Raw genomic sequence first — 115,343 nt, 5'->3', positions numbered from 1 at the left:
TTGCACCCGCTTACGATACTCTCCCCGAAAATATGCAAAAAGAATTACAGAAATTAGTCGATCTCATTATCGATTGGCTGACAGATATATTAATGAAAGGGAAAGAGAATGGAGAGCTTATTTTCAGTGAACCTCCCAGAACAAAAGCCTATATGATTCATTCTGCTTTACTTTCGTCCCTACTTATGAATAAAGTTTTGAGAAACGATGTATATAAATCTATACAGGAAGGTTTATTAAACATCTAAAAAAATTTACACCGGACACTTACTTACTGGTAAGTATATTTCAACTAAATAATCAATTGTATTAACCAATTTATCATAAAAATGAACGCAACAATAACTTCAATCGGTATTTATCATCCCGAAAAAGAAATACTTAATTCTTATTTCGAAAGCTATCTCGAGACATCCGATAAATGGATAAAAGAAAGAACAGGAATCGAAAGACGATTTTATTCAGCCCCGAACGAATATACAAGTGACATGTGTGTAAAAGCTGCACAGAGCCTGTCTCAAAACTACAACAAAGACTTGAGTGATATCGATTTCGTTATCGTGGCCACAAGCACTCCCGATCAGGCTATGCCAAGTGTAGCGAGCCAAGTACAATCACGATTGAAAATCCCACATGCCGGAACTATTGATATTTCGAGTGCATGTGCCGGATTTGTGAATGGAATTATTCTGGCTAAGGGATTAATTGCTTCGGGAACACATAAAAAAATTCTGGTATTCGGTGCAGATACTTTATCTAAAGTAACCGATTTCACCGACAGATCGACATGTATCCTTTTCGGGGACGCGGCAGGAGCTGTTATAGTAGAGGCGTCGGACGAGAATTACCTGTTTAATACAATAACAGGAACAGACGGCGATTATGGAAAAGATTTATATCTGGCGAATCAGGAAGCCCCAATAAGTGGTATGGATATAATTGCAAATAACAAACTCCATCAAAACGGGCGGGTTGTCTACAAATGGGCTATACAAACCCTTAGCAATGGGGTGAAAGAATTGGCGGAAAAGAATAATACAACATTAACCGATGTAGATTACCTGATTCCGCATAGTGCAAATTACCGATTGCTGGAAGCTGTTTTCAGCGAGCTTAACGTTTCTATGGATAAGTGCTTAGATAGTGTGAGATTGTATGGAAATACATCTGCCGCATCGATCCCATTAGCATGGTACAATGGAATAAGGGATGGCAAAGTCAAGCTGAAAGATAAATTGATGCTTGTCGGTTTTGGCGGCGGCTTCACTTATGCAGGAATCTATATACAGAATAATATAAAATAATTATCGATGTATTATGTTACGCTAAGAAGCTAAAATCCTAAATCACTCTTTGTCATATCGATACACAGTGAGGGATCTGTCTATTCTATAATAAGGAGTAGCTGAGATCCCTCACTGCGTATCGGGATGACAGAGGGTGGTTTAAAAATTAAAACAAACTCTATACATTATTTTAATAAATATGCAAGCTCTACATTATGCTATAAAACGGCGCGTCAACTTGAAGCATGCCATTGCACGAACGATCAGATAACTGATAAGGAAAGATGAACATGCCATACCAATAATTCGTACAAACGCAGGTAATGAATGTACCATCTCGAACAAATCATACGCTACCTGTACAAAAACAAAATGGCACAGATATACACCGAATGTGAGTGACGCCACACGCGATAATCGGGCAGAAGACGGAACTTTTATTTTTTGCACAATGACAAACACAGGGAATGTCATCATAAAGACATTAATACCGGCGAAATACCATACGATTTCGAGATTTGCATAATTGCCCGGAAAATATTTCTGAGTCTGGATAAAGCCCAAAAATGTAATCAGAAAGCCAATCAAGAACATAGGAATCGTAATACTTAATGTTTTTTTCCAACTCCAGCTAATCGGATGTTTAACCAGATAATAGGCTAAAACTAAATAACCGATAAATCCCGAAACATAATAAAAAGTACCATAGTCGTTCCAATCGCAAATACCGAGAAGCCCCATATTACCAAAATTTCCTGTATAGCCTAAGAATGGAGCAGCCATTTTCAGGTATGGAAGGACTAACGAGATTCCCCAGACAAACAAAAAGAGTTTTATTTCTTTTTTAGTTGCCTGCTGTAACCATACCCCAAGAATCGGGATAACCAGATAAAGCCCTATTAACATATAAAGATACCACAGGGGGATAGTATCAAAATTAAAATTGAAAATAAAAGTATATAGTTTGCTTAATGTAGCTTTTAGTGTATAACCATCCATCATAATACTCGGATTGGCAGTAGACGGATTGATAAAATTTAAATAAATAAAAAACAGGATAGGTAAAACTATCGACCAAAAAATAAGAGGCACAACAATACGCCCGATACGTTTTTTATAAAAATCGAGCATACCTATACGCACAGGGAAAAGCAAGACACCTGTCATCATTACAAATAAGGGTACGCAACAGCGAACAAGGCTGCCAATGGAAACACCAGTCAGAAAAGAATTACGATCTGTTTCGAATTGAGCCACGAAGGGGTCACAACAATGAGATAAAACGACCAGAAAACAGGCAATAATACGCAATAGGTCTATCCAACCTATACTTTCTCTCTTTTTAATTTCCATACTATTAGTAAATGATTAACTATATGCAAAAGAAACAACCAACCAGTACTTTGCTAATCAATGTATATATCGGATACTTTTGCATAACTAATTTCAATATCTGCCTCAACCCAAATTCTATCTTCAAAATCATACAACTTAGTCGATAGATTTACTTGAAAAGAGTTCTCATCAATCCTCGAAGCTGAATTAATTACTCCATACTCTGAATGATAATCAGGATTATTATCTATAACTTCTATTTCATTATTAGGTTTAAGATTATAAGAATAGTTGATAAATTGCTTCATATAATACATTAATACAGGATTACCTTCATCCTCATTGAGGAGAATCTGATAAGGATAATTAAATGCAATTAATCTAGCATCATTCGATTGTTCGGGCAAAGGTCTGACCTCTGCAAAACTCGGAAATGAATTAAAATTGTAGAAATTAGATATAACCTCTCCGTTAAAAGCATGACGACTAGATATTTCCATTAAAACATTGTTCGATTTAATCCCATCGTTATTCATATCAATTGGTATAGACGACTCAATAGCAGTAATCTTATAATAACCTGCAAATTCATCAATAACGACTTGATCTTTATTATCATCACTACAAGAAATAAAGAATGCAGCAAATAAAATAATTACAGATGAGAATTTTATAGTTTTCATAGATTTTGATATTTATGTATTGTTAGAATATCTATTTTTTCATTTCATCTCCCCATATTCTCTAATTTTATCCTCACAAATCTCCTTTACAATATCCCGCAATAATTCAACTTTAGGAATTAGAGCATCAATATCTTCTTTAGTCACCAGAAAATTCGGATTATATCTAGCTTCGACATAAGCATCTTTTAGCAAGGTGAACAGCCGTTTTTCTTCGGCAGTGTGTCGGGGAAAAACTTGTAACAACTTATCCGAATGCCTTTTTACGGATGAAGATAGCTTTGCCAAATTATGTTGTTTGTTGCTCCTTAATGTAAAGGATAAGCGAATTGCATAGTAGTAATTTTCACAAGCTTGATGAAGATTGAATGAAGCCATCGCATATTCATTTTTATCATACATGAATACAGCTTGTTCTAGAAATAAATTTCCTCGATGAAACTTCTCGTCAAAATACTCATGAGCCTGTTTTTGTATTTCATCAAAGTTCAGCTTTCTTCTTCGGGCTAATTTATACTTACCGCTGTCGTAAAGGACTATACCTTCCTGCTTGATTTGGGTATGAAAATACCTGCCTTCTTCGAGAGCTTTATTTAAGATTTTAATATCGTCATTGATAAACTGTACGGGGGTTTGATGGTCGGGGTCTTTGTAGTAGAGATCATCTATATTATCGAGTATGTTCCCGGCTTTTTTGTCACTTATGCCACTTGTGATAACATAAATATCATAGTCCGACATAAACGAAGTAGGAATACCAAATTCGACCCGCTCGTCATATTCTACATATTTACCTGTAGCATAACTTCCGTATAAGATAATCATTTCCGTTTGCGGAATCCGTTTGTTGATCTCTTTTACAAGGAAATATAAATCTTCCTGTTTACGCTTGGGTAAGTATGTGATTGACTTCTTCATCCTATTAATATTTTACAACTTCAAAGATATAAACAAAAAGGTCTGTGACCTTAAAGATATGAAAAAAGAAAAAATAGCTGTTAACATTTTAGATGAAATTGTATATTTGCATTTACATCCTGTTTTTATACACATTGTTAGTCCGTACAAAGTGAATAAGATAGAGAAGACAGGGATATAAATAATTCAGTTCTATTATTATTAATACTAGCTTGATTAAATAATCAGGCTTAAAAACGGACATATATGACTCTAGAAAACTTTATAGAATTAATCGGATATGCTTGTTCTACATTAAAACTTTCGCACACCGACATACAAACCGAGTATTCAGATTACCCTATCTGTATAACAAATTATGTTGAGAAAGGAATCAATGATAAGAATATCGAAATAAGATTTGATGGACACAGTGCCTCACTTTCGGCTTTTTTCAACGATAAAGATGTATGCGATTTTGTAATTTTACATCCCGATAAGATTGAGAATATAGATCAGATCCTTTCATATCTATCTGAAAATTACAAATATGACTTTCTGAAAAGCTGTTGGATAATATCCAATTACAAAATTGGATTAGACGAGATGGAAGGAGGGATCGTTTTCAAATTTTGTTGACATAAGCCTCTATCACCCTTTTAAGCATAGATTACTACCCAGATATATATTTATATATTCATTCGGACAAAAAAGAAGGACTAAAACGAGATTTCATTCTCTATTTTAGTCCTTTTGTCTTGTATCCAACTGATTATTAGTTGACTTTGCGGAAGCGGGGGGATTCGAACCCCCGGTACAGTTACCCGTACGTCAGTTTAGCAAACTGGTGGTTTCAGCCACTCACCCACACTTCCAAGACCACAAAAAAGCATCATTTTGCTCAATTGCGATGCAAATATAATCGTTTGTTTTGATTATACAAACAGTTTACGCCTTAAATAGCTTTTTCTTTAATCAAATATTCGGCTATCTGTACTGCATTAAGGGCTGCACCCTTCTTTATTTGATCTGCAACTACCCAGAACGTCAAGCCATTCGGGTTAGAAATATCTTCGCGAATACGGCCTACATATACAGGGTCTTTTCCTTCGACAAACAAAGGCATCGGATATTCTTTTTTCGACGGCTCATCTTGCAAAACAATACCTTCTGCTTTTGCAAAAGCTTCGCGGGCTTCCTGCGGAGAGACAGGTCTTTCTGTTTCTACCCAGATAGCTTCGGAATGCGAACGCAAAACCGGTACACGGATACATGTTGCACTCACTTCGATATCCGAATGCATTATTTTTTGAGTCTCGTGATACATTTTCAATTCCTCTTTTGTATATCCGTTATCGGTAAATACATCGATCTGAGGGATCAGGTTATATGCTAGCTGATAAGCGAACTTATCTACTGTCGCTTCATCTTTATTCGCCAATTGCTTAAACTGGCTGATCAGTTCGTCCATAGCAACAGCACCGGCTCCCGATGCAGCCTGATAAGTGGCCACATGAGCACGTTTGATATGAGAGATTTTCTCTATCACGTCCATAGCAACAACCATTTGTATAGTCGAGCAATTTGGGTTTGCTATAATTCCTTTCGGGCGAACCTTTCCATCCTCGCCATTTACTTCGGGCACAACCAACGGCACATCCTTATCCATACGGAAAGCACTCGAATTGTCTATCATTATTGTGCCATGCTTGGTAATAGTAGAAGCAAACTCAACAGAAGTACTTCCACCTGCCGACGTAAAGGCAATATCTATTCCTTTAAAATCGTCGTTGTGCTTGAGTTCCTTTACTGTATATTGCTTACCACGAAAGTCGTAAGTTTTACCTGCACTACGGGCAGATCCAAATAATACCAGTTCCTCAATCGGGAAATTACGCTCATCTAAGACACGAAGAAATTCTTGTCCTACAGCTCCACTCACACCAACAATAGCAATTTTCATTTTCTAAATTAATATAGAGTAATATGTTTATAATAAAATAACGCTGCCAATCGAAAGAAAAGCAGCGCTTGCAAAGATATAAATTTATCAGCTATCTAGCATTCTTTCAATTCAATTTGTTACTTTTTCACAAGTAAAACAACATTTTCGACATGGTGCGTATGCGGAAACATATCCACAGGCTGCACCTTCTCCACTTTGTACTTCGCATCCAACAACGATAAATCGCGAGCCTGCGTCGCAGGATTACAGCTCACGTAAACAATACGGTCGGGCTCTGCAAACAGAATAACATTCACCACATCATCGTGCATACCTGCACGGGGAGGATCGGTAATAATAACATCGGGGCGACCATGTTCGTTGATGAAATCCTGAGTAAGAATATCCTTCATATCGCCTGCATAGAAGAGCGTATTATCGATATTATTGTTCTCCGAATTTACCTTTGCATCTTCGATCGCATCTTCGACATACTCGATACCTACTACTTTCTTAGCCTGACGAGCCACGAAATTGGCAATAGTGCCTGTACCTGTATAAAGGTCGTAAACAAGCTCATTACCCGTCAAACCGGCAAAATCTCTTGTTATTTTGTATAGATTATATGCCTGCTCGCTATTTGTCTGATAGAAAGACTTTGGCCCTATCTTGAATTTAAGACCTTCCATCTCTTCATATATATGATCGTTGCCTCTCCAAGTCAGCACCTCCTGATCAGTAATTGTATCATTCGCTTTCTGATTGATAATATATAGTAACGACGTTATCTGTGGAAACTGATCGGCAATAGCTTTTAGCAAATCCTCACGTTGATCTTTATCGTCATCATAAAACACAACGATAAGCATCAGTTCGCCTGTTGTAGATGTACGTATAACAATGTTACGCATCAGTCCGCCCCTATTGCGAAGATCGAAGAACGAATATCCTTTATCGTAGCAATACTGACGAATAAAATTGCGTATATCATTCGACACGTTATCTTGTAACCAGCACTTATTAATATCCAATACTTTATCGAATGCCCCGGGAATATGAAACCCTAAAGCATTCATATTCATATCTGCAAAATCACCCGCAGCACGAAGCTGCTCTAAAGTCAGCCATTTCTTATTCGAGAAAGTAAATTCCAACTTATTACGATAGAACTGCGTTTTCTCCGAACCTAGTATAGGCATTATCTCGGGCAAATCGACCTTACCTATACGTGTAAGGTTGTCAGTCACCTGTTTTTGCTTAAATTTCAATTGTTCTTCATAAGGAAGTATCTGCCATTTGCATCCGCCACAAGTACCGAAATGTTCGCAAAAAGCATCGACACGCATATCCGAATATTTCTCGAAACGAAGAACCTTGCCTTCTGCATAATTCTTTTTCCTGCGATTCAGTTGCAAATCGACAATATCGCCGGGCACAACAAAAGGAACAAAAATGACCATGTTGTCCATCTTTGCTATTGCCTTTCCTTCTCCAGCTACATCTATTATTTCTACATTTTCTACAATCGGATTGTCTTTTTTCTTCCGTGCCATTGATATTTCTTTAGTTTTTTAGATGGTGCAAAGATAATTAAAAAAGATACTGCTGAATGCATAAAGATTCAACAGTATCTAAACTATAAATATTGTAGACGATTCTTAGTCCTTTTCTTCTTCTAATTCTTTCAATTCATCTAAGCTTTTGAGTATCGAATTAATATTCTTATCGTATATTTTCTTGTATTGCCAGAGAACTCCCGTTATACATAGCAAAAACACACAACCCAGAAAAACCCATAAAAAGACAGGAGCATTTAAAGATGCATAAACAATAGCACAAAGAATAAATAGAATCGGTATTATCAGATACATCATAAATTTTTCACGCCTGATATAAAGATTAAACCTATTAGTACACAAAACATTATGTTTAATATCTTTATTTAAATCAATTTTCATCAATAATCGTAATTTTATAACAACCCAAACCAATACTAAAACACAAATAAAAAGAAGAAAACACATAAAGTGAGTATAAAGCTCTGAAATTTTAGAGCTCTCTATTACATATACAATAAAAGGTAAAAAAAGTAATATAACAACAAGCCCAAGCATCTCCATATTTACAAGCTTATTCAACGACTTACTTGTTTTCTCTTGTAGCATTTTTTTTATTATAGTTTCTTTAAGCATCTCCTGTTTTTCAAGTTTTTCAGTCAATGCCTGCCAACTATTTTTCAATTCATCCATTTCCATAATTTCAATACATTAAAGATTCGACATTTGTTTCAGTTTTTCTTTGGATCGTTTGAGCTTTGTGGCCACATTACTTACTGTCAATCCTGTTATATCAGCTATTTCCTGATATGATTTTTCTTCGAGATAAAGCAAGACGATTGCTTTTTCCATTGTTTTTAATTGATGAATAAGGCGATACATCTCTTTTATTTGCTCACTCATATCCTCGGGGGCGGGCAAAGATTCGTATAGAGCCGAAGCAGACATTCCTTTAGGCTGACGGGTTTCTTTTCTCAATCCCGAAACACATGTATTTAGTGCTATCCTGTATATCCATGTAGATATGGTACACTCGTTTCTGAACTTGGGAAAAGCTGTCCATAAATTACATACCGTTTCCTGATACAAATCTGACAGGGGTAATTCATCCGAAAAATAAAAGGAACATACTTTATAAATAATCCGCTCATTTTTGCGAATTATCTCTATAAACCTATTCTCTAAATCAATCTTATCCATCAATCAATCTTTTATATATTAGTCGTCAAGAATAAATTAAAATGACATCGCAGATGAAATTATTTTTATCGGAAAAATAAAAACCCCGGATTTGAAATTAAATCCGAGGTCTATATATCAATATTATTAGATATTATGCATGCGTTATTTTCTTTGCATCCAGTCGTTTTATAACCTGCCCGTATATAATAAGTGCAAGAGCCGAAACAAGCCCTATGCCAATAAATACAAACCACAAATAATGAGCGTGTTCTGTTGCAGCAGCATAATCTGTTCCTATCGGAAGTTTTTTAGGGTCGGGACAGAATGTTTCCAAAAGAAATCCCGAAATACCAAAAGCAATCAATGAAGACACAAACGAGTGCAAGTGGCTGAATCCAAGATAAAGCCCTTCTTCTCCTTTTGGCGATTGTAAAGAGAAATACTCTAAGAATCGAGGTGAAATAAAACACTCGGCCAACGCTTGAAGCCCAATACCAATAATCATCATAAAAGTGATTGGATGCATACCAAGTATCTCGCCAACACCTTCATTTGTCAACATATTACCTCCTGCCATAACAAGAGCGGAAATAGGTATAATAAACATACCGACAGTTATAGAAGATAGCGCCGAACGTTTCTTCATTATTGTAGTAACGAGATTCACCAATAAGAATACGACTAACGGATTCACATTGGCAATCCATCCCGGAGAAGCACTTTCGCCTACCATACGAATCACATATTTGGGCATAGAAGCATACATTTGTTGCTGAACAGTCCAAAATCCACTAGTAATAAGAATTAAAGCAACAAGACGACCATTGCAACAAACTTTCACAAGAGCAGTCCATATTTCAGAAAAAGTTTTCCCTTGTCCGTCAGTCTTAGACGATTGATATAAGAAATAAACCACAACCAAGGCAACCAAGGTCATCGATGCCGAGAAATAATTGAGATAAACCAATCCCTGATCACCAATACTTTTACGAAGTGGGTCTACAACGGTTTTACCTGTAAATGCACCGATGTTTACCATCATATAGAAGATAGCGAATCCCCTTGCTCTGGTTTCGGCAGTTGTTTCTTTGGCTACGGTTCCCGAGATTACAGATTTTATAAAAGCACCTCCCACTACAATAAACAGCAGGATGGGAACTATAGTCCAACGTTGAAAACTAGTTTCGAGCCCGGTAAAAATAGTATGTTTACCAAAATCACCGACTCCTATCGATTTAAAAAATGTGCGAAATGTTGCAACAAGACTACCCGGCTCAATTTCCGTCAGATCAGCATTAAGACCTACAGCATTACCGGCTCCATATTCGACAAGTCCTGCACTTTGAAGTAAAGTCGGAATAAATCCCAACCCGAAATAACCAATGGTTAGAAGACCAAAAGCAGTCATTATGGCTCTTCTAAAGCCAATCTTATCAGCATAAGCACCAACAAATGTAGGCAAGAAATACAATAAAGCAGAGAATACACCGGCTATTATACCGGCCTCGATGTCTGAAAAGCTCCATACATTAGATAGATACAAGGTCAACGAAATAAATATGGCATAGTATGCCAGTCGCTCTAGTAACTCAACGGAGTTAGCGACCCAAAACGCTTTTGAAAATTTAACCATTTAAAGGGATATTTTATTGATTTTATAATATTCTAGTCGCAAAAATAAGAAAATAATCAGGTTAAGCATTGTATTAGCAGAACTTAATCGACCTTTTTCAGTTCGATGCAAAATGTAGTCCCAACATTTATATCCGACGATTTCACATACACTTTCCCTTTGTGATACGATTCAATAATGCGTTTGGCTAGAGACAGGCCGAGTCCCCACCCTCTTGCTTTTGTAGTATATCCGGGATTAAATATTGCCTGGAATTTTGATTTTGGAATCCCCTTGCCCGTATCGCTAATATCAAGGCAAATGATACCCCCTTTGTCGAATAGCGTAAATGTTATACGCCCAATCCCTTCCATTGCATCGACAGCATTTTTCGTAAGGTTTTCTATTACCCAACTGAAGAGGGATTCACTAATATTAGCATATAAAGGTGTAGAAGGAATATCGAGTTCGAATATTACTTTCTTAGATATTCTTTTTTGAAGATAGGTTATCGTTTGACGGATAAGTTCGTTTACTTCCTTTCGTTCCAAGACAGGTGCTGAACCTATTTTAGAGAAGCGGTCGGTAATCATCTGCAATCTATTTACATCCTTCTCCATATCAGTTACGATAGAGGGATCAACGTCTTTCATTCGCAGATATTCTGTCCATGCCATCAACGATGAAATAGGTGTTCCCAACTGATGAGCAGTCTCTTTAGACAAACCAACCCACAATCGGTCTTGCTCCATACGCTTGGTACTCATTATAGCAAGTAGGGAGGTGATTACAAAGATGGTCAATACCGCCAACTGAATGTATGGAAAAATCTGCAAACGCTTAAGTGTATAAGAATCATCGTAATAGACATACTGATCAAAATCTTCGACATCTATCACTATGGGCTCGTGCTTCTTCTCGAATGCAGCAACTTTCTCTTTTAAAAACTCCTGCTGATCTTCGTCAGGCAATTCAATATTTGTCGAAATATAAAAATTTTCTTTCTTATCGTACAGTATAGCCGGGATAGTTGTATTGCTTGCCTGAATCTGAACAATAAGATTCATGCTTATATTATTATCACTGCTTACAAATTCTTTTGTCGCCTCTGCCCAAACAGTTATCTTATTGGCTTCTTCGCGAGATAAATCTTTCACCAGATAGTGAGACACGATCAAAGAACCGAAAGCTATGACCATAGCTACGATTACAAAAAGATATCTGAAAAAAAGTTTATACTCGAAGATTTTCATTCGATAAAGATAGAAGTTTCTTTTATTAGAAAACGTCAGGAGTTATAAATTCGTATTTAGCTAAGCATCATTTGCTCTATATTGATCTGTTTATCAGACTGAGATACAAAGCATCTCTCCATGGAATGCACTCAGGAGACCCTCACTACGTATCGGGATGACAAATTCAACTAAATATTTTATTGTTTATTTTCTAATCTCGACTCACGTTATTTAATATTAATAACAAAATAAAAATATTTATAAGAATCCGAATTCTTACCTTTGTCGCTCAACTAAAGAGAGATAAATGCAAATCAAACCATATAAAGAATTTGGGGAACTTCTTACTAAACATTTCCCCCACAAAGTACAAAAAGTATCCATAAATGCAGGGTTTACCTGCCCTAACCGCGACGGCTCGAAAGCGGTAGGGGGATGCACCTATTGCAACAATCAGAGTTTCAGCCCGGGATATGGAGGAAAACAGCGATCGGTAAGCGATCAGTTGAAAGACGGAATAGCCTTCTTCTCTTACAAGTATCCTGAGATGAAATATCTTGCCTATTTTCAATCATATACTAACACCTACGACAGTACCGATAAATTGATTGAACTGTACGAAGAAGCATTAGCCTACCCGAATGTAGTTGGCCTGATAATAGGTACACGACCCGATTGTATGCCGGATGAATTACTCAACTATTTTGAAGAGCTAAATAAACGCACTTTCCTGATGATAGAGTATGGTTTAGAATCGACTTTAGATTCTACACTCGAATTTATTAACAGAGGACACACCCACGCCGAGAGTGTAGAAGCTATAAAGAAAACTGCGGCGCGTGGTATTTCTACCGGTGCACATTTAATACTCGGATTACCACACGAGAGTAAAGAGCAGATATTAGCTCATGCCGACGAAATTTCAAAATTGCCTCTCACTACAGTAAAACTTCATCAATTACAATTGATCAGGGGAACTGTTATGGCAAAGCAACATAGAGAGCATCCCGAGTGGTTCAATTTATTTAAAGTAGAGGATTATATCGATCTATGCATTGATTTTGCCGAAAGGTTAAACCCTGACTTCGTTATCGAACGCTTCGTTTCGCAATCACCTAAACAGTTGCTTATAGCACCGGATTGGGGTCTGAAAAACTTTGAATTTACGGCTATGGTGTTGAAACGCTTCGCTGACCGCAATACATGGCAGGGAAAACTTTACAAGTAAATTATTGTCCTTTACTATCGTCATCCTGCTTTTCGGTCTGATTCTTTTTCTTCTTCCCGAAGCTGAAAAAGTTCTTGATACTAGAAAAGACTTTCGATACTTTCTTAACAAATTTCTGTTTACCCTGAGATACACCGACTGACTCTACCACAGGTGGCTGTAATATCTGCCACAGGTAGTTGAATGTAGAATGATAAGGATCGCGTACTATGGTAATATGGGGCTGGCGCGGCTTACGGCCTTCTTTATCGGGGTTGTTAGTCTTCAATGCTTTATTTGCTAGATATGTGTAGACCTTTTGCTGCTCCTTTGTTTCCAGATCTTTAAAGACTGTAATATTCAAATCGTTATACAAGAACAGCATATCGACAGTTGCACCTTTACTTGAAGCGTGCGTCTCAAAAGTGAGATCGTTCAGCATACCACTTGTCACTTCGGCTGTAGCCATAGGTGTTATTAACTGGTTCATATCCCGAAGATCGAAATTCTTAAGATGAGCATTTAGAATAAAATTATCGTTATGCTCATCAACAGGCAGCATCCATGTTGCTGTGAAATGACCTGTTCCCATTAATTTACCGTCTGCATTCAGTTTTATAAACTGATTAGGGCGCGACACTATATTTGTAAATTCGGTAAACCTCCCATTCATTTCTGTAAAGAATATCTTACCTGATTGCTTGCTATTTTTAGGCAGTTCTTCATAAACCACAGAAAAATTATGCACGTCCAGATTGTCTACCGAAAGTTTGAGCGGTGCTTTTTGCAATCCCTCGTATATCATCGGCATTATATTGTGCTGTATTTCTATCTGCTGGTTCTTGAAGTTTTCGAGAATAACATCGTTAACCTGAACATCTTTTATGATTAGCTTCTTTTCTGATAAATATGTTGGTAAATCAAGATCCGAAATTAATATATTACCAACCGAAAGATTGAACCAGTCTTTATGACGAGGATGCTTATATGCAAATTCAGTTTTAGAATAAGCTGGTATCATATACAAACCATCAAGGGTCAAACTGTTCTTCTTTTTACTTAAATCTATCTCTCCCACCTCGATTGTATAAAAGCCATTCATAATAGGGAAACGAATATCCTTCGTATTGAATGACACATCATCTAGGGCTATTGTTTTTTTATTTGCATCTAACGAAAAGCCTTCAACATTGAGATTCGTTTCATTTATCTTTTGTTTCCTTGTATTTTGCCCTTCCAAATTGGAAGTATAGTTTATACTGGCACCGGTAATATCGAACTTATTTACTGATACATTTTTCGCATAAGAACCGATAAGATCATAAATATCTTTTTTCGATAGTGAATCAGCGGCCTGCATAACAGTATCCTTTTGGTTATGTATCTGATGATAATCAATTTTGGGATTCTTTATATTTACTCCGTTCAAAACAAACGACGAATTATTTCCCTTAGGTGACCATTGCATTGTACCGATCGCTATTTGTTCAGACTTCATATCTACCAGAACATCAGGCTGTGTAAGGCTAAAATCAATATCTGTAATATCGAATTTGCCGATACCAATAACATTACCTAATAAGGCGGAAATATCACTCGTATCTGTTGCCTTATTTTCACTCTTGGCTTTCTTCGATGAATTGTGCTTCAAATAACTGACCCGGGGTGCATCCAGTAAAATTTCACCAATATTACTCTTATCGTTCGCACTCCAAACTATCGTTTTTAATAATAAGTTATTAAACTTTAAAGTCAAACTATCTTTCGATGATCGATCCAGATAACTAATATCAGCATCATTTAAATTCAGATTCCCTATATTTAAGCTTTTCAGGAAAGAGCTTATATCATTAGGCGAAGCTTTATTACCAGCCTTTGTTTCGCCGGCAGCAATCTTAACAATATCTACTTTAGGTGTATGTAAATTAAACGAAGTAATATTAATCGATTTTGCATTGGGATTATATATGCCTCCCTTTCCTTCTATCAAAGGTGTTTCGAAACTTAGATATGTTCCGCTATGCTTATTCTTAAGTTGATCTTGAGGTATTATTTTTACATTTTGCAAACGCAATCCATCACCCAAAGTTGAAAAACCACCTCTTGCTATTTGTAAGCGATAATCTTTTCCCGGCAGATAATTATCAAAATTTCTAAAACTTAAGCCAAAACCATCATACGTAAAAAGGGAACTCGACGCTTTACGCGTATCGTCATTTATAAGAAAGTTGGTCACGAACGCATTTAGATTTCTCAACCGATAGTTAGCCCCTGTGATTTTGTCATTGTATGCCAGATCAGCATTTAGGAGGCTAATCCTCTTAATAGAAAAGAAGTTTAGAAAGGGTGAAATAAGATCGAAGACATTATTCTTATCATCCGATAGATCTGGTTTAGAAGATTCTGTTTTGGGTCTCTTTACCTTAAAATAGTTAATATACGGGTTGCTTATTTTTAAAACATCCGCTTCTATACCCTTGTCTACGACAAGTTCTTCGAGAGCTATCAGTTTTATAGAACCGGACATATAATCCTGTCGGGTATGGGTAGAGATCGGAGACACTTTTATATCTTCTACACGCAAAAACCGCTGCATTGCATCCAGATTTATATGGGCAATACTTATATTATGATTTTTATCGGTCAAAGCTCCGTTTATTCCTCTGGCATCTAAGGAAAAATTCTCGGAATGCCAATACCTGTTCCTTACATCCGCCAGCGAATCGATAAGGAAATTACCAGCATGAATATTGAGTTCCTCAAGTGTATATATGTTCTTAAAATCACCTGCTGTTTGCGTATATTTAAACTTAGCTCGTTCTATTCCAATATTCTGTATAGCTACGCTATGTAAAATCGGTGAAATAATTCGATGAAGCGATAAGGATTGTATTATAGTATCTGATTTTTGTTTTTTACTCGGTGCTGCCGAATCTATTTTAGTCGTAAAATACTTTATATCAGAAGCAATAATATCGAAAGTTCGGGCATCAAAATAATTTAAACCTTCTATACGGCTAAATTTAGCACCTTTCATATCCACAGCTTTCAACTTAGCATCTATATACGTATCGGGCATCTGATGTATCTCTTGCCATAAAGTATCGCGGGGTTCCAGACTTACATTTTTTATCTGAATAATAGAATCGATTGTATTTAGGCGTATAGTATCCGCCGTGAGTAGGAGTTGGCTCGTATTTAATATAACCTGTGGTTTTTCTACCGAAAATTCAAAATCGTCGAAATAAAGCAACTTACCATTCTTTGAAGAATTTTCATCCAATCGAAATTGATACGCATAGAAATTTATTCCGCTGAGGGCATAAATAGATGGAGCAATAGGGTCTTCGATGATATAACTTACACTGGCATTCTCCATATTCATCTTTTTGACACTTATCGCATCAAAATAAGGGGATGCCATCTCGTACAAGGTCTTCGATTCTACATATTTAATTTTCTTCTCGAAACGATCGGAACTATATGCATCAAAAACTTCTACATTGGGAGACTGTATTTCAAATAAATCAAAATTTAGCTTTTGGTAATTAAATCTCCAAGTCAGATTTACCCCCTTAAACTCAATTGATTTTACATGTATCTTAAAGTATGTATTAGGTAAACTATCTTTAGCCGCCCATTCGTCAAAAATAAGTGAGTCTGGGATAACTTCTATATTGCGGATGGATAATTCGCCATTGAAAAGGCCAACGGATAAACTATCAAAAGAAATTTTGTAAAAGCCATCAGTAGCATCAGATACTGCTTCACTTAATTTTTCATTCAGATAAGATTCGAGACGTTGTGTCAAGTACCAGTTGGCAGCAAAACCTATAATAATAAGTGCTACAAATGAGAGAAAAACATATGTAAGTATTTTCTTCGCTTTATTATTCATCAGCTTTTATATCCTTGAATGTCTTTCATTCAACAATCCGGAGCTGCTATTTGTTTATAAAGCAGTTACAGACCATAAAATAGTTTACATTGCAAGTTAAGCTAAAGTTTCTGTGATAATATCAGATGCGACTTCTTTTTTCGATTTTAGACCAAAATCTTTCCGATCGCCATTTCTACTCAGAATAGATATCTTATTTGTATCATATTGAAAACCAGCACCAGAATCATTTAAAGAATTAAGTACAATAAAATCGAGATTCTTCTTCTCTATTTTTTTCAGTGCGTTTTGTGTCTCATCTTTAGTCTCTAAAGCAAACCCGATCAATCGCTGACCGTCTTTCTTCATTCCACCCAGAGAGGCGGCAATATCTTTATTGGGAACAAGTAGAAGGTTAAGTTCCTCGCCATTACGTTTCATTTTCTCCGAAGCCTGCTCTTTGGGTCTGTAATCTGCCACAGCAGCACAGAGTATGGCGGCATCCATATTAGGAAATACATTTACAGAAGCATTATACATTTCTTCTGCAGACTCTACATTTACTCTGGTAATATTAGGATGATCGGTTTTTAAAGATACCGGACCGGCAACAAGTATTACCTCAGCACCACGACCAGCACATTCTTCGGCTAATGCGAAACCCATTTTACCCGATGAATAATTTCCTATAAAACGAACAGGATCCAGCTTTTCATAAGTTGGTCCAGCCGTTATCAGTATTTTTTTTTTTGAAAGAGATTCTTGTTTTTCAAAAAATTCTTCAACGAATGCGGTTATTTTTTCAGGTTCTTCCATTCGACCTTTACCTATAAGGTGACTGGCCAATTCTCCGGCAGCTGGTTCTATAATAATATTCCCATACGAACGAAGGATTTCTATATTTCGGGTAGTAGACGGGTGAGCAAACATATCCAAATCCATAGCAGGAGCTATAACGACAGGAGCTTTCATCGAAAGATAAGTTGTGATAAGCATATTGTCGGCTATACCATTGGCCATCTTACCTAAAGTAGAAGCTGTAGCAGGGGCTATGATCATCAGATCTGCCCAAAGTCCTAAATCGACATGACTATGCCATGTACCGTCATTGGCAGTAAAAAACTCACTTACCACCGCTTTCCCTGTAAGCGCAGAAAGAGTTACAGGCGTAATAAATTCTTTTCCGGCAGGTGTAATTACTATTTGCACCTCAGCACCTGCTTTTATTAATAAACGAGTTAATGAGGCCGCTTTATAAGCAGCAATACTACCTGTAATACCAAGTACTATATGTTTACCTTTAAGTGTCATAATCCGCTATTCTGTTAATCTTTTGACAAAGATACATGCAATAAAAATTTATAGCTCACGAAACTGATATAAAAATTTCATAAAAAGACTTCACCTTTCATTTTTCAATTAGCCGATTTAACGGGATAATCATCGTGATTTCAATTAATTTTCTATATTTTTGCCACGTTAACAGAGCAGCATAATGCATCCGGCTCCTAATAATGACTTAATTAAAGCATCAAAGATGGCATCCTCGCAACAACCTGAGACAGAATTAACGCTAGAAGAGATTCACAATTTCAAAGGGAAATATCCCAAACAGCTATGGTACTTATTTACAGTAGAGATGTGGGAACGCTTTTGTTTCTACGGAATGCGGGGAATACTGGTTCTTTTCATGGTAAGCGAATTTGCAGACACCATGACCCGTGTAGATGCCAATCTTAAATACGGAGCCATACAAGCTTTTGTATATGCATTTACATTTATCGGAGGTATTTTTGCCGATAAAATATTAGGATTTAAAAAATCCCTTACCTTCGGCGCCATAATGATGATACTCGGCAACTTGCTGATAGCCGTCTCCCCTCACGATTTCTTCTTCCTCGGTATTGCATTAACGATCATAGGTACCGGATTCTTCAAACCCAATATATCGTCTATGGTAGGTGAACTATATGCTGAAGGCGATCCACGACGCGATGCAGGATTCAGCATGTTCTATTCAGGTATAAATATTGGAGCACTGTGTGGCGGGGCATTATGCGTTTGGCTAGGCAAAGAGCATGGATGGAGTTACGCTTTTATTGCGGCCGCTAGTGTAATGCTATTAGGACTCATCATCTTCACCTTTACTAAAAAACACTTGGGACCAATCGGAAACAGCCCTCTTAAACATTTAACTGCATCTAAAAGAACCGTCAGAGAGATCGCAGTATATATAGGTGCTCTAATAACAATTCCGCTCATATTCTTAATGATAAAGAACACAGAATACACCGATATGTTTATGTATATCATAGGCCCTTTAGCTTTACTGTATTTCTTCTATCAGTTCTTCAAAATAAAAGATACTAAGGCGCGCAAAAAGATGATTGCCGCTCTCATATTAATTTCCTTCTCTATCGTATTCTTTGCATTTTTTGAGCAAGCAGGTGGTTCTCTATCGCTATTCGCTGCTGACAATATCAAACACGAATTGCTATTCTTCTCTATAGATCCTAATATTGTCAATAATAGCTCCAACTCATTATTTGTTATCATATTCAGCCCTATAATAGGACTTATATGGCTAGCATTAGCTAAAAGGAAATTGGAACCAAGTACTGTCGTAAAATTCGGTATGGGTTTTGTCTTCTTAGCCGGAGCATATTACATATTTTTCACCGAAAGATTATTCGCTGACGGTGACGGAATGACTTCCCTTAATATATTTGCCGCCGCTTATCTGGTTATGACTCTTGGTGAGTTATGCCTATCACCGATAGGATTATCGATGATTACAAAACTTTCGCCTCACCACTTGGCAGGGATGATGATGGGATTATGGTTCTTAGCTAGTGCTTATGGACAATATCTGGCAGGACTAATTGGTGCAGGAATGTCATTACCTAGTGCAGCAGCAACCAAGATGGAACGATTAATGGCATATACCGAGGGTTATCATCAATTAGCAATATATGCAATCATCATGGCGGCAGTAGTATTTATTCTGTCCCCGATAATCAGAAAACTAATGCAAGAAGTAAAATAAAACAAAAACCAGAATATATGTTGACCGAAGTATCCAGCTATAAAGAACCATCTAGTAAAAAACTTTTCGGACATCCCATAGGTTTGTACCTTCTTTTCTTTACCGAACTGTGGGAGCGTTTCTCCTATTATGGAATGCGCGCTATACTCATCCTCTACCTTACAAAATCGATGATAGAAGGAGGGATTGGTTTTGACGAATCTTCAGCAGGATTAATTTATGGTTGTTTTACAGGACTGGTATACTTTACACCTCTTATCGGTGGTTGGTTAGCCGATACCTATTTGGGACAAAGAAAATCCATTGCAATAGGTGGGGCTACAATGATGATCGGTCAGCTCACATTATTTCTTTTTCATAGTCAGTTCGGTTTATTTTTAGGGCTTTTCCTCCTCATTATAGGTAATGGTTTTTTCAAACCTAATATTGCCACATTACTCGGTGGTCTATACAAAACAGGTGATGCAAAACGCGATTCGGCGTTCTCCATTTTTTATATGGGTGTCAATATCGGTGCATTCTTTGCTCCACTTCTTATAGGTTTTCTTGCGGATGATGTATACGCCATAAAAAACACTGCGGGCGAAATTATCAGCCATGGGTATAGATACGGGTTCCTTGCAGCAAGTATAGGAATGTTTTTCGGGCAAATCCTGTACTTATCATTGTCTAAAAGGTTTCTTGGCGACTTAGGAGTCAAACCTGCGGGTGGGAAAATTAAAGCATCGGAGAATGATGGCGTAGAAAAAATAAATGCCCCTTTAACTCCGGACGAAAAGCAACGAATTATAGCCATATTTGTTTACTTCTTTTTTGCAATATTCTTCTTTGCCGGATTCGAACAAGCCGGATCATCGATATCTCTCTACACAGAGAAATTTATAGATAGAAGCATTGGCACATTTAATATTTCGACCACTTGGTTCCAATCGGTTAACCCTCTCTTTATTGTGTTACTGACTCCGCTGTTTGCAATGCTATGGCCATCCAAACTCGGTCAAAAGATAACAACTCCCGTAAAAATGGGATCAGGACTAGTTTTCTTAGGTATTGGATTCTTCTTCATGCTCGGGGCTGTTGCTCAGAGAGGCGGTGATATAGCCGATACTACGGTGAAAGCAAGCATGTGGTGGGTTGTATTTACTTATCTGTTGCATACAATCGGCGAACTTTGCCTATCTCCTGTGGGTATGTCGACAGTAACAAAACTGTCTCCACCGAAATTAGCTTCCCTACTAATGGGCGTTTGGCTTCTTTCATCATGTTTTGCAAACTTCTTAGGAGGATGGATTGCTTCGGTAACAGGATCGTTCGGGGCAGGATCGGTGTATATGATCTTATGCATTGGAGCAATAGTATGTGGCCTTACGCTAATCTGTCTTAATAAGAAACTCCTGAAAATGATGCACGGAGTGAGATAAAGCATAATCACTGTTGTTATATGAGAAAGATTGCTTTCCCTCCGATAGTTGACAGTAATTCGCGAATATTACTTTTGGGTACAATGCCTAGTGAAGAATCGTTGCGTAAACAGGAGTACTACGGGCATAAAAGCAATCAGTTCTGGAAAATACTATTTACTCTATTCGCTCAACCATTTTCTATAGACTATAAAGAAAGAGTAGCATTACTTATCGAGAATAGAATTGCATTGTGGGATGTACTATGCTCATGCGAAGGACAAGGCAGTGCAGACACCAATATAAAGAATGGACAACCAAATAATTTTGCTTTGTTCCTTTCTGCGCATCCGCATATAACTCACATATTTTTCACCAGCAAAAAGGCCGAAGAATTCTACAGAAAATATATTGGTTTTGATAATAACAAGGTATATTTGACACTCCCATCACCTAGCCCGGCAAATGCAGGAACTCCACTAGTCCAGAAAATTGAAAAGTGGAAAGTTATTTTTAGTGTTTTAAAATCTTAAGTCTTTTCTTATTAGAATCTAGTTTCCAAAACAATTATTATCTTTGTCTAACAAGGAATTTATCAATATTCGTTATGGCTCTCAAACAACAGTTACAACTTAAGCAACAACAGAAGCTTTCGCCTTTGCAAATGCAGGTGATAAAGCTTACCGAACTGCCGACTATTGAATTGGAAGAGCGTGTAAAACAAGAACTTGAAGACAACCCTGCATTGGAAGAAGGCCTTGAAATAAACGATGATTCTTCAGATTTCGACAGTGATATTAATCAAGATGATGATACTAATATTTCTCAGGAAGATATTACCCTAGGGGATTATCTGAGCGAAGAAGACATTCCCGACTATCGCCTTCGTGATAATAACAAACAATCATCTACAGCCCGACAAGATGAAATACCGTTCTCTGTTGCAGCATCTCTCCATGAACATTTGATAGAACAACTCGGCGAGTGTGAATTAAACGAACGGGATCATACTATTGCCGAATATATTATAGGAAATATTGACGAAAGCGGGTATCTCGATCGTTCGTTATCTGCTATATCCGACGACCTTATTTTTCAACAAAATATAGATGTATCTATAGATAAGCTGAGAAGCATATTAGATATTATTCAGGATTTTGAACCGACTGGTATTGCAGCCTGTAATCTTCAAGAATGTCTTTTACTCCAATTGAAAAGAAAGAAACAATCAAAAGCTGTAAAACTGGCAACAGCCGTTATCTCAGATTATTTTGACGAGTTTTCGAAAAGACATTACGACAAAATAATGAAGCAACTTTCGATAGACAATAATATTCTAAAAGAAGTTATTCAAGAAATCACAACATTAAATCCTAAACCGGGAAATAACTGGGACGATTCTCTGGCTACGACTTTAAGTACTATTGTTCCCGATTTTATTGTAGAAGTATACAATGGAGAGTTATTCCTTAGTCTCAATAACCGAAATGTTCCCGATCTTAGAGTGAGCCGCGAATATTCTGACCTTTTCAAGGGCTATTCTGACAATAAAGAAAGTATGAATGCCGATACTAAAAATGCGGTTCTTTTCGTTAAACAAAAATTAGACTCTGCACGCTGGTTTATTGAAGCGATTAAACAACGACAAGAAACTTTGCAGCGGACCATGCAGGCTATTATCGATTTACAATATGACTTTTTTCTGACAGGAGATGATGCTCAGTTAAAACCGATGATACTGAAAGATGTTGCAGAGCGTACAGGTTATGACATCTCTACTATATCGCGGGTAAGCAATAGTAAATATGTACAGACTAACTTTGCTATTTACCCACTTAAGTATTTCTTTTCAGAATCGATGCAAACAGACACGGGAGAAGAGATATCTTCGCGAGAAGTAAAATCGATATTGAAAGAATGCATCGAAAACGAGGATAAGAAAAAACCGGTAACCGATGACAAATTATCAGAAATTTTAAAAGAAAAAGGATACATTATAGCGCGACGGACGGTAGCTAAATACAGAGAACAAATGAATATTCCTATCGCCCGATTAAGAAAAGAAATATGAGAAGAGAAAAAGAACCAGTATTAGCCCAAGCTATATCGATTATAGCCCATCCACTTTTTATGGCGACATACGGGGTTTGTTTCCTGTTTCTATGCACTAGTTTCGGTGCTCTCTTTGCCGGACAATCGGTCAAGTTTCTATTACCAGTGTTTCTATTATCTTGTGTTGTTCCTGCTATTAGCATTTTCTTTATGAAGCAGGCAGGGCTAGTTAAGGACTATGATCTCAGAGATAGGCATGACAGACTCTTGCCTTTCTTGGTTTCGATATTATCTCATGCCCTACTATTTTACTATTTCTTTAGGGCTGGTTTATACCCTTGGTTTATAGCGACTCTTGCTGCACCACTTATCTTATTGATAATGGGAGCAATAATTACTTTATACTGGAAGATAAGTGCGCACATGCTAGGTATAGGAGGGTTGATCGGCAGCATCCTGTCAGTTTGCTACAATGTCAACCTTAGCAGACCAAACCTTTCCAATTTATTAATCATTTTGTTTATCTTAGCAGGGTGTTTGGGTGTATCACGACTAGTATTGAAACGCCATACGCCGGCACAAGTATATGCCGGATTCTGTTTAGGCTTAGTTATCTCATATACATGCGTTTGGTTCGGTGCTAATTTGAAATATATTTTTTAATTAACTAAAATAATAAAGATATGAATTTTCCTGAAAATCTTAAGTATTCTAAAGATCACGAGTGGATTCGTGTAGAAGGCAACACTGCGTTTGTTGGTATTACAAGTTTCGCTCAAAGCGAATTAGGTGAAATCGTTTATGTAGATGTAACGTCAGAAGGTGAAACATTTGCTAAAGATGATGTATTTGGAAGTATAGAAGCTGTGAAAACTGTTTCAGATCTTCTTATGCCCGCAGGAGGAAAAGTATTGGAAATAAATCCGGAACTGGAAGAAAAACCAGAACTCGTAAATGAAGATTCTTACGGAAAGGGATGGATTATAAAAATAGAACTAACTAATGCAGCAGAAGTAGATAGTCTACTATCGGCAGCAGATTATAAAAACTTAATAGGAAAATAATATATGAAACCGGTTGTAAGTATCATAATGGGAAGCACTTCGGACCTTCCGGTTATGGAAAAAGCGGCGAAGTTTTTCGATGAAATGGAAATTCCATTCGAAATACATGCTTTGTCTGCACATCGCACACCTGAACGTGTGGAAGCATTTACCAAGGGAGCTAAAGACAGAGGTATAAAAGTAATCATTGCAGCAGCGGGAATGGCAGCACACCTTCCGGGTGTTATTGCATCTATGACCTCAATCCCTGTGATCGGAGTGCCTATCGATGCATCGCTCGATGGTATGGACGCCTTACTGGCGATAGTACAAATGCCTCCGGGAATACCTGTGGCTACAGTGGGGATTAATGGCTCGCTCAACGCTGCGATACTTGCATTGCAAATGATAGCAACAGGCGATGCAGCGTTACACGATAAATTGATAATTTATAAAGAAAATCTTAAAAGTAAGATAGAAAAAGCGAATGAAGATTTGGCCAAAATACAATTCAAGTATAAAACAAACTAAACTTCATTCCAATAATTGAAAGCTACAAATGAATAGAGACGACATACGTTCTATCCTTGAACATGAAGCATCGGCGATACGTAACATTCCTATCTCCGATGCTTATTCGCATGCTATCGATCTGATAGTGGAACAGGTAAACCGCAAGAAAGGGAAACTTGTAACCAGTGGTATGGGAAAAGCCGGACAGATTGCACAGAATATAGCGACAACATTCAGTTCGACAGGTACACCATCCATTTTTCTGCACCCAAGCGAAGCTCAGCATGGCGATCTTGGCATATTGCAGGAAAATGACATTATGCTTGTTCTTTCCAACTCCGGAAAAACAAGGGAGATTATAGAGCTTATCGATTTAGGTAAAAACCTGATCACAGGTATTAAATTTATCGTAATAACAAGTGATCCTGAAAGCCCTTTGGCCCAAAAGGCTGATGTATGCCTACCCACAGGAAAACCGGAGGAGGTATGCTCACTTGGTCTTACGCCAACAACATCGACTACAGTAATGACTACCATTGGTGATATACTGGTTGTAGGAACTATGCAAGAAATAGGATTCACTCCTCAAGAATATGCTAAACGTCATCATGGCGGATATCTTGGAGATAAATCGAGAGGAATGAGTAAGTAATATTACTCACTAATACAGAAACATATTTATGAAATATTACAGCACCAACAAACAGGCATCTGAAGTCAATCTTCAAGAGGCTGTAGTGAAGGGATTGGCACCGGACAAAGGTCTGTTTATGCCGAAAAAAATAAAAGTACTACCTCAATCATTCTACGAGAATATTGACAAATTAAGCTTTCAGGATATTGCTTATACAGTTGCAGATGCTTTCTTTGGCGAAGACGTTGAAGCTGACACGCTCAAAAAAATCGTATATGATACGCTCAACTTCGAAACACCATTGGTACATGTTAATGATAATATTTACAGCTTAGAACTTTATCATGGTCCTACCCTCGCTTTCAAAGATGTCGGCGGACGTTTCATGGCTCGTTTGCTTGGGTACTTCATTCAGAAGCAAGGTCAAAAGGATGTGAAGGTGCTTGTTGCCACTTCAGGCGATACCGGAAGCGCTGTTGCCAACGGTTTTCTTGGAGTAGAAGGAATCCATGTATATGTACTTTATCCGAAAGGGAAAGTAAGCCATATTCAGGAATGTCAGTTTACAACACTAGGGCAGAACATTACAGCAATCGAGCTAGATGGCACGTTCGACGATTGTCAGGCTATGGTTAAAACTGCATTTCTGGACGATGAATTAAACAAAAAATTGAATCTTACTTCTGCTAATTCTATTAATGTTGCCCGCTTCCTGCCTCAAGCATTCTACTATTTTAATGCTTACGCACAATTGAAAAAGCAGGGCAAGGCTAAAGATGTCGTATTTTGTGTTCCCAGCGGGAACTTCGGAAATATAACAGCCGGACTTATCGCTAAAAAAATGGGACTGCCTATCAAACGATTTATAGCCGCTAATAATAAGAATGATATCTTCCTACAATACTTAAACACAGGTGTGTATACGCCGCGCCCATCTACTCAGACCATAGCTAATGCAATGGATGTAGGTGATCCGAGCAATTTTGCACGGGTATTAGATTTATACAATCATTCTCATAATGCCATAACATCGGATATTACAGGCTATAGTTATACTGACGAAGATATCAGAAAGACACTGAAAGCAACCTACGAGAAAACAGGTTATCTGCTAGACCCACATGGAGCATGTGGCTATCAGGCTCTGATAGATGGCTTAAAAGAAAATGAAACGGGTGTATTCTTAGAGACAGCTCATCCTGCTAAATTTCTGGAAACAGTTGAATCTATTATAGATCAATCCGTAGAAATTCCCGAAAAGCTAAAAGCTTTCATGAAAGGCGAAAAGAAAAGTATTTCAATAGATAAGACTTTTGAAGAATTTAAAGCATTGCTTCTCAAATAATAAAATTGAGAAGAGGCTTAAAACAAAGAAGGTTACAGAATTAATTCTGTAACCTTCTTTGTTATTATATCATTATTCAGATAACCTTACACGACAACCGTACCCAAGTTTTGTCCTATCTCTGATGCACTAGTGATTATAACTTCTTTCACACCGGCTTCTATCGAAGCAAAAGAGTTTTCCAGTTTCGGAATCATTCCGCCTTGAATTATTTTCTCTTTAACCAGTCGTTCAAAATCTGCTTTATTTAAACGAGGAATAACACTATTATCGTCATTCTCATCCATCAGCACGCCTCTTTTTTCAAAGCAATAGACCAAGCTTACATCAAACGATTTGGCAAGCGCTTTTGCTGTTTCTCCGGCTATCGTATCAGCATTGGTATTAAGCATATGCCCTTCTTTGTCGTGTGTGAGTGGAGCTAATACAGGCACAACACCTTGAGATATAAGAGATACGAGGAAATTGACATTCACTTCTTTCACATCACCAACAAATCCGTAGTCAACATCTTTCACAGGACGCTTTTCGGAACGAATAAGATTCATATCAGCTCCCGTCAAACCTAAGGCATTTACACCTTGAGCTTGTAGTCCTGCAACTATATTTTTATTTACCAGCCCGCCATAGACCATTGTTACTACCTTCAATGTCTCCTCATCTGTTATACGCCGTCCATTCACCATGTGGCTTTCGATACCTAAACGCTCAGCTAACTTTGTAGCCGAACGGCCACCACCATGCACCAACAGTTTATAGCCTTCTATTTGTGAGAAGTCTTTCAATAATTGTTTCAGCGAGTCTGCTTCTTCAACAATCTTGCCACCAACTTTTATAATTGTCAATTTTTCCATACGTGATCAAATAATGATGCAAAGATAATTAAAATAAAAAAGGTTGTTTCTTTTGAAACAACCTCTTCTTTTCTTTTTTAACCAGAAAATTACTTTCTGATACCTAGTTCTTTGATTATCGCACGGTATCTTTCGATATCGTTTTTGATTAGATAATCAAGTAAACAACGACGTTTACCTACTAGACGTCTCAATGATCTTTCTGTGTTATAATCTTTCTTATTTAACTTCAAATGCTCAGTTAAATGCGAAATACGGAACGAAAACAATGCTATCTGAGCCTCAGGTGAGCCAGTATCAGTGTTAGACTTTCCGTGTTTTGCGAAGATTTCTTGCTTTTTAGCTGAATCTAAATACATAAGTTCTTCTTATTTTAATTTATTTGCGAGGCAAAGATAAGACTTATTTTTTGACAGACAAATCTTTAGCCTATATTAAATCATTTTTCAGAATGGCAGATCATCTCCGCTATCGCTTGTAAAATCAACCGGAGGCGCAGATGGTGCAGGCTGACCGCTAGCTGCATAAGGTGCAGGTGCTGATCCTGCTGCTCCAGCCGGCTCTACTTTCCATGCTCTTACATCTGTATACCAATTTCCATTATATTCTCTACTTTCAATGTCGAAAGATACATCCAGAATATTACCGATTTGTAACACTGCGTCACTTATTTTATCTCCCCAAACTGTAGCACATACTTTCTTAGGGTAGGTTCCATCTGTCTCGAGAATGATGTTTTGCTTTCTCCATTCTCCATTTTTACCCATACCGGTTTGTACAGGCATTACTTGAATTAATTTAGCTGTTAGTTGCATTGCATATTTATTAATTAAGGTCACAGACCTATTTATTATTACGTAGTTATACTACCAAAAAGTTTCTTTATTGTATAAGATAATTATCGATACTTTATATAATTACCCATCCTTCGAAAAAGAAGCATAAAGGTATAAAAAATAACCCTAATCCTATCCCTCGTGGGGCGGTATATTTTCAGAATGAGTATCCATTTGCAAGTTCTCGGCGGCTGTAAGAAACTGCCTGTAATATGATAACAATAAAGTTGTCAACGGAATAGCAATAATCATACCTACTACTCCAAAAAAAGAGCCCCATATCGACAATGAAAGTAAGATGATTGCGGGATTTAAACCCATTGCTTTACCCATTATCTTTGGCACTAAAAACAGATCGAGAATACACTGAATGATAATATAAACAAGAATAGTGAATCCGATCATAGCCCAAAAAGTGTCGTTCGTTTGAGATGCTCGCAGCCAGCAAAGAAGTATAGCCGGAGGAAAAGTGATTACCTGCAAGTAAGGAACCATATGCACCAGACCGACAAAAATACCAAAAACGATTGCTAACGGCAGTCCTATAATCTGAAAGCCAACAGCATAAAGCACCGCAAGAATAATACAGATGAGCGCCTGATGACGAAAATAGGTATTCATATTTTTTTCGACATCAACCGTTATACGGTTCACCACAGGGCGATATTTAGGTGGCACAAGAAATCTCCAGAATTCGTTAATTTTATCATAATCGAGCATTATAAAAATAAGGTATAATATCACAATAAAAACCACTGTAAATCCCAACAGAAATGAAATTGTATCCGAAAAGAGCCTCTCTAATGCTGGACTGACATATTGTATTGTCTCGATCATCGTATCTCTGGATAAGCTATTGCGTATTTCCTTAAAATCGACATATCGGTCTATAATATCAGCCATATGCAATGGAATACCATCACTACTGATAGTTGTAAATTCGTAATTACTAATCAGGTTATTGATTTGCCATATCTCTTGTTCGATAAGAGGAACAAGCAAAATTCCCAATAATGTAAATACGCCTGCAACCGACAACAACGTTAGTATAACAGCAAAACTATGAGCAATATGTAGCTTTTTCTTCAAAAAGCGCACAACAGGATTCAACATATAAGCAAAAAGCCATGCTATAAAGAAAGGGAGTAAAACCCCTTTCAACAAATAAAGCAAATAGAGTCCACCACCTATAGCTAAAGCACTAATTATTAAGCGGACAACTCTATCTAAAGTGAATGGCTGATCAAAACGTTGTACCATATGCTTACCTTGAGTATTATTATTTATTATATATCTTTACAAAGATATTTTATTTTTCGGATATTATGTAACTAATTTTCCACTATGAAAAGGAAGACTCTATATTTATCAATCATCTTTATTTTAAGCATTTATATACTGCCTGCCCAAGAAAGACAAGCGGCTGTTCAGCGATTTGTCGAGAATCCCGGTTTAGAACATGCATCGATCGGAATTTGCATCAAAGATTTTTCGGGTAAAGAGATAGGTTCGTATAATAAAGACCGGTCATATACTCCGGCTTCGATACTTAAAATAGTGACTACTGCCACGGCTCTGGAAACTCTGGGAGCAAACTACAGGTATAAAACTACATTAGCAAAAGATAAAAATCAAACCAACAAGTTATTTATTCATGGATATGGAGATCCGACCCTAGGCACAATGTATCTCGAAAACGATCAAGAAGCATTTCTTTCAGAATGGTCAACACAAATAGAATCAGCATTCGGAACAAATCAAGATTTGGAAATAGTAATAATAGATGATTATTTCGGATATGAAGGTATTGCGCAAAAATGGCTACGGGAAGATATTGGGAATTACTATGCTTCGGGAAGTTACGGCATCAGCATATTTGACAATACGTACCAATTATACCTAAACACCCTGCGGCAAGACACTTGCCCTCTCATCGTGAGGACGAACCCCAGAATGAATAATATCAGATTCAGAAATACCTTAAGAATCGACACCGAAGGGGAGAACACCGGCTTTATAGTTGGAGAACCATTTTCCAACGACAGACTGTTAATTGGAAAATTACCTGCCGGAAGAAGCTCCATATCACTAAAAGGCGACATACCTAATCCGGGTCTATTTTTGGGTGAAATAGTTTCGCAGCAGCTAAAGCAAAATAATATAGGAGTCGAAAGGCTGAGTACAACTTTCGAGCAATATCATCAGCAAATGTATTCAAAAGAAAAAATGGTGTATGACGAAGAGATATTTTATATACATCAATCATTCCCTCTAAAAGATATTATAAGAGATATAAATGTACGAAGCAATAATCATTATGCAGAGCACCTTATACGTACCATCGGGCGAAGTAATAATAGTGATATATACTCTTCGGCCTTGGACAATGGTATAGAAAAAACGAATGCATTATGGAAAGAACACGGACTGGATACAGATGCATTATTTATGCATGACGGATGTGGCCTTGCACCATCGAACGCTGTTAGTCCGACATTTATATGTGATGTATTGGTATATATGCAAAACGAAAGTAAGAATGCAGACATATTCCTTAAATCATTCGCCAAAGCAGGAAAAGAAGGAACTGTACGTAATTTATTGAAAGGAACACGACTGGAGGGGAAAGTGTATGTAAAGAGTGGTAGCATAGCCGATGTGCAATGCTTTGCCGGTTATTACACAAATGGAGAAAAGAAGTATGCTTTTACAATAATGATCAATAAATATAATAGCCCTCGCAAACAAGTTGTGAAGGCTATTGAGAATTTATTATTGGATGTATTTTAATCTATCGTTATCTCATTTAGGTTATTCATTTGGATTACTCGGTTTTATTTCCAATAATTTCATTGTAAACCACAAAGTTGTATAGCCCGGTATCTTCGGTGAATTTCCCGCAGACCCATATCCTAAATTATAAGGAATACAAAACTCAACTTCGTCATTTACAGCCATGGCTAGCAACATAGTCGTCCATCCATCCATTACACCTGTAAAATTACCATTTGTATCATAAGCAATCATAGGAAACTCCCTGCCTGCTTGAGCATTAGCGTCATCTTCAGTAGTATCAAATATGTATTTCGTACCATCTAATGTATAATACCAACCGGTATATCGACAAACAACAGTATCCGTCATATGAGGGGTTCCCTCCGGTGTTTTTCTCGTTTCTTGAGACTTGATTGTATTTGATGTTTTCCAATATATATCACCGTTACCACTATATGAGGCACGCGCTCTATATTCACCACCCTTGGCAACATCGCTAAATAGCTTTTCATTGTATGCTTTCCATTCCATGAGAGCCGTATCGTCATCGTCTTCAGCACACGAAGAGAAAACTATTACAGCACATACAAGAAAAGCAAACAGTGCATATATTTTTTTATTCATTCTATTTATATTAAAATATCAACCTATTGTTTTTAGTAAATTCTTCATACTCACTTTCTCAGAAATAATACCAGACAATTTATCGATATCAACTCGCTCCTGAGTCATTGTATCACGATAACGGATTGTTACTGTATTATCTTCTAACGACTGATGATCGACTGTCACACAGAACGGAGTACCAATGGCATCCTGACGGCGATAACGCTTACCGATACTGTCCTTCTCGTCATACTGACATTTGAAATCGAATTTCAGAGTATCAATTATTTCACGAGCTTTCTCTGGCAAACCATCTTTCTTCACTAATGGAAGTACACCTAATTTTATCGGAGCTAATGCCGGCGGTAACTTCAACACTACTCGACTCTCGCCACCTTCTAGTTCTTCTTCGCAATACGAAGCCGAAAGAGTTGACAAAAACATACGATCGACGCCGATTGATGTTTCAATAACGTAAGGAGTATACGATTTATTGAGTTCAGGGTCGAAATATTGTAATTTTTTACCTGAAAACTCTTCATGGCTCTTCAAATCGAAATCGGTACGAGAGTGGATACCCTCCACTTCTTTAAACCCGAATGGCATTTCGTATTCTATATCTGTAGCTGCATTTGCATAATGAGCAAGTTTGTCATGATCGTGGAAACGATATTTATTATCACCATATCCAAGAGCTTTGTGCCACTTGATACGAATATCTTTCCATTTAGCAAACCATTCTAATTCTTCACCGGGACGAACAAAAAATTGCATTTCCATTTGTTCAAATTCACGCATACGGAAAATGAACTGACGAGCTACAATCTCGTTACGGAATGCTTTACCAATTTGCGCAATACCAAAAGGAATCTTCATACGACCTGTTTTTTGCACATTCAGGAAGTTCACAAAGATACCCTGTGCCGTTTCGGGACGAAGATATACCTTCATTGCACCATCAGCAGTAGAGCCCATTTCAGTAGCAAACATCAGGTTGAACTGACGAACTTCTGTCCAGTTACGTGTACCACTAACAGGGCATACAATCTCACAGTCGAGTATAATCTGACGCAGATCTTCGAGGTTACTATCGTTCAATGCTTTTGCAAAACGGGTATGAATCTCGTCGCGCTTCGCCTGATTCTCCAAGATTCTTGGATTGGTCTCGCGATACATAGCTTCGTCAAAAGTCTCACCAAAACGTTTTGCTGCTTTTTCTACCTCTTTGTTTATTTTGTCGTCAATCTTAGCCAGATGATCTTCGATAAGGACATCGGCACGATAACGTTTTTTACTATCTTTATTATCAATCAACGGATCGTTGAAAGCATCAACGTGTCCTGAGGCCTTCCAAATAGTCGGGTGCATAAATATTGCAGAATCGATACCCACCACATTGTCGTGAAGAAGCACCATACTATCCCACCAATACTTTTTAATATTGTTTTTTAATTCAACTCCCATCTGACCGTAATCGTACACAGCGCTTAGTCCATCATAGATTTCGCTAGATTGAAATACAAAACCATACTCTTTACTGTGTGAAATTATTTTCTTAAAAACATCCTCCGACATATTTTTGAATCTTTTTTTTCGTTACTTCTATATGTTTAGCAATAAGTTGCACAAAGTAACTATTTTTTTTTGACATAAAAGTTGTCATAGTTTAACGAATTATGCCAATTTTACACTCTATTGTAAAAAAGCTATCTTAGCTGTTTCAAAAAACGGTGTTCATAATGCGCTATTTGTTCATATTCATCTATACTATGATAACTCTCTCCGCTTTGGCTCAAACCCCAAGCAGAGAGGCAAAAAGTCATATAGAAGGTAGCGTGTATGATGCAAAAACGAGAGAATCTATTCCCCAAGCAAGTATCCGTTTACTAGAGCAAAGCGACAGCACTTATATACAAGGTACTGTTACAGGCATTGACGGAAATTTTAAATTATTAACTTCTCAAGGGAAATATATAATCGAGATATCTTTCATCGGATATACAAAATTCCATCAAAATATTGAACTCAATTCTAAACAGCCCGACTACAATCTCGAAAAAGTCTATCTGAAAGAAGATGCGTTTATGCTTGGCGAAGCCGTGGTAGAGGCAAAGTCTCCCGATATTGTTGTAAAAGGCGATACCATAGAATATAATGCAGCTGCATATACCAGCGAAGAAAATGCAATGCTGTCGGATATGATAAAAAATATTCCCGGTATAGAACTCGACGCCAATGGAAACATAACTGCCAATGGAAAACCGGTACAAAAAATATTGGTAGACGGAAAAGAGTTTTTTGGCAACGATATTGCTTTGGCCTTGGCTAACCTGCCTGCCAACATGATAAAGAAACTTCAACTATTCAAAGAAGAATCTGAAACAGCCAAAGTAACCGGATTCAGAGATAAAGATCCCGAACAAGTCCTCAACCTTATTGTGAAGGAGGAACTTAAGCAAAGCATATTCGGTGATGTAAGAGTCGGTTATGGCAGTGGCGACAAATATGCCAACAGGGCTATTGTTAACTACATGCGTGATAAAAATCAGGCATCATTTGTAGGTAATATAAACAATGTAAACAACAATGACAATCTCGTATCGAGTGATGGAGTGGAACGAAATAAAAATGCAGGGTTCAACTTATACACACAAGCATCGAAGAAATTCAAGATAGGGGGTAATATACGCTACTCGAACAATGAAAACATGCTAGAGACCAAAACCGAAACTCAAACATTTCTATCATCAGGTGACCGTACATCGAGGCAAGATTCTAAAAACGAGAATCAACGGGAAAACTTCAATGGAGGTATGAATCTCAGTTGGGAACCCGATTCATCAACCACCATTTTCGCCCGGTCTTATATCAATTTCAACAATTCCAACATCAACCAAACATCAACCAGCATATCGCATGTGGCACAAATGGACACAACATCGGGCTACAACATTAATGACTCCAAAGGCAATGGTTATAACATCAACAATGTTTTTACGATCGGCCGGAAGCTAAATAGCAAAGGCAGAACCATCAGCCTGACATTAAATCACACCTTGCGAAAAGATGATAGCAAGGGAATGAACTATTCCCTAACGAGTTATAGCGGAGAGATCCCCGATAACATTATAGACCAAAAGCTTACGACCAAAAGCACAACAAACGGCTATGCCTTTTCACTTTCTTATGTGGAGCCGATAAACAAAGATCATTCATTGCAGTTCGCTTATAATTATAATAATAATCATTCGGACAGGGATCGGGATGCTCGTAAAAAAGATGAGGAGGGCAATTACACTATCATCGACAAACCATTCAGTCGAAATACAGTTAATGATTATATAAACCAAAATATAAGCCTGAACTTTCAGGGGACAAAAGAGAAATATAATTATACCCTCGGTATCAGCATTGATCCTTCTTATTCGAAGAGCAATATAAGCCTCGGCGATTCAATCATCGAGGATATAACACAAAATGTAGTAAACTATTCTCCCACTCTACACTTTTCGTACAGACCCAATACTACAACCAATCTCGATTTCGACTATTCGGGATATAGCAGGCAGCCGGCAATAAACCAAATATCGGCAGACACTACGGTTGTAAATGCATTGAGTAAATACTACGGTAATCCCAATCTGAAACCCAGCTATGACAATAATTTCAATTTTAATTATCAGAAGTCCGATTATGAGACTAACCGCTTTATGATGATTTCAGGCAGCTTTCGCTATACATTCAACAATATTGTCGATTATACCCTTATCGATGCACAGGGAAACAGCCTGAACACGTACCGCAATATAAATGGCAATATAGGGTCTAATCTGGGATTTATGTATAATACGCCTTTACGTAATAAAAAATTCACGATCAACACTAATACCTTTGTCAATTATTATAAGAATAAAGGTTTCACCAATGGCGAAAAAGCAATAACCAATAATATTGTTCTTAGTGAGCAACTTATGGTCAGATTTAAATCGACAAAGTTTGAAACCAGCTTGCAAGGCAATATAAACCATAGTATCACAAAGAACAATTTGACTAATGCGCAAAACAGAGTAACAACAAATTATGTATTCAGCAATATAACGTTGGTAAAGTTACCCTACGATTTTTCTATTCAAAGTAATTTCGAATACTCTTATTTTGCAGGTTACGGGGATGATTTCCAAACAAGCGAAATGCTATGGAATGCATCGATAGCCAAACTATTCCTTAAACAGAAAAAAGGCTCCTTGAAATTACAATTATTCGATATACTTAACGATAGAAACAATGTATCCCGATACGTTAGCGGAAACTACCTGTCGGACACAAGGACTAACACACTGAATCAGTTCGTTATGCTAAGTTTCTCTTACCGATTCAATATATTCAAAGGAAAAAGCGATAATGTGGATAATGATTACTATTTTTGAAAATAAATATTTTTAATATTAGTATTCATTTAAAGCCACAAGACCATGAGAACACACTTCGTAACATATTGCATATTGGCAATAGTAGCATTATCGACAACCGCATGTCCTCAAAAACCGGAAGAAAAGAAAGAAGCACCCAAAACAATCATTATAGCTTATGTAGGAGGTTTCAGAGGAGAAACCGATGTAGACAAAGTATCGGCAAATAAAATCACTCACATCAACTATGCATTCGTAAATGTAGTGGACGGGAAAGCGGTTCTTACTAACGAGGCAACAGATACGATTAATTTCAGAAAGCTAAATTTGCTAAAAGAGAAAAATCCCGACCTTAAAATACTTATTTCTCTCGGAGGCTGGGGTTGGAGTAAAAATTTCTCTGATGCCGTGTTAACAGCAGAAGGTCGCGAGGCTTTTTCTCAATCGGCTCTGGATATTATGACTACTTATAAGCTCGATGGTATAGATATCGATTGGGAATATCCTGCAATACCGGGAGACGATGGTAATATCTACCGCCCGGAAGATAAACAAACATACACCCTTATGTTCGCATCCCTAAGAGCAAAACTGGATTCTGTAACTAAAATCACAAACGAACCTTATTTGCTAACTACTGCAACCGGAGGCTTCAGCAAGTTTCTTGAAAATACGGAAATGGGTAAAGCACAGGAATACCTTGATTATGTAAACATTATGACTTATGATGCTCAATCGAGTGAAATAGCAATCCATCACACCAACCTTTATGCCTCGGACAGCTATGAACCTAAGCGCAGTGCCGATTTGATTGTGCAAGAATATATTAAAGCGGGAGTACCTGCAAACAAACTGGTTATGGGCATCGCTTTCTACGGTCGTACTTTCAAACTGAAAGACGATGCTACTAAAGGCTTAGGCGATAAGGTTGAGAAACAAGTATCGGGAAAAGGATTTACATATATAAAAGATAGTCTCGAAAATAGAAACGGGTATGCAAAATCGTGGGATAGTATCGCCCACGCTCCTTATCTGTTTAATAGCGGTGAAAAACTATTTGTAACCTACGATGACGAGCAATCGGTCAAAGCTAAATGCGAATATGTTTTGCAAAATGGCATGGCAGGCGTTATGTTCTGGGAATATAGCTCCGATCCGAAGGAATATCTTCTGGATGCAATAAATGAAGCATTAAAATAAAACATTAAAACTAAAGTAAGGTTGTCATTTAACAAGCAAATGACAACCTTATTGTTTTTTACGCTTTTTATTTTTACCTTGCGCGAACAATTTGAAACCTAAAAATCCAATAAACTAACAACATGTCTAATAACACTGAAAAAATTAAATTCTACAGTGGAGAAAACATTCCACTTGAGTTACACAAAGTCCGCATTGTACAAAAACTTCATTTAGTTCCCATCGAACGAAGACTGGAAGCCCTATACGAAGGAGGGTTCAATACATTTAGGCTTGATACCAAAGATGTATTTCTGGATATGCTTACAGACAGCGGAACAAATGCCATGAGCGATAAACAACTCGGGGCAATGATGAGCGCCGACGATGCCTATGCAGGATCTCAAAGCTTTGTACGTTATCAAAAAGCGGTAGAAGAAGTACTTGGCAAAAAATATTTATTACCCGTTCATCAGGGACGTGCTGCCGAGAATATTATTTCGCATGCATTTATCCGCAAAGGGAATATTGTTCCGATGAACTACCATTTTACCACAGCAATGGCTCATATTACTCAATATGGCGGTAAAATAGAGGAGTTACTATATGATGAAGCTTATGTAATAAGTAGTAAACACCCATTCAAGGGAAATATGAATCTGGAAAAATTAGAGGAGTGTATCAAAAAACATGGTGCATCTAATATACCATATATCCGAATGGAAGCATCGACCAACCTAATTGGCGGTCAACCGTTTTCTATCGAAAATCTGCGCGGCGTAAGAGAGATAGCTACTAAACACAAAATACGTCTTGTATTAGATGCGAGCCTACTTGGCGAAAATGCATGGCTGGTAAAACAACGTGAAGAAGAATTCAAGAATAGCTCGATGGCCGAAATTATTCTTTGCATGACAGATCTGGCTGACCTTGTTTACTTCTCGGCACGTAAGCTAAGTTCTTCGCGAGGAGGTGGTATCTGCACGAATGATTACGCCATCTTTAAAGAACTAGAACCTTTAGTACCTCTATTTGAAGGATTTCTCACTTATGGGGGCATGTCGGTTCGTGAGATAGAAGCTATTGCGGTAGGCTTATATGAGACACTTGACGAGACAATGATCTGCCAAAGTCCGCAATTCATAGAATACCTCGTAAAAGCATTAGAAAGTAAAGGTGTACCGGTCGTTACTCCTGCCGGTGTATTAGGCTGCCACGTAGACGCAATGAGAATATGTGCCCATATACCACAAACACAATATCCTGCGGGAGCACTGGCTGCTGCATTCTTTCTTATATCGGGTGTAAGAGGTATGGAGCGCGGTTCTGTATCCAATCAACGCGACGAATATGGTAATGAAACTTATGCTGATATGGAATTGCTACGACTGGCTATTCCTCGCCGTGTATTTACATTATCGCAAATTAAATATGTAGAAGACCGTATGACTTGGCTGTACGAAAATCGTGAGTTGATAGGCGGACTTAAATTTGTCTACGAACCACCTGTTCTCCGTTTCTTTATGGGTGGTCTTGAACCAATCAGCGATTGGCCTGAAAAATTAATTGCGAAATTTAAAGAAGACTTTGGAGATAGCTTATAATAATTTTTAACCATCTCCGTTTCACTTATTGCAGTTCTGTATGTACTTTTGGTTTTAACTAAAGTGCAAATAGATATAGAGCAAGCCACTTTACTATAATGTGGCTTGTTTTTCATTTATAGAACGGATAAAACATTACTTTCAATTTTATCTATATAGAGCTGGATAGTTAGATAAGCAAGTAAAAAGTTACAGTCAAAAAAGGGGTAAAAGTGTCACCTTTGTTACCTTTTAACAATTGATATAAATAGATTTATTATAAATTTACAACATGGCGAAAGGACGTATACTCTGGGCAGATGATGAAATCGATATTTTGCGACCTCACATTCTTTTTCTCGAAGAAAAGGGTTATACGGTAACTCCTGTTAATAGCGGACAAGATGCGCTTGAAGCTTTCAGAAACGAGAGTTTCGATGTTGTATTTCTAGATGAAAACATGCCGGGGCTAACCGGTATGGATACACTGACTATGATCAAAGAGATTAATCCCAGTGTTCCTGTTATAATGATCACAAAGAGCGAGGATGAGGGTATAATGACACATGCCATAGGTAAGAAAATAGCCGACTACCTTATAAAACCTGTCAATCCGAATCAAATATTACTATCTATCAAAAAAAATCTGCACAAAGATGACATTGTATCGGAGGCTACACTCGAAGGTTACAGGGAAGGCTATAGTAAAATAAGTGCTCAGATTACAGATTCTATAACATACTATGATTGGGTAGAAATATACAAGAAAATTATCTATTGGGAACTTGAACTGACTGCATCACAGAACCCTTTGATCGATCTATTGCATACTCAAAAACAAGAGGCTAATAATGGATTTTGCAAATTCATAAAGAGAAACTACGAATCGTGGATACAAAACCCTGAAAACAGACCGCTCATCAGCCCCGAACTTTTCCCTAAGAAAGTATTTCCATTACTAGAGGGTGACAAACCCGTCTTTTTCATACTTATTGATAATTTACGCCTCGACCAATGGATGGAGGTAAAAGATCTTCTTGTCAATGATTTTACATTTACAGAAGAAACCTATTGCAGCATTCTACCAACAGCGACACAATATGCGCGCAATGCAATCTTCTCGGGATTGATGCCTGCACAGATAGCAAAAACATTTCCCGACTTGTGGGTAGACGAAAGTGAAGATGAAAGTAAGAATCTGAATGAAGAGGTACTGATTCAAACCCTTATGGAAAGATTCAGGCGAAAAGACTCATTTTCCTACCACAAATTAACGACTTCGGCCGCAGGAGAAAAACTGATTCAGAATATGAACACATTGAGCGATAAAAAGCTGAATGTAATTGTCATCAATTTTGTAGATATGCTTTCGCATGCGCGTACCGAATCGAAGATGATACGCGAACTGGCTGCCGACGAAGCTGCATACCGCTCATTAACCCGTTCGTGGTTCAAACATTCGAGCACAATGGATTTATTGAAAAGGGTTGCCGAAATGAAATGTAAAGTTATCCTGACTACCGACCATGGCACTATCCGTGTAAAGAGCCCGATGAAAACGATAGGTGATAAAAGTGTAAATTCCAACATACGATATAAGGTCGGACGCAATCTGGAGTATGATCGTAAGAAAGTTTATGACATTCGCGATCCACAAAAAATAGGACTTCCGACTCCAAATATCAGTACAAAGTATATCTTTGCAACCGGAGATGATTTCTTTGCATATCCCAACAATTATAACCATTATGTATCTTATTATACCGATACATTTCAACACGGGGGAATATCGATGGAAGAAATGATTGTCCCATTTATAACAATGACACCCAAATAAGGACTATTATGGAAATAAAGATAGAATCACTGGATACAATTAACGATGCTGCCATCGAATTCATAAAGATGATGGGCGACAATACCGTTTTCGCTTTCAGAGGAGAAATGGGAGCCGGTAAAACTACATTTATAAAAGCAATATGTGAAAACCTTGGCGTTACAGATACAATCAACAGCCCGACATTTGCTATTGTAAACGAATACCGATCGGAGACGGGGGAACTCATATACCATTTTGATTTCTACCGTATCAATAAAATAGAGGAAGCTTATGACTTTGGTTATGAAGACTATTTCTACAGCGGCAGCCTATGTTTCATTGAGTGGCCTGAACTCATCGAAGACCTACTGCCAAAAGATACGGTGAATGTCAGCATTAAAATACAAGAGGATGGCAGTCGCAGCGTAACACTAATTTGAACTTAACTGTGCTTATAAGAATCTGATATTCTTAACTGTTACAACTAAACAAACTATTACAAACACAGAGCTAATCTGCTTTTTTGCATTATATTTGCAATAAGTATCTAACTACGTCTTTATGAAAATAGCTATACTGGTACCTTGTTATAACGAGGGATTGACAATAAGAAAAGTTGTTTCGGACTTCAAAAGAGTACTACCCGAAGCAGATATATTCGTTTATGATAATAATTCGTCTGATAATACGATAGAAGAGGCGACTTCCGCCGGAGCTATCGTAAGAACAGAAACGACACAGGGCAAAGGTGCTGTGGTTTTAAGTATGTTCCGTGATATCGATGTCGATTATTACCTGTTAGTAGATGGCGATGACACTTATCCTGCCGAGGCTGCAAAAGAACTTCTCGAGTGCATAGAAAAGACAAATGCAGACATGGTGATTGGCGATAGATTGTCGAACAAAACATATCTGGCTGAGAACAAGAGACCGTTCCACAATTTCGGAAATGATCTGGTAAAGAAACTGATAAACCAATTTTATCATAGTTCCCTTAATGATATACTTTCGGGATACAGACTTTTCAGTCGCAGATTTGTAAAGAATTATTCTTCGTTGATTTCAGGGTTCGAACTGGAGACTGATCTTACTATATATTGCCTGAACTACGATTTCAAAATACACGAAATACAAATAGACTATCGCGACCGCCCTGAAGGTAGCGTATCCAAATTAAATACATATAAGGACGGCTATAAGGTATTGAAGTTATTCTTCAATCTATACCGTCTCTACAAACCGCTAAGTTTTTTCACTCTTATATCAGCATTTATATTATTAATTGGCTTAATACTAGGTGTTTTTCCAATTATAGATTATATAGAGTATCAATATGTATATAAAGTACCTACTGCCATTGCAGCGGTAGCTTCCGTCATAATAGCGGTTCTGTTATACACTTGCGGCTTGATATTGGATAATATCTCTAAATTCGACAAGAAAAATTTCAAATACTCATTATTAAATTTTGATGAAGCTGCAAAAACCAAAAGATATTAAGCAGGCAATTTTTCTTTGTATCGCTTTCCTTATACTATTCTCAAGCTATTCTGTCAATATATGGAAAGTTTCTGACGAAAATATGTTCTTATTTTTCGAGCGGCAACCCGAAGGGCTAGTCGTAGGGAGAATAGCCAAAGCGGCTCACGATGGAATATTTTCATACGGGGGACTCACAGGATTAAATTATACCGAATACCTGAAAACAGACAGCCTCGGAATAAGTACTATGAGTGAAGAATATAGTCGCAATTTATCAATTCAACACGATCTCTATCTAACAAACAGCCCCCTTCCTAATAAATTTGTTGCCTACAAAAGCCAGACAGGCGGACAAGCAATTCTCTATAGTGTGATACAAAAGATAAGCCCTTTTGGCAATCTGGGGAATCTAAGGCTCTTTAAAGGTTTGAATGCTGCATTAGTAGCGCTTTGCTTCGTATTGTTCATTGGATGGGTATATCGGAATTATGGTGGAACAAGCAGCATAATCACCTTATTTCTCTTACTTATTTCGCCATGGATAAATAACTTTGCTCACAATCTCTGGTGGGCCTTGTGGAGTTTTTACATCCCATTTATAACAATGTTGCTTCTCTTCGAGAAGAAGCATAACTTCAAAGATAAGATAAGCAATAACAAAATCCTCATTTATCTTTTCCTTGCTGTTTTTGCAAAGTGCTTCTTCACCGGATTTGAATTTATCACATCTACTCTGATAGCCGCAATGTGCCCTATAGTGTATTACTATATTTTGGAGCAAAAAAGTTTCCGATCTTTTATCGGTTTCGCATTCAAAGCCGGAATCACAATGGTGATAGCGGTCTTAGCGGAAATGCTTGTATTGATAATGCAAATAAGATCGCTCGAAGGTTCTTTTAGTGATGGCATTAACCACATACTCGTATCTTATACCAAAAGAGCTACTTATGGTATAATAGAACAAAGCGAAACATATGGAGAGATTCTTCAGAAGTACTTTCAGGGGAATGTATTTGATCTCGGATTTCTACCTCAGACCGAATTTAAATTTTACTTTGGGGTATTCTTCCTTATTATCTGCCTTTTCGGTGTTGCAATATACTTTATCAGCAAACAATTAAATCAGGCAGACAAGATGAAGAATCTGGCATTGATATCAACTACTTTATTCTCGGTGCTATCGCCATTATCTTGGTTTATCATCTTTAAACAGCATGCTTCAGAGCATCCTCACATGGATTATATAGTGTGGTATATGCCGACTTTACTCTTTGGCTTTATTGTTATTGGTCAGGGGATATCATTAATCGTAGCAAAGGTTAGAGGCTCCCACAACAAGCCTGACGTTTTATCATAGTATACAGAATGTTTTATATCTGTATCTCGTCCATAGGATCCCAAAAGATTGCTTTCCAGTTTTTAATCCTATCATTGACAATAGTTACTCCTTCTGACTCCAGCATCTTTTGCATTTCTCCCGAGATGCCAAAGGCTTCTTTTCCTGACAATATACCTTGACTATTTACAACCCGATAGGCGGGAATGCCTGTCTTTGCAGAATTACATTCACTCATAACACGCCCCACCATTCGCGACAGATTAGGATAGCCTATTGCTTTGGCTACAGCACCGTAACTTGTGGCACGACCGGACGGAATAGTTTTCACAATATCGTACACTGCTTGTATAAAAGATGCTTTATCTATCTTATTCATATCTTACAAGTTGAATAGGCAAATATAAGGATATTCAAAACGTAATAGTCAATTATTTATGTAGAAGTCGTGTCGAACCGATAAGCTTATAGCTATTGGCTAATGACCTCAAGTGGTAACAGATTCCTCCTTTCAGTTCGGAATGACAGAGAAAAAATGACAGAGAGAATAAAAAAGAGAACGACAGATAGGCAACTTATAACTCATAATTATATAATTTTCATTTCGAACTTATGTTATTTTATATCCTGATATTAAATCCGTTATTTATAACACTCTGTGATACTTTGTGTGACCATGTAGTTAAAAGTCAGGATGAGCTCAAAATAATAAATAAGGGATCGCCTGCTTTTAAGCAAACAATCCCCTACCATAATATCTTTAGTTCTCAGATTACAATCTGAAAAGATTGAATGATCTGATCAGAATTTGAGAATCATTCCAAGAAGTACGTTATTCATATTCAGTTTAAATCCAAAGCCGTTTGTCGTTCTTTCATTTTTGTAATCACTAAGACCATATTTACTTTTATCATTTTGATATCCTAAAAATCCAAATTTCCCTAACAAAGAAACTTTACTAGAAACATTAATAGCAACACCAGGTCTGAATCCTACTTCAATTTGATGCGAGGTAACATCGTATTCTTTTTGTTTTGAATGCGCATATAAGATACCGCCATCAACAAACAGACCTCCAATATCCCCTTTCAAAAAAGAGTAACGAACAAAAGGATTAATCACATAACTTTCTGTCGCCACAGTTTCAATCTGCTCCATATTATTAATATAACTATATGATGCAAATTCCTCATGCCTATAACCGACAACAATACCAATACCAATATTTTTACTGATTACATAGCCAAATTCGGGAAGAATGCTATAAGATGTCTGACTTTCGTCAGTCCCTTTATCCTTACTCGACCATAAACTAGCTGATCCTCCAACCCACATCTGACCCACGTCTTGCGCACTTGCATTAATAAATGTCACCAATGCCAGAATAGCCACCAAAAATAATTTTCTCATAATATCATTTTATATAGATTTAACACAAATATATACAAAAGAAATGGTTAAATTAACATTGATACGAACATTTTCAAGCAGTACACCCTTTTTGCAAATAAAATAGTAAAAATCAGCATTACACCGATTATCAAAACACCTTAACGAATACTACAATGTTTGCTTGGCTGATGTTACAGTAACTTCGACAACTCTCGTAAGAAAAGAAAACTTCTCCTTCATAAACTCATAATCCGCACCCGAATCAAGGTATTTAGCTGTTCCATCGATCAGGAAGCCTGTGCCCTGATAATCTTTATAGCCTAAAACGTCGCGGCTACCGATCGTTATTTTGACCTGATCGTTAACCATCACATTTTTCTCTGTCTTGCGCATACCATATGCAGGAATTAATAGTCGATTCTCGTCTGCAATCACAATATACGAGTTCCACGTATTTACGACATGCGGCTCGTCTACACCCCACGAAACGATAGATACGACACCTTCATGTTCAAGTACTTCTATAAATTTTTCGGTAAAAATGACTGATTTATCCATAATGATTTCTTTATTAATAATTAAAACAGATCACAAAATTATGGATAAGAAGGCAGACAAAAATTAAGCTGGATTAAGAAATCAGAGTTTCGCGTTTTTTCTTCGTATTTCGCTTAAATATTCGGGTGTAATTCCCAGATATGATGCGATCATATATAGTGGTATCCGCTGCATAAAGGTGGGGAATAACGAGTTGAAATGCAAATACATATCTTCTTTAGAGAGATTGAAAATCAATTTAAGCCTGAATTGAGAAGCGGCATATCCCCTCTCTGCCATCATACGGAAATAACGTTCAAGGAGAGGTACTTCGTTCGTTAGCTCAATTAATGAGGCATAATTAATAGATAATACTTCTGAATTTTCGACCGCCTGAATATTATATTCTGATACCTTTTGGGTACTAATGCTAAAGTAATCTGTCAGCCACCAATCTTCTATCGCAAATTGGACTATTTGTTCCAGACCCTTATCATTGTTATAGAACATGCGAAGACAGCCCTTATTTACAAAATAATAGGCCTTACATACCGATCCTTCTTCAGACAGATATTCTCCCCGTTTCAACGATAACGACTTGACGTATTTATATATAGCCTCGATACCATTGTCGTCTAGTTTAACATATTTCCGAATATGATCAATAATGTCCGTAAGCATATTACTATTTTTTTGTAGCAGAAATTAAAAGCATCATCGGTCTGCACAATTCATCTTTCATGCAAAAAAAATCGGGATTATCGTATTTGTTCTCTTTCATAAAATAAATATACAAAAAACCCCTGAAAACCGAAAGATTCTCAGGGGTTTGATTTATGTTTAATTGGGAGAATCATATTTCTCCATTCGTATTCATCGATAATAGATAAGAAGCAGAATCAGGGTGTGTTTGTATCTTTCTTGCAACGTATCGCTGTCAGGAATTGTCGTCCCATACCTGTTCTGGATATATAATTTTCAGGATTACCTGCACCGTTTACTGCGTTTATTTTTCTATTCCATGCACTATTTGTATTCGGTGTAACTGCTGCATAATAAGCACTACTCGTCCAGAAATAGGATGTTTGACCGTAAAACTGAGAGGAAGGAGAAAAGCCGCCTAAATAGGCATCGAACCCACCTTTGTATGCAGGTAAGCTTGCCCCATACGATTCGGGCAACTCGCTACCGGAGATCATACATTGTGCTTTCATCGCTTTTCCATGTGGGCTTGTTGTCGCACCGGAGGGTCTGTCGTACTCCAAAAGAGGGCTTCCGATATCGGCCATAGTCGAATATTTAGAGGTATTCTTAATTATTTCGTTTTCGAGATCTGTCCATTCCTTATCGCTCGGCAGATGCCATCCGTCGGGGCAGATACCTTGAACTCTGGCTCCTTCGCTGGTGCCACCTTCGTCTGTGCCGGGATGAGTCTTACCATTTGTAGCAGCGTACCAATTATATAGAAGTCCCAATTCGGGTTGTGCATTAAAAAGAGTCGGGTCTAAATTATTAGTACCGGGATAACACCATCTGGGATCACCACTGCTTCCGGCATTCGCGGGAGTAGTGGGAAGCGAAGCGCCTCCTTGAGCTGATGCGAATTTGGTTACCGCCAGATTCTCCACCATCCAAATACCGGCATCACCGAACAACCGTGCTTTAAAATCCTTGTTGTCCTGATCTTTATATATAACGATATTTTCGGATTCTAATTCGGTGAGTAATTTCCACTCCAGACCATCCCAAACATATAGTCCCTGAGGGTTTGCACTATTGTTGTCTACACACATGCTGGTATTATAAACCAGCAGTCCTATATGTTTCGCATCAAGATCGCCTTTTGTTGTTCCATTTTCATAGTCAGAATCCCCCTTAAGCATCGGAAATAGCTGATCTATTTTTTCTAAGGCTACACGAGGAAGCCCCAATCCCTTAGATACAACTGCATTACTTCCAGAGTCTGATTGTCCTCCGGTCAAATCTAATAAAGCTCCATAATGGGGCTTATTATTTGTACCAATTGTTACTTGAGCTTTTAGTGGCAGAACAGAGAAGAGAATAACTAAAGAATAAAAAAATAAATGTTTCATAAAGTTTTTTGCCTATACATAAATAATTATCAGAAAATGGATTTCTGTCAATTCGACACAAAGGTAAAAAATAAAGTTTATTAATCAAAACCTTGATCCAGAAAGAGAATAGACTTTTAATTATGCTTGAGAACCGCCAGAGACAGATTGTAAATAAAATCGCGGCTAATATTTTCGAGTAGTTTTATTACGGCACTTTAACTAAAAAACTCCCTTGCGGGAGTCTCATTTATTTAAGTTTTGCTTTTAGTTCTTCTATCTGCTTATCCTTTTCTTTGAGGAGTCTTTCGTATAAGTCTTTAATATCATCAATAGGATAATTGTAATTATTTTCTTGTTCACATATACCTTGATTTAAAATCTCATGAGAATTTTCAGCAGAGGTATTTGTGAATGTATTATCTGTTACTGTAAACGATTTGATAACTTCTTCCGGTTCAAAATTCTTTAGGAAACCAACAGGAATATTTAGAGCCGTTGCGAATTTATCAAGGACAGGATCTTCTATTACTTCTTCCAGTTCCAAAGCAGATACTTTACTTTGTGACATACTTACCCTGAAAGCTAAATCTTCCTGAGTGATATTCTGACAGGTTCTCGCAATCCGTATATTCCTTCCGTGATTGGTTTTCTTTTTCTTTTCGGCAACAGCTTCCATATTTATATATCGTTATCAGTTGATTAAACAAATGTATCTCTTCGAAGTTTAGTGCTAAATTAAGATATTTTACCGCAACTCAAATAAGAATTTGCCGTATTCTTTATTTTTATATTCCGAAAAATAAAAAAGCTGCTGATATTCAGTAAATATAATATCGTCCGATAAAATATATTATTGCAGGGTAAGGCTCTATTTTTGTGATGTTATAATCTGAATGCGTCTCGACTTTTCTTTTAACCACAGAGCAAAAGTCAAGATGAACTCTCTGATAATATTTTAGAAAATGTATTTTAAAGCAAATATAAAAGAATATCTATATCTTTGTCCTGTCAGAAATGACAAGACATAATATAGTTTAGATATTAAGCGTTTAGCTGATTTCGTGTTGCACAAAAGTCGAAATTTAGTATTACACACGATGGACAGTAGACGCCTAATCCGCCTTATCATATAGGGCGGGAGGCGTTTCTTATCTGTGTGTATGGGCTTCGACTCCCAGTGCAACGATAGGTTAATGTCCTCCCGCTTCTTTATTGTTAAATGTCTTGCTAGAGGACAGGCAAGTTTGTTAAACTATATGCTATGTCTGAAAAGAACGAAAAACACAATACAAAGAACGATATGCCGGACGACTTCCGCCATGCGTCTCTCCCCATTACACCCGAAGAATGTATCGGACTGACTTTTGATGAGGTCGTGAAACTTTACCTGAAATATAATATCGCAAAACCCGAAGAAAAGAAACCCGATCTGTTAATCAAAATTCATTTATCGGATGCTACACTTATATGCCGCATCCACGATGATACATGTATTGACGCCTATTTCGAAACCGACAGCATTGTAAACACGAATAAATAATATCTGATACTCTTAAAAACACCCTCATTATTCACCGAACCCAAACCTAGAAAATGCTCCAAGTACTGCTTATAATTAAACATCTAATGGGAGCGAGAAAGGGAATGACTTTTGTCATTCCCTTTCTAAATTAATGTGAGTTTGATATATGTATCATATAATTATGAGGTATAGGTTGTGTTATCGATCGTTCCCTCCGTCATTTTTTCTCTGTTATTTTCTCTCTGTCATTCCGAAACGTAGTGAGGAATCTATTATCTCTTGAGATTATTAGCTGATAGCTATTAGCTAATGTTATAGAAGATCCCTCCTTTCAGTTCGGGATGACACATTTGGATAAAGGTTTTATTGTGCCTTTATAGAGGGTTTTGTAAAGGTGAGGGAGTGGATAAGTTTTGTGGGTGTGGATAGATAAACTATTTTATCCGTAAAATCTATATCCTAACTGACTATTAAAAGATTAAAACTATTAGAGACTATATTATCTTGTCATAATATTTTGAATGTATTTTAAATATTTTAACTTTGTTTTAAAGTTAAAATAAATGAGAAAAGAAGATACTTTGGAAAATACTATTATTGCAGAGCAAGCAAACGATAAATTAAGACCTGTATGTGGCATCGTCATGCCTATATCAGCAATAGATGGTTGTAATGAGAGTCATTGGGCTGATGCAATGTACATCCTAACTTCATGCATTGAGAGAGCAGGATTTGAAGCTAATATTGTAAGTAATGCAGATGATATTGGTGTTATCCAAAAAAGAATTGTTCAAAATTTATATGATAATCCTATTGTAATCTGTGATGTTAGTGGGAAAAATCCAAATGTAATGTTTGAATTAGGATTAAGATTGGCATTTGATAAACCAACGATAATTGTAAAGGATGAGAAAACGAGTTATTCTTTTGATACTTCCCCTATAGAACATTTAGAATATCCAAGAGATCTACGTTATAATAAGATTGAAGATTTCAAAATAAAACTTATTGATAAAATAAAGAAAACATACAAAAAATCACAAGAAGACCCTCAGTTTAGTACATTTTTAAAACATTTTGGAGAATTTAAAGTTGCTAAAATTGACCAAAAAGAGGTTTCGCAACAAGAGTTTATCATGGATGAAATAAAAAGTCTCAGAAGACTTATTCTACAAACGAATAGACAATCATCTTCCCAAAGAGAACTTATTGATAAAGATAAAGATAATAATGTTATTAATATATGCTGTAGAAATCATTCAATTTCTAAAATTGAAGAAGTCCTTCCTCTGATATCTTCTATAAATGGAGTTTTAGATGTTTCATTAAAAGAATTACGAGGTAAACATTTTCACGTAATTATAACAATTGAAGATTATGTAGATAAGTACAGTATTAGAAGTAAAATTAATAGACTTCTGAAGAATACTGAAACGAATCAAATAGACCTAGAAACTGATACACATTGATTTGTAGCTCAATACAAAAACAAATTGAAAACACATAATTGAACGTTGCGGACCGGCAACGCTCTTTCTTTTATATAAAAATATTTTCAAAAAAACTATTTACATTCAACTTTCAAAATCTTATATATCTTATCTGATATATGATGCAATATGTTTTCTCTACTATCAAAATAGTGGAATACATACAACGCAAAAGCCTGACAGATTTCTCTATCAGGCTTTGTGCGCATGAAGGGACTCGAACCCCCACGTCTCTCGACACCAGATCCTAAGTCTGGCGCGGCTACCAATTACGCCACATGCGCAGCTATTTTGTTAGCGAGTACAAAGATATAATTATTTTTATATTAACAACGATTTTGAATGAAAAAAAATCAAATAAATACTTATATACTACTTAAACATACGGGGAATCAACAAATTTATCCAAAGTCAATATTTCATTTTTATCTTTAATCCGATAAAAGATTTGCTATTCCGGTATAACACCACCCCAATATTTACACACTTGTATGACTAAAAGAATGATTAAATCTCATTGGACAGATACAGTCCATTTTTCACATTTTACTCTCGACTTTTTTTTATACATTTGTAATACTAAAGGAGAAAAATAAATATGGACAATTATATAGTTTCAGCCCGAAAATATCGCCCCATGACCTTCGGCTCGGTTGTAGGACAACGTGCGCTGACAACAACTCTCAAAAATGCAATAGCAACAGGTAAATTAGCTCATGCTTATTTGTTTTGCGGCCCCAGAGGTGTTGGCAAAACTACATGTGCCCGTATTTTCGCCAAGACAATCAATTGCCTGTCTCCCGCAGCCGACGGCGAAGCATGCAATCAATGCGAATCGTGCGTTGCTTTCAATCAGCAACGTTCATTCAATATACACGAATTAGATGCAGCATCTAACAATTCGGTGGATGATATCCGTTCGCTCATCGAGCAAGTACGCATCCCCCCACAAATAGGCAAATACAAAGTATATATCATAGATGAGGTTCACATGTTGTCGCAAGCAGCATTCAATGCTTTCCTCAAAACATTGGAAGAACCACCACATCATGCTATCTTCATATTGGCAACAACCGAAAAGCATAAGATATTACCAACTATACTTTCACGTTGTCAGATATACGATTTTAGCCGCATAACAATAAAAGATACTGTCGAGCATTTACAATATGTTGCTTCGCAAGAAGGCGTAACCGCCGAGCCGGAAGCACTGAATGTACTTGCCCAAAAGTCTGATGGCGGTATGCGCGACGCACTGTCGATATTCGATCAGGTCGTTAGTTTCACAGGAGGAAATGTTACTTACAGAGCCGTAATAGACAATCTGAATGTACTGGATTACGAATATTACTTCAAACTAACAGATTGTATCCTCACCGGGAATGTAGTGGATGGACTGCTTATTCTGAACGATATACTAAGTAAAGGGTTTGACGGAAATAATGTAATTACAGGAATTGCCTCTCACTTCCGCGATTTATTACTATGCAAAGATGCTAAAACGGCAGAACTGTTTGAGGTTGGGGCATCCATTCGGGAGCGATACATAGAAACAGCCAAGAGGTGTAGTAACGAATTTCTTTACCGAGCTATAGAGATAGTCAACGAGAGCGATTTGAATTACAGGTTAAGCCGAAACAAACGTCTACTATCCGATCTTACCATTATCCGCTTATGTCAATCGTCTTCACCTCAAGCAGGAATGGAAGGCGAAAAAAAAAAGCAGGTAATTGAACCTATATTTTCACCCAATCAGGGAAATACCCAACAGCCTGCTCCTCAAGCACAGGCAGCAGCACAAGCACCACGTCTTGCAGTAGCAGCAACGCAACCGCAACCGAATGCTCAGCCTGCTGTGACTTCGAGAGTAGCAAACCTACCCAATGATAAGCCAGCCGTAAATAAAGCATCCAGATCGCCCGGCGTAGGTGGTCTTGGCATATCTATTTCTGCGTTCAATCAGGAGAAAAAGGAAGAAGAAATTAGAGTAGAAACACAATCGGAAGTATTGACCGAACGCTTCACCCCTATCCAATTGATAAAAGAGTGGAAAGCTTATGCAGAAGTATTGATTGAAGAGCATCATCTAAAGAATACGATGCTGAACTGCCTCCCGAATCTTCAGGATAATAATATATTTGAGATTATTGTCAACAATCCGATGCAGGAACAAAGGCTTCTTGAGTACAAAATGGATATTCTCAATAAATTGAAGCTGCAACTTCGCAATACTCAAATACAGATGCAGGTACGTATAAGCGAAGACAATGAGAAAAAACTGGCGTTTACTCCTGCCGAGAAATTCAATTTAATGATGGAAGAGAATGAGAGTCTCCGCCGTTTAAAAGATGAGTTTGGATTAGAACTGTCTTAGTACTTCAAATTCTTGAACAGAGTTCTGCGTTCACGTGCATCATTCAAGTAAAAAATCAGCTGATCCCTATCGAAATGTTCATCAGAATGTGGATTATAGATAAATCTGAAGAGAGACAACAACTCTTTATCAGTAAACTGCTCGAGTAAATCATTAAACTGCTCATTATCATTTATCTCGAAATACAGCAAGGCTAAGCGTTGTTTCACAGCCAGATTAAGCGGATCGAGATCTAACAATTGCTCTGTATATTCGATAGCTTTCAGATAATCCTCTTTCTTTACATTGACAATTGCCAACATATCGAGCAAGTGAAAATCTTCCTGATTATCAGGATACACCTTTAGCAAATAAGCCTCCGCCTCATCATACAATTCCTGTCTCAATTTTATTTCACCGGCAATAATACTTAGATCAACAGAATCTTTATCATTACTCATCTGATCATCTATAAGACGAAATGCAGCATCTAATTCTCCTTGCAAAAGGAGGATTTGTACTCTTTTCGACACAACTTCCGTGCTTCTGCCGACCAGCTCTTCATACTGATCCAAATAGGCAAGTGCCTCTTCATACAACTCTAATGATTGGTAACATTCTGCCAAAAGGAAATAAATAGAAGTATCGCTCGGATTAGACAAGAGGAGACCATCAAAGATCTCGATAGCCTCGGATACCCGCTCGCAAAGAGATAAGCAATGAGCTTTAAGCTTCAATACATTCTCATCCGAATCATTGATAGCCAAAGCAAAATCGAAAGCGTCTATAGCCTTTTCAAATTCATCTTTCAACGAATGCAATTTCCCTACATTTACCCACGCTTCATAGCTATAAGAATCTATATCCAGTATCTTATTGCTGGCAACTATAGCCGCATCATAATCGCCCAACATCTCATAAGCATAAGCAAGATCCGACAGTACATCGACATTATCAGAATTATATTCTAAGCTTTTGTTGAAATAAAGAACTGCCTCATCGAAATAATCAGCTTCAACATACAAAAAACCCAATTCGGCCAATGCATTGTCCAAATCGGTGTCTTCTTCCTCTAATATCTCTTTCGTAAGGGCATACGCCTCAGCTAAAAGACCCAGCTGCAAATAACATTCTATCTTAACCAGATAAGAGTCGAAGTCGTACGAAGTTATACTATTAAGCAAACGAAGAGCCTCTGTGTACTCACCATCATAAGTAGCAAACTTAGCCTTCTTTAGCAACAAAGAAGTATTCTCGGGATGAATAGCCAAACCTGCGTCTATAACATCACGGGCAGCATCAGTATCGGCATTTGTATCGAAATAATCGGCCAACTCATCGAAGTCGTCAGCATCCAGATAGATACTTTTACCCAATTCGAGAGCCTCCTCATACTTACGTACAAGTTCAGATATATCTTTAAATGTCATTTATTTATCTTTAGCTTTCGACCAAGAGTCTTTTAACGGAACAGTACGATTGAATATCATATTTTCCGCTGTTGAATCGGGATCGACACAGAAATAACCTAAACGTTGAAACTGGAATTTATCTAATGCCTGCGCATCTTTCAGATATGACTCAATCTTACAGCCTTTAAGCACTTTCATTGAATCGGGATTAATAAGATCACGGAAGTCACGTTCATCCTCACTTGGATTTTCAACCATAAACAAGCGATCATAAATACGCACTTCGGCATCAAAGCAATCTTCTGTCGATACCCAATGAATAGTTCCTTTTACCTTGCGGGCACTTTCAGGCATTCCGCTCTTAGTCAATGGATCATATTCTGCATATACTTCAACAACTTCGCCATTTTCGTCACGTTTACAACCGGTACATTTTACGATAAAGCCATGTTTTAATCGAACTTCGTTACCCGGAGTCAAACGGAAATATTTCTTAGGAGCATCTTCCATAAAGTCATCTCTCTCGATATATAACTCACGCGAGAAAAGAACTTCATGATCCCCTGCATTTTCATCTTCCGGATTATTATGTGCCACCAGTTTCTCTGTTTTCCCTTCCGGATAATTGGTTATAACCAATTTCACAGGATCAAGAACAGCTGATACACGGTAGGCTTTTTTGTATAAATCTTCACGAACGGAATACTCTAACAATCCGATATCGTTAATAGCATCTGTTTTAGTGTAACCTATTTTATCTATAAAACTATGAATAGACTCAGGAGTGTATCCGCGACGACGGAAACCACTAATCGTAGGCATACGCGGATCGTCCCAACCTGCAACCAATCCCTCTTGTACCAATTGGAGCAACTTACGTTTACTCATAACGGTATAAGTAAGATTCAAGCGGTTAAATTCAAACTGACGCGGACGATAGTCGCTCGTAGCCAATTGATCGATAAACCAATCATAAAGCGGGCGATGCACTACAAATTCTAATGTACATATAGAGTGTGTCACACCTTCGAAATAATCACATTCGCCATGAGCGAAGTCATACATCGGATATGCATGCCAAGTATTCCCCGTACGGTGATGAGGATATTTAATAATACGATATATAATCGGGTCACGGAAATGCATATTCGATGATGCCATATCTATCTTAGCACGAAGCACCATGCTACCCTCTTCCAACAAACCCTCATTCATTTTTTCGAACAAATCGAGATTCTCCTCTATCGGACGATCGCGATACGGGCTATTTTCTCCGGCTTGCGTCGGTGTGCCTTTTTGTTTTGCTATCACTTCAGCCGATTGCTCGTCAATATAAGCTTTACCTTCTTTTATCAATTGAACAGCAAACTCCCATAACTGAGGAAAATAGTCGGATGCATAATACACATTAGCCCAATCGTAACCTAGCCATTGTATATCCTCCATAATAGAATCTACATATTCTACATCTTCCTTCACCGGATTAGTATCATCGAAACGCAGATTACATATACCACCATATTTCTGGGCGATGCCAAAATCCATACAGATCGCTTTAGCATGACCTATATGAAGATAACCGTTAGGCTCAGGTGGGAAACGGGTCTGTATACGACCGCCATTCTTACCTTCAGCCAGATCCTTTTCGACTATCACCTCTATGAAATTGAGGCTCTTTTTCGTTTCTTCTGTGTTCGTGTCAGTATTATTTACATCTTCAGACATAGTGAGAATATATAAGATTGTTTTTTATTTTATTTATCCGAGGCATTCGACATATAGTTCGAATATGCTTTATAGAATTCATCAAAATGATCGGCTCCTTTATAGCGGGCAATTATCGCCTGCGATTCTTCGAAAGCTGCGGCTGCCTTATCCAATTCATTATCTCTGATATATTCCAATGATTTCAGATTCAATTCGGCAGCTTCTTTAGCATCGCCATCCACAGACGAACAAGCACCTAACGTAATCAATAGAAACAGAGTAACAAATAAGAACAGAACTTTCCTCATAATGTAATATTTATAGTGCAAAGGTAATAAATTAGCCGTATATCATCTCCCATTACATACGATTTTCATATATTTGTTGTTTATAAAAAACTAATGCTTAAATGAAAGGAAAAATACTAGTTACGGGTGGGGCCGGATATATCGGCTCACATACAGTAGTAGAATTGCAAAACGCAGGCTACTCGGTAGTAGTTATTGATAACTTATCCAATTCTACAGCCGATTCGATCGATGGCGTACAGCGGATTACAGGAATAAGACCTGAATTTGAAATATTAGACTGCAATGATCTTGAAGGGCTAAGAAGGCTATTCAAGAAACATACTGACATAAAAGGAATTATCCACTTTGCTGCCAGTAAAGCAGTAGGAGAATCGGTGCAAAAACCATTGCTTTATTATCGCAACAATCTGGTATCTCTGATCAATTTACTTGAACTGATGCCCGAGTTTGGAGTCAAAAACATCGTATTCTCATCATCATGCACCGTTTATGGAGAACCCGATAAGAATCCGATAGACGAAACAGCACCTATTAAACCGGCAGAATCGCCCTACGGAAATACGAAACAGATAAACGAAGAAATTATACAAGACACTGTACGCTCAGGTGCAGATATAAAAAGCATCATATTGCGTTATTTCAATCCGGTGGGAGCGCATCCTACTGCAGAGATAGGTGAATTACCAAACGGTGTGCCTCAAAACCTTGTTCCGTTCATTACCCAAACAGCTCTAGGCATACGCGAACAACTAAGTGTTTTTGGAGATAATTACAGCACATCTGACGGATCGTGCGTCCGTGATTTCATTAACGTAGTCGATCTTGCAAAGGCTCACGTAATCGCTATAGATCGTATGCTCGGAAACAAATCGGAAGAAAAGGTGGAAATATTCAATCTGGGTACAGGAAAAGGAGTTTCAGTTCTCGAATTGATAAAAGTATTTGAAAAAGTATCGGGGACAAAACTGAATTATAAAATAGTAGATCGCCGTGTTGGAGACATAGAAAAGATATGGGCAGAACCTAGTCGTGCCAACAATGTTCTTGGATGGACGGCTAAGGAAAACATAGAAGACACTATGGCCTCTGCCTGGAAATGGCAACTTAAACTGAGAGAAAAAGGGATAATGTAATATTTCTTAGAAAAATATAAAATAAAGAAGAGGAGATTCAAACAATGGGTCTCCTTTTCTTATTTATTGCCATCCTTACAACAACAATAATAAAATTCAGATAAAATGCAGAAAGCATAAATAGATCGCCACGGCAGGAATAGCCAACAATGTGCTATCCATACGATCTAAAATACCTCCATGACCCGGAATCATATTACCGGAATCTTTAACACCCAAAGTACGCTTTATCAGTGATTCGAAAAGATCGCCCCAAGTGCCGCAAGCGACAGTCACGGCTGCAAACCCCATCCACTGATACATATTCAGACTCGATACTGAGAAATAATAAAACAGAAGCGAGGATGCAATTGAGAATATCGCACCTCCTATAAATCCTTCCCATGACTTTTTAGGAGATATACGTTCAAAAAGACGGTGTTTACCAAATGCCATACCTGTAAGATAAGCAAACGAATCATTCACCCATATAAACACAAAAATGGCAAGTATATAGATACTCTGATAGGTATCTTCAAAGAAAGGTCGTGCCAGATAACTCAACAGAGCCAACGAACCTGCAATATATACTTGTCCGAAGATTGAATAAGCCAAACATTTTATCGGATCTTCTTTTTTCTGATACAACTGACTTATAAATATTATAAACAAAAGAAGAAGATAGATAACAAAACCCAATAATCCCGAATGGAAATTATAGAGATAACCTCCCAGAAACAAAAAGACTCCGGCTACTATATTAAGCGTCTTAGATATAGGCACCTTTGCCGTTTTCTCGATCAATATGTAAAACTCATATAAAGCTAAACCTGTAATGAGAGCAAACACTCCGACAAAAGTATATTCATCAACAAGAATACCGCCCAACAAAAAAGCCACAAAAACGGCTCCTGCAAGTATACGTACAACAATATTTGGTAGTTTCAATGGAATCTAATTTTTGGTTTTTTCAACGAAAACAAAAGTAATTAAAAATTAGAATATTATCAGTATAAAAAAGCAAAAGGTACAACCTTTACAGTCGTACCTTTTGCTTTATATATTTTAAATCATGTTATTATGGCTGAACACCTTCAGGCAATACTTCCGAATCACCTTTTATTTCCTCCACCTTAACATCTTTAACTAAGCCTTCTGTTTCTCTTATTAATTCTTCCGAACGAGATTCCCATTGGCGTTCGCCAAATATCTTCTTAAGATCGTCGGCAAAAATAACTTCTTCAGTCATTAATCTATCAGCTAATGCCTTATGTCCGTCTTTATATTGAAGAAGCAATTGCTTCGCTCTTTCATATTGCTCATTAATCATTGCTTGTACTTCCTTATCTATCAGCAAGGCTGTCTCCTCACTATAAGGCTTAGTAAAGCCATAATTATCACCTGTAGAATCATAATAAGACAGGTTAGGTAATTTATCGCTCATACCCATATATGAAATCATTGCATAAGCCTGTTTAGTAACACGCTCCAAGTCATTCACTGCACCTGAGGATATATGTCCTACGAACACCTCTTCGGCTGCACGACCACCCAGCAAAGCACACATTTCGTCAAGCATTTGCTCCTTAGTCGTAATCTGTCTTTCTTCGGGCAAGTACCAGGCAGCACCAAGCGCTTTACCTCGCGGTACGATTGTCACCTTCACCAACGGATTGGCATACCTCAAGAACCAGCTTAGAGTAGCATGTCCCGATTCATGAATAGCAATAGTCTTACGCTCATGAATGGTTGTTACTTTATTTTTCTTTTCCAAACCACCGATAATACGATCGACAGCATTGGTAAAATCATCTTTCTGAACCACTTTCTTCCCTTTACGAGCAGCAATCAAGGCAGCTTCGTTACATACATTGGCAATATCAGCACCCGAGAATCCGGGAGTCTGACGAGCTAAGAATTCGATATCTACTGAGTCATCGATCTTCACAGGGCGTAAATGCACCTTAAAGATTTCTTTACGGTCATTCAAATCAGGAAGATCTACATTAATCTGACGATCGAAACGACCTGCACGAAGTAATGCTTTATCTAATATATCAGCACGGTTGGTTGCAGCCAGAACAATGATACCACTATTTGTGCCAAAACCGTCCATCTCTGTCAATAGCTGATTCAATGTATTCTCGCGTTCGTCGTTCGAACCCATATTCGGATTCTTTCCACGGGCACGACCTACAGCATCGATCTCGTCGATAAATATAATACAAGGAGATTTCTCCTTAGCCTGTTTGAATAAATCACGTACACGTGACGCTCCTACCCCAACAAACATTTCTACAAAGTCAGAACCAGACATTGAGAAAAACGGAACATTAGCTTCACCTGCTACGGCTTTTGCCAACAATGTTTTACCTGTTCCCGGAGGGCCTACAAGCAAAGCGCCTTTAGGTATTTTACCTCCTATTTCTGTATATCGTGTAGGATTCTTAAGGAATTCTACTATCTCTTCTATTTCTTCTTTAGCCTCGGCAAGACCTGCAACATCTTTAAATGTTACTCGTAGATCTGAACCTTTGTCATACAATTGTGCTTTCGACTTACCAACACTGAATACACCGCCTCCACCACCGGAGCCACCGCCCGACATGCGTCGCATCATGTATATCCATAAACCTATAATAAGAATAAACGGCAAGAAGCTTAACAGCACATCGGTAGCACTAGTAGTCGCTTCATAACTGACATCTATATTATAGTTATGTTCGGCTTTTACACGATCATAAAAGTCTGAAAATCTGTCAGCAGAAGGTATTTTAACAAAAATCACAGGATTTTCTCCGGCACGCTCTGCGTCATTCTTGAAAACATGCTTTACCGAATCCGTTCTTATAAATGCTTTTAGTGAGTTTGCTTTATTGTCTACAACAATTTTGCTGACACTATTATCTTTGACATAACCTTGAAATTCTGACCATCCAATCTCTTTCGACATGCTATTCTCTGTAAAGAAATACATTCCGACAATTGCTGCCAGAATAAACATATACACCCATACCATATTGAAAGGCATCTTAGGTCCTTTCAGGTTAGGTCCTTTGGGTTGTTTATTTTCTCCTTTATTGTAGTTATCCATATATTTTCTCCGGAAACTTCTATTTAGTTATTATTTTTTCTTCCAAGATATAACAAGCGGGTTCTGCAAATTGTTGTCAATCAACATCAGGTATTGATTCAAGTTTTGCATCAGCCCAAAGGTGCTCTATATTGTAGAATTCGCGTAATTCCGGTATAAACACATGTACAATAACTGTGCCATAATCGATTCCTACCCAACGGGCTTCGCGTAGCCCATCGACAGTAATAGGGCGCTCTCCTTTTTTCTTTAATTCATTAATGATCTGATCGGAAATCGCCCCTACTTGAGTCGGCATATTACCCTCACAAATTACAAAATATTGACAGATGGTACCGGGTAACTCTGTCATATCAACAACCACAATGTTTTTTGCTTTCTTATCTTGGCATGCGCCCACAATATTGTTTACTAAGCTTTTTACTTCTTTCATTCGCTATTTTAAAATGTAGATTTCTATTAAGCTACAAATATAACTCGTTTTTTTGAACAATCGACGTATATCTATCAGAAGAACAAATATTAAATTGTGTAAAATTGCTTAATAGAGAGCATATCAGCTCTCTTTTTCATATTTTTGCAGTCATGAATAACTATGATTCGATAACAATAATAGGTCCTACGGCTTCGGGTAAAACTACTTTTGCCTGCCAATTGGCACATAATCTAGATGCTGAAATAATAAGCGGTGACTCACGTCAGGTATATCGGTCGATGGACATCGGTACAGGAAAAGACTTGGACGACTATATCGTTGATGGCAAAGCTATACCTTATCACCTGATAGATATATGCGATGCAGGAGAGAAGTACAACATATATGAGTATCAGCACGATTTTCACAAAGTATATACTGACATAAAAAACAGGAATAAACTTCCCATTCTTTGCGGAGGATCGGGATTATATATCGAATCGGTACTAAAAGGGTATTCATTAGCCAACGTTCCCGAAAATAAAGAACTGCGAACAAAGTATGAAGGCAAAAGCCTGTCTGAATTGGAAGAAATCCTATCCGCATACAAGTCATTACATAACAAAACAGATGTAGATACAGCCCAACGGGCAATAAGGGCTATCGAAATCGAAGAATATAAGAAAGATCACCCCCTCGAGCAAAACGAATTTCCGCCACTAAACAGCCTTATTATAGGAGTAGATATAGACAGAGAACTCCGCCGTCTAAAAATATCAAAGAGACTCAAAGACCGGTTAGAAGAAGGGATGATAGACGAAGTCAAAGCTATTTTAGCCAAAGGAATCGTCCCGGAAGATCTTATTTATTACGGCTTGGAATATAAATATGTAACCCTATACATACTTAATCAACTTTCTTATCAAGAGATGTTTTCTCAACTCGAAATAGCTATTCATCAGTTCGCCAAACGTCAGATGACATGGTTTAGAGGAATGGAAAAACGAGGTTTACACATCCATTGGATGAATGCCGAATTACCAATCGAAGAACGAATAAAAATGGTGATGGCTTTAATGAAATGAGAAAATAACCCTACTTTTGTAAAAAAACAATTAGCTATGATACTTATTCACAACGCCACTATTATAAATGAAGGCACGTCCTTCATCGGTTCGGTTCTGATCGAAAATCACTTTATCACAAAAGTATATAGAGATAAAGAAGTCCCTGCGGAAATAATCAATCATGCAGCCAAAGTAGATGCAAAAGGCCTATGGCTGATTCCCGGAGTAATTGACGATCAGGTTCATTTCCGCGAACCGGGTTTAACACACAAAGGAGATATTGCTAGCGAAAGCCGTGCAGCCATAGCCGGAGGGGTCACTTCATTCATGGAGATGCCCAATACAAAACCTCAGACCACAACAATAGAAGCACTCAATAATAAATTCGAGATAGCGAAAAATAAATCATTTGCCAACTATTCATTCTATCTTGGTGCTACAAACGACAACTTACCGGAACTCAGAAAAGTTAATCCAAAAGAAGTTTGTGGGGTTAAAGTATTTATGGGATCGTCTACCGGCAATATGCTGGTGGATAAGAAAAAGGCTTTAGAAGCCATCTTCGCCGAAGTGGGTATGTTGATCACAACCCATTGCGAAAAAGAAGAGATCATTCAACAAAACATAGCTCATTATAAAGCAAAATTCGGAGAGAACATTCCACTTCAATATCATCCGCTTATTCGCAGTGCAGAATCTTGCTACCGATCATCCGCCGAAGCGGTAGAGCTAGCTGATAAATATCAGACACAATTGCATATATTACACCTTTCTACCGAGAAAGAGATAAGCCTGTTCAATGTAAAACCTTTGGCTGAAAAGAAAATTACAGGCGAAGTTTGTGTACATCATTTATGGTTCTCTGACGAAGACTATGCTAAATATGGCACACGTATCAAATGGAATCCTGCTGTAAAAACAAAACAAGACAGAGATGCTCTTATGCAAGGACTACTAAGCGGTAAGCTGGATGTCGTTGCTACCGACCATGCACCTCATCTGCTAGAGGAAAAGCATGGCGGATGTCTGCAAGCCGCATCGGGTGGCCCATTAGTACAACATTCTCTGCAGATGATGTTAGAATTGGCAAAACAAGGTAAAATAACCAAAGAACAGGTTGTTGACAAAATGTGTCATGCGCCTGCAATCCTCTACCAAATACATAAACGCGGATATATCAGAGAAGGTTATTATGCTGATATTGTATTGGTAAACCCTGAAAAACCATATACCATTACACAAGATAATATTTTATACAAGTGCAAGTGGGCTCCATTGGAAGGTGAAACCATGTCTACAACAATAGAGAAAACATTTCTAAACGGAAGAATGGCTTTTAACAAAGGAGTTGTGCACGACGTAAGAGGAATGGCTTTGAGATTCGACCGCTAAAATCAGAAAGGATACCCGATACCAAAGTGGAGAGCCATACGAGACAATCTCGGTTGAAATAAAACAAACCGATCGGATTGCGGTAAGCCCGGATCGTAGGCTCTGACTCCACAATCGAGACGAAGGAGGAGAAAACCTAAGTCGAAGCGTATACCTGCACCATAAGCTACAGCTATCTCTCTATAGAAATTGGAAAACTGAAACTGTCCTCCACCCTGAGCCTCATACTTCTTTAATGTCCAAATATTTCCCGCATCGATAAATTCGGCTAATTCAAGCAGACTATTTATCTTATGACGGTTCTCTATACTTATATCGAGTTTCATATCCCCCACCTGATTCACAAAGTCTTCGCTGTTATTGTTGCCACGATAAGAGCCGGGCCCCAGTCTTCGGGTATTCCACCCTCTTACACTATTAGCTCCCCCGGAGAAGAAACGCCGTTCAAAAGGCAATATATTAGAATTACCGTATGGATGTGCCAAGCCCAATCCAACATGGTATGCCAATGAATGTCTTTTAGAAAAATAAAATGTGCGGGCATAATCGATATTACCTTTTATGTATTCTGCATACGCCACTCCGAATATAGTCCTCTGTCCATTTTCGCCAGGCCTGTCGCCATTCATCGCAGCAATCAACCGAGGCAGTACCCCTGCCACTTCTAACGAACCACGAATAGAATAAGTAGGATATAGCGGATTGAATCGCCGCCCATTAACCAATGTAAATGAATAAGATGTACGGGAAATAAACTGGTCTTTGTAACTCTCCCTTAATAAGGGATTGTTTACATTATTTAGAAACAAACTATCGAACCGGGCCGATACCCAAGGCATACGAACATAGTTTATATCGAATAAATCGACACTATGAAGCAAGCGGTTATTATTAGACGACCATCCGTAATTGACAGTCATATTGAAAAATTCACGTGTATATTCGGGGCGATGCTGATTATTTAACCCGACGCTGAATCGGGTTGTCGCTGTTGGCATCTCCCGCCAGCTTTTCTTAAGAAAAGGAACAAGGAACAGTGGAAAGGTTATGCCTGTTTCTATTCCATATTCATAAAAACTCTGATTCAGCAGGTCGTCCTCATTTCCTCCGGAAATAAATTCGTAAGCACCTTTTAGTTTTATACTCAACTGCTCAGATCCATTAAATAGATTTTGATGCTGATAAGAAAGACTGGGTGCAACCCCTATATCCCCCGCTGAGTTTGTACCGTCAAGACTCGCCTTAAACCAATGTGCATTGGCAGGAGTCAGTAAGATTGTAGCATCCAGCAAATGTGTACTATCTTCGGAAGAGGGTGTCGTACTTATATTCACCTGCTTTATTGCACTCATCTGATTAAACGACTCGTATGTTTTGGTTAACGCTCTATCAGAGTAAAGCGCACCTTTTTTTATGTAGTTATTTCGGCGGATACTTGTTGATCGCAAAAATTTATTTTGCCCTCTTATTATCCAGATGTCATTGTATTGAGTTGTATCAGCATTTCTGAAATAAGGATTTTTCCGATTTCTTCTATTTCCCCCCTGAGGTCTATCAGGTGTCTCTAAAGAGTTGAGACCAGAAACAATAGTAACCTTATTCCAACGTAAACGAGGATATGGAAGACTATCTTTTGCCGGATAAATATTCATATACAAGTCTACCTGATGCGAATTAAGTGTTGTATCTGCTTTAAAATAAACAAATTCTTTCGAGAAATTATAATATCCGCCGTTACGCATAATGAGATTGACCCGTCCACGTTCCTGTTCCAGCATACTCATGTCGTAGAAGTCACCTTTCGCAAGATAAGGCTTGAGGGGAACTATTTTCATAATACGAGCCATGGTCGTATCTTCTATGGTATAGGTATAGTTACGAATAAGATAAGGGGTGCCTCCCTTTATATTATATGTCACAGTCATCTTCTTACCCTTAGCTCTAAGAGCTGTGTCTACCTCAGCATTAAGATAACCCTGATTACTCATTTCCTTTTGTAACTGAGTAGCCGAAGATGCTGCACTCCTCGCACTATATATAACAGGGGCTTGTCCCATTTTTCTTACTGCACGGGTAATCCATTTGCTGGTGTCTTGCCCTGCCATATTATAAATATTCAGACGAACTTTGCCAAAAAGAGGTAAGCTACCATTAGGCTGCTGGCGGACAAAAGATTCTAAGTCAGAGGTCGCATTTTTTGTGTCATGCTTAATATTTATAGCATCGAGTAAATACTCTCCTTCCGGAATGTTTTTGGTAGTACTACATGCCGCAATAATCAATATTAAAAATATACACAGTAATAAGCGAAGTCCTCTCATAATTAATATTAATAACGTTTTACAAATATAAATGTTTATTGACAGAAACCATTAAGGTTGCAAACCTATTTATTATTCAGATCATAGCCAGCAAATGGTTTTTAACTCTCAGCCTTCGTATTTCTCACTTATTTCGACAACTAGAGAATGTTAAAAGGTAACAAAAGTGACACTTTTTATATAGCTTTTCACTGTAACCTTTTGCTAATATTTTCACCTCTTTTCAATTTATTACCAGAAGTTGTCTAGACTTTTCAAAAGTCTTTCTTTTTACTCTCTCTGTCATGCTGAACGATAGAGAAGCATCTCACAACCGAGATTCTTCGTTCCTCAGAATGACAAAATAATACGAAAAACAAAAAGTCTAGACCACTTCCTATATAGATAAATCCGAAAGATCATATATCAACATAAAATATCAAATGTGCAGGAGGCTTCCTCTTCTATGCAGATTCAAATGCAAAACAACTTTAAAGCAAGACGCAAAGAGTTATGTGATGTTTTTATGTATTCTCTCTGCCAAAAATAACATACCTTTGCGGTCGAAATATGAAAGAATATCGATTGACGGATTGGTTGCCAACCACTAAGAAAGAGGTTGAGATAAGAGGATGGGATGAATTGGACGTCATCTTATTCTCAGGTGATGCGTATATAGATCATCCTTCTTTTGGAGCAGCAGTAATTGGTCGCATGCTCGAAGCCGAAGGATTAAAAGTCGCCATAATACCTCAGCCTAATTGGCGTGACGACTTACGCGATTTTAAGAAACTAGGCAAACCCCGTCTTTTTTTCGGCATAAGCCCCGGCGCAATGGATTCTATGATAAACCATTACACAGCAAATAAACGCCTACGTTCCGACGATGCCTACACGCCCGCAGGAAAAGCTGGTATGCGCCCCGACAGACCCTCTATCGTATATTCTAATATTCTGAAAGAATTATACCCCGATGTGCCCATCGTGCTGGGAGGAATAGAAGCCTCGCTGCGCAGAGTCACACACTATGATTATTGGGACGACAAATTATATAAATCGATTCTTGTTGATTCTAAGGCAGATTTGCTTATCTATGGGATGGGAGAAAATCCACTTAAAGCAATCGTTACCCAATTAAGGGAAGGGAAAGCAATAAATACTTTGAGAGAAATTCCCCAAACAGCATACCTTACAAAGGACAAAATCGACCCATATAAAGACAGAGAAGATATCCATCTCTTTTCTCACGAGGAATGTTTAGCGGATAAATTGAAACAAGCTAAAAACTTCCGCATAGTGGAAGAGCAATCCAATATGGTTCATGCTTCGCGCATTATTCAAAACTATAATGAAGGATCGGTAGTAATCAATCCTCCCTATCCACCGATGTCGGAAAAGGAGATAGATGCTTCTTTCGATCTGCCTTATACGCGTTTACCTCATCCGAAATATAAGGAGAAGGTTATTCCGGCTTTCGAGATGATTAAATTCTCAGTCAATATGCATCGCGGATGTTTTGGTGGTTGTGCTTTCTGCACCATATCTGCCCATCAGGGAAAGTTTATAGCATCGCGCTCTAAAAAGTCTATATTGAATGAGGTAAAGCAGATAACAGAAATGCCCGACTTTAAAGGTTATCTGAGCGATCTGGGAGGCCCTTCGGCAAATATGTACGCCATGAAAGGTAAAGACGAAAGCATCTGTGCCAAATGCAAACGCCCTTCGTGTGTGCATCCTAAGATATGTAAGAATCTGAATGTCGATCATTCGGCACTATTAGATGTTTACGCAGCAGTAGATGCACTACCGAAAATAAAGAAATCGTTTATAGGCAGTGGCGTCCGATACGATATGCTGCTCCATAGAAATGATGACGACAGACTGAATAAAATATCAGATAAATATACGAAAGAACTTATTCTGAATCACGTTTCGGGACGATTGAAGGTAGCGCCCGAACACACTTCTGATAAGGTATTGAACTGCATGCGTAAACCCAGTTTCCAGCAGTTCCACACTTTTAGAAAGATATTCGACAAAATAAATAAGGAATCGGGTATTAAGCAACAACTGATACCTTACTTTATATCATCGCATCCCGATTGTACAGAGGTAGATATGGCAGAATTAGCTGTTGAGACAAAACCCTTAGGATTTAAGTTGGAGCAAATCCAAGATTTCACCCCTTCACCTATGACTTTAGCGACCGAAATATACTATACAGGCTATCATCCCTATACACTGGAAAAAGTATATACTGCACGTACTAAAGATCAAAAACTGGCTCAGCGTCAATTTTTCTTTTGGTACGACAGAGAGTATCGTCAACAAATTATTCAATCGTTGAAAAAACTGAGAAGAGACGATCTATTAAATAAACTATACGCAAGATAATATTCTGTATACAAGAATTATAAAAGAGATAAAACAACAAAATATTCACTTATATTACATTTGTCATCCCGAACTGAAAGGAGGGATCTCTTATCTCTTGAGATTATTAACTAATAGCTAGGCTGATCTCAGAGCAGATCCCTCCTTTCAGTTCGGGATGACAGAATGGGTGAAAGACAGATATAACTCACAACTCATAATTATATGATATTGAGATCGAACTCACATTATTGAAATAATAGATTTAACAATTAAAGATACCACTATGAAACGACTAACAGCACTATTTTTATCCACAACACTATTTATTCTCTCTTTGTCTGCTCAAAAAGCCGAAGGCAATGTAGTAAGCAAAGGTGACCCTATGCCGTCTTTCGGGCTCTCTTCTACCAAATACGGAAATATAGATTCCAAAGATTTAAAAGGAAAAGTAGTCCTAATCACAATATTTGCCACTTGGTGCGGACCTTGCCAGAAAGAGCTGGCAGAAATAGAAAGTATATTATGGCCAAAATACAAGGATAATCCTAATTTCAAAATGCTTGTAGTAGGACGTGAACATACCGAAGATGAACTCATAAAATATAATACGCGTAAGAAATTCACATTCCCTCTATACCCTGATGCGAAACGTGAGTTCTCTAATAAATTTGCGACAAAATACATTCCTCGCGCTTATTTAGTCGATAAAAATGGGATGATAGTTTATGATTCTAGCGGATTCAAACCTGAGGAGTTTGATCAGTTGCTAGAACTGATTGGCAAGTTGACAAAAGAGTAATACATTTATTATTTAGAAGCCAGATACATGGAGCACACGCCAAATGTATAGGTCTTATATTCTGCCTGAGCAAATCCATTTTTCAAAAGTGTATTCACCATTTCTTTTCCCTGAATAAATGCCTCTATCGATTTAGGTAAATAAGAGTATGCAACCTGATCTTTCGAAATCAGGCGACCTATTGTCGGTATAAACAATCGTGAATAAAGCCAATAACCCTGTTTCACAGGAAAGTGGTTAGGTGTTGACAATTCGAGAATCATTAATTGACCTCCGGGTTTTAATACACGGAGTATCTCTTTCAAACCTTTATCCAAATCTTCAAAATTGCGTACTCCAAAAGCCACCATCGCAGCATCAAATGAGTTGTCGGCAAGATCAAGAGCCATACAATCCTGTTTTTCGAACGTAATCTTATCAGACAAACCTACCTTTTCGACTTTCTTACGACCGACTTCCATCATACCTTCCGATATATCGATGCCTAAAATTGACTGTGGCTTTAGTATATCATAAGCCTGCAATGCCAGATCCCCCGTTCCTGTTGCAATATCGAGGATTTGTTGAGGATTCACTTTTTTCAGCATAGACAAACCTTTATTCCGCCAACCTCTATCGATTCCCATCGACATAGTGTGGTTAAGAACATCATAATTCTCAGCTATAGAATCGAACATACGCTCTACCTGAGCCCCTTTGTTTTCGGAACTCGAATAGGGCACTATTTTCTCAGCATCGTAGGTCATAGGTTATAAAATATGGGATTTCTATTCGTTTTAAATAACAAACTGCAAAGATTATATACTCTGCAGGTAGTTGAATATCTCCACATGATGAATAGCTTGAATTTCATTTCTATTTCCTTCTGCAATCATTTGAAAAGGATCGGTAGAATTGTCAATCAATATCCAATAGTCAGAAATAGGGACATACATTCTGAAAAGATTGCGCATCCCGGCTCTATATCTTCTGCGAATCACATCTTCGGGCACATTGTGCCCTCCCATGCTAACTCGTTGTTCTACTCTCCTGATCGCTAGTTCCGGAGAGTCGAGCCAAAAATAAATGAGCGTAACAAAATAGCCTTCACTTTGGGCTTTTCGAATGAAACTGGCATAAGACTTTGTTGCCAATGTTGTTTCTATTGCAAAATCTTCTTTTAGTTGCAGCATTTCATTCATCCGATAAACCATAAGGCGACCTGCCTCTATCGAAGCTCTTTCGGGCTGAAACGGAGACAGACCTTTTGCTATTTCATCAGCATTGATGAACTCTTTACAGTCCAGCATCTCAGGAAACATTGCATATGATGCGAGCGTTTTTCCGGCACCATTACATCCTGATATGATATAAAGATTTGGCATATGAACTTATATTTTGTTCTTAGAAACCAGTTTGTATTTTCGCGGAAAAGAATTTAAACGGTTTCCAGATATTCGGTAATATTTTTCTTTAGACGGATAGCTACATCCGAAACATCAGCCTTAACGAACGGCTCTCCAACTATCTTTTCGTATAGCTCGATATAACGTTCCGAAACACTGTTGCAATACTCCTCTGTCATTTCAGGAACCTGCTCGCCGTCTCTGCCTTGGAATCCGTTTTCCATTAGCCATTTGCGAACAAACTCTTTCGACAACTGTCTTTGTTCTTCCCCCTTGTCGAATAACTCCTGATAAGTATCAGCATAAAAATAGCGTGAAGAGTCAGGCGTGTGAATTTCGTCTATCAGGTAAATTTTACCATCACGTTTACCGAATTCGTATTTAGTGTCCACAAGTATTAAACCTTTTTGAGCAGCGATTTCCGTACCACGTTGGAATAATGCGTAGGTATATTTTTCCAATTGTTCGTACTCCTCTTTGCTAACAAGACCTTGAGCTATAATTTCTTCTTTCGAAATATTCTCGTCGTGTCCTACATCTTCTTTAGTAGTCGGTGTGATAATAGGAGAAGGAAACTTCTGATCTTCTTTCATCCCATCGGGAAGAGCTACACCACAAAGAGTTCTTGCTCCTTTTTTATATTCTCTCCATGCACTACCGGTCAGATAACCACGGATAACCATTTCTACTTTATATTGTTCGCATTTCAGACCAACTGTAACCATAGGATCAGGCGTAGCCAGCTTCCAGTTAGGAACAATATCTGAGGTAGCCTCTAAAAACTTAGCAGCTATCTGATTCAACACCTGCCCTTTGTATGGTATACCCTGAGGTAGAACTACATCGAAAGCCGATATACGATCGGTAGCTATCATTACCAATGTATCTTCACCAATGGAATATACATCTCTTACTTTACCATGATAAACACTTGTTTGTCCCGAAAAATTATAATCTGTTGTTACTAAAGTATTCTTCATCTTATATTTTATATCTTTATTATACTTGATATTATAACACAAAAACGTCATCAAAGTTAACAGAAAGTCTGTTAAAAGCAATGATTTTTTCTAAGAGATTAATGCTCAAAGCCTTTCTTTTCTAGTGTTTCTTTTTTATTTCGCACATCTTCTTTCTCATAAGCATCGACTATACGCTGCACTAATTTATGACGCACAATATCGGCCTTATCAAATTCAATATAGCCAATACCTTTTACTCCTTTCAACACATGAAGCGCATGCTTCAAGCCCGATTGTTGAGTCGGCGGTAAATCTATCTGAGTCATATCGCCGGTAACAATCATCTTTGCATTCATCCCCAAACGGGTCAGAAACATTTTGATCTGCTGCACCGATGTATTCTGTGCCTCGTCTAATATAATAACAGCATCGCTCAATGTCCGTCCACGCATAAATGCCAATGGCGCTATCTGTATTGCTTTATTTTCTATATAATCTTTCAGCTTTGCCGGAGGAATCATATCTTCCAAGGCATCGTATAGTGGTTGTAAATACGGATCTATCTTATCTTTCATATCACCGGGAAGAAACCCCAGTTTTTCACCAGCTTCTACAGCCGGACGACTTAGAATTATCTTCTTTACCTCTTTATTTTTGAATGCCTTTACAGCTAAAGCGATCGCTGTATATGTTTTACCCGAACCGGCAGGCCCTACACCAAATACCAGATCGTTCTGACCGAAAGCATCTACAAATGCCTGTTGATTGGGAGTGCGGGCACTAATAGGCTTACCATTCAGTCCGAACACGATAAGATTTTCTTGTTTAACCACATTAGGCGATTTTCCTTTTATGATATCTACAATATCTTCTTCCGAAAGCGTATTTCTTTCGCTACAGAATTTCTCAAGTTCTCTTATTTTTTCTTCGAAAAGAGGAATCTCTTGGGCACTACCACTCACCTTTATAACATTGCCCCGAGCAACAATCCGCAGTTTTGCAAAAAGCGTTTTTATAAGTTGTACATTCGCATTATTAGTCCCAAAAAAGACAACAGGGTCTATATTTTCTAAAATTATTATTTGTTCTATCATTCAATTTTATATCAACTGTATACCATAAATAAAAGTTTTTGGTGTCGGGTAAAATGTAATGGTCAAATTTTGGTTACCAAAGATAATTATTATTTTATAATACCATACTACCTGCGAATGAACTTTGTTTCACTTATTTTTTTCTATCTTTGTTTCTTTAGAAATTGTACAATATCAAAATTTAAAGCACGAACATAGTGGCAAAAAAAGTAGCAGAAACCCCTTTAATGAAACAGTATTTAGAGATCAAGAGCCAACATCCTGATGCAGTTTTATTGTTTCGCGTGGGTGACTTTTACGAAACCTTCTCTGAGGATGCAATTGCAGCTTCCGAAATATTAGGAATTACACTAACCCGCCGAGCTAATGGGGCAGCGACTTTTGTAGAATTGGCAGGCTTTCCGCATCATGCATTAGACACGTATCTGCCAAAACTTGTCAGAGCAGGAAGGCGTGTTGCAATTTGCGACCAACTCGAAGACCCTAAGTTAACAAAATCGATAGTAAAAAGAGGTGTTACAGAACTAGTAACGCCGGGAGTTTCGATCAACGACAATATACTCAACCACAAAGAAAACAATTTTCTCTGCGCCATACATTTTGCGAAAAACATCTGCGGAATATCGCTCCTTGATATTTCGACAGGAGAGTTTCTCGTAGCAGAAGGAAAGAAAGAATATATAGATAAGCTGCTTACAAATTTCTCTCCGAAGGAAATATTAGTGGAACGCAGCAAGAAAAAACTATTTGAAGAATATTTCGGCAATCGTTTCTTTATTTTCGAACTCGACGACTGGGTTTTTACTGAAAACACAGCCAAAGACCGCCTTATAAAGCATTTCGAAACGAAAAACTTAAAAGGATTTGGTGTAGATCAGCTAACAAATGGAGTGATTGCTGCCGGTACTATACTTCACTACTTAGATGTCACACAGCATATGCTGATTGGTCATATTACTACCCTATCACGCATAGAAGAAGATAAATATGTACGTCTGGATAAATTCACTGTGCGCAGCCTCGAAGTTATCTCGACAATGAACGAAGGTGGCAAAAGCCTCTTGGATATCCTCGACAAAACAATTTCGCCGATGGGCGCACGTATGCTTCGCCGTTGGTTAGTATTCCCGTTGAAAGACGAAAAGCCTATCAATAGCCGTTTGGCTGTTGTGGAATATTTCTTTAAAGATGTACAATTAAAAACTCTTCTGGAAGAACAATTATCTCTTATCGGGGATCTGGAACGTATCATATCGAAAGTAGCAGTTAATCGTATCTCACCTCGCGAAGTGGTACAGTTAAAAGTAGCACTAAATGCAATAGCACCTATCCGCGAAGCTTTTCTGGCATCAGACGAACCTAGTCTGCGTGAAATTGGCGAAAGACTTAATCCCTGTCCGATCATCCGCGACCGCATAGAAAAAGAAGTACAACCCGACCCTCCTGCTTTACTCCACAGAGGGAACGTTATTCGTAAAGGAGTGAATGCCGATCTCGACGAGTTACGCCAGATTTCACATTCAGGAAAAGACTATCTGCTGAAAATACAACAACGCGAAATAGAAACAACAGGGATATCTTCCCTAAAAATCAGTTTCAATAACGTATTCGGGTATTATATAGAAGTACGCAATGCACACAAAGAAAAGGTTCCTGCGGAGTGGATTCGCAAACAAACCCTCGTAAATGCTGAACGTTATATAACAGAAGAATTAAAGAATTATGAAGAGAAAATACTTGGGGCTGAAGACAAAATACTCGCTCTGGAAACGACTTTATATAATGATTTAGTACTTAGCCTTGTAGAATATATACCTACGATACAGGTAAATGCCAGCCTGATAGCTCAGACAGACTGTTTATTATCGTTCGCCAAAACAGCTAAAGAGAATAAATACATCCGTCCTCAGATCAACGATACCGAGGTTCTAGATATAAAAAATGGACGTCACCCTGTTATTGAGAAACAATTACCACTAGGCGAGGCTTACATTGCAAACAGTGTCTATCTTGACAATGATTCTCAACAAATAATTGTTATTACAGGGCCCAACATGGCGGGTAAGTCTGCATTACTTCGTCAGACTGCACTTATCACGCTGATGGCGCAAGCAGGGAGTTTCGTGCCAGCCGAATCGGCAAAAATAGGGCTTGTAGATAAGATATTTACACGTGTAGGGGCTTCTGATAATATATCCTTAGGGGAATCTACGTTTATGGTAGAAATGAACGAGGCTTCCGACATCCTCAACAATCTTTCGTCCCGTAGCTTGGTTCTTTTCGATGAGCTAGGACGTGGGACGAGTACATACGATGGAATTTCGATAGCTTGGGCGATTGTCGAATACATACACGAACATCCAAAAGCGAGAGCGAAAACTCTTTTTGCAACGCATTACCATGAATTGAATGAAATGGAAAAATCATTCAAGCGTATCAAAAACTTTAATGTATCAGTAAAAGAGATTGACAATAAGATAATCTTCCTGCGTAAGCTGGTAAAAGGCGGTAGCGAACATAGCTTTGGTATCCATGTTGCCAAAATGGCCGGCATGCCTCAAAGTATTGTAAAAAGAGCAAACACTATACTTAAAGAATTAGAAACTGACAATAGAAAACAAGGAATAGCAAAGCCGATAAGCGATATAACAGAACAGCGCGAAGGTTTTCAACTTAGTTTCTTCCAATTAGATGATCCTGTGCTCAGCCAGGTTCGCGACGAAATTGTGTCGTTGGATGTGAATAATCTGACACCAATGGAAGCACTAAACAAATTGAGCGACATAAAGAAAATTGTGGCAGGGAAATAAAATGCTATAATAAGACAAAAGTCAGTAGTATTTTTCGTTCCTTTGCAACTCAAACAAACTAAATAGCAACAACATAACTAGCAATATGAATCGCAAAAAAATATTAGTCACAGGAGGAGCCGGATTTATCGGTTCACATCTATGTGAAAGACTACTTAATGAGGGGAATGAAGTAATCTGTCTGGATAATTATTTTACAGGATCGAAAGACAATATCATTCATTTGATGAATAATCCTTATTTCGAAGTTGTAAGGCATGATGTTGTCCATCCTTTCCACATCGATGTAGATGAAATATACAACCTTGCTTGCCCTGCTTCACCGGTTCACTATCAATACAATGCGATAAAAACAATAAAAACATCGGTAATGGGAGCTATCAATATGCTTGGTCTGGCCAAACGATTGAAAGCGAAAGTGCTGCAAGCTTCGACAAGCGAAGTATACGGCGATCCTAATGTTCACCCTCAACCGGAGAGCTATTGGGGAAACGTAAATCCGATTGGTATCCGTTCTTGTTATGATGAGGGAAAACGCTGTGCCGAGACACTATTTGTAGACTATCATCGCCAAAATGGAGTGAGGGCCAAACTTGTGCGTATATTCAATACTTATGGCCCGCACATGAATCCGAATGATGGGCGTGTAGTTTCCAACTTCATAGTACAAGCACTCAAAGGCGAAGACATAACTATATATGGTGATGGGAATCAGACACGTAGTTTCCAATATGTAGATGATTTAGTGGAAGCTATGATACGTATGATGGCTACCGAAGATTCCTTTATCGGTCCTGTAAATACTGGTAATCCGGGTGAATTTACGATGCTTGAATTAGCAACTCTTGTACTCGAACTTACCGGTTCGAAATCTAAACTTGTATTCCAACCATTACCTAGCGACGACCCGAGACAGCGGAAGCCTGATATAACACTGGCTAAAGAGAAGTTAGGCTGGGAGCCGAAAATACAATTAAGAGAAGGTCTTATTACAACAATTAAATACTTCGACGAAGTTCTAAAGAAATAAATGCTGGCACTTCTTTGCTCGTGGTTAATGATGGTTCTCGTATTTCTTGCTTTTGGAGATATGACATCATCGTTATGGCATAATATCTCAAAGAAGAAAGATAAGTATTCCTTTTTCGATAGTTTCTGGCTAGGAATCTGCTCGACAGGAGTTTTACTCTCTGTCATATCTATCTTTTCCCCTATAAATATTTATATACTTGCTCTTTTTATATCGATATCAATCGTTTATTGGATTATAAAAAGGAAGCGACTAGGAGCTCTATACGAAACAATCAGCACCGGATTAGCTGAACTATCCATTTGGAGCAAAGTAGCCTTAGCCATTTCGTTTGTAGCCATTTTCCTTTTAGCATCGACTACCCCACTGTTGTACGATGAAGGTTTATATCATCTGCAAACAATGATGTGGAGTGAGCAATATAGTGTTGTTCCCGGTCTGGGTAATCTACATGGACGGTTAGCTTTTAATTCTAACTTTTTATTGCTATCTACTTTATTTAATTATCATCCGGATTTTTACCCGTGTTTTTTCTCGATAAATAGTTTATCTCTATTTGTATTTACTACTTGGTTGATAGTAAAAATAAGTAAATCTGAATACTTCGTACAGAAAGCAATGTTATCAATTATTATGCTTCTCTGCATATTCTCATTTGGTATATACCTATCATCAACTTCTACCGATATACTGGCGCATATATTGATTATATATATCTTATTAAGTTGCATTATAGAGAAGAATATTTTACAGGACAAGATACTGATGCTCGTCATCTTACCGATATTTTGCATAACGCTGAAATTATCATCTGCTTTGATCTGCCTGATTAGTATATTCTCTTTAATATCTCTCATTAGGAATAATGAATACAAAAATTTATTGATACTAATGGGAATCTGTGCAATTATCATCATTCCATGGTGTACCCGCTTTATTATTCTTAGTGGCTATCTGGTATATCCGTTCCCTGCGATAGATATATTCGGTTTTGATTGGAAAATGCCGATAGAACAGGTTTTGGAAGAAAAAAATGCTGCTTATGCCTGGCCCAGGATACCCAATGAAGATCCTATCAAAGTATTAAATATGCCATTGACCGAATGGGTACCTATTTGGCTGAAGAACCAATCTTTTTACAATCTGGCACTATATCTTCTGGCCCTTGTTTCACCTATTATAGTCTTAGTCTGCAACAAAGTGCTAAGGCGTAATAGTATATTTATCGTAGTATGGGTAACAGCTATATTCGGCTACCTTTTTGGATTCTTCACTGCCCCCGATCCTCGATTTAGCTTTAGCTTTATTATTTGCAGTGCTTTTATTCCTTATATGTTTTTCTTTTCGCAGGAAGAGAACAGTTTGATGATAAAATCCTTTTTAAAGAAAATAGGCTTTGTTATCCCTTCATTTATTATTCTTAGTATGATCTTATTGACATATATGGGATACAGTCAGGTTAAATATTACCAAGATCCGAATATACCGATATACACCTTATTATATAAGCCACAATCGATTGATTACAAAAAGAATGAGAAAGATTCTAAATTTTTAGAATACAATATAAATAATTCAACGATATACTACCCTGACAATGGTAACCAATGCTTCGACCAGTGTTTACCATGCATGCCATACCCGAATAATAAACTGGAAATGAGAGGAGAGAGGCTTAATCAGGGCTTCAAAACTAAACAAAACTAACTTTTAATTATGCTTGCAATTATTATCACATGGGCAATTGTGGCATTTGTATTTCTTTCTATCGGAAATTTCTGTATTTCTGTTTACAGACAAGTTACAAAGCAAGATACCCCATATTCACTAATAGATACATTTATGATTGGAATGGTATTCACCACTACACTCATAGCCATAAGCTCTTTATTTATTCCTGCCAATTATATATTACTGCTAGGTCTTGTCGCAATCTGCATATTATATTGCTTACTATCGAGAAAGTACCTTCAAACAGGAATCAATTTTTACACAAAGAAGATCAAAGAGCTACCGAAACTACATCTTTTCCTTATTTTATCACCTATTTTCGTTTTTGCAGTACACTGCCTTACTAGTCCGATGTGGGTTGACACACCTTATTATCACATACAAAATATAATGTGGTACGAGCAATACAGTGTAGTGCCCGGATTGGCAAATTTACAAGCTCGTTTTGGATTTAACTCTAATTATTTCTTAGCGTGTTCTACCTTTGGGCTAAAACCTCTTTTCGGACAATATATATTCGGAGTGCATTCACTTTGTCTGGTATTCATTTTCATGTGGGTTATATACAAAACGATTAAGTGTAATTCGGTTTTCCAATCTGTCGTTCCCATCGTGATGATTTGTAGTTTTATTACAGTATATAAGCTCCATATTTCATCCCCAACAACCGACTTGCTTCCCAATTTACTTATTATGTATCTTTTTATAAAGGTATTATTCGACAAGAATACAGTAAAAGATAACCAACTCGTCTTCATCGCCATACCAGCATTCTGCATAACTTTAAAGTTATCAGCATTCATCATTTGCCTATTTGCAGCTTACGTATTATGGATCAATTTTAAAAATAAGAATTATAAAAGCCTCTCGTTTTTCATTTCCACAGGATTAATCATTGTACTACCCTGGTTTATCCGAACAGTAATAATGACAGGATATTTAGTTTTCCCATATCCCGGAATAGACATTTTCAGTTTCGATTGGAAAGTACCCATCGAATATGTCATCGACCAAAAGGATTACATTTATGCTTTTGCCAGAATGGACTCTGCACCTATCGATCAAGTATTAAGTATGCCCCTCAATCAATGGATAACAAAATGGTGGCAATCAGGGATGTTCTATTACAACCCTTATGCTAACAGGTTTTTCTTTATCGCGAGTCTAATGGCAATCATTTCCATGCCTATCATTTATTTTTCGTTAAAAAAGAGAAAGAAAGAACTTAGATACCTATACCTTACTTGGCTAATCGCTTTATGCGGATTCATTTTCTGGTTCTCTTCTGCCCCTGATTTCAGGTTTGCTTATGGATTCATTATTTCGTTAGTTTTTATACCGATACACCTCATTCTAAATACTATAAAGAATGAAAAAATCATTCGTTCAAATCTTAATATTAGAATATTAATTAGTATTTGTATTGTATTATTTTTAACTTTGCAAGCAATTCGTTGGACTTGTTATCAAATAGATACAACACAACCTATTTACAGTTTATTATACAAACCACAAAATATTGACTTTACAAAAAAACTAAAAGAAGATTTTCATAGAACAAAAATAGAATTTGTACCTGTGGAAATTAATAATATGATTATATATACAAGTACGGTAGAAACTCACTGTTACGATTGCCCATTACCTTGCGGTTCGGATTACACTGGAGGTATAGAGATGAGAGGAAAAACTTTACAAGAAGGCTTTAGGACAAAAGAAGGAGCACCATACCGGATAACATATTAATTTACATTAAAAAAAGACCCAACATGAAATTGTCTATCGTCATTCCGGCTTATAATGAAGCTCCAACAATTCATCTTATACTGAATAAAGTTCTAGATGTACAATTGGTAAACAATATACAGAAAGAAATTATAATAGTAAATGACTTCTCAAAAGACAACACAGCAGAAGTTGTTGAAGCATATATTAAAGACCACTCCGAAAGTGACATAAAACTATTTGCCCAACCCATGAATATGGGGAAAGGTGCTGCGTTACACAGAGGTATAGCAGAAGCCACAGGTGACTATATAATAATACAAGATGCCGATTTGGAATATGACCCGGAAGAATACAACATTCTATTAAAACCGATTGTAAATGGTTTTGCTGATGTCGTTTTCGGTTCTCGGTTTATGGGCGGAAATCCTCATCGTATATTATTCTTCTGGCACTCTATAGGTAATACGATTCTAACTTTTGTGTCTAATATGTTTACCAATCTCAACCTTACAGATATGGAAACGTGTTACAAACTGTTCAGAGCAGACATAATAAAATCTATTCCTCTCAAAGAAAGACGTTTCGGTTTCGAACCAGAGGTTACAGCCAAAGTATCTAGATATCCGAATGTTAGAATATATGAGGTAGGTATTTCTTATTATGGACGTACATACGAGGAAGGTAAGAAAATAGGATGGAGAGATGGAGTCAGAGCTTTTATCTGTATGATAAAATACGGATTATTCAGAATCCAATAAATATATTCTGCAAAACAAACAATAAAGGTATCTCGAAATATTCAGGATGCCTTTTTTATTTGGCGTATAATCTTAGATAGTTTCCTTTTACAAAAATTGCTATCTATCCGCATAATTATTTAACTTTAAAGACTCTAATTGTATAAAATAAAAATACCACAGTATGAAAAGCTATATTCTACTTTTTACAGCTCTTTTTTTCTCAATCGTATCCTTGGTTAATGCACAGGAAAATACAAAATATCTGGCAGGGGCAGTATCTGAAACAAATGGCAAGGTAGTTTTCACAAAATCTATTCAGCCTAGTTCAAAATTATCAGGAGATGAACTATTCGATAAAGTGAATGAATGGGCTGAAATATATTTTGGAAAGAATAATCAAAACCCCGACCAACGGATTCTACTGTCTGATTCGGAAAAAAAACAAATAGCCTGTATCGGAAGCATTGATTTAGTTTTCGCCAAAAGAGTCCTTATGCTCGATAAAGCTGTAATGTCTTATCAAATGATTCTTAACATAGAGAACGACATTTGCAATGCAACTATTCGAAATATAAAATACGAATACAACACCGGTAAAGACACCGAGACCCTTGCTGCCGAAGATATGATTACGGATAAAATTGCCGTTCATAAAAATGGACAGAAACTGAATACCTACTACGGTAAATTCAGAACAGCAACAATCGACTCTGTTAATCAAATATTCAACGCTCTTAACCAGCATATCAATGGACATCAAAATACAATGTCCTCATCAGGAAGTCTAACACCTCCAATAGCTGTTATTCCGGAAGTAAAAGAAAATACCGCAGGGGCAACTTTACCGGGCTTCAAAAACATATCACCTCAAGATATACCTGAGAATATTATTAAATTACTCAATGAAGCTGCATTGATAACTTCAGGAAAAGGTGAAAGCACAAATGTTATGACAGCCTCTTGGGGTGGATTGGGTGTATTATGGGAAAAACCGATATCAATGTGCTTTCTGAACCCTACCCGTTACTCGATTAAAACAATGGATGAGGGAGAAACATATACTATATCTTTCTATACCCCGGCATATAAAGATGTTATACAGTATTGTGGAACTACAAGTGGTAAAAATACAGATAAGATAAAAGGTTCAGGCCTTACTCCTATTAAAACACCTTCGGGTGCCACTGCTTTTTCGGAAGCCTCTATGATATTCGAATGTCGTAAATTAGTAGCTCAACCAATATCTGAAGCAGGTTTAAAGATTGATAAATCAGAATTGCCTGATAGTTTTACAAAAGACGGCTTACATAAAATGTATATAGGTGAGATCCTTAATGTGTGGGTGAAATAATAAGAATTACAAGACAGATAAAAAAGATTCGACCGACTGAGTGAAATTCGCCCAGGAAAGTCGAGTCTTTTCTTTTTTCAGATTTTCTATGTAAAGGCTGATCTTATCCTTATCGAAAAATTCCTTAATACCATTTGCCACACCTAGAGGAGTAGGTAAAGAGACAACGAGTCCCGTACCCGATTGTTCAACAGTAGAGCCCAAAGCTCCTACATTGGTTGCGATCATGGGTGTTTCCAGTTGATAAGCCAAAGCCACAACTCCGCTTTGTGTTGCCGAACGATAGGGCAATATCAATACGTCCGCCGCTGAAAAAAGAGTAGAAACCATATCATCGGGAATATATTGCTCAAAAACAATAATATTATCCTTCAATATTGATTTATTAATAAGTTCGGTATACTTATCAAAGCTACCATAACATTCACCGGCTATTATCAGTTGATAACTATCATCTAGTTGATCCATAGCTTCTATTAAAATATCTAAGCCTTTATAATCTCTGATAAGTCCAAAAAACAAGAGGTTCTTTTTGTCCGACCTGACTCCTAATTTACCACATGCTGTATCCTTGTCTGTACGCTCTGCATATTGATCGTAAATAGGGTGAGGCTGCAAAAGAATATTAGCATCATTCTTTAGCGATAAAAGATCATCATAAACAGGTTGGCTCATGACAATAAAAGCATCGCATCTATTAAAAAAGAATCTGGCAAAAGATTTATCTATGATCCTACGCTCATGCGGTATGGCATTATGAACAAGTGAAACCACCTTGATACCCTTATCCAGAAACATACACACAGAGCCGAAAGCCGGAGCAAGAAATGACATCCAATAAGGAATAATCAACACATCGGGCGAGAATTTATTTATAGCACGTGCTGTACCTATATAGGTGAATGGATTTATTGAATTCAAAACCCTTTTACTGTCTATCACCGTTGCCGAATCATCTTGCGATACATACTGCGTTTTGCCGGGAAAAAGAAATTCAGGATATAAGGTTGTAAATGTAAAAGCCTCTACCTCATTATTCTTCGACAACTCTGTATACAATCTTGCATTGAGCTGCGCCAACCCTCCACGATAAGGGTAAAACGGAGATAAAATAGCTATTCTCATAATATCCTCAGTCTTTTTTCTCTTTCTGCTTATCCAGCACCTTATGTATCTTATCGATAATCATAGATTCCGTGATGTACCCCAGGCATGCGTAATCGAATCTCTGACAAGGTAGGTCGCCATATACTGAACAAGGGCGACACTCCAGATCGATCTGAACAGCATTGTCTGGATCTTGACCGAAGCCATAGAATCCCATATTAGGATGTGTTGCACCCCAAACCGACACTACCGGTGTCTTAACCAACGACGCTAAATGCATATTAGCTGAATCCATAGTTAAAACAACATCCATATACGACATGAGCAAAAGTTCATTCTCTAGCTTTAGCTTACAAGAGGTATCTATTACATTAGGATAAGTGCTAGCCCATTTATTCAACACTTCTCTCTCTTCTTTACCCGCTCCCAGCAAGAAAATTGTCGTATCAGGTTCTTTCGAAAGCATCTCAACCACTTTTTCCATTTTCTCTAAAGGGTAAATCTTTCCTTTATGCTTTGCAAATGGAGCGACACCAACCCATCTACCTTTTTTCTCTGTAGCAATCGCCTTAAGATTATAAAATTCGCGAGGAACAAAATAAAGTATATCAGTGAAAGTTATATCTGCAGGGAAACCCAATTTATCAAAAACATCCAAGTAACGCTGCACCGTAGTTTTCAAAGGTGGTACAAGCTTTTTTGTAGCAATCGTCTCAGCTTTTTCTTTACGCCCTTTATCTATACAGGCCACTTTGTGCCCTGTAATTCGCATAATAAATCTTATTATTTTTGAACGTAAAACATCATGTTCATCGGCTACGTGAGTAAATCCCATTACATACAATTTATTAGCCATCCGTAGCAACCCTCGGATACCTTTATGCTTTCCATTTATATCAAATGGAATAACATTTACGTTAAAACCCAAATTCTCAAATAATGGTGCAAAAGACTTGCGGGTCATTACAGAGAAACGGTCTTGAGGGTACTTTGTAGCAACAGAATATATTACCGGTACCAGCATTGCAACATCACCAAAAGACGACAACCTTATTACCAATATTTTAGCCATAAAAAGAAATTAAGTCCATAGAGACATGTATTATATATATGTGTGCTGCTTATTAGTATGAAAAATTATTTTTTCCCATACAATATTGGATTTAATGCAGGATCATTGTACATCTTCATCTGCTTATAAACTTTCATATATTTATTCCCGCTTTCAATATCCAGCAACAATTCGTCAATAGCTGTAGATAAATCCTTTCGTTGTTCAAGTAATATATTTAGTTTTTTCAAACATTCCTGATGATGCTTCTCCTCTACATCTTGGCGATCCACTTCTTGCTGCATATGATATATTTTAAGTGCAAGAATAGATAGACGATCCACTGCCCATGCAGGGCTCTCTGTATTGATTTTAGCCTCCGGCAAAACTTTTACAGTCTTATATTTATCCAGAAAATAGCTATCTATTAGTTCTACTAAGTCTGTTCTTTCCTGATTAGATTTATCGATCCGCCTTTTTATTTTAAGAGCTTCCGATGGTTCAATATGTGGATCTCTAATTATATCTTCCAAATGCCATTGAACGGTATCTATCCAGTTTTTAAGGTAAAGAAGTGATTCTATAGATTGAACCTCATATGGATTACTGATAGGAGTATCTACATTATCTGTTGTATGGTAATTGCTTATTGATTTTTCAAAAATTGAATTACTCAAAGCTGTAAATTTCATATAGCTATATATTAGTAAATATTATGTCTTATAATTTGTTTGCCCAGGTTTCTCTGTCCAAATTTCGGTAATTAATTGCTTCCGCCAGATGTTTTGAGAGAATATTTTCCGAACAGTCTAAATCCGCAATAGTACGGGAAACTTTTAATATACGGTCATAAGCACGTGCCGATAAATTAAATCGATCCATTGCCGTTTTCAGCAATTCCAAACCTGCACTATCGGGGGAAGCATACTTTGCCAGAAGTTTTGGAGTCATCTGTGCGTTAGAATACACACCATCTTCTTTATCGAATCGCACAGCCTGAATTTCGCGAGCCTTTACCACACGTTCTCGTATAGAATTACTCGCTTCGCCCGGTCTTTTATCCGATATTTTTTCGAAAGGAACAGGAATTATTTCAATGTGAATATCAATACGATCAAGCAACGGTCCTGATATTTTATTGAGATACTTCTGTACCGCCCCATTCGGACATACACACTCTTTGTCCGGATGATTATAATAACCGCAAGGACAAGGATTCATAGACGACACAAGCATAAAACTTGCCGGATATTCCACGGAGAATTTAGAACGGGATATATTAATTTTACGATCTTCTAAAGGTTGTCGCATTACCTCTAAAACATTCCGGCTAAATTCGGGCAGTTCATCAAGAAACAACACACCATTATGTGCCAGACTTATTTCTCCGGGCTGAGGATAGGCTCCGCCTCCGACTAAAGCCACATCCGATATAGTATGGTGCGGACTGCGAAAAGGGCGTTGAGTCATCAGTGACGTCTCGGCTCCCATTCTGCCTGCTACACTGTGTATTTTTGTTGTTTCGAGAGCTTCATGCAATGTGAATTGTGGAAGTATAGATGGAATACGTTTAGCCATCATAGATTTACCTGCTCCGGGAGGCCCTACCATTATAAGATTATGTCCTCCGGCTGCTGCAACCTCTAATGCACGTTTCACATTCTCTTGTCCCTTTACATCTGAAAAATCAAATTCAAAAGTTTGTTGTGATTGTTCAAATTCAGCTCGTGTATCTACAATAGTAGGCTCTAATGAGACCTTCTCATTGAAGAAATCGATCACTTCACATATATTTTCAACTGCGTAAACTTCCAAATTATTTACAACAGCTGCTTCTCTACCATTTTTCTTCGGAAGTATAATTCCCCTAAATCCTAATTCACGAGCTTTAATCGCAATCGGCAACACACCCTTGATAGGCAGTATAGTACCATCGAGCGACAACTCACCCATAATAAGATAATCTCCGAGTTTATCGGCCTTTATTTGCTCGCTCGTCGCCAAAATACCAATAGCCAATGGCAAATCATAAGCAGTACCTTCCTTTCTGATATCAGCAGGAGACATATTTATTACGACTTGTTGACGAGGAACTTTATAATTATTAACCTGAAGTGCAGATATAATACGCTCATGGCTTTCTTTTACTGAAGCATCGGGCAAGCCTACAAGCATAAACTTGATACCTTTAGAAGAGTTCACTTCTATAGTTATCAATGTTGCCTCTATGCCTTGCACTGCTGCACCAAAAACTTTTACTAACATTAGCTGTATTTATAGAATTAATCAGAAAAGGCAAATATAGCAAAATACAGAAGGATTATCTCAATAACAGTCTACCTTATTTCGATTTGCCTGATAAAATATCATCCAGCTTCTTTGGTAAGTCTAAAAAAGACACATCCCTTTCCAATATAATTCCCGTAGGAGATATTAATATACTGTAAGGAATTTCTCGTATATAGTATTGCTCAACAGTCTTAGCAGACCATCCTCCATGATCGGGCAACAGAGTCCACTTCACAGAATCAAGAGAATTTTTCGAAATAGGCTCCAGCTCTGTATCCATAACTATTGTAGCAAAATCAATATTCTTTTTGTCTTTTTTCAACTGATTATAAACCTCCACTGCATTTTTCCGTTCACTGTCGCACGCCTCGCATGTGGTAGATATAAATGATAATAAAAGATATTTACCTCTGTAATCGATAAGACTTACATCTTTCCCCTTCAGATCTTTTAATGTGAAATTAGGGGCAGGTGTACCCACTGTCGATTGCTTTATTTTCGCGCTATAACGTTTCAAATCGAGAGTCAGAGGAAATACGGCAGCTTCACCTCTCAACAATTCGAGATTTTCATCAAGACGAGGTATCGATGTCTCATCTTTAAAAAATGTATTGATGAGCATTACACTGGCTATCTTGTCAGGATTTGCTTTCACATAGTTTGCAGCAATATTAGACAGGGTGAAATTTATATTCTTTAATTCGGCAAAACTTTTTCCGCTTACACTATCTTTTTCAACAGCTTCAGATAAAACATTCAAAATTTCGACACGAGATTTCAGCATATCTTTATTTTGCTCTTTAAACGAAGTCAGATCATCATTTATAGATCCTCCTTTTACACTTATCAGATCAGGAAACAAAACATCCCCTTTCAGCTCTACTGTCCAACCTTTATCTACAAGTATATAAGTACTTTTTGTATTCTGATTGAAATATAAAGACATAAAAGTCAACGTATCCACAGTTCCTGAAAAAGAGAATTCTCCTTTTGCATTAATCCTCACCGTATCAACTAAAAGCGAGTCTCCTATTTCGCGGGCAGCATAAAAATATCCTTCTGTTACATTATCCAATTTGCCTTTCACCTCAAACTTGGAAGAATTACCCCCACAAGATATTAAAGCAAACACAAACAGAAGTAGAGACGTTAGAGTTATTATATTATTCTTATTCATTATGTTCATTCTAAATTTTCAATACATTATCGCTATATACATCATAGCCTTTATTAGAATAACGTACAAAGATAGCTTTTATTTTCTAAAACGTTTAAAAACCTTAAATTGTTCTAAAAAAAGATTAATTTAAAGATTCTGATATCCAAAAACACTCTTTTGAGCCAAACAACAATCAGTTATGTTCTCTTGTTTTCACATTAATAACAGCTACCCAATAAGCTCTTACCATAGAAATCACTATATTTGCACTTTCAAAAACAAACGTGACATGAGAATCATAAATTCCATTATTTTTGCTTTGAGCATCATACTTCCAATGAAATCATACAGCCAAGACATTCCTCTTTCGTTAGAAGACCTCATTCCCGGCGGAAAATCATTCTACAAGTATCGTGCCGAAATGCCCCGTCAGCTAAATTGGTACGGAGATCAATTGACTTATGCTAAAGGTGACTCGATATTTGTTGTACCTCAAAAGACAAATCAAAAGCCACAAGCATTAATCACTCTTGAGATTATTAATCAAAAGCTTGGCTTAGAAAAGAGTGCTGAACTAAAAAGCATCGGATATGTAGCGTCTTTGTACGGAAAATCGAATGAAATACTCATTTCAACCGCGAGCAACAGCTACTTACTCAATATCCTTACAGGAGAAACGACAGGAAAATATGCCATAACAAAAGAAATGCAGAATAAAGATTTCTCTATCGAAAAGAGAATATTTGCATACACAAAAGATAATAACCTATATATACAAACCAAAGAAGGTCGTGAGCTTCCCATAACAAAAGAAACCGACAAAGCTATTGTGAATGGACAATCCGCTCACCGCAACGAATTTGGGATACATAAAGGAACATTCTGGTCACCCAAAGGAAATGCTTTGGCTTTTTACCGAATGGATCAAACGATGGTTACAGATTATCCGCTGGTAGACATATCTACTCGTGTAGCAGAGCTGAAAGACCTGAAATATCCGATGGCAGGAATGAAAAGCCACCAAGTAACTCTCGGTGTTTACGATCTGAAAACAGAAAAAACCGTTTATCTCAAAACAGGAACTCCCAAAGAAAAATATCTGACTAATATAACATGGAGTCCTGACGGAAAATCTATTTATATTGCAGAAATAAACAGAGGACAAGACACGTGTATTCTAAAAAGTTATGATGCACTTACAGGAAACCTAAAATCGACATTATTCACAGAGATTCATCCGAAATATGTTGAACCCGAAAATCCTGTCATATTTTTGAAAAACGATTCCGACAAATTCGTCTGGGCAAGTAAACGTGACGGATTCAACCATTTATATCTATATAATACAAGTGGCACCCTGATCAAGCAAATCACCTCCGGAAAATGGGATGTAATCTCAATAATCGGTTTTGACGAAAAAGGCGACAATCTTATCTATAGCTCCACCGAAGCCAGCCCAATAGAAAAGCATATTTATAAGATAAATCTTAAGAATGGTGAGAAAGAACAGCTATCGAAAGAAGAGGGCGTTCATTCTGCAACACTAAGTGAATCGGGTAAATACATCTATGATATCTACACATCGCAAAACAATGCGGGAAAAGTAGCTTTGACTGAAACAGGTAATAATAAAACCTCCATTTTCCACGAAGCTAAAAATCCTTATCGCAATATGCAGTTACCGGAAATAACTCTTAGCTCACTGAAAGCAAATGATGGGAAGACTGACCTCTATTACCGTCTGGTTAAACCGTTAAACTTCGATCCGCAAAAGAAATATCCTGTCATTGTATATGTATATGGCGGCCCGCATTCTCAATTAGTCGATAATTCTTGGTTAGGACAAGCTCGTGGATGGGATATATACATGGCAGAAAAAGGCTACGTAGTTTTCACGATAGATAACAGAGGAACATCAAACAGAGGTAACGACTTCGAAAATATAACACACCGCCAGCTTGGTATAATAGAAACTGAAGATCAGATGACAGGTGTAGATTTTCTCAAATCGCAGCCCTATGTAGATACCGAACGTATAGGAGTGCATGGCTGGAGCTATGGGGGATTTATGACCCTCAATCTGATGCTTCGCCACCCTGAAACATTTAAAGTTGGTGTTGCCGGAGGGCCTGTAACTGACTGGAAGTATTACGAAATAATGTATGGCGAACGCTATATGGACTCTCCTAAAGAAAACCCTGAAGGCTATAAGAATTCGAGCATGGTCGAAAAAGCAGGTGATCTGAAAGGCCGGCTTATGCTTATACACGGCGATGAAGACCCTGTTGTAGTAATGCAGCACAGCATGCAATTTCTTAAGTCATCAATTAAAAACAGAACTCATCCTGACTTCTTTGTCTATCCCGGTCACGAACACAATATGATGGGAGTGGATAGAGTTCACTTACACGAACATATAACCCGTTACTTCGACGATTTTTTGAAGTAAATTTAGATTGATTATTCATTATGTATAAAATAAGTAAACAATTCGCATTCTCCGCATCACATATACTGGACGGCCTGTCAGCAGATCATCCTTGTTCGCGGTTGCATGGTCACAATTATATAATCACCGTACATCTGAAAGCAGAGCAGCTGGACAATACGGGCTTTATTAAGGATTATCGCGAACTAAGTACCGTAAAAGATTATCTTGACAATACACTAGACCATAGGCATCTGAATGATGTATTTTCGTTCAATCCGACTGCCGAAAATATAGCAAAACATTTATACGATATTTTCAAAAAAAGTATCCCCGAACTGTATGCAGTAGAAGTGTGCGAAACCCCTAAAACATCTGCCATCTATGAAGCTGATTGTTAACGAGATTTTCTACTCGCTTCAAGGTGAAGGTGGACGCAATGGCGAACCTTCCATATTTATTCGTTTAACGAAGTGCAATCTGGCTTGCAGTTTCTGCGATACAGATTTTGCAAACGGAGACGATATGAGTATTGATGACATTTTAGACGAAATAAAACGATATCCATGCAAGTGGATTATCTGGACAGGTGGCGAGCCGACCATACAACTAACAGATGAACATCTTGCTAAGTTTAGGGAACAAGGCTATAAGCAAGCTATTGAAACAAATGGGACAAGACCTGTACCATCATTGATAGATTACATTACATGTAGCCCAAAAAAAGACTATGAGACTATCAAGTCACGTATTCCTTTTGCTCACGAAATAAGGATACCTGTTCAGAAAGGAGATAAACTTCCTGACATCTCTATCTTCCCGAAAGCCGATAACTATTTTCTCAGTCCAATTTTCGATGGAGATAAACTAAATATCGAAAATGCAAACTATTGTGTCGAACTGGTTAAGGCAAATCCGCAATGGAGACTAAGCCTACAGATACATAAACTGATACATATCGAATAAGGAAAGATGGAAAGATTTGATCTGAACATACTAGGATGCGGATCGGCAACTCCGACTCTACAGCACAACCCCACATCACAAGTTTTGAATGTACGGGAGAAGCTTTTCATGATCGATTGTGGAGAAGGTACCCAGTTACAATTTCGCCACAGCCGACTGCGCTTTGGTCGTTTAAACCACATCTTCATTTCGCACCTGCACGGCGATCATTGCTTCGGACTGATAGGATTAATATCGACATTAGCTTTACTTGGCCGAACAGGTGACATTACAATACATGCTCATGCCGACCTCGAAACTATTCTACGACCTCAGCTGGATTATTTCTGCCGAGAAATTCCGTGTGACGTAAAAATAGAACCTTTTGATCCTCAAGCAAGTGAATTGATATACGAAGACAGATCAATAACTGTAAAGACAATTCCTCTTGTACATCGAATTCCCTGCGCAGGTTTTCTATTTCAGGAAAAACCCAAAGAGGCTCACCTGATTACAGATAAAATCAAATTCTACAATATACCGATCAAGGAATTAGCGAAAATAAAAAAAGGAGCAGATTTCATCAGAGAAGATGGAACTATCGTACCAAATGAAAGATTAACTCGTCCCGCAGAGCCTTCTAAATCATATGCATATTGCTCTGACACGGCATATAATGAAAAAATCATCCCTATCATCGAGGGCGTGGATCTATTGTATCATGAGGCGACATTTGCCGATGCAGAAGCATTCCGTGCCAAACAGACAGGACACTCTACAGCCAGGCAGGCAGCCCAAATAGCCAAAATGGCAGGTGTAAAAAAACTTATGCTGGGACACTTCTCCGCCCGATACACAGACAACGGAATATTACTACAAGAAGCTAAAGAATTGTTTGATAATACAATACTCGCCAACGAGGGACTCTGTGAAAAATTGTGAACCGGCCTGATTTTTTTATTACTTTATACTTTTTATAATATTTGATTGTATATATTTGCCAATATTAGACAAGTGATAATGGTGCAATTTAACAAAATATTCTGCTTACTGCTATTTATAGGATGTTCGCTTTCGGTAGATGCCGAAGGTTCTGTCATCTCAATAGAGATAGAGGATGCTGTGGCAGTCGATAATAAAGAGATTACTATGAATCTCGATATTTTGATAAATAGTACTACCAGAACCCAATTGCAGAATGTACCAACAAAAGGCTATTTGGAAGTATATAGCATTTTAGGTTCGAAGGTCACGAGTAAAAATTTACAGAACTGTCTCGGTGGCTGTGAACTAGAATTACCTAAAGGCTTATATATATTAAAAGCAGGAAAGGTTACTCAAAAGATAATTGTCAGATAAACCGACATAAAATAATGAAAGCTTGCATTTACACAGATGCAGGCTTTTTTATTTCATGAAAACTTTTCGCACCATTCATTAAACTGTGCCAGAGAACGCTCCCCGTATTTCGCCAGACTATTTCTCACTTGTTCTATTGTTTTCTCCTCGCCCAAATGTGTTTTCGAAAAAAAACAGTCAGAAAAACAAATCACTTGCTCTTCTATACTTATCGGGATCATATCGCGATGAGGAAGTGGCAATTTATTATCGATTATCTCCTGCAAAGATAGCCCTGCTCCCGTATGGCGTTCACACACCAAAGCATGTTCGGGATAACCTAGTTCATGTAACAACTCACTACCCATATAGCCATGAGCCATATAAGGAGCTATTCCAAAGCATTTTATAGATGGGGCATAAGTGAAAAATATTCCAATATCGTGTAACATTGCAGCCTCTTTCACAAAGTCTGTATCAATATTTAGCTCCGGGTGTTTTTCGGCAATTACAAGAGCTTTATTCATTACATCGGTACTATGACTGATAAGTATGTTATGAAGTTCAGAATCCTTTTTATAGTATCTTTCGATGATAGTTAGTGCATTCATTTTTATAGTAATATAATTTATTCTCAGAAAATATGTAAGTTTGTAGTATTGTGTATATTTAAAACGTCTGACCGAAAAAAAAGTTTGTCACATAAAAGCTTGTTTTTCTAGTTTAACATTGTGACATTCATGGTTATTCTGTCAGAAGTATTTATTTTTCGGTGTGTAAAAGTAATTAAATTATTTGCTTTTGAACATTGATTTAAAACAGATAAATACGAGACGAGAGAAATATAGTAAACAAATAGAGAACTTTAGACCAAACAATAGGTCGGATGCAAAACCATACGTAAGAAATAATTGTTATACCCCCATAAAGAATAGATGTTTAAGTACATTTGTATAAACAACCCGAATTATGACCGAGAATAAATGCCCCCTTTGTGGTAAAGATGTAGTAGAAGATGAAGCATTTTGTCGCGATTGCCAAGAAATAGCACTGACCTCACATGCTTCGCAGTTTGCCGATGAAGAAAATGCGGAAGACATTGAAGTTGTTACTAATTTCTCAACAGTAAGCATAGAAATAGAAAATAATGCTATCTCAGAAACAACCTTCGCAAAAGAGGTGGAAGAGGATATAAAAGAAGAGGAATCTATAAAAGATGCAGAAGGGCCCTCGAGCCAAGAAGAATCTACGGATCCCATCCCACGTAAAAGCAATAAAAAATCAATCATCTTTCTACTAATTGGCCTCATTCTCCTCATTTCTATTGGCGGGATAAGAGCCTATATGTATGTTCAAAACAAAGAGGCCGAAGCCAAAGAAGCTGCTTTCTGGAACGACTGCATCGATAAAAATACGCCTCTTGCCTATTCCAAATATCTGGTGCAATATCCCGAAGGGCAGTTTAGTACAATGGCACAAGCAAAAATACTAGAGCTTAGAGAACAAGAGCGTCAGGAGTGGGCAAAACTCAGAAAATCGACAGATATAAACGCTTTCTTCGCATTTCTTACAGACCACCCAAAGACTCCGTATGAACGTGAGATACGGCATACAATGGATTCTCTCAGTTGGGCAACAACCAGTAATGAGAATACAGCAGCAGGCTATCTCGCATACATAGAAAATGTAAAGTTAGGAAACTTTGCAGGTGAATACAGATCATTGGCACAAGAAAGGTATGACTACCTCAGCCAGATGAAAACAATTGAAGGAGAAGAATTAGCCAGCATCAAAAAGACACTGACTAATTTCTTCAAAACTTTATCTTCAAATAAATATAAAGATCTGCAAAAAGAGATGGCTCCTACTCTTACCAATTTCTTCGGAGCAAAAAACACGACGAAAGAGGCGATAACTAAATCAATAGAATCTGATTTAAAAACACGAAAAATAAAATCTATTGCATACACTGTAAATATGAATTCGCTGGAGGTAATACGAGACAATAAGAATATCTATTTCATGACTTTACCGATCGAACGTCAGATCACGTATACCGACAAAAAGAAGAAAAAAGAAACTACAAAACTGATTGTAAATATAGAATTGAACAGCGAAAAAGAAATTCAGGCATTATATCAAAAAGAGTAGTAAAGCATTGATTATTTAAGCTAAAGATATTAAATAATTTTCATATCACATTGTATTTGAAACATATACATATGTTTATATGTTGACACATATGAAATAAAAGCGTATATTTACAGACGCATTTAACCTTTTGCCTTATTTAATTTAATAGCTATGAATAAAATCAACACAATTCTGATTGGCTTGCTCGTACTCATAACAAGCTGCTCATCTCCCGTCGAGAAACGACTCACTGATTATGTTAATCCTTTTTTGGGTACTGCTACCCTATGGGACAGTATAGACCTTGGTTATAAACCTACACGCAGAGCATGGGGAGCCGAAGTATTCCCCGGATCATCACTTCCGAATGCGATGGTTCAGGTTAGTCCTGTCACACTATTCAGAAGTGGTTCGGGCTATCAATATGAGGATACAGTGATTTATGCTTTTACTCACACCAATAAAGGGCATTGGAACCTGTGCCATATACCACTAATGCCGGCAACCGGAACTTTTGCACCGGACGATTATAAATCGGCATACAGCCACAAAAATGAATCTGCTCATCCGGGATATTACCAAGTATTCCTCGAAAGATATGATATAAATGCAGAATTAACTTCAACATTACGATGTGCATATCACAAATACACATACAAAGAAGGACAACCTAAGAAGCTTATTGCAGACCTTTCCATATCTAACGAAGGAGTGAGAAACTGGAGTATCTCGCAAGAAAATGAAAACATATTCAAAGGATTTCAGGAGACTGGCGAGAAAATGTATTTCTATGCAATCTCCAATCACAAAATAGAAAAAATAGATTCACTCCGAAACGATAAAAAAGTTATCTCCATCGTTAATTTCATCGATAATGCAAAACCTGAACCACTAGAATTGAAAATAGGCTTCTCGTTTGTAAGCATCGAGAATGCGAAAGCAAATCTTGAAGCAGAGATTGCCGAAAAAAGCTTCACAGAGATAAGGGATGAAGCTACTGATACATGGGAAGATCTATTATCGAAAATAATAGTATCGGGTGGTACTGAAAAGCAACGCGGACTATTCTATTCTTCACTTTATCGTTCTTTCCTTTGGCCTGCTCTACGCAGTGATGTCAATGGCGATTTCACCGATGTAAAGGGTCAGGTTGTAAATAAAGGTTTCCAATATTATACCGATCCTTCATTTTGGGATGATTATAGGAATAAGTTAGTTCTACTCGGAATGATATCCCCTACCGTAGCTGTCGATGTAATTAATTCGATAACAGATAAAGGCGAAAAAACAGGGTTTATGCCGACATTCTTCCATGGTGATCATGCCTCGGCTTTTGTGGCAGGATCATATTTAAGAGGTCTGAGAGGGTATGATATAAACAGTGCCTATAATCTGGTTTTAAAAAATGCGACTGTACCGGGCAGCAGACCTCATCTGGCCGAGTATATCGAAAAAGGATGGATTTCGGAGATGGATCTCGAAAACCCTGTACTCGAAACTGTTGCTAAAGCTGCAGTAACAAAAACACAGGAATATTCGTACGATGATTATGCAGTTGCCCTCTTAGCAAAGGAACTGAACGACAAGGATAATTATGAAATGCTGATGAAAAGGACAAGCAATTATAAAAACCTGTTCGATCCTTCTACTGAATTAATGAGAGGACGGCTCGAGAATGGAGAATGGATTAAAAAGTTCGATCCCGAATTTCCATACTACGAATATATGTATCGTGAGGCAAATGGATGGCAGTCGGCATTCTTTGCACCACACGATCCCGAAGGATTAATAGCTCTCTATAAAAGCAAAGATGACTTTGAGACCAAGCTGGATTCTCTTTTCACTATTCCGTGGAAAGGGTATGAAGCACATAATCTAACTGGTTTTATAGGACAATATTGTCATGGCAATCAGCCCGATCATAGCGCACCATATATGTACTATTTTGTAGACAAGCAAGAAAAAGCACAAGCTATACTAGACAGTTGCATGAACCATTTTTATGGTATGGGTAAAGAAGGCTTAGCTTTATCGGGAATGGACGATGCAGGCGAAATGTCGGCATGGTATGTATTTAATGCGATTGGTCTTTATACTTTCTCTCCGGCAGACGCTGAATATATTATCTCTGTTCCGCTTTTCGACAAGATTGTTTTCACCTTAGATAAGGATACTAAATTTACAATTCTGAAAGAAGGAACAGGTAAGAAGATAACAAATATTACCTATGGAGGTGAAAAACTCGATGGCTACTTCATAACTCACGATCAACTAAAACAAGGTAAAGATTTGGTGATTACCACCAACTAGTCTACTCTAACGACTGTAGAAAAAAGAGGATGTGTCACAAGTAATTTTTCGAATGATTCTGTCATCCTGAACGAAGAAAAGGATCTCTTATGGTGAGTCATGATTCTTCACTCCGTTCAGAATGACAAAAGAGAGTAACACTTAGACAGTGTATATTTACTTGTAACACACTCCCTTATTTCTACATATCAATTTCTTTAAAATCAAATATACTTCAACTCCATCGTCTCTCCTTTCTTCAACCCGAAGCGGATAAAGCCATCGTCTTTCTGTTTTAGCATGATTACCTTACCATTTTTCAGAAAACGTGGTATTGTTCCATCTACGGAAAGTTTTATTGTGAAATTATTATCGGCAGAAGCTTTTATCAGAGCCTTTTCTACTTTACCATTCTTCCATGTTAAATCGGTTTCAGCCCCTCCTTCTACGCAAAGACCTTTATAATAACCAGTTTCCCATTGTACAGGAAGAGCAGGCAAGAACTGTATATACCCCTCGTGGCTTTGCACCAACATTTCTGCAATTCCGGCACCTCCTGCCTCATTTCCATCAAAAATAAATATATCGTAAGGAGCTCCTGCAATCCCTTTAGGCGATATTGTCAACAGATTTTCGCGGGCGAACTCACGTTGTAGTTGCACCACACTTTCATATGCCTTCTGTGCATCGAATAAGCGAGCGTAAAGGCAAATCATATTCGCACGGCTCCATTCCACATCTTCCCAGTTTTCGGCAGACAGACGATACTCTAATGTCTTTCTGGCAGCAGCAGCTAATTCGGGTGTTTTCACCGGTGAAATCTGAGAAAAAGGATATAATGCGAGTAGATGTGTCGTATGACGATGATGAGGTTGAGCCTCTTCAAAATCTTTAAACCATTCCTGTACAGCACCATTCTTTCCAATCATAATAGGAGGCAATTTACTCAACGCTATACTTAAGGAATCTCTAAATTCATTATCAGTATCTAATATCTCAGAAGCTTCGATACAGGATGTGAATGCTTCATACACAAGCTGGCGATCGCATGCCGGCATCATAGAAATGGATAGTTCGTCGCCTTTATATTTGAATGAATTTTCGGGAGAAGTACTGGGACCTGTAAGTAAATAATCACTATTCGGATCCTGAACCATATAGTCGAGCAAAAACTCTGCATTGCTTTTCAAAATAGGATATGCTTTATCCCTCAAAAAATTCTGATCTAAAGTATAAGTATAGTGTGTCCATAAATGAGAGGCTATCCACGTTCCGGCAAGAGGAAATAATCCCCAATTAACACCTTGCCCCGAAGGAGTATATCCCCACACATTGGCAATTGTATTGGCTGCCCAACCTCTTGCTCCGTAAATATTCTTTGCAGTCTTCTGCCCATAAACAGAGAGGTCTTTGATGTAACTGAATAATGGTGTATTACACTCGTGCATATTTCCTATATTGGATAACCAATAGTTCTGCTGTGTATTAATATCGAGATGATAATCGTTAGTCCACCCCATATTACAAGCTAAATTGTCATTCCACAAACCTTGAAGATTAGCAGGTAATGGCGAGTTCTCACGCGATGCAGCAATCAATAAATATCTGGCATATTGGAAAAATAAAGCATCTAATCCGACATCCTCTTTTCCTGCCTTTACCTGCTCCCATCTTTTATCAGTAGGCAATTTATCCGCATCGCTTTCACCTAAAAACAGATCGACTCTACTATACAGATTAGAATAGTCTTTGATGTGGTTATTTTTCAACACATCATAGCTTTGAGATAGTGCCTTACCTACTGTCGACACACAATCCTGCCTGTACTGTTCGTTACTATAATCAGTTCTTAAATCAAAAGCAATTACAACAGATGTAGCATTTTCTATATTTATTTTTTGATTTGCAGCAGACACTTTACCATCTTTGGTCGTTACGCCGATCTTTCCCATAAAGTTGACACCACCGGGACCCTGTTTAGGGAAAGAGACTTTACCCGTGAATTCAAGGCTATTATTCGCAGCATTAATTACGGCCTCACGTAACATATCTAAAGATAAATCTAAGTTCAGCATTTTAGGTTTACTTGCCGATAAGCGAATAATCAGAGCATCATCGGGATTACTACAGAAATATTCTCTGGTATATAGTGTATTACCAATCCTGAAAGTCACTGTATGTATTGCATTATTAAGATCCAATTCTCTTTTATAGTCTGAAACATCACCGGCAGGATATTTAAAATTCATTTTGAGATCGCCTGCAGGTACATGAGAACCAAATGAGTGTGGTGTTCCTGCCATAAATTCGGTAACAATGCGATTTCCTTCTGCATATTCGCCGGCAAAGAATAGTTGACGAATATCACTTAGCAATTCCGGCCCTAGTGGGCGCTCCTGAAACCTATCTTTCTGCCCGGACCACATAGTTATTTCGTTCAGAGCTACAGTTTCGTTCTCAACATCGCCGAACACCATTACGCCAATACGCCCGTTACCTAGTGGCAGTGCTTTCATCCACTCATCTGCAGGCTGTCGATACCATAGCTTGTTCAAATATTTGGTTTGAGACCATATCGGTTGAAGACTTCCTAAAGACAAAAAAATAACGAAGGAGAGTAATATCTTTTGTTTTTTGCTTTTCATATGATTCTATTTTAAACAACTAATTAGTTTGATTATTATTTTTCAGCATGTAAACCCGGCCCATCAAATGCATACCTGAACCAATTGAAATAGGCTTCACCACCATCGCCAAGCGTGTTGTACGAAAATATACCGACCCGCACACCTTTCCAATCACTAGAATAAAGGGGATACGGTTCTCCACAAGCTATATATTTTATATTATCTAAGCTATAATAAAGCTGATGCCGGTTCGTATTTGCATCTAGCGATACTTTAAAATATACTGTATTATCAGATATAGGAATTATCCGTTCGCTGTTTCCATTACTTTCGGTATAAACATAGTTCCCCCCATTTTCGCGAGCAACCCCTATAGCATTATAAAGATTTCCGACACAAAACAATCCGGCATGCTGACCATCGATCAGTCTTTCACAGTTAACCTCGGTTGCGGCTTCCCCTTCATATCCCATTATTTTCTGCGTGAACATATTCTTTGAATCACGCAAATTGTCTGCCCTCAGAGCTTTGATGGTAAGATAACCTTTTCTATCGGCAAGCGACCAGTTGGTATTTACAGGATTATGATTTATCTGCCATTGTAATGAACGCTCCGTTGAAGAAAACTCATCACAAGTTGCCGGAGCACTTATAGAAACCGACTTCCCTGTATGCGGCTTCTCCCATTCTTTCACAGGCTCACCTATTCCATTACAATTTGTATCAACACCAATAATTGGCCAGCCATCTTTCCAGACTACAGGCTGAAGGTGTACGATACGCCCCACAGGATCTTTCGATTGAAAATGATAGAACCACCATTCCCCTTCGGGTGTATCGACCAATGCCCCCTGATGCGGCCCATTGATTTCCGAATTTCCTTCTTCCAATACAATTCTCTTTTCGTATGGACCATATATGTTTTTTGCCCGTAAGACCGTTTGCCAACCGGTAGCAACCCCACCTTCGGGAATACTCATATAATAATATCCATCCTTTTTGTCAATCTTAGTCCCTTCTGCAACCGGACCTTCGTATATTGTCACTCCATCATCAAGTAATCTTGTGCCATCCGGACTCATTTTATGAAGTATGATGGGACCTCCTCCCAGCTGACTTCTACCCACATAGGCTTGCCCGTCTTCATCCCAGAAAGGGCAAGGATCTTCCCAACCACTAATATGTTTCACGTTCAGCAACGGAGACCATGGTCCTGCCGGATCGGTGGCTTTAGACATAAACAATCCTTCGTGAGGAGAACAAAAGAAAATCCAGTATTCGCCATTATGATAGCGAAGGGCAGGAGCCCACGAGCCACCACCGTAACGTTGATTCTTATCCCATTCGGGAAAGTCGAACCGATCATAGACCTGACTTATAATTTTCCAGTTCACCATATCGTCCGACTCAAATACAGGCATCCCTATAAAATGAAATTCGGAGCAAACCATATAATACTTATCGCCCACGCGAATTACATCAGGATCGGAATAATCGGCATTTAATATGGGATTGACGTATTTTCCATTACCTTGATCTCCCCAACGGTTATCTGTATTCTGAGCAGAGAAACTAATGATTTGCATCGAAAGAGCAATGAATACCGCTATTCTTTTGAGGTAAATATTTGTTTTCATTATATCTAAATTAAAGGTTAACTACAGTCGTTTTCAGCTTAAGACAAACGATCCGGATAAAATAATAAGTCCTGTTACCCTCTAAGGAAGACAACAGGAACTTTTCTTACTTATTCTTCGGTAAGAAGTAAAACACTACTATCGAAAGGGTTTCCTATATCAAGGGTTATACCGGCTTTCATAAGATAGTCACCCGAAAATACCTGCCCGTTTCCATAGAACGAACCATTTCCCGATTTTATATTCAGTTCGGTTATCTTATAGTTCTTCTCCGGATCAAGCCCTTTCATTTTTGTTTCAAAATAAGTTGTACGCCCATGATATCGAAGGCTGTATGCAAACAAGACAGACTGTTTCTTATCCTTCGACACATACATATGTGATGTCCACCCGTTTTTATCATAGGGAGATATCAATCTGTATAAATCGCCAAGCTGTACAATGGGTCTTATGTCTTTATAGTTCTTAATGGCATTAATAGCAAAACCGTACTCATCACTTGGTATATCTTTGGGTTGAAGCTCCATTCCTAAACGCCCCGACATAGCCACATCGAACCTAAATTTAAGCGGAGTTATCATTTGGGTCTGATGATTGGGACTCGTGGACACATGAGATGCTGTAGCTATAGCAGGAAAGAATATATTCGTTCCGTATTGGATAAATATACGATCCAAAGCATTCGTATTGTCACTAGCCCAAAATTCATCGTGATATTTCAATGCACCGAATTCTACACGGCCACCGCCCGATGAACAAAGTTGTATCTGAATATCAGGATATTTCGCTCTGATACGTTCATAAACACTGTACAATCCTTTTACATACTCGTACCAGAAATGTGTTTGTTCATCGGCAGGCAGATAATCTGATCCGACATTATCGACGTGCCTGTTTGCATCCCATTTTATATAACTGATATTTGGTGACAGAGATACAACCTCGTCGAATGTATTGAATACGAGATCCTGAACCTTAGGATTACTCAAGTCTAATAACCACTGATTGCGCATAGGCAATATATCCCGCTTCCCGCTCTTAACTATCCATTCAGGATGTTTCTTAGCCAATTCACTATCGGGATTTACCATCTCGGGTTCGATCCATATACCGAATTTCAACCCTTTGCTAACAGCATAATCAGCAAGATAGCTGATACCTCTAGGCAATTTTTTCTTATTTGTTTGCCAATCGCCAAGTCCTGCATTATCACCATTGCGGGGATATTTATTGCCGAACCAGCCATCATCAAGTACAAACATTTCGACTCCAAACTTAGCTGCATTATCTATCATATCGGTTAGTGTTTTTTCATCGAAAGAAAAGTAAGCACCTTCCCAACTATTAAGAATTATAGGACGAAGCCTGTCTCCTTGATTAAGTGCATATTTCCGTGACCAATCATGATAATTCCTTGATATCTGTTCTTTTCCATTGGCACTATACGTCAAGACCATTTCGGGTGTTTCAAGTTTTTGATTCGGGTTCAGACAGAAAGTCGAAGCAAATGGATTCATTCCTGCTACAATACCAAGTTTGCCGGTTTCATCGAGTTCGAAAGATAGCTTGTAGTTGCCCGACCATGCTAACGAACCGCCATATACTTCACCTGAATCTTCATTGGCAGGACCATTCAGGGAGAGCAAAAACGAAGGGTTTTCGGCTTGAGTTGCCCTAACACCTTTTTTAGATTCTATAACTTTAATTCCATGCGTCAATTCTTCCTCTTCCATCTGCATCTCATGAGCCCATGTGCCATTAAAATGTGTGAGATAATACGATCCGGCATGAACAGGAATATATGAAGATGCGATATTCTCTACTTTTATATCTTTATTCTCTTTATTCAGAATTATTACCGACTGACAAATAATATTCTCTTTTTTGTAAGCAACGAAGCGGACATCTACAAAAACAGGGTACAACTTATCTTTCAGGCTAATCACTGTCTCGGTACGGTTATCGTCCAACACCTTCGTTTCGGTTGTCACATATACTAGTTCTGTGGTAAGAACCCCATCATCGTGAGTTAACTTCAATGCCGGATTCAGATAATAGCGTCCACCGTATGCCGGATACAGTTGTGATGCAAAATCATCGTTAGTATCAGGTTGACCCTTCGACTTCTTATCTAGAAAAGAGGATGTACCATTCAGTTTGTTACCCCAATACTGGAAAATAACTTTCCCGTTAGGAGTTGCTGTGAAAATCATAGACAAGTCTTTTGTTCCTACTTCTATAATTTTCTTTTCCTGACTAAATACATTTATCGCCGTCAGAAACACTAAGAGAACACTTAATATTAAAGTTTTCATTTTCAATAATAGTTAATAAGAGAGTGATTCTCTTTTTATTTTCAATTTATAATTAATTACCGTAAAACCGGCTATTCCATAAAAATAAAATATCGTAGCCTATTTACTGATTCTATATACTCTAACATCCTGAGGGGGAACGGAGTATTGAAGGGTATTATTATTTATAGAAACAGGAGATGAAGTCCATAGCTCTTTTACTTGCATCTTATTATTATGCTTCAAATTAACTCTGTCCAGATTTAAGCTTCTTTGCATATCTGCTGTCTTGTCAAAGTTAAAGATAGCTATATACATATATTCTTTTGTATCAAGTGTATATAATGTTTCTGCTTTTCCGGCACCGGCCGCCATATAGCCTTCTATTGGGTAGAATGATTTCCCTATACGTGCTATATCGTTTATATCAGCGTTAGTAGCAACCGATTTTGCCCTCTCCCTTGCTACACCGTCTGACGGCACTTTTCCTTTTGTGCTGAAATTGTCGCCTAACATATATAAACCTGTAATCACAGCAGATGTTATACGTGCCCTGTTTGCTCCTTCTTTATAGTCTGCGGCTTCCTGCGGTTTATATAGTAATATGTGATCGGAATCGTTAAACGGATAAACACGGTCGAGCCACCATCCGAACGAAAGGCTGTTGAGCATATAGCCTGTTGTGCCCCATTCCCCTTCAGTCATAGCACCCCATGCATCGCAACTGATCCTTTTTGACGAGCCATATTGAGAAGGGAATGTCGGAGCTATGGACAATGCCATAAACATATTCTCACCACACAGATCGGAAAGGTATTTCATCCCCTCATTGTAGGCCTGTACACCCGTTGTAACATCGGGGTTGTAGAATGAATCCGCTTCAAGCGTTCCGTTATTTATAAAATCGAGTTTTACATAGGTATATCCTAACTTTTTAAATTTGTTGATGTAATAATCCATACGCTGTTTTGTAGCGGGATGAGTAGGATCTACCCCCAGTGATTCCACTTTACGGGGTTTTCCGTTAGCATATAAGTAAATATCTTTATACTTGTAGGCTCCATTAGTACCTTCAACCTCTGCCTCCGCATTGCCGTGCCAGTCGGAGAAGGGACACCAATAAATCCCTGCCTTTTGCCCGTTGGCTTTACAGTGTTCTACAAAAAGGCCTAATTGTTCTTCTGTGAAATTATCCCAGAATGAATCCAAACCAATATATGTCGTATTATCGTTTTCGAAACTATGCGGTTGTAATTCTTTTTTTATGAAATCGGATACATCTATCGCTCCTTCATAATTTACTTTCTCGGCTAATGCAGCCCAGCTGTTCCAACCAAACGGAGTACCACTATTCCACTTGCGAGGTGGGGCGATCAGCGCATTCGCATCGCCAAACTCTTCCAAACCTTTGCGCCAGTCGCTAAAGATTCCGAATAGTATCTTAGGCGATTTGAGGCTTTTACCTTTTATGCTACCATGTTCTTTCGATGGCCTGTCGGGTTTCTCGCTGATATCTCTTGTCAGTTCGTGTACCACTCCACCAAAACATTCTAGTTTAGTAATATATTTATTGTCTTCGCCTTTATAGCGGACACCTGTTTTCCATGTGTCGTGTTCTACTGATCCTACGATCAAACCTTTGCGTTCTTTTCCATTAAAAATGGCTGTAACTTCGAATGATATGTCCTCACCTGTCAGAGGTGACGACAAGTAGTGTACAAAATTGTCGTTATCGAACGGAACACGTAGCATACGGTTGCTATCTTCCGCCGGAAGAAATGAATTTTTAGTTGTGGTATATATCGGAGCTATATAATTACTCGAAATAGCTGTTGCCGATTTCAAAAAAACTTCCGTCAAAAAATAATCTCTGCCCGAATAAAAATAATAAACTTGCTCTATATCTGGTTTTCCTTCCAGACCTGTATAGCTGATAGTGTACTTCTTGCCAGACCCAAAGACATCGGAAACAGATTCTTGCTTGATGGCTACATTATTATAATCGGTGCTTTGTATATAATCATCCTGATTTTTAGCTTTTGCATATACTCCCGCCAATACGGTTTCTCCATTATAGATATAGTCTACCATTTTGCTTGCATCGTTGTAAACTATTTTCCATTTACCGTAACTGATCTCTTTACCATTAGCTACAGGAGCAGCCCATGCCGAAAGGCACAGGCAACTCATGTAAGTAAATATGATCAGATGTTTAAATCTGTTTTTCATCATTGGTTCTTTTATGTTTTATTGAAGACGATTATTTAGTATATCCGGGATTTTGATGCTCAGGACCTATATCGTCATTATTTTTAATTTCAGTATCAGGTATAGGGTAACGCATATTGTACTCTTGAATAGTCCCTTCTTGTTTTGCCCAACGGTTACGTTCTTTCACCAAATTTACAAATGTTCCGGTACGAATCAAATCCATACGACGCCAACCTTCGAAACAAAGTTCGCGAAAACGCTCATCCATAATTTTCTCACGAAATTGTGCCTGCGACATACTGCCCCATCTCTTGTCGGCAGGAAGAGAACCGCCCCATGCACGGGTACGTATTCTATTATTTACAAGCGATATGGCATCTGCTGTATTCCCCAATTCATTTAAACATTCGGCTTGTAACAGAAGAATATCTGCTAAGCGAATAACTGCGAAATTTTTACCTGAGTTCCACATATTTCCTATTGTTCCATTATCCTGATCGGTACGAGGGTCTTCAAATTTCTTTATATGAGGTTCAAGCTCATCGGTAGTGCCGGTCCACTCCGTTTTCGATAAATCCGGGGTTACTCCATGATACGTAAAATCGTAACGGATACTGGCTTCTTTTCTAAGATCGCCATCTTCCCAAATACCACCTTGCGCTACAGTGCGGTAAGCAAATGGAGTAGGCACAAGAAAGTCGTATCCTGAAAAATGACACCTTTGTGAAAACCAAGCATCTACGGCTCTCGATCCGCAATCGAATTGCCAGTAATTACAATCGGGCCAGATATTGTTAAATTGCAATTCGAATATAGATTCTACAGAATTAGGTTTATCATAAGCATAAAGGTCTTCAAAATTAGCTACCAAATCGTAACGACCTATCATTTTGTCAAAGCACTCTTTTGCTAAAGAGAAATCACGGAGACCTGTTTCAACGGGAGCATACATATATGCCTTACCAAGCATTGCCAATGCTGCGCCTGATGTAGCACGTTTAGGATCATCCCATTTGTCGGGAAGGTTGGTAGATGCTATTTTAAAATCATTGATAATAAATGCCCATACATCTTTCAATGGCTGGCGTGCAAGACCAAGTTCTTTTTCCCGGTTTTTATCTTTAATAGGAATTTCACCCCAATACATACTTAATTCCAGCATCAGCATACCTCGGATAAAACTCGCTTCACCTAATAGTTGAGTCGCTTTTTCCGACTTATCTCCTAATTGCTCAAGACCATAAACAGCCAATGCTGCCGAACTTGCAGCCGGCCATCGGTTTTCCCAAATTGCAGCCACCTGAGTAGATGTAGCATCCAACAATCCATTGTATTTATCCATTCCGGCTTGCGAACCTGAAGATATTAATTGAAAATTACCTTGTTGACTTTCGTCTAAACCTAAATTGACCATCAGTCCATTACGTCCTTCTTTGCACCCACGGTATTTGGTATATAAGCCCTGTATGAGTAATTCTATGTTTTCGAGACTTGAAACAACTTCTTCTTCCGACAAACTGCTTTTGGACTCTTGATCCAAGAAGTCTGAACAGGAGGTCGTATTTATTGCAAAAGCAAATACTAATGCATATATTATAAATTTGAATTTTATACTTCTCATTGTTAATCGTATTAAATAATTAAATAATTCTGAATAGCTTAGAAACTTACATTGAGACCAAATACATACATTTTTGTAGGAGGATACCAATCGCCTGTTTCAGGGTCATAACCTTTATAATTAGTTATACAGAATAGATTCGAACCTGTTGTGTATACGCGCAGATTACTTAATTTCAATTTGCTCACTATATTAGCAGGCAGAGTATATGCTAAAGTTAAGGCCGACATTCTCAAGAAAGATGCCTTCTGAACACTAAAATCCATCTGGCTTGCATTATAATGGTTATAATCAAAACCAGTCAATACGCGAGGGAATTTAGCATCTTTATTCTCAGTACTCCATCTGTCGAGTAAATCAAGAGAAGCTGCACTGCTGCCAACACTGGTAATTAAAGATTCGTAATAAGGACTTAGTTTTCTAGCACCCTGAGAATAGTTAAAAACAGCATTCAAAGCAATACCTTTCCACTCGAAGTCAGTAGCAAAACCGCCATAAAATTTCGGGTCGGTAGAGCCTATTACCACACGGTCATTTTGATCTATCGAATTGTCTCCATTCGTATCCAACGGATATAAATCTCCTGCACCTACGTTGTAGCCATTGAAATTTATCTTACTTAATCCATCTAAGTCGACAGCCTGAGCAATGCCACCTGTCTGCCAGACATAGATCGTATTTCTGGATTCGCCTAAAAATAGGTTACCTTCTTTTTCAATATTACGATTACCATCTACTTTATAAATTACATTATTCTCACCATATAATTGTGTGATCTTATTCTTATCGGCAGATAGGTTAGCAGACAAATTCCATTTAAAATCTTTTGTCTCGATAACACTTGCACTTATTGTGAATTCAACACCCTTGTTTTCGATTGCTCCGATATTTACAAAAGCTTTCTTAAACCCTGATGTAACAGGCAAGGTACGCTCCATTAACAAGTCTTTATTCTTGATAAAAAATGCGTCCGCAGTAAAATGGATGCGATTCTTTAAGAATGCCAGATCGATACCAATATTTAATTGTTTTTGTTTCTCCCACGTAATATCTTCGGTTCCTCTACGGTCGTTAGAAACAAAAGAAACCTGATTATTACTCACATTCGGACTATAGAGGCTACGAAATGCAAAATCATCTATATTCTGATTACCCACTATTCCATAACCAACCCTCAATTTTAATTGATCGAGAGCTGTCTGATCTTTCATAAATGATTCTTCAGCAATATTCCATGCTCCCGAGAATGAAGGGAAAACACCCCACTGATGTCCTTCAGCAAATTTGGAAGAACCATCATATCTGGCAGTCGCAGTCAAATAATACCTATTATCATAGCTATAGTTAGCTCGTATAAGGTACGACATCAAAGTAGCAGTTGTGAAATTAGAACCAATCTCTCTTTCTGCTTTTTTATAAGAACTGCCTAAGTTGTGATAATTTATATAATCTGTTCCGAAACCCTTTCCATTCGCTTCGGTATAATCATAGTCAGTGCGAGTACTACTTGTACCGAGTATACCGTTAAATTTATGTTTTCCGATAGAAGTATCGTAAGAAACTGTATTATCCCATTGCCACATAGTACGCGATTCACGTTTATGCTTTGCTTCTCCATCCAATGAATAACGGATAGATTCATATATGTTTTTAGGCGTATATTTAAATTCTTTATGTTCAGAATAATCCAAAGAGAATGAAGTTCTGATATTCAATCCCTGTATCGGGTTTATATTCACGTAATTTGCTGTAAGAATACGATTTCTGACACGATCGTTATCAACTGTCAAAGAGCGGATAGGATTAAAATTATTCTGATCGAATATACCTTGATAGTTCAATGTTTCTATGTTTTCGTCGATAGCCAACATCGGATTGGCATTACGTGCCCTATTCATCACTCCATCATCTACCAATTGATCTTTTGTACGTGAAAATGAAGTATTAGTACCCACCTTCAGCCAAGGCTTAATATTTTGCTCTGCATTAATACGGCCGGTATATTTACTTTGACCCGATTTTTTCATCAAACCTTTCTGATCTGAATAACCGAAACTCAAATAATATGTTCCTTTGTCGGAACCACCGGAAAAACTTAAAGCATGATTCTGGTAAGTACCTGTACGGGTTACCTGATCGAGCCAGTCATAATTATCATTATTTTTATATGCTTCAAATTCATAATCGGCAAATACCCTGTTAGAACCCATCACTACATCATTGATATATTGATTTACATTTCCATTAGGATTGGTTACCGAATATCCATTCACATAAGCATCTTTTCTTAACTCGAATAATTGTCGTGTATCCATCGTCTTGGGAACTTTGGCAAAATTCTGAACGCCAAACCATGTGTCATAATTTACTCTACCCTCACCATTTCTTCCTCTTTTGGTAGTAATCAAAACCACGCCATTAGCTCCACGAGAACCATACAGTGCAGTAGCAGAAGCATCTTTCAATATTTCGACAGAAGCTACATCATCCACATTCACTGCATTAAATCCCGAAGCATAATTATCCACCACCAAACCATCTACTACATAAATAGGGTCTGTTGATGTATTTATAGTATTTATACCACGAATCTTGATAGATGCATCATCTCCCGGACGAGTACCATTTGAAATCAATACTCCGGCTACACGTCCCTGAAGTGCCTGATTAATTGTAGTAACCGGTTTCTCGGTCAGTACAGCGGAATTTACACTACTGACTGCCCCTGTCAGATCGCTCTTTTTCATCACGGCACCGACTATAACCACATCGTCCATCTCAAAATTCTGAGGTGTAAGACTAATATTGAGTACAGGCCCCACTGCTCTTACTTCTCTGGTTTCGTAACCTAGGAATGAAACTGTCAATGTTTGATTTTGTGCAACTGAAATAGAATATTTACCATCGACATCAGACAGTGTACCTGTGGTTGTACCTTTTACCACAACAGATGCTCCTATTATCGATTCTTTTGTCTCTCCATCGGTTATAAGCCCTGTAATAGTTACATTCTGGGCAAAAGCAATGGCTCCCGACAAGCAGAACAGCATCAATATAAATGCCGCCCTCAGTTTGAAATTAATGTTCATACACTTTTTCATAAATTAGTCGTTTGAGGTTTATAGATTTAGGGTGTTAATACTAACCTGCTACTCAGCAACAGGTTAATTCAATTCAAGGTTTAATGCTATTTTCAAGGGGTCTTAAAACGTATTTTTCATGGGTTTTCCATTCGTACCAGATTCTTTTACTCCAATCTTTATTATTAAATGAGACCAGAGCGTAAATTTAGATTTTATATATCCATTAAAAATGTAAGTACTTTCTGAAAACATGTAAAATTTTATTATTTTTCCTATTTTACTTCAATGGCATTAAAAGGTTATGCGACAAATATAATTTTAAGATTCAGTAACAAGAATTACCATCTTTTCAAAAAATAACAAATTTGTCGCAACACTGTATTTTAACTTCAAAATGCGACCTTTGTATTATTTATTACGACATGTGTGATTTATATATTATGTATATTTGTTACTCTACTACCTATAAAGTCGCCTTATCTATGAATCGTATTTTTTTTCTATTCATTTTCTTATTTCTATTCTCTACTTGTACCCTTGCTTCTGATTATTACTTCTCGATAATCGATGGAAAGGCCGGATTATCTCAGAACAACGTTAAATCGATCTGTCAGGACAGCTATGGATTCATGTGGTTTGGTACGCGCAACCGATTAAATCGCTATGATGGAATGTCCTTTAAAGTATTCGATTGCTACGATCAGATAACCAAAAAGGGAAATAACAACATCGGTGCAATATGTGAAGATTCTGATAAGAAACTCTGGGTAGGAACAGATAAAGGTGTCTTTATATTCGATCCGATTACCGAGCGATTTAAGTCGTTCGACATAACTACTGCAAACAAAATAATCATAGACGAATGGGTCGCAGACATTAAGCAGGATCAGAATAATAATATATGGATAGTTGTACCTAATCAGGGTGTATTCAAATATGAAATGCTATCCGGAGAGCTCGTGTTGTACTCTGTAGTAAAAGAACTCAAACCGAGTGTGAGTAATCCCCAATGTATTGCAATAGAAAACAATGGCAGAGTGTGGATCGGCTCCAACGGATCAGGCGTATTCTTGTACGATAATTTGAAAGATACATTTACACAGTATTTAGGTAATGAAAATGGCAGATTGACTTTAGCCGGAAAAAACATTTATACTATCTGTCATAATAATGATAATATAATAATCGGTATACACGAAGAGAAATTGTTGAAACTCGACAAACGAAGAAATATACTGCAAGAGGTAAATGCACCTGAAATCAACAATAAAATAATCAGGCATATCGCAATTTTCAACGATGACGAGATATGGGTCGGAACCCAATCCGGTTTATATATTGTAAACGAAAAATTGCAGAGAGTAGACCATATAATGGAAGATCCGCTTAACAGCCATTCTCTGTCTGACAACTTCGTAGAAAAAATATATAAGGACAGGGAAGGAGGAATATGGCTGGGCACAAACTTTGCCGGTGTTAATTACCTCCCGAACAGGAATAATAAGTTTGAAAAGTATTTTCCCGTTAGCGAGAAAGGTTCTATTAATTCGAAACGAATCCGGGAAATGAAAGAGGATAAAGACGGAAATATCTGGATTGGCACCGAAGACGCTGGCGTATCTATATTCGATCCACAGAAAAAAACATTTAACCCGATAACTAATTTATTTTACAATAGAATACTAGCTCTTTTAGTTCAGGATTCAAAAGTTTGGGTCGGTTTTTTCAAAAACGGATTAGATATAGTTAATCTCCCACAAGATAAAGTGCAGCATTATTCTCTTTCTGATATGGGACTTAATGAAGAAAGTATATATGCATTGTGCGAAGACCGATATGGGAAAATATGGTTAGGCAATGCCTGGGGAGTTTTTTTCGCCGATAAGAGTGACATGAAATTTAAGCATTTGGATGCTTTTGGGTTGTGCTACACTTATGATTTAATGGAAGATTCCGAAGGTTATATCTGGGTTGCTACGATGGGCAGCGGAGTTTTTCAATATGATCAGAAACAAGGAGTTCTTATTCATCATACGGCAAAAGGCGAAAATCATCTGAGTTCCAATTCTGTAAGCGGCATTACAGAAGACCATCTGGGACAAATATGGTTTTCGACCGACAGAGGTGGAATATGTGTATATAATAAAAAAAGCAAGAGTTTTAAAAGCTACTCGATAAAAGACGGGCTGCCTGATGATGTAGCCTACAAAATTCTGGAAGATAAAAATTACGATTTGTGGTTTGGTACAAATCTCGGATTAGTACGATTTAATCCTGAGACCGAGCAAGTAAAAGTTTTTACTCAAAACGAAGGTCTATTGTCTAATCAATTCAATTATAAATCCAGTTTAGTAAGCAGCTCCGGCAAATTGTATTTTGGCTGCATGGAGGGTTTGATCGCTTTCAAACCGGAAGAATTTAAGCAAAATGAATTCATTCCACCAGTATATATAACCAAGTTATCGATATTCAACAAAGAAATAGTCCCTAATGCCGATGGATCTCCTCTGCAGAAAAGTATTATTCATACAGACCGAATAGAACTACCATTCAATCAAGCCAATATCATCCTCGATTTCGTATCGTTGAGCTATACTGCACCTCAAGCAAATATGTATGCGTATAAAATGGAAAATATAGATGCTGACTGGGTATACACAAATAATAATCATAGTGCCTCTTATGCCAAATTACCTCCCGGGAAATATATATTTAAAGTGAAAGGGACTAATAACGACGGACTATGGAGTGGCGGAGAAACATTGCTCGAGATAGAAATACTACCCCCATGGTGGGCATCTAATATTGCATATTTTGTATATCTTGTTTTGTTTATCAGCATTTGTTATTTTGGCTTAAAGATATCGCTGAAAAAATACAGAAAGAGAAGTAATGAGAAACAAAAATTATTTGAGATAGAAAAAGAAAGAGAACTCTATGAGGCAAAAGTAGACTTCTTTACCGATATAGCTCATGAAATAAGAACTCCTGTGACGCTCATCAATGGTCCGTTAGAATCCATCATGGAAATGGATATCACAGACCCTAATATTAAGCGCAACCTAAAAATCATAGAGCAAAATACGAACCATTTACTTCATCTCATCAATCAGCTCCTGGATTTCAGAAAAGTAGATAGCCGAAAATTTTCGTTGAACCTGAGAAGTACAGATATAAACGAACTATTGAAAACTGTTATTTCACGGTTTCAGCAGCAATCGGTTTCTTCTAAGAAGACAATTAAAGTACATCCGTTTCCCGAAGAACACATTTCAGCTATCGCTGACAGGGATTGCTTAGACAAAGTATTAAACAATTTGCTGTCGAACGCCATAAAATATTCTGAGCATCTCATTGAGATATTCCTATCTGAAGACGAAACCTATTTTACAGTAGAAGTTTCGAATGACGGAATTTTAATACCGGAAGAACTGAAGGAGAAAATATTTGAACCTTTCTTTCAGGTAAAATCAGATCGTCGCGAAACATCAGGTTCAGGTATCGGCCTATCTCTGGCTCGTTCTTTAACAGAACTTCATAATGGGTATCTGTTCTATACATCACAATCAGGGCTAAATACCTTTATGCTCAAAGTCCCTCTTCAGCAGGAATTGGCAACAAATGGAACAGATACTATAAATATAGACAGGGCATCCGATTATATTGTAGAAAATGAAACTAACTCTGCAAAGAAGAAACATTTAGAATCAATATTGGTAGTTGAAGACAATACGGATATGTTACAATTTATTGCAGACAAGTTGAAAGAAAATTACGTTGTAGAATGTGCGTCTAATGGACTTCAAGCTCAGGAAATACTGAAACAGAAAAGTATCGACATTGTTATAAGTGATGTTATGATGCCCGAAATGAATGGCTTCGAGTTATGCAATTTTATCAAATCAAATATGGAGTACAGCCATATTATTGTAATACTATTAACTGCAAAAAATGACTTGAACAGTAAAATTAAAGGATTGGAAATCGGTGCTGATGCTTATGTAGAAAAACCTTTCTCGTTCCAGTATTTGCAAACATTGCTCGTATCTCTCATGAATAATAGAAAGCGCGAAATAGAGTTGTTCCTGAAAAAGCCTTTTCTACCTATGCAGCAATCGGGAATCAACAAAGCCGATGAAGAATTTCTGACAAAAATCATATCAATTATAAACGAAAACATTACCGATTCTAATTTCAATGTGGAGAGCCTAGCCGATTTAGTTTATATGAGTCGCTCCAGCCTTCATCGCAAATTGAAAGTAATGATCGACTCTACACCAACTGATTTCATAAGATTAGTGCGTCTACAAAAAGCAGCACAATTGATACAGGAAGGAAAATACAGGATAAATGAGATTTGTTATTTAGTAGGAATTAATTCATCCTCTTATTTTATTAAATTATTCCAAAGCCAGTACGGAATGACTCCAAAAGAATTCGAGAAACAGAATAAAGAATAATCTTATTTTGAGGGCTTACAACTAAATTTGAATCTTATAAAATCTGATTTTTCCTCATTTGCAGTAAGAATATTTGTTTCAAAACAAGGATGATTTACACCATCAGGATGATATTGAGCCTCGAGGCATATTCCACCAAAAGGCACAAAATTCCCCTCTAAAAAATCGCCTGTATAAATTTGAATACCGGGCATGGATGTATATACATCAACAATCCGCCCAGATACTTTTTCCCTGAGCGATGCTATTGGAGTAGCTGTGTCGGGGTCTTTTATGAAATATGCGTTATACCCTTTTAGATTGTCTTTTTTAAGTTGAGCCATTTTACCGATGGGCTTATATTCTCTGAAGTCAAAAGCTGAATTCGTTACCGAACAAATCTTGCCGATGGGTAGAAACTCATCATTCATCTCAAGATATTGCGTTGCATTCACTTGAAGTTCATGATTCAGACTATCATTATTTTGAATGTTAAGGTTGAAGTAGCTGTGATTGGTGAAATTCACAGGTGTTGCTTTATCCGACAAGGCTTTATATTCGATACTCAATTCATTATTGTCAGAGAAAAAATAGTTAACTGACAATTTCAGATTACCGGGATGTATAATATAATTGAAAAGTAGTCCACTTAGTAATTGAAAAGTATACCACTAAGTGTCTCGGATGAGATTGGCTAAAGATATTTATTCTTCATCAGGTTGTAACATTTTTTTAGTTTCTTTAACTCTGTACGACTGTCCATTCATGTTGATAAGGTAT

Annotated in this window: 90 protein-coding genes and 2 tRNA genes (1 of these 92 running past the window's edge); 43 read left to right on the top strand and 49 right to left on the bottom strand. The window is 37.7% G+C overall.

Going from position 1 to position 115,343, the window contains the following annotated elements; all coding sequences use genetic code 11:
- Positions 1-248, top strand: partial view of a TetR/AcrR family transcriptional regulator gene (locus G7Y56_RS02760; protein WP_165040896.1) — the final stretch only. 298 nt of this gene lie to the left of the window's left edge; 248 of the gene's 546 nt are visible here — the last part of the coding sequence; the start codon falls outside the window, past its left edge; its stop codon occupies positions 246-248.
- Between the two features lie 81 nt (positions 249-329).
- Positions 330-1,304 (top strand): beta-ketoacyl-ACP synthase III, encoded by a 975-nt coding sequence (locus tag G7Y56_RS02755; RefSeq protein WP_165040894.1) that lies wholly within the window; start codon positions 330-332, stop codon positions 1,302-1,304.
- 195 nt (positions 1,305-1,499) lie between these two features.
- Here G7Y56_RS02755 and G7Y56_RS02750 read toward each other — a convergent pair whose 3' ends face one another.
- The 3 genes from G7Y56_RS02750 to G7Y56_RS02740 are packed head-to-tail and all read right to left on the bottom strand — an operon-like array spanning position 1,500 to position 4,222.
- Complete coding sequence (locus G7Y56_RS02750; protein ID WP_165040892.1) at positions 1,500-2,639, bottom strand: acyltransferase; 1,140 nt, start codon at positions 2,637-2,639, stop codon at positions 1,500-1,502.
- A 53-nt stretch (positions 2,640-2,692) separates the two neighbouring features.
- A complete protein-coding gene (locus G7Y56_RS02745; RefSeq protein WP_165040890.1) occupies positions 2,693-3,304 on the bottom strand; it encodes a hypothetical protein in 612 nt (203 codons plus the stop codon).
- 39 nt (positions 3,305-3,343) lie between these two features.
- The gene (locus G7Y56_RS02740) at positions 3,344-4,222 is read right to left on the bottom strand and encodes a HEPN domain-containing protein (RefSeq protein WP_165040888.1); all 879 of its coding nucleotides are present in this window, start codon (positions 4,220-4,222) and stop codon (positions 3,344-3,346) included.
- Positions 4,223-4,468: 246 nt separating this feature from the next.
- On the opposite strand from G7Y56_RS02740, the gene G7Y56_RS02735 reads away from it, so the two are divergent.
- The gene (locus tag G7Y56_RS02735; RefSeq protein ID WP_165040886.1) at positions 4,469-4,840 is read left to right on the top strand and encodes a hypothetical protein; all 372 of its coding nucleotides are present in this window, start codon (positions 4,469-4,471) and stop codon (positions 4,838-4,840) included.
- Between the two features lie 149 nt (positions 4,841-4,989).
- On the opposite strand, the gene G7Y56_RS02730 is transcribed toward G7Y56_RS02735, so the two are convergent.
- From G7Y56_RS02730 to G7Y56_RS02700, 7 genes are all read right to left on the bottom strand, one after another.
- A tRNA-Ser gene (locus tag G7Y56_RS02730) sits at positions 4,990-5,076 on the bottom strand.
- A gap of 80 nt (positions 5,077-5,156) precedes the next feature.
- Entirely contained in the window at positions 5,157-6,164 is a 1,008-nt protein-coding gene (locus tag G7Y56_RS02725) for an aspartate-semialdehyde dehydrogenase (RefSeq protein WP_165040884.1), read from the bottom strand.
- Positions 6,165-6,283: 119 nt separating this feature from the next.
- Entirely contained in the window at positions 6,284-7,699 is a 1,416-nt protein-coding gene (rlmD, locus tag G7Y56_RS02720; protein WP_165040881.1) for a 23S rRNA (uracil(1939)-C(5))-methyltransferase RlmD, read from the bottom strand.
- A 105-nt stretch (positions 7,700-7,804) separates the two neighbouring features.
- The gene (locus tag G7Y56_RS02715) at positions 7,805-8,401 is read right to left on the bottom strand and encodes a hypothetical protein (RefSeq protein WP_165040879.1); all 597 of its coding nucleotides are present in this window, start codon (positions 8,399-8,401) and stop codon (positions 7,805-7,807) included.
- Positions 8,402-8,413: 12 nt separating this feature from the next.
- Positions 8,414-8,902, bottom strand: coding sequence for an RNA polymerase sigma factor (locus tag G7Y56_RS02710; protein WP_165040877.1), 489 nt, complete (start codon positions 8,900-8,902; stop codon positions 8,414-8,416).
- Between the two features lie 133 nt (positions 8,903-9,035).
- The gene (locus G7Y56_RS02705) at positions 9,036-10,517 is read right to left on the bottom strand and encodes a peptide MFS transporter (RefSeq protein ID WP_165040875.1); all 1,482 of its coding nucleotides are present in this window, start codon (positions 10,515-10,517) and stop codon (positions 9,036-9,038) included.
- Between the two features lie 83 nt (positions 10,518-10,600).
- Positions 10,601-11,749, bottom strand: coding sequence for a HAMP domain-containing sensor histidine kinase (locus G7Y56_RS02700; RefSeq protein ID WP_165026865.1), 1,149 nt, complete (start codon positions 11,747-11,749; stop codon positions 10,601-10,603).
- Positions 11,750-12,038: 289 nt separating this feature from the next.
- On the opposite strand from G7Y56_RS02700, the gene G7Y56_RS02695 reads away from it, so the two are divergent.
- Entirely contained in the window at positions 12,039-12,959 is a 921-nt protein-coding gene (locus G7Y56_RS02695; protein ID WP_165040873.1) for a TIGR01212 family radical SAM protein, read from the top strand.
- Position 12,960: 1 nt separating this feature from the next.
- Here the strand turns inward: G7Y56_RS02695 and G7Y56_RS02690 are convergent, their stop codons facing one another.
- Together G7Y56_RS02690 and coaBC are read right to left on the bottom strand one after the other, a co-directional pair.
- The gene (locus G7Y56_RS02690; protein ID WP_165040871.1) at positions 12,961-16,836 is read right to left on the bottom strand and encodes a DUF748 domain-containing protein; all 3,876 of its coding nucleotides are present in this window, start codon (positions 16,834-16,836) and stop codon (positions 12,961-12,963) included.
- Positions 16,837-16,932: 96 nt separating this feature from the next.
- On the bottom strand, positions 16,933-18,126 hold the full coding sequence (gene coaBC / locus G7Y56_RS02685; protein WP_165040869.1) for a bifunctional phosphopantothenoylcysteine decarboxylase/phosphopantothenate--cysteine ligase CoaBC: 1,194 nt from the start codon (positions 18,124-18,126) through the stop codon (positions 16,933-16,935).
- A gap of 226 nt (positions 18,127-18,352) precedes the next feature.
- Here coaBC and G7Y56_RS02680 point away from each other — a divergent pair, with 226 nt between their 5' ends.
- The 9 genes from G7Y56_RS02680 to thrC all read left to right on the top strand — a co-directional run bounded on the left by G7Y56_RS02680 (position 18,353) and on the right by thrC (position 26,848).
- A complete protein-coding gene (locus G7Y56_RS02680) occupies positions 18,353-19,861 on the top strand; it encodes a peptide MFS transporter (protein ID WP_165026875.1) in 1,509 nt (502 codons plus the stop codon).
- 17 nt (positions 19,862-19,878) lie between these two features.
- Complete coding sequence (locus tag G7Y56_RS02675; protein ID WP_165040867.1) at positions 19,879-21,282, top strand: peptide MFS transporter; 1,404 nt, start codon at positions 19,879-19,881, stop codon at positions 21,280-21,282.
- A 20-nt stretch (positions 21,283-21,302) separates the two neighbouring features.
- Positions 21,303-21,794 carry a DNA-deoxyinosine glycosylase gene (locus tag G7Y56_RS02670; RefSeq protein WP_165040865.1) on the top strand — a complete coding sequence of 164 codons (492 nt, stop codon included), beginning with the start codon at positions 21,303-21,305 and terminating at the stop codon, positions 21,792-21,794.
- A gap of 74 nt (positions 21,795-21,868) precedes the next feature.
- Positions 21,869-23,332: an RNA polymerase factor sigma-54 gene (gene rpoN / locus G7Y56_RS02665; RefSeq protein ID WP_165026882.1), complete on the top strand. Its 1,464-nt coding sequence runs from the start codon at positions 21,869-21,871 to the stop codon at positions 23,330-23,332.
- Positions 23,329-23,976, top strand: a complete 648-nt coding sequence (locus G7Y56_RS02660; protein ID WP_165040863.1) for a phosphatase PAP2 family protein — start codon at positions 23,329-23,331, stop codon at positions 23,974-23,976. Before rpoN ends, G7Y56_RS02660 begins: the two co-directional genes overlap by 4 nt.
- Positions 23,977-23,996: 20 nt before the next feature.
- Positions 23,997-24,377, top strand: a complete 381-nt coding sequence (gene gcvH / locus G7Y56_RS02655; protein WP_165026887.1) for a glycine cleavage system protein GcvH — start codon at positions 23,997-23,999, stop codon at positions 24,375-24,377.
- Between the two features lie 3 nt (positions 24,378-24,380).
- Positions 24,381-24,887, top strand: a complete 507-nt coding sequence (purE, locus tag G7Y56_RS02650) for a 5-(carboxyamino)imidazole ribonucleotide mutase (protein WP_165026889.1) — start codon at positions 24,381-24,383, stop codon at positions 24,885-24,887.
- 28 nt (positions 24,888-24,915) lie between these two features.
- Positions 24,916-25,521, top strand: coding sequence for an SIS domain-containing protein (locus G7Y56_RS02645; protein ID WP_165026892.1), 606 nt, complete (start codon positions 24,916-24,918; stop codon positions 25,519-25,521).
- Between the two features lie 28 nt (positions 25,522-25,549).
- Positions 25,550-26,848: a threonine synthase gene (gene thrC / locus G7Y56_RS02640; protein ID WP_165040861.1), complete on the top strand. Its 1,299-nt coding sequence runs from the start codon at positions 25,550-25,552 to the stop codon at positions 26,846-26,848.
- An 86-nt stretch (positions 26,849-26,934) separates the two neighbouring features.
- Here the strand turns inward: thrC and argB are convergent, their stop codons facing one another.
- From argB to G7Y56_RS02620, 4 genes are all read right to left on the bottom strand, one after another.
- Positions 26,935-27,702, bottom strand: coding sequence for an acetylglutamate kinase (argB, locus tag G7Y56_RS02635; RefSeq protein ID WP_165040859.1), 768 nt, complete (start codon positions 27,700-27,702; stop codon positions 26,935-26,937).
- An 89-nt stretch (positions 27,703-27,791) separates the two neighbouring features.
- Positions 27,792-28,061 (bottom strand): 30S ribosomal protein S15, encoded by a 270-nt coding sequence (gene rpsO, locus G7Y56_RS02630; RefSeq protein WP_165022686.1) that lies wholly within the window; start codon positions 28,059-28,061, stop codon positions 27,792-27,794.
- A gap of 87 nt (positions 28,062-28,148) precedes the next feature.
- A complete protein-coding gene (locus tag G7Y56_RS02625) occupies positions 28,149-28,541 on the bottom strand; it encodes a DUF3127 domain-containing protein (RefSeq protein WP_255491387.1) in 393 nt (130 codons plus the stop codon).
- 129 nt (positions 28,542-28,670) lie between these two features.
- Positions 28,671-29,798 carry an AI-2E family transporter gene (locus G7Y56_RS02620; protein WP_165040857.1) on the bottom strand — a complete coding sequence of 376 codons (1,128 nt, stop codon included), beginning with the start codon at positions 29,796-29,798 and terminating at the stop codon, positions 28,671-28,673.
- An 84-nt stretch (positions 29,799-29,882) separates the two neighbouring features.
- Here G7Y56_RS02620 and dacB point away from each other — a divergent pair, with 84 nt between their 5' ends.
- Positions 29,883-31,328: a D-alanyl-D-alanine carboxypeptidase/D-alanyl-D-alanine-endopeptidase gene (dacB, locus tag G7Y56_RS02615; RefSeq protein WP_165040855.1), complete on the top strand. Its 1,446-nt coding sequence runs from the start codon at positions 29,883-29,885 to the stop codon at positions 31,326-31,328.
- A 21-nt stretch (positions 31,329-31,349) separates the two neighbouring features.
- Here dacB and G7Y56_RS02610 read toward each other — a convergent pair whose 3' ends face one another.
- Together G7Y56_RS02610 and G7Y56_RS02605 are read right to left on the bottom strand one after the other, a co-directional pair.
- Positions 31,350-31,937 (bottom strand): FKBP-type peptidyl-prolyl cis-trans isomerase, encoded by a 588-nt coding sequence (locus tag G7Y56_RS02610; RefSeq protein ID WP_165040853.1) that lies wholly within the window; start codon positions 31,935-31,937, stop codon positions 31,350-31,352.
- An 18-nt stretch (positions 31,938-31,955) separates the two neighbouring features.
- A complete protein-coding gene (locus G7Y56_RS02605) occupies positions 31,956-33,494 on the bottom strand; it encodes a glycine--tRNA ligase (protein WP_165040851.1) in 1,539 nt (512 codons plus the stop codon).
- A 194-nt stretch (positions 33,495-33,688) separates the two neighbouring features.
- On the opposite strand from G7Y56_RS02605, the gene G7Y56_RS02600 reads away from it, so the two are divergent.
- The 7 genes from G7Y56_RS02600 to G7Y56_RS02570 all read left to right on the top strand — a co-directional run bounded on the left by G7Y56_RS02600 (position 33,689) and on the right by G7Y56_RS02570 (position 43,748).
- Positions 33,689-36,346: an outer membrane beta-barrel protein gene (locus G7Y56_RS02600; RefSeq protein ID WP_255498618.1), complete on the top strand. Its 2,658-nt coding sequence runs from the start codon at positions 33,689-33,691 to the stop codon at positions 36,344-36,346.
- Positions 36,347-36,391: 45 nt separating this feature from the next.
- Positions 36,392-37,528, top strand: a complete 1,137-nt coding sequence (locus G7Y56_RS02595; RefSeq protein ID WP_165040847.1) for a glycoside hydrolase family 18 protein — start codon at positions 36,392-36,394, stop codon at positions 37,526-37,528.
- Between the two features lie 122 nt (positions 37,529-37,650).
- Complete coding sequence (locus tag G7Y56_RS02590; protein WP_165040845.1) at positions 37,651-39,111, top strand: tryptophanase; 1,461 nt, start codon at positions 37,651-37,653, stop codon at positions 39,109-39,111.
- Between the two features lie 271 nt (positions 39,112-39,382).
- Complete coding sequence (locus G7Y56_RS02585; protein WP_165040843.1) at positions 39,383-40,927, top strand: bifunctional response regulator/alkaline phosphatase family protein; 1,545 nt, start codon at positions 39,383-39,385, stop codon at positions 40,925-40,927.
- 8 nt (positions 40,928-40,935) lie between these two features.
- Positions 40,936-41,349 (top strand): tRNA (adenosine(37)-N6)-threonylcarbamoyltransferase complex ATPase subunit type 1 TsaE, encoded by a 414-nt coding sequence (gene tsaE / locus G7Y56_RS02580; protein WP_165040841.1) that lies wholly within the window; start codon positions 40,936-40,938, stop codon positions 41,347-41,349.
- A gap of 121 nt (positions 41,350-41,470) precedes the next feature.
- Positions 41,471-42,409: a glycosyltransferase family 2 protein gene (locus tag G7Y56_RS02575; RefSeq protein WP_165040839.1), complete on the top strand. Its 939-nt coding sequence runs from the start codon at positions 41,471-41,473 to the stop codon at positions 42,407-42,409.
- Positions 42,381-43,748 carry a hypothetical protein gene (locus G7Y56_RS02570; RefSeq protein WP_165040837.1) on the top strand — a complete coding sequence of 456 codons (1,368 nt, stop codon included), beginning with the start codon at positions 42,381-42,383 and terminating at the stop codon, positions 43,746-43,748. Before G7Y56_RS02575 ends, G7Y56_RS02570 begins: the two co-directional genes overlap by 29 nt.
- A 13-nt stretch (positions 43,749-43,761) precedes the next feature.
- Here the strand turns inward: G7Y56_RS02570 and G7Y56_RS02565 are convergent, their stop codons facing one another.
- The 6 genes from G7Y56_RS02565 to G7Y56_RS02540 form a co-directional block, all read right to left on the bottom strand.
- Positions 43,762-44,106: an MGMT family protein gene (locus tag G7Y56_RS02565; protein WP_165040834.1), complete on the bottom strand. Its 345-nt coding sequence runs from the start codon at positions 44,104-44,106 to the stop codon at positions 43,762-43,764.
- 422 nt (positions 44,107-44,528) lie between these two features.
- Positions 44,529-45,137, bottom strand: a complete 609-nt coding sequence (locus G7Y56_RS02560) for an outer membrane beta-barrel protein (RefSeq protein ID WP_165040832.1) — start codon at positions 45,135-45,137, stop codon at positions 44,529-44,531.
- Between the two features lie 150 nt (positions 45,138-45,287).
- Positions 45,288-45,677 carry a pyridoxamine 5'-phosphate oxidase family protein gene (locus G7Y56_RS02555; RefSeq protein WP_185153973.1) on the bottom strand — a complete coding sequence of 130 codons (390 nt, stop codon included), beginning with the start codon at positions 45,675-45,677 and terminating at the stop codon, positions 45,288-45,290.
- Between the two features lie 81 nt (positions 45,678-45,758).
- Positions 45,759-46,337 carry a Crp/Fnr family transcriptional regulator gene (locus tag G7Y56_RS02550; protein ID WP_165040830.1) on the bottom strand — a complete coding sequence of 193 codons (579 nt, stop codon included), beginning with the start codon at positions 46,335-46,337 and terminating at the stop codon, positions 45,759-45,761.
- Positions 46,338-46,555: 218 nt separating this feature from the next.
- Positions 46,556-47,749, bottom strand: a complete 1,194-nt coding sequence (locus tag G7Y56_RS02545) for an FISUMP domain-containing protein (protein ID WP_165040828.1) — start codon at positions 47,747-47,749, stop codon at positions 46,556-46,558.
- 229 nt (positions 47,750-47,978) lie between these two features.
- Positions 47,979-48,407 carry a helix-turn-helix domain-containing protein gene (locus G7Y56_RS02540; RefSeq protein WP_165040826.1) on the bottom strand — a complete coding sequence of 143 codons (429 nt, stop codon included), beginning with the start codon at positions 48,405-48,407 and terminating at the stop codon, positions 47,979-47,981.
- A gap of 585 nt (positions 48,408-48,992) precedes the next feature.
- Here G7Y56_RS02540 and G7Y56_RS02535 point away from each other — a divergent pair.
- Entirely contained in the window at positions 48,993-49,271 is a 279-nt protein-coding gene (locus tag G7Y56_RS02535; RefSeq protein ID WP_165040824.1) for a hypothetical protein, read from the top strand.
- A 545-nt stretch (positions 49,272-49,816) separates the two neighbouring features.
- The gene (locus G7Y56_RS18480) at positions 49,817-50,722 is read left to right on the top strand and encodes a hypothetical protein (RefSeq protein WP_221412534.1); all 906 of its coding nucleotides are present in this window, start codon (positions 49,817-49,819) and stop codon (positions 50,720-50,722) included.
- Positions 50,723-50,945: 223 nt separating this feature from the next.
- On the opposite strand, the gene G7Y56_RS02525 is transcribed toward G7Y56_RS18480, so the two are convergent.
- Positions 50,946-51,027 (bottom strand) — tRNA-Leu (locus G7Y56_RS02525).
- A 314-nt stretch (positions 51,028-51,341) separates the two neighbouring features.
- Here G7Y56_RS02525 and G7Y56_RS02520 point away from each other — a divergent pair.
- Entirely contained in the window at positions 51,342-53,117 is a 1,776-nt protein-coding gene (locus tag G7Y56_RS02520) for a DNA polymerase III subunit gamma/tau (RefSeq protein ID WP_165040822.1), read from the top strand.
- On the opposite strand, the gene G7Y56_RS02515 is transcribed toward G7Y56_RS02520, so the two are convergent.
- The 3 genes from G7Y56_RS02515 to G7Y56_RS02505 are packed head-to-tail and all read right to left on the bottom strand — an operon-like array spanning position 53,114 to position 56,523.
- Entirely contained in the window at positions 53,114-54,526 is a 1,413-nt protein-coding gene (locus G7Y56_RS02515; RefSeq protein ID WP_165040820.1) for a lipopolysaccharide assembly protein LapB, read from the bottom strand. The two genes, G7Y56_RS02520 and G7Y56_RS02515, sit on opposite strands and share 4 nt — an antisense overlap.
- A complete protein-coding gene (locus G7Y56_RS02510) occupies positions 54,527-56,233 on the bottom strand; it encodes a glutamine--tRNA ligase/YqeY domain fusion protein (RefSeq protein WP_165040818.1) in 1,707 nt (568 codons plus the stop codon).
- Between the two features lie 29 nt (positions 56,234-56,262).
- The gene (locus G7Y56_RS02505; protein ID WP_165022773.1) at positions 56,263-56,523 is read right to left on the bottom strand and encodes a hypothetical protein; all 261 of its coding nucleotides are present in this window, start codon (positions 56,521-56,523) and stop codon (positions 56,263-56,265) included.
- 101 nt (positions 56,524-56,624) lie between these two features.
- Here G7Y56_RS02505 and galE point away from each other — a divergent pair, with 101 nt between their 5' ends.
- The gene (galE, locus tag G7Y56_RS02500; protein WP_165022776.1) at positions 56,625-57,659 is read left to right on the top strand and encodes a UDP-glucose 4-epimerase GalE; all 1,035 of its coding nucleotides are present in this window, start codon (positions 56,625-56,627) and stop codon (positions 57,657-57,659) included.
- Between the two features lie 96 nt (positions 57,660-57,755).
- Here the strand turns inward: galE and G7Y56_RS02495 are convergent, their stop codons facing one another.
- The 3 genes from G7Y56_RS02495 to rsfS form a co-directional block, all read right to left on the bottom strand.
- Positions 57,756-58,586, bottom strand: coding sequence for a phosphatidate cytidylyltransferase (locus G7Y56_RS02495; protein WP_165040816.1), 831 nt, complete (start codon positions 58,584-58,586; stop codon positions 57,756-57,758).
- A 130-nt stretch (positions 58,587-58,716) separates the two neighbouring features.
- Positions 58,717-60,732, bottom strand: coding sequence for an ATP-dependent zinc metalloprotease FtsH (gene ftsH, locus G7Y56_RS02490; RefSeq protein ID WP_165040814.1), 2,016 nt, complete (start codon positions 60,730-60,732; stop codon positions 58,717-58,719).
- Positions 60,733-60,808: 76 nt separating this feature from the next.
- Complete coding sequence (rsfS, locus tag G7Y56_RS02485; protein WP_165022801.1) at positions 60,809-61,165, bottom strand: ribosome silencing factor; 357 nt, start codon at positions 61,163-61,165, stop codon at positions 60,809-60,811.
- Positions 61,166-61,317: 152 nt separating this feature from the next.
- Here rsfS and miaA point away from each other — a divergent pair, with 152 nt between their 5' ends.
- Entirely contained in the window at positions 61,318-62,232 is a 915-nt protein-coding gene (gene miaA / locus G7Y56_RS02480) for a tRNA (adenosine(37)-N6)-dimethylallyltransferase MiaA (protein WP_165040812.1), read from the top strand.
- A gap of 36 nt (positions 62,233-62,268) precedes the next feature.
- Positions 62,269-63,606 carry a dihydroorotase gene (locus G7Y56_RS02475; protein WP_165040810.1) on the top strand — a complete coding sequence of 446 codons (1,338 nt, stop codon included), beginning with the start codon at positions 62,269-62,271 and terminating at the stop codon, positions 63,604-63,606.
- Between the two features lie 2 nt (positions 63,607-63,608).
- Here G7Y56_RS02475 and G7Y56_RS02470 read toward each other — a convergent pair whose 3' ends face one another.
- Positions 63,609-65,927: a BamA/TamA family outer membrane protein gene (locus G7Y56_RS02470; RefSeq protein WP_165040808.1), complete on the bottom strand. Its 2,319-nt coding sequence runs from the start codon at positions 65,925-65,927 to the stop codon at positions 63,609-63,611.
- 549 nt (positions 65,928-66,476) lie between these two features.
- On the opposite strand from G7Y56_RS02470, the gene G7Y56_RS02465 reads away from it, so the two are divergent.
- Positions 66,477-68,300, top strand: coding sequence for a YgiQ family radical SAM protein (locus tag G7Y56_RS02465; protein ID WP_165040806.1), 1,824 nt, complete (start codon positions 66,477-66,479; stop codon positions 68,298-68,300).
- 265 nt (positions 68,301-68,565) lie between these two features.
- Positions 68,566-69,081: a TlpA disulfide reductase family protein gene (locus tag G7Y56_RS02460; RefSeq protein WP_165040804.1), complete on the top strand. Its 516-nt coding sequence runs from the start codon at positions 68,566-68,568 to the stop codon at positions 69,079-69,081.
- Between the two features lie 8 nt (positions 69,082-69,089).
- Here the strand turns inward: G7Y56_RS02460 and ubiE are convergent, their stop codons facing one another.
- From ubiE to G7Y56_RS02440, 4 genes are all read right to left on the bottom strand, one after another.
- Positions 69,090-69,827 (bottom strand): bifunctional demethylmenaquinone methyltransferase/2-methoxy-6-polyprenyl-1,4-benzoquinol methylase UbiE, encoded by a 738-nt coding sequence (gene ubiE / locus G7Y56_RS02455; RefSeq protein WP_165040802.1) that lies wholly within the window; start codon positions 69,825-69,827, stop codon positions 69,090-69,092.
- Positions 69,828-69,878: 51 nt separating this feature from the next.
- Positions 69,879-70,445, bottom strand: a complete 567-nt coding sequence (locus G7Y56_RS02450; RefSeq protein ID WP_165022816.1) for a zeta toxin family protein — start codon at positions 70,443-70,445, stop codon at positions 69,879-69,881.
- A 53-nt stretch (positions 70,446-70,498) separates the two neighbouring features.
- Positions 70,499-71,446, bottom strand: coding sequence for a phosphoribosylaminoimidazolesuccinocarboxamide synthase (locus G7Y56_RS02445; protein ID WP_165040800.1), 948 nt, complete (start codon positions 71,444-71,446; stop codon positions 70,499-70,501).
- A gap of 98 nt (positions 71,447-71,544) precedes the next feature.
- Entirely contained in the window at positions 71,545-72,522 is a 978-nt protein-coding gene (locus tag G7Y56_RS02440; RefSeq protein WP_165040798.1) for a PhoH family protein, read from the bottom strand.
- A 227-nt stretch (positions 72,523-72,749) separates the two neighbouring features.
- Between G7Y56_RS02440 and mutS the strand changes: the two genes are divergently transcribed.
- The 6 genes from mutS (at position 72,750) to G7Y56_RS02410 (ending at position 81,912) form a co-directional block, all read left to right on the top strand.
- On the top strand, positions 72,750-75,332 hold the full coding sequence (mutS, locus tag G7Y56_RS02435; protein ID WP_185153975.1) for a DNA mismatch repair protein MutS: 2,583 nt from the start codon (positions 72,750-72,752) through the stop codon (positions 75,330-75,332).
- Between the two features lie 85 nt (positions 75,333-75,417).
- Positions 75,418-76,362 carry a UDP-glucuronic acid decarboxylase family protein gene (locus G7Y56_RS02430; protein WP_165022825.1) on the top strand — a complete coding sequence of 315 codons (945 nt, stop codon included), beginning with the start codon at positions 75,418-75,420 and terminating at the stop codon, positions 76,360-76,362.
- Complete coding sequence (locus G7Y56_RS02425; RefSeq protein ID WP_165040794.1) at positions 76,363-78,069, top strand: hypothetical protein; 1,707 nt, start codon at positions 76,363-76,365, stop codon at positions 78,067-78,069. It abuts the gene before it with no gap.
- Positions 78,070-78,078: 9 nt separating this feature from the next.
- The gene (locus tag G7Y56_RS02420) at positions 78,079-79,839 is read left to right on the top strand and encodes a hypothetical protein (RefSeq protein ID WP_165040791.1); all 1,761 of its coding nucleotides are present in this window, start codon (positions 78,079-78,081) and stop codon (positions 79,837-79,839) included.
- Positions 79,840-79,862: 23 nt separating this feature from the next.
- Positions 79,863-80,579, top strand: a complete 717-nt coding sequence (locus G7Y56_RS02415; RefSeq protein ID WP_165040789.1) for a glycosyltransferase family 2 protein — start codon at positions 79,863-79,865, stop codon at positions 80,577-80,579.
- Positions 80,580-80,742: 163 nt separating this feature from the next.
- The gene (locus G7Y56_RS02410; RefSeq protein WP_165040787.1) at positions 80,743-81,912 is read left to right on the top strand and encodes a DUF4468 domain-containing protein; all 1,170 of its coding nucleotides are present in this window, start codon (positions 80,743-80,745) and stop codon (positions 81,910-81,912) included.
- A gap of 6 nt (positions 81,913-81,918) precedes the next feature.
- Here the strand turns inward: G7Y56_RS02410 and G7Y56_RS02405 are convergent, their stop codons facing one another.
- The 5 genes from G7Y56_RS02405 to G7Y56_RS02385 all read right to left on the bottom strand — a co-directional run bounded on the left by G7Y56_RS02405 (position 81,919) and on the right by G7Y56_RS02385 (position 87,536).
- Positions 81,919-83,037 carry a glycosyltransferase gene (locus tag G7Y56_RS02405; protein ID WP_165040785.1) on the bottom strand — a complete coding sequence of 373 codons (1,119 nt, stop codon included), beginning with the start codon at positions 83,035-83,037 and terminating at the stop codon, positions 81,919-81,921.
- A 7-nt stretch (positions 83,038-83,044) separates the two neighbouring features.
- On the bottom strand, positions 83,045-84,091 hold the full coding sequence (locus tag G7Y56_RS02400) for a glycosyltransferase family 9 protein (RefSeq protein ID WP_165040783.1): 1,047 nt from the start codon (positions 84,089-84,091) through the stop codon (positions 83,045-83,047).
- Between the two features lie 65 nt (positions 84,092-84,156).
- Entirely contained in the window at positions 84,157-84,762 is a 606-nt protein-coding gene (locus G7Y56_RS02395; RefSeq protein ID WP_165040781.1) for a DUF4254 domain-containing protein, read from the bottom strand.
- Between the two features lie 28 nt (positions 84,763-84,790).
- Positions 84,791-86,335, bottom strand: a complete 1,545-nt coding sequence (locus G7Y56_RS02390; protein WP_165040779.1) for a YifB family Mg chelatase-like AAA ATPase — start codon at positions 86,333-86,335, stop codon at positions 84,791-84,793.
- A 76-nt stretch (positions 86,336-86,411) separates the two neighbouring features.
- Entirely contained in the window at positions 86,412-87,536 is a 1,125-nt protein-coding gene (locus tag G7Y56_RS02385) for a TlpA disulfide reductase family protein (protein WP_165040777.1), read from the bottom strand.
- Between the two features lie 271 nt (positions 87,537-87,807).
- Between G7Y56_RS02385 and G7Y56_RS02380 the strand changes: the two genes are divergently transcribed.
- The 5 genes from G7Y56_RS02380 (at position 87,808) to G7Y56_RS02360 (ending at position 92,250) form a co-directional block, all read left to right on the top strand.
- Positions 87,808-89,967, top strand: coding sequence for a S9 family peptidase (locus G7Y56_RS02380; protein WP_165040775.1), 2,160 nt, complete (start codon positions 87,808-87,810; stop codon positions 89,965-89,967).
- A gap of 20 nt (positions 89,968-89,987) precedes the next feature.
- Positions 89,988-90,347, top strand: coding sequence for a 6-carboxytetrahydropterin synthase QueD (gene queD, locus G7Y56_RS02375; RefSeq protein ID WP_165022857.1), 360 nt, complete (start codon positions 89,988-89,990; stop codon positions 90,345-90,347).
- On the top strand, positions 90,331-90,912 hold the full coding sequence (locus G7Y56_RS02370) for a 7-carboxy-7-deazaguanine synthase QueE (protein ID WP_165040773.1): 582 nt from the start codon (positions 90,331-90,333) through the stop codon (positions 90,910-90,912). Before queD ends, G7Y56_RS02370 begins: the two co-directional genes overlap by 17 nt.
- Positions 90,913-90,918: 6 nt before the next feature.
- The gene (locus G7Y56_RS02365; protein WP_165040771.1) at positions 90,919-91,833 is read left to right on the top strand and encodes a ribonuclease Z; all 915 of its coding nucleotides are present in this window, start codon (positions 90,919-90,921) and stop codon (positions 91,831-91,833) included.
- Between the two features lie 78 nt (positions 91,834-91,911).
- Positions 91,912-92,250, top strand: coding sequence for a T9SS type A sorting domain-containing protein (locus tag G7Y56_RS02360; RefSeq protein WP_165040769.1), 339 nt, complete (start codon positions 91,912-91,914; stop codon positions 92,248-92,250).
- Between the two features lie 53 nt (positions 92,251-92,303).
- Here G7Y56_RS02360 and G7Y56_RS02355 read toward each other — a convergent pair whose 3' ends face one another.
- A complete protein-coding gene (locus tag G7Y56_RS02355; RefSeq protein ID WP_165040767.1) occupies positions 92,304-92,840 on the bottom strand; it encodes an HDIG domain-containing metalloprotein in 537 nt (178 codons plus the stop codon).
- A 358-nt stretch (positions 92,841-93,198) separates the two neighbouring features.
- Between G7Y56_RS02355 and G7Y56_RS02350 the strand changes: the two genes are divergently transcribed.
- Positions 93,199-94,380 (top strand): hypothetical protein, encoded by a 1,182-nt coding sequence (locus G7Y56_RS02350; protein WP_165040765.1) that lies wholly within the window; start codon positions 93,199-93,201, stop codon positions 94,378-94,380.
- A gap of 153 nt (positions 94,381-94,533) precedes the next feature.
- Positions 94,534-96,672 (top strand): GH92 family glycosyl hydrolase, encoded by a 2,139-nt coding sequence (locus G7Y56_RS02345; protein WP_165040763.1) that lies wholly within the window; start codon positions 94,534-94,536, stop codon positions 96,670-96,672.
- Positions 96,673-96,875: 203 nt separating this feature from the next.
- Here the strand turns inward: G7Y56_RS02345 and G7Y56_RS02340 are convergent, their stop codons facing one another.
- The 6 genes from G7Y56_RS02340 to G7Y56_RS02315 form a co-directional block, all read right to left on the bottom strand.
- Positions 96,876-99,296, bottom strand: a complete 2,421-nt coding sequence (locus tag G7Y56_RS02340) for a glycoside hydrolase N-terminal domain-containing protein (protein WP_165040761.1) — start codon at positions 99,294-99,296, stop codon at positions 96,876-96,878.
- A gap of 35 nt (positions 99,297-99,331) precedes the next feature.
- Positions 99,332-100,864 carry a glycoside hydrolase 43 family protein gene (locus G7Y56_RS02335; RefSeq protein WP_255498626.1) on the bottom strand — a complete coding sequence of 511 codons (1,533 nt, stop codon included), beginning with the start codon at positions 100,862-100,864 and terminating at the stop codon, positions 99,332-99,334.
- 161 nt (positions 100,865-101,025) lie between these two features.
- Positions 101,026-103,230 (bottom strand): alpha-galactosidase, encoded by a 2,205-nt coding sequence (locus G7Y56_RS02330; protein WP_165040757.1) that lies wholly within the window; start codon positions 103,228-103,230, stop codon positions 101,026-101,028.
- A 99-nt stretch (positions 103,231-103,329) separates the two neighbouring features.
- Positions 103,330-105,438, bottom strand: coding sequence for a hypothetical protein (locus G7Y56_RS02325; RefSeq protein WP_255498617.1), 2,109 nt, complete (start codon positions 105,436-105,438; stop codon positions 103,330-103,332).
- Between the two features lie 31 nt (positions 105,439-105,469).
- Positions 105,470-107,041: a RagB/SusD family nutrient uptake outer membrane protein gene (locus tag G7Y56_RS02320; RefSeq protein ID WP_165040755.1), complete on the bottom strand. Its 1,572-nt coding sequence runs from the start codon at positions 107,039-107,041 to the stop codon at positions 105,470-105,472.
- Positions 107,042-107,079: 38 nt separating this feature from the next.
- On the bottom strand, positions 107,080-110,142 hold the full coding sequence (locus tag G7Y56_RS02315) for a TonB-dependent receptor (RefSeq protein ID WP_165040753.1): 3,063 nt from the start codon (positions 110,140-110,142) through the stop codon (positions 107,080-107,082).
- A gap of 464 nt (positions 110,143-110,606) precedes the next feature.
- Here G7Y56_RS02315 and G7Y56_RS02310 point away from each other — a divergent pair, with 464 nt between their 5' ends.
- The gene (locus G7Y56_RS02310; protein WP_165040751.1) at positions 110,607-114,584 is read left to right on the top strand and encodes a hybrid sensor histidine kinase/response regulator transcription factor; all 3,978 of its coding nucleotides are present in this window, start codon (positions 110,607-110,609) and stop codon (positions 114,582-114,584) included.
- A gap of 2 nt (positions 114,585-114,586) precedes the next feature.
- Here G7Y56_RS02310 and G7Y56_RS02305 read toward each other — a convergent pair whose 3' ends face one another.
- The gene (locus G7Y56_RS02305; RefSeq protein WP_255498625.1) at positions 114,587-115,174 is read right to left on the bottom strand and encodes a hypothetical protein; all 588 of its coding nucleotides are present in this window, start codon (positions 115,172-115,174) and stop codon (positions 114,587-114,589) included.
- Positions 115,175-115,343 lie beyond the last annotated feature (169 nt).

Origin of the sequence: Dysgonomonas sp. ZJ709 (genome assembly GCF_011039195.1) — a bacterium.
In the GTDB taxonomy this organism is placed as follows: Bacteria; Bacteroidota; Bacteroidia; order Bacteroidales; family Dysgonomonadaceae; genus Dysgonomonas.
Note: the sequence above shows the minus strand (reverse complement) of the source record. Positions and strands in the feature narration are given on the sequence as shown.

Bases quoted from the DNA above. Each gene is read 5' to 3' on its own strand.
- G7Y56_RS02755 (WP_165040894.1), top strand. From the start codon at position 330: ATGAACGCAACAATAACTTCAATCGGTATTTATCATCCCGAAAAAGAA.
- G7Y56_RS02750 (WP_165040892.1), bottom strand. From the start codon at position 2,639: ATGGAAATTAAAAAGAGAGAAAGTATAGGTTGGATAGACCTATTGCGT.
- G7Y56_RS02745 (WP_165040890.1), bottom strand. From the start codon at position 3,304: ATGAAAACTATAAAATTCTCATCTGTAATTATTTTATTTGCTGCATTC.
- G7Y56_RS02740 (WP_165040888.1), bottom strand. From the start codon at position 4,222: ATGAAGAAGTCAATCACATACTTACCCAAGCGTAAACAGGAAGATTTA.
- G7Y56_RS02735 (WP_165040886.1), top strand. From the start codon at position 4,469: ATGACTCTAGAAAACTTTATAGAATTAATCGGATATGCTTGTTCTACA.
- G7Y56_RS02725 (WP_165040884.1), bottom strand. From the start codon at position 6,164: ATGAAAATTGCTATTGTTGGTGTGAGTGGAGCTGTAGGACAAGAATTT.
- rlmD (WP_165040881.1), bottom strand. From the start codon at position 7,699: ATGGCACGGAAGAAAAAAGACAATCCGATTGTAGAAAATGTAGAAATA.
- G7Y56_RS02715 (WP_165040879.1), bottom strand. From the start codon at position 8,401: ATGGAAATGGATGAATTGAAAAATAGTTGGCAGGCATTGACTGAAAAA.
- G7Y56_RS02710 (WP_165040877.1), bottom strand. From the start codon at position 8,902: ATGGATAAGATTGATTTAGAGAATAGGTTTATAGAGATAATTCGCAAA.
- G7Y56_RS02705 (WP_165040875.1), bottom strand. From the start codon at position 10,517: ATGGTTAAATTTTCAAAAGCGTTTTGGGTCGCTAACTCCGTTGAGTTA.
- G7Y56_RS02700 (WP_165026865.1), bottom strand. From the start codon at position 11,749: ATGAAAATCTTCGAGTATAAACTTTTTTTCAGATATCTTTTTGTAATC.
- G7Y56_RS02695 (WP_165040873.1), top strand. From the start codon at position 12,039: ATGCAAATCAAACCATATAAAGAATTTGGGGAACTTCTTACTAAACAT.
- G7Y56_RS02690 (WP_165040871.1), bottom strand. From the start codon at position 16,836: ATGAATAATAAAGCGAAGAAAATACTTACATATGTTTTTCTCTCATTT.
- coaBC (WP_165040869.1), bottom strand. From the start codon at position 18,126: ATGACACTTAAAGGTAAACATATAGTACTTGGTATTACAGGTAGTATT.
- G7Y56_RS02680 (WP_165026875.1), top strand. From the start codon at position 18,353: ATGGCATCCTCGCAACAACCTGAGACAGAATTAACGCTAGAAGAGATT.
- G7Y56_RS02675 (WP_165040867.1), top strand. From the start codon at position 19,879: ATGTTGACCGAAGTATCCAGCTATAAAGAACCATCTAGTAAAAAACTT.
- G7Y56_RS02670 (WP_165040865.1), top strand. From the start codon at position 21,303: ATGAGAAAGATTGCTTTCCCTCCGATAGTTGACAGTAATTCGCGAATA.
- rpoN (WP_165026882.1), top strand. From the start codon at position 21,869: ATGGCTCTCAAACAACAGTTACAACTTAAGCAACAACAGAAGCTTTCG.
- G7Y56_RS02660 (WP_165040863.1), top strand. From the start codon at position 23,329: ATGAGAAGAGAAAAAGAACCAGTATTAGCCCAAGCTATATCGATTATA.
- gcvH (WP_165026887.1), top strand. From the start codon at position 23,997: ATGAATTTTCCTGAAAATCTTAAGTATTCTAAAGATCACGAGTGGATT.
- purE (WP_165026889.1), top strand. From the start codon at position 24,381: ATGAAACCGGTTGTAAGTATCATAATGGGAAGCACTTCGGACCTTCCG.
- G7Y56_RS02645 (WP_165026892.1), top strand. From the start codon at position 24,916: ATGAATAGAGACGACATACGTTCTATCCTTGAACATGAAGCATCGGCG.
- thrC (WP_165040861.1), top strand. From the start codon at position 25,550: ATGAAATATTACAGCACCAACAAACAGGCATCTGAAGTCAATCTTCAA.
- argB (WP_165040859.1), bottom strand. From the start codon at position 27,702: ATGGAAAAATTGACAATTATAAAAGTTGGTGGCAAGATTGTTGAAGAA.
- rpsO (WP_165022686.1), bottom strand. From the start codon at position 28,061: ATGTATTTAGATTCAGCTAAAAAGCAAGAAATCTTCGCAAAACACGGA.
- G7Y56_RS02620 (WP_165040857.1), bottom strand. From the start codon at position 29,798: ATGGTACAACGTTTTGATCAGCCATTCACTTTAGATAGAGTTGTCCGC.
- dacB (WP_165040855.1), top strand. From the start codon at position 29,883: ATGAAAAGGAAGACTCTATATTTATCAATCATCTTTATTTTAAGCATT.
- G7Y56_RS02610 (WP_165040853.1), bottom strand. From the start codon at position 31,937: ATGAATAAAAAAATATATGCACTGTTTGCTTTTCTTGTATGTGCTGTA.
- G7Y56_RS02605 (WP_165040851.1), bottom strand. From the start codon at position 33,494: ATGTCGGAGGATGTTTTTAAGAAAATAATTTCACACAGTAAAGAGTAT.
- G7Y56_RS02600 (WP_255498618.1), top strand. From the start codon at position 33,689: ATGATAACTCTCTCCGCTTTGGCTCAAACCCCAAGCAGAGAGGCAAAA.
- G7Y56_RS02595 (WP_165040847.1), top strand. From the start codon at position 36,392: ATGAGAACACACTTCGTAACATATTGCATATTGGCAATAGTAGCATTA.
- G7Y56_RS02590 (WP_165040845.1), top strand. From the start codon at position 37,651: ATGTCTAATAACACTGAAAAAATTAAATTCTACAGTGGAGAAAACATT.
- G7Y56_RS02585 (WP_165040843.1), top strand. From the start codon at position 39,383: ATGGCGAAAGGACGTATACTCTGGGCAGATGATGAAATCGATATTTTG.
- tsaE (WP_165040841.1), top strand. From the start codon at position 40,936: ATGGAAATAAAGATAGAATCACTGGATACAATTAACGATGCTGCCATC.
- G7Y56_RS02575 (WP_165040839.1), top strand. From the start codon at position 41,471: ATGAAAATAGCTATACTGGTACCTTGTTATAACGAGGGATTGACAATA.
- G7Y56_RS02570 (WP_165040837.1), top strand. From the start codon at position 42,381: ATGAAGCTGCAAAAACCAAAAGATATTAAGCAGGCAATTTTTCTTTGT.
- G7Y56_RS02565 (WP_165040834.1), bottom strand. From the start codon at position 44,106: ATGAATAAGATAGATAAAGCATCTTTTATACAAGCAGTGTACGATATT.
- G7Y56_RS02560 (WP_165040832.1), bottom strand. From the start codon at position 45,137: ATGAGAAAATTATTTTTGGTGGCTATTCTGGCATTGGTGACATTTATT.
- G7Y56_RS02555 (WP_185153973.1), bottom strand. From the start codon at position 45,677: ATGGATAAATCAGTCATTTTTACCGAAAAATTTATAGAAGTACTTGAA.
- G7Y56_RS02550 (WP_165040830.1), bottom strand. From the start codon at position 46,337: ATGCTTACGGACATTATTGATCATATTCGGAAATATGTTAAACTAGAC.
- G7Y56_RS02545 (WP_165040828.1), bottom strand. From the start codon at position 47,749: ATGAAACATTTATTTTTTTATTCTTTAGTTATTCTCTTCTCTGTTCTG.
- G7Y56_RS02540 (WP_165040826.1), bottom strand. From the start codon at position 48,407: ATGGAAGCTGTTGCCGAAAAGAAAAAGAAAACCAATCACGGAAGGAAT.
- G7Y56_RS02535 (WP_165040824.1), top strand. From the start codon at position 48,993: ATGTCTGAAAAGAACGAAAAACACAATACAAAGAACGATATGCCGGAC.
- G7Y56_RS18480 (WP_221412534.1), top strand. From the start codon at position 49,817: ATGAGAAAAGAAGATACTTTGGAAAATACTATTATTGCAGAGCAAGCA.
- G7Y56_RS02520 (WP_165040822.1), top strand. From the start codon at position 51,342: ATGGACAATTATATAGTTTCAGCCCGAAAATATCGCCCCATGACCTTC.
- G7Y56_RS02515 (WP_165040820.1), bottom strand. From the start codon at position 54,526: ATGACATTTAAAGATATATCTGAACTTGTACGTAAGTATGAGGAGGCT.
- G7Y56_RS02510 (WP_165040818.1), bottom strand. From the start codon at position 56,233: ATGTCTGAAGATGTAAATAATACTGACACGAACACAGAAGAAACGAAA.
- G7Y56_RS02505 (WP_165022773.1), bottom strand. From the start codon at position 56,523: ATGAGGAAAGTTCTGTTCTTATTTGTTACTCTGTTTCTATTGATTACG.
- galE (WP_165022776.1), top strand. From the start codon at position 56,625: ATGAAAGGAAAAATACTAGTTACGGGTGGGGCCGGATATATCGGCTCA.
- ftsH (WP_165040814.1), bottom strand. From the start codon at position 60,732: ATGGATAACTACAATAAAGGAGAAAATAAACAACCCAAAGGACCTAAC.
- rsfS (WP_165022801.1), bottom strand. From the start codon at position 61,165: ATGAAAGAAGTAAAAAGCTTAGTAAACAATATTGTGGGCGCATGCCAA.
- miaA (WP_165040812.1), top strand. From the start codon at position 61,318: ATGAATAACTATGATTCGATAACAATAATAGGTCCTACGGCTTCGGGT.
- G7Y56_RS02475 (WP_165040810.1), top strand. From the start codon at position 62,269: ATGATACTTATTCACAACGCCACTATTATAAATGAAGGCACGTCCTTC.
- G7Y56_RS02470 (WP_165040808.1), bottom strand. From the start codon at position 65,927: ATGAGAGGACTTCGCTTATTACTGTGTATATTTTTAATATTGATTATT.
- G7Y56_RS02465 (WP_165040806.1), top strand. From the start codon at position 66,477: ATGAAAGAATATCGATTGACGGATTGGTTGCCAACCACTAAGAAAGAG.
- G7Y56_RS02460 (WP_165040804.1), top strand. From the start codon at position 68,566: ATGAAACGACTAACAGCACTATTTTTATCCACAACACTATTTATTCTC.
- ubiE (WP_165040802.1), bottom strand. From the start codon at position 69,827: ATGACCTACGATGCTGAGAAAATAGTGCCCTATTCGAGTTCCGAAAAC.
- G7Y56_RS02450 (WP_165022816.1), bottom strand. From the start codon at position 70,445: ATGCCAAATCTTTATATCATATCAGGATGTAATGGTGCCGGAAAAACG.
- G7Y56_RS02445 (WP_165040800.1), bottom strand. From the start codon at position 71,446: ATGAAGAATACTTTAGTAACAACAGATTATAATTTTTCGGGACAAACA.
- G7Y56_RS02440 (WP_165040798.1), bottom strand. From the start codon at position 72,522: ATGATAGAACAAATAATAATTTTAGAAAATATAGACCCTGTTGTCTTT.
- mutS (WP_185153975.1), top strand. From the start codon at position 72,750: ATGAAACAGTATTTAGAGATCAAGAGCCAACATCCTGATGCAGTTTTA.
- G7Y56_RS02430 (WP_165022825.1), top strand. From the start codon at position 75,418: ATGAATCGCAAAAAAATATTAGTCACAGGAGGAGCCGGATTTATCGGT.
- G7Y56_RS02425 (WP_165040794.1), top strand. From the start codon at position 76,363: ATGCTGGCACTTCTTTGCTCGTGGTTAATGATGGTTCTCGTATTTCTT.
- G7Y56_RS02420 (WP_165040791.1), top strand. From the start codon at position 78,079: ATGCTTGCAATTATTATCACATGGGCAATTGTGGCATTTGTATTTCTT.
- G7Y56_RS02415 (WP_165040789.1), top strand. From the start codon at position 79,863: ATGAAATTGTCTATCGTCATTCCGGCTTATAATGAAGCTCCAACAATT.
- G7Y56_RS02410 (WP_165040787.1), top strand. From the start codon at position 80,743: ATGAAAAGCTATATTCTACTTTTTACAGCTCTTTTTTTCTCAATCGTA.
- G7Y56_RS02405 (WP_165040785.1), bottom strand. From the start codon at position 83,037: ATGAGAATAGCTATTTTATCTCCGTTTTACCCTTATCGTGGAGGGTTG.
- G7Y56_RS02400 (WP_165040783.1), bottom strand. From the start codon at position 84,091: ATGGCTAAAATATTGGTAATAAGGTTGTCGTCTTTTGGTGATGTTGCA.
- G7Y56_RS02395 (WP_165040781.1), bottom strand. From the start codon at position 84,762: ATGAAATTTACAGCTTTGAGTAATTCAATTTTTGAAAAATCAATAAGC.
- G7Y56_RS02390 (WP_165040779.1), bottom strand. From the start codon at position 86,335: ATGTTAGTAAAAGTTTTTGGTGCAGCAGTGCAAGGCATAGAGGCAACA.
- G7Y56_RS02385 (WP_165040777.1), bottom strand. From the start codon at position 87,536: ATGAATAAGAATAATATAATAACTCTAACGTCTCTACTTCTGTTTGTG.
- G7Y56_RS02380 (WP_165040775.1), top strand. From the start codon at position 87,808: ATGAGAATCATAAATTCCATTATTTTTGCTTTGAGCATCATACTTCCA.
- queD (WP_165022857.1), top strand. From the start codon at position 89,988: ATGTATAAAATAAGTAAACAATTCGCATTCTCCGCATCACATATACTG.
- G7Y56_RS02370 (WP_165040773.1), top strand. From the start codon at position 90,331: ATGAAGCTGATTGTTAACGAGATTTTCTACTCGCTTCAAGGTGAAGGT.
- G7Y56_RS02365 (WP_165040771.1), top strand. From the start codon at position 90,919: ATGGAAAGATTTGATCTGAACATACTAGGATGCGGATCGGCAACTCCG.
- G7Y56_RS02360 (WP_165040769.1), top strand. From the start codon at position 91,912: ATGGTGCAATTTAACAAAATATTCTGCTTACTGCTATTTATAGGATGT.
- G7Y56_RS02355 (WP_165040767.1), bottom strand. From the start codon at position 92,840: ATGAATGCACTAACTATCATCGAAAGATACTATAAAAAGGATTCTGAA.
- G7Y56_RS02350 (WP_165040765.1), top strand. From the start codon at position 93,199: ATGACCGAGAATAAATGCCCCCTTTGTGGTAAAGATGTAGTAGAAGAT.
- G7Y56_RS02345 (WP_165040763.1), top strand. From the start codon at position 94,534: ATGAATAAAATCAACACAATTCTGATTGGCTTGCTCGTACTCATAACA.
- G7Y56_RS02340 (WP_165040761.1), bottom strand. From the start codon at position 99,296: ATGAAAAGCAAAAAACAAAAGATATTACTCTCCTTCGTTATTTTTTTG.
- G7Y56_RS02335 (WP_255498626.1), bottom strand. From the start codon at position 100,864: ATGCAAATCATTAGTTTCTCTGCTCAGAATACAGATAACCGTTGGGGA.
- G7Y56_RS02330 (WP_165040757.1), bottom strand. From the start codon at position 103,230: ATGAAAACTTTAATATTAAGTGTTCTCTTAGTGTTTCTGACGGCGATA.
- G7Y56_RS02325 (WP_255498617.1), bottom strand. From the start codon at position 105,438: ATGAAAAACAGATTTAAACATCTGATCATATTTACTTACATGAGTTGC.
- G7Y56_RS02320 (WP_165040755.1), bottom strand. From the start codon at position 107,041: ATGAGAAGTATAAAATTCAAATTTATAATATATGCATTAGTATTTGCT.
- G7Y56_RS02315 (WP_165040753.1), bottom strand. From the start codon at position 110,142: ATGAAAAAGTGTATGAACATTAATTTCAAACTGAGGGCGGCATTTATA.
- G7Y56_RS02310 (WP_165040751.1), top strand. From the start codon at position 110,607: ATGAATCGTATTTTTTTTCTATTCATTTTCTTATTTCTATTCTCTACT.